The following is a 115,343-nucleotide window of genomic DNA, read 5'->3' on the forward strand; positions in this document are numbered from 1 at the left end:
TCGAGGCCGTCACCCGTCACGACGTGAAGGCCGTCGAGTACCTGATCCGCGAGCATCTGGAGAAGGCCACCGGGGTCCTCGGCCCCGATTCCTCGCTTCCGCACCTGCGCGAGGTCGTCCACATTTTCTGCACCTCGGAAGACATCAACAACCTCGCCTACGCGCTCACCATCAAGGCTGGCATCGAGCAGGTGTGGCTGCCCGCCGCCCGCGAACTGCAGGCTCGACTGCTGCGCCTCGCTGAAGCCGGCGCAGACGCTCCGATGCTGGCACACACGCACGGTCAGCCTGCAACGCCCGTCACCATGGGCAAGGAAATGGCCGTGTTTGCCCACCGTTTCGCTCGTCAGCTGGCACGCATCGAAAACACCGAATACTTGGGCAAGATCAACGGCGCCACGGGAACTTGGGCAGCGCACGTCGTTTCCGTCCCGAACGCTGATTGGCCGGTCCTCGCTCGCAACTTCGTCGAAGGTTTGGGCCTGACCTGGAATCCGCTGACCACACAGATCGAATCTCACGACTGGCAAGCAGAGCTCTACTCCGATGTTGCGCGCGCCGGACGTATCGCACACAACCTGGCAACCGACTGCTGGACCTACATTTCGATGGGCTACTTCCACCAGAACCTCGCAGCCCAGGGCTCCACCGGTTCGTCGACTATGCCCCACAAGGTGAACCCGATTCGCTTCGAGAATGCCGAAGCGAACCTGGAAGTCTCGTGCGCACTGCTCGATTCCTTGGCATCGACGCTGGTCACCTCGCGTATGCAGCGTGACCTGACCGACTCGACGACCCAGCGCAATATCGGTGTTGGCCTTGGGCACTCGATCCTCGCGTTCTTCAACCTGGTTCGTGGCCTTGACGGCATCGACATTGACGTTAACCGTATGGCTGCCGACCTGGATGCGAACTGGGAAGTTCTCGGCGAAGCGGTTCAGCAGGTCATGCGCACAGCGTCGATCGCCGGCGCGACCGGAATGACGAACCCGTACGAGCGCCTGAAGGAGCTGACCCGTGGCCACGAGGTCGGGGCCACCGAAATGCGTGAGTTTATCGCCGGCCTTGGGTTGCCCGCTAAAGAAGAAGCTCGCCTTTGTGCTCTCACACCCGCAACCTACATCGGTCTGTCGACCGAAATGGCGCACTGGGTGAACGACGAACGCTGATCCGACTGATCGCATTAGTTTCGGGAGTGAGCAATCTGCTCACTCCCGAAACTTTTACACCTTGACCTTTGAATCGATGCGCTAGCGACTGGGCGCGATCGAAACAATCAGGACACGGAACTCGAATCTTCCGAGACCACCACTCCCTCATCTGCGGTCGAAGACTTCCGTGGAGCGAGCTCTGCCAAGAGCATCGCGCCCACCACCAGCGAACCACCTGCGAACAGTCGCCACGTCAAATGCTCGCCACCAAAGAGGATCGCGAAGATCGCTGCGAACACGGGCTCCGTCGTCATAATGACCGCGGCACTAGTCGCAGGAATTCTTGACTGCGCCCATGTTTGAAGTCCCACAGTTACGATGCCGGCAATGACCGCCATGTAGATCATGACCGTCCAGCCGTTGATTCCCGACGGCAGGACGATTCCACCTGGCAAGGCTGAAACACCACAGATCACACCAAGAGCAATCAGCTGAATGGTTGCCAAATCAAGACCGGATTCCTGACCAGCCCACTGATCAAGAAGCACAATATGAACGGCAAACAACACAGCCGAAATGAAGGTCAGTCCCTCACCAAGCCCGACGCTCAAACCGTTCAGAGACAAAATCGACAGTCCAGTAAACGCCAAGACCAGCGCAAACACGACGGGTTTTGAAACCGGCGTCCGGAACGCGATGAAAAGCAACAGTGGCGTCAGGATCACGTACATGCCCGTAATAAAACCGGACACCGACGCATCTGCCGTCTCCAGGCCAATCGTCTGCACGATTTGCGCCACGGCGAAGACCGTGCCCGCCATCAATCCGCGCTTCCACGTGGTGACAGGAGCTCGCAGAAGTGTGCGGCCTCGTAAAACAAAAATCACCAGCGCTGCAATGAAGAAGCGGACGCCCAGGAAGTCCAGCGTCGGAATCGCCGTCAGGATCCCCTTGATGATGAAGAACGTCGAGCCCCAGATCGCCGTCACACAGATCAGGGCCAGCATTGCAATGCCATCAACTCGGGTTTTCATCACGCCAGCCTAAACCAGGCGCTTGCACCGGCGCGCGCACGTCCACTTGAAGGTTCGGTATCGAAACACAACACTGCGACGAAACCACTTGCCAGGCGTTGCACTGATTGACACCATCAATTTATGACAGTGTCGCAGCAAGAACTCCTAGTGAGCCACATTTCCATGGCCAGGCTCAAGCCGTATTTGAAGCGCACGGGAGGGGACATTCCCAAAAGCCTGGAACTATACTGTTGGCACGCCGAACTGGCGTCCGATGTTCATTTCATTCTGGGAATGACCGAAGTTTTTGTTCGCAACGCGATGGATCGGCAACTTCAGGCGTGGAACCGCAAACAGGACCCTGAAGCGACCAGTTGGCTTCTTGAGGATCCAGCTCCCCCGCTCGATAAGCTCTCTGCTTCAAAGCGAAGCCAAGCGTTGAACTGGGCGAATAAGGAATCTAAACAAAAACCGAAGACTCACTCTCGCAAAGACCAGCCATCGCATGATGACGTCCTGTCCTGCGTCATGTTTGGAATGTGGGCGGATCTTCTTCCTCATCATGGGACAAGCACACCGTCAGATTTGGCCGGCTTGGAGGCAGAGAAGCATCGTCGCGCGTTGTGGAAACAGTGTCTGATTCACGCTTTCCCGAATGAGAAGGACCCCGACGGGTCAATCACCTACGGAAGGGTGGCGCGCCTCCACAATCTGCGTAACCGCGTTGCGCACATGGAGTTCCTGTTAGACGACGACATTGACGCGCGCATGCATGATGCCTTCAAGTTGCTTGAGTCGATCGATCATCGCATTGCCGTGTGGGTCGGTTCAAAGAGCACGGTAAAAGACACCTTGAGCAGGTGCCCCATCTAAGAATGCGCTGGCTGAAGGCTGTTTTCAGGGGGCAAGAGCGCCGTGCAGATCATCGCGGGACGCAAGGTGCCTGACGATTCGCGCACAAGCGTGAGCATCGGAACCCGCTTCGTGGTGATTCAGACTAAAGGTCGGGTCACATTCGTGAAGAACAGTCGGCAACCTGTAGTTTTCGAGGCCCGGAAGCATTCGTCGTGCCGTCAAATACGAGCAGAAAAAATGCTGGGGCAAAGAAAGTATCCCAAAGTAGTCGTCCAAGTCTTTCCAGACTCGAGCGTCGAACATCGCGTTATGAGCGTAGACGGGGAGATCGCCAACGAAGCGTGCGATCTGGTCAGCGATCTGATCCCACATTGGAGCCGTCGCTACTTGACGCGGGCCGATTCCGTGAAGCCATGTGAATTCGAACCGGCTATAACCCTGCGGGGGCTGAATGAAGGTCGAGAATTCGTCAGTCACCTGCCCGTCTTCCATTTTCACCAATGCCACCTGGCAGGCGGAGACTCCGCCACCGCGATTAGCAGTTTCGAAATCGACGGCAACAAAAGACGGTTGCGTCAAGAAGTGCAGGTTGGGAATGTATTTCGCATTAAAAGACCGGCGCGACCGTGTTCTCTGTTCACTCAGTGTCAGCACCCCCATTCAGTGACCACCAGGATGTTGAGTCGGCGGGCAAACACCACGTGCGAGAATCAAAATCGGTGACATCTGCCAGTGACATTCCGTTATCCAACAGGTGCACGTCACAGTCGGCAACCGCAGTATTCAGGAGTATCTGGGCACCTTGAGGGACCTGGACCTCAACATCTTCTCCACCTGTATTCGTCGCGCAGAACAGTCTTCCCGCGCTGAACGCCAGAACTTCTTCGGGAACCTGATCAGCCCAGTGCACACGGTGCGCTGACCCAACAAGTTGGCGTCGGAGTCCACCCAATCGCATGTACAAAGACAGCATCGATGTTGGATCCTCACCTTGTTCGTCACGTGCCCACGCTCGGAATTCTTCAGGTTGAGGTAGCCACGGAGCAGAAGCCCCATCGGGCCCAAAACCCATTGACGATCCGCACTTCTTCCACGGCAGGGGGACGCGACAGCCATCGCGGCCTCGTTGCTGGCCATTCGTTCGAATCCACATCGGGTCTTGCCTGGCCCAATCGGGAAGATCGAGTACTTCTGGAAGTCCGAGTTCTTCACCCTGATACACGTAGACCGTTCCCGGCAGAGCGAAAAGCAACGCGGTTGCTGCGCGCGCACGACGCTTGCCCAGCGCAGTATTCACGGGAGTATCTCGACGGGCATCTGCCAGCATGTCGAAAGGATCGGGGTCTTTGTCGATGCGTTCCTGACCCAAGCGGGTAACCAGGCGGTGAACATCATGGTTCGCCAACGCCCACGCGGGCCCATCTTCTTGCCCGGCAACCGCGAAGGATTGCTCAATCGAGCGACGCAACCTATACGCAAACCAAGGCTGAACCAGCAGGTCAAACGCAAATGACTGCTGAAGATGCCCAGGAGCTGTAAAACGAGTGAAAACCTCGGGATCATTGACCCACGCTTCGCCGACAAAATACTTCGGCGGATCGTAGGATTCGGCAAGCTGACGCCACTGGCTATAGATTTCGAAGAGCTCCGGCTGGGTCCACAAACCCGATTGGTCCGCGTGCGTACCGCGCGGAATCGGAAGGGACTTCACCATGCCGTGTGCAACATCGATACGGAACCCATCGACTCCACGGTCAAACCAGAATCGCAGAATATCGAGGAATGCGGTGCGAACATCCTGGTTGCGCCAGTTGAAATCAGGTTGCGTGGAATCAAAGAGATGCAGATACCACTGAGGGTTTTCGGTCCCATCGTCTAAGCGATCCCAGGCTGAGCCACCGAAAACCGACGGCCAGTCATTCGGTGGCTGACTCCCGTCACCTTCCCCGTCGGCAAAGATAAAACGATCGCGTTCGGGTGAGCCGGGACCTGCGGAAATAGCGTCGATGAACCACTGGTGTTCGCTGGAACAGTGGTTGGGGACGATATCCATCAGCACGCGAATATCCCGCGTGTGAGCGTGCGCGACCAGCTGATCGAAATCGGCCAGAGTTCCATAGTCGGGCAAAATCTGACGATAATCCGCAATGTCGTAGCCGTGGTCGTGTTGCGGAGATAGATAGCAGGGGTTCAGCCAAATCGCGTTAACGCCCAGCTTCGCCAGATCGTCCAGCGACTGCGTAACCCCCGGCAGGTCACCAATCCCGTCGCCGTTCGAGTCACGAAATGAGCGGACATAGACCTGATATGCGACCGCACCGCGCCACCATGCTCCATTGTGTTCCTGGTGAGCAGTCATTCCGACCCCCGATCTGATAGTCCCGTTGTGCTCCGCGCACTCCACTATTGTCCATCAGACCATGGAGAAACCGAATTTCGTTGTTACGGGCGCCAGTTCCGATCCGACGCGGGAGCACCGTATCGCTCGAACAGGTCGGTGGGTCGAGCGGTTCCGTCTTCGAATCCCAGTAGCGTCATATCCGCCATCACTATCGACGAGGCCGCACCCGTTTCGCTCATGTCCAGAGCATCTGCGGATATAGAGTTCTGGTCTGTCTGCCCCGCTGTGTCACAGTCGGCATCGGCTAGAACCTGCGCCATAATACGACCACGGATAGCGAGTGGAGCTAGTTCACCATTGTCCCAGACAGCGTGGGTCGCCCCATCAAGGATCTCTCTCAAGTCATCTTCTTGGCACTCAGCTCCGTCGGTATCAAGCGTGATATCGAAAGTCACCAGCGCCGGTTTCCCGAAACCTTCCCCCACGTTCACCGACACATCGAAGTGAATGTCTTTCCCGCATTTTTCAGTGAGAACATCATCGATCCCCGCTTCGATCAAAGTTTCAAAACGGTCTGATCGGCCTCGTCGACGTGTCGGCTTCATTGCACGAAAGGCGATACCTGCACCCAACGCGCCAACGCCCAAGACCCCGATCAGCAGAGGGCTTCCGATCTGCGGAATCTGAGATTTCTTGCCGTTGCCGGCTGAAGGTACCCTTTGGCGCGACATGGCAGCCATCCGCATCCTCCGTCCGATTTCGGACAATTCTGGGCCTGTGGATTCACTCGTCATTGGGTGTCCTTTCCAGGGAGGGGAAGTCATTCACAGTCGATGTGAGTAGCGCCCCTTCATCGGAGTCACTGGATGCAACTGAGACGGTGGCGCACGATGAGGAGGGTGGCCAAGAAACATCGAATTCCACGGGAGTGACGGAATCGTCTTTTGCAAGCGTTACCACCGGGTCGAATGTCTCAAAAGAGGTCGGCGTTGTGACGTCCTGCCAGATTTCGTAAAACATGACGCGCGTGACCTCGTCATCTTGAGGAAGAAAATCCTGCAGTGCAGCAACAGCGGACGCGGTTCGACCCCACGGATTGACCGTCACCATGCGCTCCAAATAGCGCACTGTTTCGGTGTACGTTGCCGACGAATGGGCGTAATAGAGAGGCTGGCGACGCGGTCGCACCAACTTACGACCGATCGCGACTCGGTGATCAGCCTGACGCGCCGGAGTTCCATCCATCGACGGGATAACGTCCTGGTCGTGAGCCAGCGACACCATGGTGACGTCCGGGCGAATCCGATACCTGCGCGCCGGTGCTCCCGTCGCCAGGATTGCTTGCACATCTAGGCCGGCCGTCTTGGGATTCATCGATGCCAACACGGTCGCAATCAATCCCCCCTGCGAATGACCGCAGATCAGCACCGGTTCCGTTGCATACTCTTCCGGGTTAAGCCCATCGCGTTTCATTGCATCGTGGATCGCCATGACAAGCCCACTGCGCATATTCGATTCGATACCGATCATTTCGCGGATGTTTGATTCCATATCCGCCGGATTCGCGTTCGATTCGAAGTCCATATGCGCCGTTCCAGGCAGGGATACCAGCCACCTGCGGGCTTCCCCTTCACCGACGCGGGTTATTTTCACCGTGTTCCCGTCGGTCATCGACCAGTACATGTCGTCGATATCGACGCATAGATCACTCAGACTCTGGGGGGCTTGCCAGCGACGAAGTGCAGCTGTGGCGTGTCCGGCTGGGGGATCAATGGACGAGGCTTCGGCTGAATCTGCGATCACTTGGGCGTGAACAGGGCCGGAATGAATGTAGCCCACGGCCGTTCCGATCGACAGCATTCCGGTCATCAATGTGTCGTATGCGCGTTTGGGAACAAGAGGAAGTGCTTGAGCTGCTCGTTTCCCCATTGGACTATCGGGTTCAAGGGCGATACGAGCACGCATCACCGTCTTTGCCACGTGGGAAACGGCCTGCGCACTACCGGCGAGGAAGCGGACGAAGAGCGTATCAAGACCGGGTTCGTCGAAGAAAAGGCGTTGCGAGCGCTCAGATGAATCGTCGCCCATCGATTGAGAGGCGTGGCGAGCTTTTTGTCGCATCTCTTCAGAGAGGGCGGGTAGTTCTGATACAAGACCTAATGCTCCGGAGGCAAGGAGTGCTGGCACCAAAGGAATCAGGCGCATGGCGGTGTAAGCGGGAGAAAACGACTGGGGAACACGGCGAGGCGCATAGATGCGTGGTGTACGACGATGCGCCATGGCTTCTCCTTTCCCCGCGGTTCCTTATCTTTCAAGCGTAGTGCGGTCAGCAAAAGGCGCAATCGGGGACAACCCCTGTTTATTTGCCTGTTCCCTGAATTCCACACGTACCGTGGCAAACTTCAACCATTGACACTCATACCCCCTAGGGGTATCTTCATTTTAGAAGGACAAGCAGGAAAGGCGACCCATGGCATACGGATATTCAGCCTCCACTGACCGTTATCTGGCCAGACTCCGCCGTATTGAAGGACAGGTTCGCGGACTCCAGCGCATGGTCAGCGAAAACGAGTACTGCATCGACATCATTACGCAGATGTCCGCCGTCCAATCAGCGCTCAATTCCGTTGCCATCGGCCTGCTAGAAGACCACATGAACCACTGCGTCGTCCACGCCGCCAAAGAATCCGACGAAGCCGCGCACGAAAAGATTGAAGAGGCCACCAAGGCAATCGCCCGGCTCATCAAGTCCTGAACCAACTACTACTGTGCACGATCCAGCCACAACAACAAGGAGAACGCCATGACCATGGAAATCGATCGCACCGTTGAACTCGCCGTTAATGGCCTGACCTGCGAACACTGCGTCCAGTCCGTCACCGAGGAACTATCCGAAGTTGCCGGCGTGAAGAACGTTGACGTCATCCTCAACTCTGGTGCCACCTCCAAGGTCACCCTCGTATCCGACGTTGCCCTTGACGATGATGCCCTGCGTGAAGCCGTGTCCGAAGCAGGCTTCGAGCTGGTCAGCATCACCCGCGACTTCTGAGACCCTCGGGCGCGGGCGATGCCCGCGCCCAACCTCGTTCCTCAAAACTGGCCGGCACCTGGCCCAACATAACGCGCCACGTCCTCGACCACCTCCCTTCCGCGCCCGGACACCCACGACCGCCCGCGGGCACACCACCAGTCGGCATGCCCACAAACTCAGCCTTCGTGACACGTCCCGGCAAGCGGACAAGGAAAGACAACCGTGTCCATATCCCCCACTCTTCACTCCGTCGCCCCCGTTTCCGACTCCTATAATTCCGAGGGCACAACCCACATCGGCGAAGGCATCAAAGTTCATGCGCAGGACCTCAAGCGCCGACTGATCATCTGCATCCCCTTCTGGCTAATCGCCATGCTTTTGTCGATGGTGCCCACCTGGCAGTTTGTCGGCTGGCAGTGGGGTGTCGCCATTGCATCGATCCCCGTCACCACCTGGGGTGCATGGACCTTCCACAAGGCCGCCTTTGCGGCTGGACGCCACGGATCAACAACGATGGACACCCTGGTGTCACTGGGCGTCACTGCGTCCTCCCTGTGGAGCTGGTGGGCTCTCCTCTTCGGTGGTGCAGGCGAACTCGGCATGCGCATGTCGATGACTCTCTTCCCACGCGCAGCCACGGCCACACATCACGCGGAAATCTATTTCGAGGGCGCCTGCACGATCACCGTCTTCCTTCTGACCGGACGGTGGATGGAAGCGCGCGCCCGATACCGCGCCGGCAACGCACTGCGAGCACTGCTTGAATTCGGCGCAAAGGAAGCGACGAAGATCGAAGTCGATCCCGCCACCGGCGAACGTCACGAAGTGGTTGTTCCGGCAGCATCTTTGCAGGTCGGCGACATGTTCATTGTTCGGCCCGGCGAGAAGGTGGCCACGGACGGCATCGTTGTTGAAGGCCAGTCCGCACTCGACACTTCCTTGCTGACCGGCGAATCTGTGCCCGAAGACATCAGCGTGGGCGACGAGGTCACCGGCGCGACAATCAACACGTGGGGCACCCTCACGGTCAAGGCAACCCGAGTCGGAGCCGACACTACTTTTGCTCGCATCGGCGCGATGGTGAGCCAAGCGCAGGCCAGTAAAGCCCCTGTTCAGCGACTTGCCGACCGTCTTTCCGGAGTCTTCGTTCCAATCGTCATCGGCATCGCACTGCTGACCTTGATCGGCTGGCTGATCGCTGGAGCATCTCTACAGACAGCCTTTACCGCCGGCGTCGCCGTGCTGGTTGTCGCCTGCCCATGCGCACTCGGCTTGGCGACTCCGACCGCCCTTCTGGTGGGATCCGGTCGCGCATCCCAGCTGGGTATCGTCATCAAATCCGCTGAAACGCTGGAGCAGACGCGAACGATCGACACGATCGTTCTGGATAAGACCGGCACCGTCACCACCGGCAAGATGTCGCTGGAAAGCATCGTTACTCTACCGGAGTCGAACAGCGACCGACTATCGGAAGACACAATCCTCGGCCTTGCTGCCGCGGTTGAGTCCGCGTCCGAGCACCCTATTGCTCGCGCCATTGTCGCCGGTGCGGGCGCGCGGGGAGTCGCGGCCTCGTCGATTCGCGGATTCTCGAACCACGCAGGACGTGGTGTATCTGCGCTGGTAGACACCCCTTCCGGTGGCGATTCGCTGGTGCTGGTTGGACGCGCGTCATGGCTGGATTCCCTGGGCGTCACCATTCCGTACGAGGTCGAGTCTGCAGTTGCCACCGCCGAAGCAAGTGGCGCGACCGCAATCATGATCGCCCAGACGGGCCAGTGGAGTGATTCCAACGAGGCCGGCCACGCTCACTCAGCCACCGCAGTAGAATCGGTGGCCGACTCTTCCACCTCCGAGTCGGCAGAAACTTCGCTTGACGTCCCCGGCTTGACCGCGCCCGCTCCTCTGGCCACGATCACGATGAACGTCCAGGGCATGACGTGCGCGTCGTGTGTGCGCAGGGTCGAAAGGAAGCTCGGCACACTCGACGGTGTCAGTGCCTCGGTGAACCTTGCGACCGAGTCCGCGACGATCACGCTGACCGAACCGCACACGGATGAAGAACTCGAAACCATCGTCAACAACGCGGGATACCAAGGAACCGTGCTTTGGCGAACCGACGTATCTGCGTCAGAGACGTCGATGTCAGCGAACACCGAAGAGAAAACGCCCTCCGCTCAGAGGATCCTGCCGGAGCGTATTGAAGGCTACGCGTACGGTGTTCTGGTTGTTCGTGACACCGTGAAGGACACGTCTAAGACCGCAATCGAGCAGTTCAAGGGATTGGGTATTGAGCCGATCCTACTGACCGGAGACAACGAGGCAGCCGCTCAACATGTTGCTCAGCAAGTTGGTATTTCGCGCGTTATTTCGCAGGTTATGCCGGAAAAGAAGTTCGACATCATCAAGGGATTGCAGGATGAGGGACGCGTTGTCGCCATGGTTGGCGACGGCATAAACGACGCTGCGGCACTTGCTCAGGCGGGCACCCATGGCCTGGGGATCGCTATGGGATCAGGGACCGATGTTGCGATCGAGGTCGCCGACGTTACGTTGGTCAATTCCGACTTGACCAGCGCAGCCACTGCCATCCGCATTTCGCGCCGTACCCTGCGCATCATTAAGGGCAATCTGTTCTGGGCATTTGCCTACAACGTTGCAATGATTCCGCTGGCAATCGCCGGCCTGCTGAACCCCATGCTTGCGTCGGCTGCAATGGCGTTCTCATCCGTGTTCGTTGTGTTGAATTCGTTGCGTTTGCGTTCAGCACACTAGCGGGTCACCACGTGAACAACTGTCCTAACAGACTTTGCCAGTGTTTTACACTGTAAGGGTGAATCCTCCCAGTCTGCCAGCACGGTCAAACGTCGCCCCTCAACGAGTGGCAGCCATCATCCCAGCCCACAATGTTGGCCACGATGTTGCCGGTACTGTGCGCGCATGCCGAGCCATCCCCGGCGTCGATCTGCTGATCGTCGTCGACGATGGGTCCGATGACAACACGGGAGCTGCCGCCCGCGCCGCCGGTGCAGTCGTCGTCCGCCATTCTGTGGAACGAGGCCGCGCATCCGCCATCGAGACTGGCGTCAAAGTGGCCGCGATGCGCGATCGGGCGGATTGGCCTGCGCGCCTTCTTCTTGTTCTGAACGCTGACTTGGGAGATTCGGCGGTTGAGGCTACTGCGCTTGTTGAGTCCGTGATGAACGGTGAAGCCGACTGCGCGTGTTCTATTCCCGTAGGAATGAGCCTCACGTCGAAATTGGGACGGGCCGCGCGGTTGGCGCGTCGCGTTATTCGACGCGCAACCGGCTGGGAACCCGCTTACCCGCTTGCGTCCGTGCGTTGCGTGACACGCGAGGGAATCACGGCAGCTATGCCCTTTATGAACGGGTACGGCTTGGAAATTGCGATGACGATTGATGTGCTCAACGCGGGCTTGTCGATCATTGAGATTCCCTGCAGTTTCGAACGCACAGGTGCCGATAAATCATTCGGCGATTTGAACCCGCGTACGCGCTTCACCGATACGACGATCGCTTCAATTCGCACGGTATTCGGTCGCGTAAAAGCGCGCCACCATCACCCGCACCCGTATGCGAATGCTCGCCAGGGTGTTGGAATCCCCTACCCATGCGTTGCACGTGATCGGGAACTCACTGACGCCTAGCCGTTCAAGGATTTCAACCGTAAAACTTGGGTGCCCTGCTTGGGAGGATCCCAAGCAGGGCACCATACGCTTGTCAGCGACTCACACCATCAATCAGCGGATCGTCACCTGACGCGAGACCATGCCCTGGCGAGCACGACGCTCATCAGCGGTCAGTGGCTCCTTCACGGCAAGAGCCTTTTCAAGCTCGGTTGCCAGGGTTGCTGCGTCTTCGGCGATGTCATCAGCGGTCGCACCCTCGGCAAGTTCGAAGACCGGGATTGCGATGCCACATGCACGGAACGCCCCTACGAAGCGCGAGCCCTCGCCCATGCGAGCCTTGCCAGCTGCCTGCAGGCGAGCCAAGCCGGTGAACAGCGCGGACTCTTCCACGTCGGTCACGTAGCGCACGAAGTTACGGTTCATCTCGCACCAGAACATACCGGTAACACCGGGAACTGCGACGGTTGGGATGACCTCGTCGCGGTTTTCTTCAAGCGCACGAGTGGTCTGCTCGTCCATTTCCTCTTCCGGGTTCAGCCAGAAGTGGAAGTTTTCTTCGAGGCTCATTTCGCCGAAGCCTTCCGGATCCAGGATGTCCTGGAGACGATCGGAAGGTTCGCGCACATCAATGTCAATAACGCCCTCGACGCCGTCAGCCTTGGCTGCAATCGCTGCGAGAATTGCGGCGCCAGCGTCGTGCGACAGATCAGCCGAGTTGAAACGAGTCTGAGCTGCAACCAGAATTCGACCATCGCCACGCACCATCGCGGGATGACCGTCCGGGAGCAGAGTGACGAAATCGAATTCGACCGCGCCATGCTCAGCGTTAGTGCGTGCGCTCATGATGGCGCACGGGAGGATCTCGCGCATGGCGACCAGTTCAACCTCACCCTTGAGACCCTCGTAAGGGCGGGCAACGAACGGAATCGGAGCGCGGAATGCCGGACGAGCGGCAGGATTTGTTACCTTCTTGCGGCGGCTTGCTTTACCCATAGTCCAAATCGTAGCGGTAGCACGCCCGCCGGCGTTATTCCGCGTCCGGTTCGGCGCTAGTCCAATCGGGCACAATCAAGCGCGGTGCGACAATGCAGATGATCCCGGCCTCGTCATTATTATTCACGAGGCCGGGGCCGCAAGCGACACTGGCACCTGGAAGTGCCCGGAAAAACTCAGCTATTATCCGCGGCAGCCTGAACAGCCGGAAGAGCTATCTTAAAGCGTTCCAGGAACTTCTCGTACGCCTGAGCATCATCGGGATCCGCGTCGATGACGGTAGCCTGGACGTTCGCAAACACCTTGGAATCAAGATATTCGGGAAGAGTCTCACCTTCACCGCGCGACTTCATGAACTGAGCGAGCACAGCGATACCCCACGCGCCACCCTCGCCAGCGGTTTCACCAACGGACGCCGCAATCCCCAGCGAATCCGCGAGGATCTTCTGCGCCACACCCGGCGTCTTGAACAGACCACCGTGAGCAAAAACCTTGTCCAGCCCGACCCCTTCATCGGCAAGAATGTCGAGTCCAATACGGACGGCCGCAAAGACGCTCATCAGCTGAACGCGGAACACATTCGCCAAGGTGAACGTGGCATCCGGGGTGTGAGTGAACAGCGGGCGACCGCCTTCCAAGCCCATGATCGGCTCTGCGGACAGCGTGTTGTACGCCAGCAGTCCCGCACCATCGGCATCACCCTTCAGCGCGTTGAAATACAGAAGGTCATACACGTCAGAAACCTTCATATCCATGCCCGCAAGCTTCGCAAACTCGACGAACATGCCAACCCACTCATCCAACTCGGACGAACCGTTGTTTGAGTGAACCATCGCCACGGGCGAACCATCGGGAGTCGTCACCATATCGACCTCAGTGTGCAGGCGTTTCAACGCCTTCTCCAGCACGATCATGAGGAACACGGAGGTGCCACACGAAATGTTACCCGTACGCTGAGCCACCGAATTCGTCGCCACCATGCCCGTACCGGCGTCACCTTCAGGCGGACACATCGCAATACCCGGGCGGAGTGTGCCCGTCGGGTCAAGCAACAGCGCGCCTTCCTCGGTCAGGACACCCGCATCTTCGCCAGCACTCAAAACCGTCGGAAGCAGGTCGGACAACCGCCACGGCAGATGACGCGGAGCAACCAACTCGTCGTAGGCAGCAACCATCGACGCATCAAAATCACCGGCAACCGAATCAATCGGGAACATACCCGACGCGTCACCAATACCCAGAACATGACGACCAGTCAGTTGCTCATGCACCCAACCAGACAGAGTATTGATCGACGCAATCTGAGGAACGTGCATCTCTTCATCAATGACCGCCTGATGAAGATGAGCAATCGACCAGCGAAGCGGAATGTTGAAGTGGAACGCATCGATCAGCTCGGCCGCGGCGCGACCCGTGTTCGTGTTACGCCACGTCCTAAACGGAGCAAGCTGCTTGCCATCGGCATCAAACGCAAGATAGCCATGCATCATCGCCGAAATACCCAGCGAACCGTAGGTCGTGGGAACAACACCGTAGCGTTCCTTCACCTGCGCAACCAGCGTCGCATAGGCATCACACAAGCCTTCTTTGACGGCGGAAAGACTGTATGACCAGAGGCCGTCGACAATCTGGTTCTCCCACGAATGACCACCCGTCGCCAGAACCTCGTGGTCGGGGCCAATAAGAACGGCCTTAATTCGAGTTGAGCCGAGCTCGATGCCCAGCGCGGTCTGGCCGTTTTCAATCAGCTCTTGAACTGCAGCGCTCATGCGTTTAGTCCTCCACTTGTCATCGTTGACGTGTCGAAATTATTTCACGCGTTATCGACGTCACGCTATCACTGACTCAAATGTCCGTAAGGGTTTGCCCACAATGACGAAGAAGTGCACAAATGATGGCCGCTGCACCATCGTTTTCGACGGCTCCCGTGACAAAATCACCGGATTTTTTCACATTATCATCGGCGCCACCCATGACAACGCCGAAGTTTGCCCACTCAATCATGGGAACATCATTCGTGCCATCACCGATCGCGACAGTGCCTTCAAAGGGAACACCCAAGTCGGCGCTCAGAGTTTCAAGCCCGCTGGCTTTCGTTACTCCCAGGGGAAGAACGTCAGCCCAACTGGTCCAACCGATCGAGCATTCCCAGTTCCCAATAACTCCCGCATTGGTCAAAGCAGTTTCAAACTCTTCACGGTTCATCGCTGGTTCACGAATAACAACCTTAATCGCGTCAGCTACCTTGAGGTCCTCGACCGGTTTCACGGAGAATTCTTCGATCAGTTCCCCGGGTGGAAAAAGGCCGGAGATGAGGAACATTCCAGGAATTTCCACACCGATCAGAGCATTCGGCATCCCCTGACCAACCTGGTCAACCAAGGTCGACGGATCAAAAGTGGAAATGTCAGCAGACAATGCGCCAGAAACATACGCGTCAGAAAAGTGAACGCGGATAGCACCGTTCGAGCAGAGCGCCCACGCACGAGGATCCCCCAGTTGCTCAAGCACCGGCTGCGTCGCTTCCAACGAACGCCCCGTCGCAATAACGACGTTCATCCCCGCATCTTCAGCAGCGCCGATTGCTGCGCGCACACGCGCCGACGCCCCCGTCGGTAAGAGCACCGTTCCATCAAGGTCAAGACCGATCAGGATCTTCTTCGGATCCGTCGGCATCGATTCAGGCAACGCCTGAAATGCCGATTCGACCAGTGATTCAAACTGGATCGGTGCCTCACCCGATGGGGGCGGGGACACAAGGTTAACGATGGGCGCGTTGGAAGTTTCAGCCATGCGATGTCACTTGACAGGCTCGAGCACTTCCAGACCGCCTAGGTACGGACGCATTGCTTCGGGAACGTAGACCGAGCCGTCTGCCTGCTGGTGATTTTCGAGGATCGAAACCAGCCAGCGAGTGGTGGCAAGAGTGCCATTCAGCGTTGCCACTGGGGCCATGCCATTTTCGCGGCGCTCACGAATGCCCAGGCGACGTGCCTGGAAAGTGGTGCAGTTCGAGGTCGACGTGACCTCCATGTAGCGTTCCTGGGTCGGCAACCATGCTTCGCAGTCGAACTTGCGTGCAGCCGAGGTGCCGAGGTCGCCGGCAGCCGTGTCAATGACGCGGTAGGGAAGCTCAACCTTGCGGAGCATCTCTTCTTCCCATGCCAGGAAGCGCTGGTGCTCTTCTTCAGCCTGCTCGGGGCGGCAGTAGGAGAACATTTCAGCCTTGTTGAACTGATGGACGCGGATGATGCCACGTGTGTCCTTGCCTGCAGAACCGGCTTCGCGACGGTAGCAGGTGGACCACCCTAGATAACGCTTCGGACCGTCGGACAGATCGAGGATCTCGTCGGCGTGATAGCCCGCGAGCGCCACTTCGGACGTACCGGTCAGGTACAGGTCGTCGGCGGGCAGGTAGTAGATCTCGTCCGAGTGCTCGTTGAGGAAGCCGGTACCGCCCATGACTGCGGGGGTCACGAGGGTCGGGGTCATCATCGGGACAAAACCAGCCTTGACGGCCTGGTCGAGTGCCATTGTCATCATGGCGAGTTCAAGGCGAGCGCCGATGCCCTTGAGGTAGTAGAAGCGTGCGCCGGAGACTTTTGCGCCACGCTTGGTGTCGATCGCGTCGAGGCCTTCACCAATGGCCAGGTGGTCTGCGGGTTCGAAGCCTTCGGCTGCGAAGTCACGTGGCTTGGGGCCTTCGTGGCGCAGGACGACAAAGTCTTCTTCACCACCAACCGGAACACCATCGAGGACGAGGTTCGGCAACAGGCGTGCAAGACGGTCAGCGTCTGCGTCTGCTTCGTTCGCCTTGGCTTCGAGAGCCTTCACCTGTTCGGCAAGTTCCTTCGCCCGAGCGAGAATCGCAGGGCGCTCTTCCTTGGATGCCTTACCGACCGACTTGGAAACTTCCTTCTGGGTAGATCGAAGGGACTCGAAATCCTGCAGGCTGGTGCGACGCAGTGCATCAGCTTCAAGGATGCGGTCGACGAGTTCAACATCGCCACCGCGTGCGCGCTGGGAGGCACGGGCGGGCTCAGGGTTTTCACGAAGTGCGCGAACATCAATCATGCTTCCAATCTTAGGGCAGGGTTCGGCCTGGCGTTATTCACGACCAGCGCTTGTGTGGATAACGCAAGTGAACAGGCTCCGGATGTGGACAGGCGTTTCCACAGCGATGGATTGCGGATTTGATTTATCCACCAATTTTGTTTTCTGGCGGGACGTGAAAAGCGTTCGATGGATAGTCTTGGATGCATGACGATCTGGATTGTGGTGGGCATTCTTACGCTTGCGTTCGTTCTCTTTGGTGGCCTGTGGCTCTGGCGTTGGTATCAGACGCGTCAAGCACGCTTGCAACTGCGCAAAGATGCGATGCTCACCCCCAGTTCCGCTTTCGATCCCGAGCGCGGTCGCCCACGTCCGTGGGTGATCGTGAATCCGGTCAAGCATGATGATGTGGATGCTTTCAAAGCCGAAGTCAATCAGGCTGCGCATCAGATGGGCATTGACCACGTGCATTGGCGTGAAACAACCGCGGAAGACCCCGGCACCGGTCAAGCAATTGACGCTTTGGCGCAGGGCGCATCCGTCATCATTGCTTCCGGTGGTGACGGCACGGTGCGCGCTGTGGCCGCGGGCGTTGCTGGGTCGGGTGTACGTATGGGCATTATTCCCGCCGGCACCGGCAACATTCTGGCCCGTAACCTAGGAATTCCGATCGACGATTCAGCTCAAGCGATGCGCATTGCTCTGGGAGAAAACCACCGGGCGCTTGACTGCGGGTGGTTGCGCGTCGACAACGTCGACACGCCTTCCGAGATTCCCGCGGAGGGAATGCTGGTGCGGGCGGCTCTGACGAAGAACAGAGTTGACACTGATACTCCGCCATCACTCGATCAGGCGGACTCCTCACTGGCGCACCGCGCTCAGAATCTGCCCGGAACGGACGAGTATTCGTTTGTCGTCATCGCCGGTCTTGGCTTCGACGGCGAAACGATGGCTGCGACCGATTCAGAACTGAAGAAGAAGGTTGGATGGGTTGCCTATGTGATAGCAGCCCTCGGAGCAATCGCGAAGGAAGGAACACGACTGCGCTTGATGCTCCGCAACCCGAAACCGATCGATGATCCTGTCGGGGATGCTCCCGGAGATGATGAGCACTCTCGCGTCGTTGACGAATCCGCAACGATCAGCGGGGTCAGCGTCCCTGATCAGCCCGAATCAGTTCTCACGTGGGTTCATTCGCGCACTGTCATGTTTGCGAACTGCGGGGAACTTCCATTCATCACCTTGGCACCGGGTGCTCGCGTCGATGACGGGCTGATTGATGTCATTGCCGTCAACACGGAAGCTGGCGTGCTGGGCTGGGCGGACCTGTCCTTGAAGATCATGGGACAGGGACTGGGTGTGAAGACCATGAATCTTCCGGTTTCCACCGGCAAGATTCAGTTCAGGCAGGCAGAGGGCGCATCCGTCGCCGCTCAATCACCCCAGGTGATTCAGGTTGATGGTGACGCGATCGGAACTGCGCGAACCGTTCACGTCCGGCTTGATCCACAGGCTCTAGATATTGCGGTTCCCGGCCTCGAAAACTGAAACCGGGAAATAAGCAGTCAGCCGTTCAACGGCCACGACGGCGCAACCGGGTAATCCGGAACGTCAACGCCATTTCCACCCTGAAGAATTGACGCCACCCATGCGCGACCCGCGTGGAAATCCTCATCGCTGGTTCCACGCAGAACATGTGCTTTCATTCCGTCAACGCGCGGGTACGAACCCATAAAACGAACCTCGGGCGAATAGCGATGCAGACCAACAAGAGCGGCTTGAACACGTTCTTCGGAAATGTGTCCAACAATGTCGATGCTGAACGTGTAATCACCCAAACCGTCACCGCTTGGGCGAGACTCAATACGCGAAAGGTCGACACCGCGGACAGCGAACTGCTCCAACAGGGTCAGCAATGCACCGGACTCGTTCACCGGAAGAGCAACCTGGATCGTCGTCTTATCCGCACCCGTTGGCGCGGGGATCTGACCCGGCTTCGACACCAGGACGAAACGCGTCACGGCACCCGGATTATCAGCGACGTCCTTGTAAATCGCTTCAAGACCATAGGTCTGAACCGAAACCTCGTTGCAGAGAGCCGCATCAAACGGGGCGTCACCACCGGAAAGGATTTCTGCCCCGGCTGCCGTGGAAGTGGCAGGCACGTGAACAGCGCCCGGGAAAGTGGCTTCAACCCATCCACGACACTGAGCCCACGCGTGCGGGTGCGTACCAATGCGACGAACATCTTCGGGCTGGGTTCCCGGACGAACAGCCAGCTGGAACACCACTTGGACAACCATTTCAGCAACGATCACCAGTGGCTCACCTCGGGAGAGTGAATCAAGAGTCGCGTTCACGCCACCCTCAATTGAATTCTCGATCGGCACAACCGCGCGGTCGGCTTTGCCCTGGCGAACAGCGGCCAGAGCCTGCGGTGCACTGGTCATCGGCATCAGTGTCGCGTCGACTGGCGCGACTTGGCGCACGGCCTGCTCGGTGAACGTTCCGAACGGTCCAAGGAATGCGATTCGCAATGACATTGATGTCCTTCGTTATTTGTTTTCCGCAGACGCAGAGTCGGCGTTCTCAGATACGGCGCCACATGCCGTGATCCTGTAGAGCTTCGCGGTTCCGCCTTGATCCACTAATTCAAAGCCATACGAGGTATCAACGTTGTACAGGCCCGGGAATCGAGACGAACGCAGGAAGTTGTAATACTTTCCGTCTTCATCGGCGTAGTAGTGCGTGATCCCCATCTGATTGACGACCTCGCACACTTCGGGATTGTCGTGGATCTCGTTGAAGTGTTTCACCAGAACCTGTTGCCAGCGTTCCTCGTTATTGGTGGTCGACAGCTGAGGGAAAACCGCGTCATGCTGTCCAAGAACTTCCGTGTACGCCGCGCCCGCAATCGGATCACCCAGGACAAGCGAATCTCCGGGAATCAGCAGTTGCATTCGACGAATCATTGCGAGCTCAGCGGTGTCAGCCATGCCCGGCTTCCCCAGGTTTTCTGGGTCGTAGACGTAGTCGGTGGCGCGAAGGCGCGCATCCAAAGCACCTCCGCCGGTGAGTAGCAGAAGCAGGACGCCGATAACAACGTCGATCAACCAGCGTGGGAACAGTGCGGGCAGGTGTTCTTCACCCATGTTGGCGCCCACCAGTTCGTCGGTTTCGCTGGCTCCGAAGAATTCTGATTCTTCAGCTTCACCGGCTTGCACCCCCTCTTGAGCTCCGCCGGGTTGCGCCACTTCTTCGGTTCTCAAAACATGCGCTATCTCTTCGGTTCCGCCGTCATCTTCGTGGGTGAGCTGCGCGGTCGCACCCTGCGAAACGCGGGCTACCCACTCAAAAACGAGGAAGGAAATCCGCTCGAAACCGATCGCCATCAACGGCACCATTGTCAGCCCATGCGGTCCCATGATCCGTCGCGGATCCAAGTACCAGGGGGCCAAAAGGAATGTGCGGAATTCCCCGATCGGCGCGTACGCCAAGAAAGTCAGGAAGCAGAACAGCAGGTAAGAGACGATCGGCCACATCGCACCGGGCTCCCAATCGGAGGTATCGGCATGTTGAGCAGGCCCGGCCTCGTCGATGCGGAAAATGCTGAAGGCGTCAACGCTCACCGCAATGCCGACCAGCAGTAGAACAACTTGGACGGCGATCAGCATTGTCATCGCGGTCGTTTGCGAGAACGGTGGCGCGGGCGTGAACGTGTGGCTAAACGCGTACTCCCACGAAATTCCAGCACGTGGATAGTTGCCCATCGCGCGAACTTTGCCCGTCGTCAAAAGCAAGAAGGGGGTGACGAGGCTCGCCACGCAGACAAGTCCCCCGACGAAAGCAAGGGATCGAGCGCCTCGACGGTAGGCGCGAATCGCGCCCCCACCGACACCCGAAAGGAACGCAGCGATCAGCATGACGTAGATCGTGAACGCAGAACTCGGGTGAGCAACCGACGCGCCAAACATTCCTGCCAGTAGCAGGATCGTCAACGGGATCTGATGAGCAAGCGCGCCCACACCCACCCGACGCGCATCCAACAAGCGCCGACCGACGATCACCGCGAGCGCAACAATGCCCGGGATCAGAGCAAGACCGGTCGCCAGTGGCCACTGGTTGTACATCGTCAGATTGTCCGCAGGCATATCCAACAGAGCCCCTGCCAGAACGGGGGCTGCAAGAATCGCTCCACGTTTACGCGTAATGACGCTGGTCATCGCGGTCGCACCAATAACCCAGATCAGCATCAGAACCAGCGATGTCACATTCGCGGTCAGAACAACTGTCTTCGGGGTTGCGAACAGGGCGGTGAAAGCGTGCCACGTGGTCGGATAGAAAACGTCTCGACCACCGTAGAGGTGAGAAAGACCGCCGAAGGGTGAAGCGTTCCCGGTTCGCACAATCGTCCATACGCCATTCAAATGGAATGTTGAATCCCACTGCTGGACAGGATTTCTCGGGCTTGCGTGCAACAGCATCGGAAGGGCTGCCACGAACGTACCGACGGTGATCATTATCCACATTGAGGCTCGTAGTCGAGCCTGCTCAGCACCCAGAGGCTGGCGTGGTCCAATGTGTGACAGCAAGCTTCCCGGCTGTAGGCGCCCTCCACCAGCACGGCGAGCGCTAGCAAACAGCCAGTTCACGCATCCCACAACGAAAGCGATCCCGAGCAGGGGAAATACTTTTTCACGAGACCACGTGACATCGCTACGATCAAAAACAACGGACAGGATGGTCAGGAAGCCAAGCGTGATCGCAGGAGCAATGCCAACCGCAATAACGGAAGAGCGCACCCAGGAGCGCACCCAGAAGACTCCCGGCAGAATCAGCGCCATCACCATCTCCACCAAGATCGGTCCGGCGGCCCACCACTGTCCACACACGTTTTACTCCTGCGGAAGCGTGTCTGCGTCTACAGCGTCTACAGCGGGTTCGGCCTGGTCCTTGTGCGAACGGTGAAGGATGAACTCAACGATCATCGGGATCAGAGACACGAACACGATCGCCAAAATAATTATCGACAGGTGATCGTGCACGAAGTCGACGCCACCCAAGACCGAACCCAGGTAGGTGATGCCTGCACCCCAGAGCAACGAGCCAAGCGAGTTAAACGCCAAGAACTTCGAGTAGGGGTAGCGTGCAATGCCCGCAGCAAGCGGAATGAAAGTACGCACGAAGGGGATGAATCGACCAATCACCAGCGCGCGACCGCCGTAGTTCAGGAAGTAGCTCTCCGCTTTGTGCAGATGCTCGGTTTTCAAGAAGCGCGCATCGTCAGAGAACAGGCGACGGCCATAGCGCGCACCCAGCCAATAGCCGATCTGCGCACCGATGAATGCGGCGATGAAGGTCAGGATGACCAGAGTTGGCAGGTGCAAACCCAGACGGTCGTGCAGAAGACCCGCTGTGAACAGCAAGGAATCGCCAGGAAGAACCGGGAACAAAACGCCCGACTCGATCAGCACGATCGCAAGTGTGCCCCACAAAACCCACGGGCCCATTGCGAGAAGCAAGCCCTCCGGATCATGGAACCAGCCGATGAACGTGCTCAGCCAGCTTGAATCGGCCATCGGCGAAAGCGCCGGCAGAAGGTCGGTGGCGAGGGTCGAAATGATCACTCAGTCTCCTTGATACTCGTGCGAGCTTTTCTCGCGCGTTGGCGGGACACAGCGCTCGGCATATTCCCGCGCTTCACACCCTACCCGTCACACGCTCGCAGTTAGGATTGAGAGCATGGAGTACACAGAGGATGACGTCACACCCGCAGGTTCCGGTGACGTTTCCTCTCAGACTGATTCTGCCCTCGCAGACCACGAGACCACTGAAGACCCGCAGAATTATGCGGAATCTGAAACGCTGGCTGACACCGCGGATACCGAAACTGACGTGGCGGACGACGGCGTGGATGATGAAGCGAAACCCCACACACCTGGCCGTCTGCCCGTCCCCGTTCACTATGCGGATAGGCAGACTCCGCGCAGGCGACGTCGCGAGGACTTGTTTCAAGCACTTTTCTGTGTTTTCGGAATCGCTGCCACGTGGGCAATCGGCGTTTTTGCGAACGCGACTACGCAGGGTGTGACAGAGGATGTTCTTCGTTTTCGTTTCATCCGTGAAATTCTGCTTCTTCCGATCACGTTGGTCGAGGGCAGCGTTGTCCTGATCGCTCCGATTGCGATTGTGGTTGCGCTGGCCTTGCGTCGGCGTATTTCCGCGATCGCTCATTCTGTGGGCACGGCGATCGTCGCGGTACTGGTGGGGTGGGCGCTCCTCTGGGCGACTTCACTGCTACCTGATGACATCACGGCTCCTCTTCGCGTGGCGAAGGCTGTCGCGCTGCTGGGCAATACGACGTCAACGGCGCTGGGGATCAACCTGATCGTGATCACGCTCTGCGCAATGTTCACTGTCGCGGGCGAGATGCAGAATATGCGAACCGTCCGTTGGGCGTGGATCGGCCTGTGGGTGATTGTTTTCCTTGGCGTGATGCGTTCGTCGATGACTCTGCCAAGCGCGTTCATTTCCGTGTTCATCGGGCGGATCGTTGGTTCAATTGCGCGGTGGTTTTTCGGCTTCGAGGACCGTCGTGCCTCGGGTACGGATATCGTTTCCGCTCTTTTGGACTTGGGTCTGGTGCCAGTTCGCGTGGTGCGTACCGATTTGGATACATCAAGCGAACCACTTTCGGCTTGGTCGATTATCGAAGATTCACGAGGCCGGCTCCACATTCAAAGTCGTGACGTGCAGACTGTCGAATACACGGTGAATCGTCGGCCTGACGTTGACGAAAATCGTCATTATCAGGTGTGGACGGTTGATGATCAGCTGTATGAAGTGGTGGCGTTGGATCCCGGTCGCGAGATTGTCGGAACGCTTGTTGACGTGTGGAACAACGTGCGCTTGCGCGGAATTTCGCGATGGATTTCCCCGTCTCTGAAGGCAACAACGGAACGCGCTACGCTGACTTCCCTTACAGCCCGTAAAGCTGGTGTTCACACCCCCGACGTTGCTGGAATCGCTCAGGCTGGCGAGTCGTTTATTTCCGTATCGCAGGCGCTTCCACCGACGGCTCCGCTCACGTCATTCGAGGCTGACCAGATCAGTGACGCGATGCTCGATGAGGCGTGGACGCAGCTTCGTGCCGCCCATCGAAGCGGTATTAGCCACCGGGATCTTTCCCAGGATGCCGTGCTCTTAGACGATAGGGGGGAACTGTGGATTGTCGATTGGCAAAAGGGCGAGGTCGCAACCACTGAGCTCAACCGCCGTATCGACATTGCCCAGATGCTTGTCTTGCTCTCGCTTGCCGCCGGCAGTGAACGAGCTTTGGAATCGGCCCGCAGAACGGTGGCGCCCGAAATTTTGACCTCGTGCGCAGCCGTGTTACAGGAACCGGTGTTGCCGACGAGCGTCCGACAAAACGTGCGCCGAACTGACCTGACGGAAAATCTGCGCGCGCAGTTGATGGGCGTTGAATCTGACGATGAAGTGGAGCTGACGGATCTTCAGCGTTTCCGCCCGCGCACCGTAATCATGGTGGCGGTTCTTTTCACGGCGCTCGTCGTTGTTTTGGGCTCGATGAACTTCGAAGACATTACGACAGCGGTGACGCAGGCGAACCCGTGGTGGATGGTGCTCTCGTTTGGACTCGCATGCTTGACATGGGTTGGTGGCGCAATTCCACTGATGGCACTCAGCCCCGTGAAACTGCGCTTCTGGGAGGCTCTCACCGCCCAGATCGGCGCATCGATCGCGACGATCGTTGCCCCCGCCGGCGTCGGTCCCGCGGTCGTCAACCTGCGACTATTGAAAAAGAAGAAGGTTGGCACGGTTGTCGCTGCCACCACGGTCACCTTGCAACAGTTGATCCAGTTGGCGTTCATCCTGTTGTTCTTGCTGATCGCGATGGTACTCAACGGCAGTTCTTTCTCCGTCCAGTTGCCGTATGGCACGATCCTTGCGGTCGTTGTCGTTGTCATTGCAGTGATTGCAGCTCTCTTGTCGATTCCGCAGTTCAGAAAGTGGGTGTGGTCGAAGATCGAGCCGACATGGACTCAGGTGCACCCCCGTCTGATCTGGATTGTTGGACAGCCTCAACGTCTGCTTGCCATTCTTGGCGGAAATGTTCTGATGAACGTCGGTTTCATCGGAGCTTTCTGGGCGGCCCTTGCCGCGATGGGTGGCTCCATGAACCTCCTGTCACTGGCTTTGACCTACTTGGCTTCGAACTCTCTGGGTTCTGTCATCCCCTCGCCCGGCGGTATTGGTCCTGTCGAAGCTACCCTCACCGCCGGTCTTCAGGTTGCCGGCGTTCCCCTATCAATCGGCCTGCCCACCGCGGTCCTCTACCGTCTGGTAACGTTCTACGGTCGTATCCCCTTCGGTTGGCTGGCGATGAAGTACATGGAGCGCAAGGACCTGCTCTGATTCTCAGTGCGTGAGTACTCTTGTTCGACCACGCGACGATTTTCGTTCGCTATGAAACAATAAGGGTATGACAACGCAGTCGAATCCTCATACAGCCCTTGCCCCTCTACCCGCTCCCCTGGCCGAACTGGCCGCAGGCGTGGAACTCCTTGATCCGATGGAAGCGCCCGCAATTCGCTGGGGCATCCTCGGTGCTGGCGGAATTGCAGCAGTTTTTGCTCATGACGTCGCCGCCTACTCGTCCGGTGTGATGGCAGGTATCGCAGCTCGCGATCCGAAGCGCGCCCAAGAGTTCGCCGCAACCTACAACGTCGAAAAGGCCTACGACTCCTACGAGGACCTCGTTGCAGCCGATGATATTGACGCCGTCTACGTCGCCGCCATCCACCCGCAGCACGAGAAACTGGCGACCCTCGCCCTCAACGCCGGCAAGCCGGTCTTGGTGGAAAAGTGTTTCACCATGGATGCCGTTTCCGCGAAGCGCGTCCTGGATCTGGCGAAGGAAAAGGACCTGTTCTGCATGGAAGCCATGTGGACGCGTCACCTGCCACACCAGAAGGTACTCAGCCAGATTGTCGCCAATGGTGGTCTCGGTGCAGTTTCGACCGTTCACGCTGATCACGGCCAAAAGCTGGATCACATTCGTCGCACGTGGGATCCCGAGCTCGGTGGTGGCGCTCTGATGGATCTTGGCGTCTACTCAATGTCTTTCGTCCACCAGATTCTTCCGGACGTGAAGCTTGTGGGAGCAACCGCAAACCTCACCGATCTGGGGGTCGACGTCCAGTCCGCCGCCCTATTGAAGACCGACACCGCGGTGGCAATGGCGGCCTCGAACTTCAACGGCCGATCCGCGACCTACGGCGAAGTTGTTTTCGAACGCGGCGCTATTGAGATGGAAGAGCAGTTCTACCGTCCCTCGACTCTGCGCCTGCGCACTTTCGGTGAAGGCAAGCCCGAAAATGGTGAGACCGTTGAATGGTCGGGCATCGTCCCCGGCGGCTTCCAGTACCAGGCGGCCGAGGTCGCTCGTTGCTTGACCGCCGGCAAGAAAGAATCCGACACGATGCCCAGGTCAGCGACCCTGCGCGTGATGGAACTTCTGGACGAGATGCGCGCTCAGACGAACATCGTTTACCCATGGGAGAAGTGAGCGTCAGCTTTCCTGACTTCACACGTTTGAGTGGCCTCGTTTTCCTCTTTGGGAAAGCGGGGCCGCTTCTTTCAGTGTGTTTCAGCGCTTATGGGCCGTCCACATGAGCGTCATATACGGAATGGTCACCGGTTTTCCAGGCTCGTAGGCGAGGTGTTCGTAGAGGTACCAGCGCAGATTGTCCTGCATCCGCGCCCTTCCGGTTTCGTTTTGACGCAGGTAGGACGATCGCGTGGTGCCCAAGCGAAGAATGTCCTCAGGGGTGATGCACTCTTCGAAGTTCACGAGGCCGAGCACCGGCTCAGTGAATTGGCTGGAAAAGCTCGGTGGCTTGTCGGGTCGGTGCACGTCACCGGACCTCATAATTCTGGTCAGGCGATGAACCCAGGGGATGGAAACATCCATTTGGTTCCACACCACTCCAATCCCACCGCGATCCTTCAAGATTCGGCTTGCTTCGTGACTCGCGAGCTCTTCGTCGACCCAGTGCCACGATTGCGCATAGACAACGAGGTCGACACTGCCGGTCGGCAAACCGGTATCTTCTGCGGTTCCATCGTGAATCGCGATGAGGTGACGCCAGCACGGTGAGCGCTCTTCGAGTGCTTCACTCATCTGCTGGCGCATTGCTTCTGATGGTTCAACAGCCTCCACGCATATGCCACGCTCGGCAATAAGCGCGCTCATTTTTCCTGTTCCAGCACCAATATCAGCAATGCGGGGGCACTGCTCGCCAGCGAGATCACTCTTGCCAGCGGAATGATCTGCCAAGCCTCGCCTCGTCATTTCGACAAGCTGGTCAACGACCGAAACTGGGTATGCCGGACGCACCGAGGCATACTCGGGGGAGGCAATGTCGAAAGGATTCATCAGCGAGAAGTCTAGTCACTGCGAACGCTCAAGCGAGGATGGGACAGACGAATGCGTTGGGTAACGAATAGGCTCACGCAACGTCAGGTCAGAACGATCGCGTCAGCGAGCTCTTGTGGATGATCGACCAGAAGGCGAGCATCATCTTGCTCGGCCCAGGTGCGCCAATGTGGCCGATATGTGTCTCCATCGCGGGCAATCGCGCGGTCGTAGCGGACGGGTTCGCCACCCTCAGCTTCAATCCAGATAATGTAGTCCGCGAGCGCACAACTACGCTCAGTCAGCACCCCGCACCCTTCGACGATCGTGGGAACACCGGGAAGAACCTGCTTTGGGTCACGTTCAGTGGATGCTTCCCAATCCCAGGGGCGATAGATGGCGATGCGACCCGCACGAAGGTCAGCCATCACCGTTTCAGTGATGGATTGTGCACCGGCGAGGCCCTGCCAACCGCGATACCACTCGTCGGGGCCAATGATTCGCCACTTGTCTCCGCCAGCCATGCCATTCAGGGCATCACGAAGAGCGAGCGCAAACGTGGATTTGCCTGCGCCCGACAGCCCGTCAACCAGAATGATCGGGGTTTCGCTGGCTGAGGCGTGCGCGTGGGTCAGCGTCGCTTCGACAAGGTCGGCGGGTAACGGCTGACCCAGAGCGGATGAAAACCGACGTTGTTCAGCCTGTTTGTTCGTCATCATCAGCGCCCAATTAAGGCAAAGTAACCGAAATAGACGGCAGCACTCAACGCGATGATCGGCACCAGAATCGAGACGATCAGCATGATGATGTCTCGAACGCCCATGGAGGACTGGCGCGCCCACGTGCGAGGTCCGGTTGCGCCGAAGCCTCGTGCTTCCATCGTCAGAGACAGTTTCGCGCTACGGCGCAAAGCGAACACGAGCAGTGAGAACGAACCGCGTGCCAGTGACACGACCTTGTGAGCGTCCCCGATTCCTCGGATCCGACGCGCCTGCTCCAAGCCCTTCCAGTCAGCGGTCATCAGCCCGGTCATGCGGGCCGCCGCTAAGGTTGCCAGCACGGGACGGGCGGGAACGTGCAGGATCTGCGCCAGACCATCCGCCATGTCGGTCGGATCAATCCGTGACAGCAACACGATTGCCGGCATGCCGATTGCCAGGACGCGCAGAAAGATTCCGGCTGCCATCCACACCGAGCGCTCCGAGATGATTGCGGGACCGAATGACCAGAAGATTTCGCCCGCGGGGTTCGCGTACAGCAACATCGACAGAGCAGCCAAAGGCGCTGCGAGGAACAGTGGGATCATGCGGAACGCAATCGTCCGAGCGCGAATATGCGTCACCGGCAGAAGCAAAAGTTCCAGTACCAGCGCGATGCCGGCGGATACGACGTCGATCGACAGGATTAACGGCGTCGTCATCAGAATCAGGGACAGCACCTGCGTCACCGGGTTCACCAATTCGATAAAACGCTTGGGGCGCGTCGGCTCCGTGGCGGAATGCTCGGCCTTCTCTTCCAAGGTGGCGTCTGATGAAGCATGGTCGGCCTCGTCCGTTGGGATCGAGGGCGCAAGCGACGAATTCGCACCCGCTGGCGCAACGCCGACGCTACCGAGGTCAATGACGTTCTGCCCCATCGCTTCGACGAAGGCGGGGTCGTGCGTAATCGAGACGAGCGTCGTACCGAGAGCCTGCGCACGGCGAAGCAATCTGACCAACTCAAGCCACGTTGTGCGATCCTGACCGAACGTCGGTTCATCGAGAATCAGCAGTTCGGGTGCGCTGATCAGCGCGCTCGCAACAGAAAGTCGGCGCTTTTCGCCACCCGACAGGGTCATCGGGTTCGCGTCAGCAAGTGCGGCTAGGCCCAGTGCGGCCAGGTGCTCATCAACGAGGCCGACCAATTCGTCTCCATCGATTCCCTCTTGACGAGGGCCGATCTCAAGCTCACCGCGCACAGTTGTAGAGACGAACTGATACTCGGGTTCCTGGAAGACCATAGAGATTCGGCCTAGGAGGTCTTTCGAACGCCACTCGTGCGGGTCAGCGGATTCGCTGGGAAGACCATCCTTCGGAGCGGCTCTGATTGTGCCTTCAATCTGCGGTAACAGGCCGGCGAGCGTCAGAGCGAGAGTCGTCTTACCCGCACCGTTCGCACCAACGAGGCACGTCGATTGGCCTCGCGGAATATCGAGGCTGATACCGGTGCGGACAGGATGCTCCGGTGAGTAGCCGATCGTCAGGTCACGAACTGACAGGATGGGAGTGGAGTCTGTCTGCCCTCCGTTATCGAGAGCCTGATTCTCTCCTTCGCTAGCTCCGAGCGCGGCAACAACATCGTCGACGGGAAGCCAGATGCCACGCTGTTTCAGCGTCTCACCCTGCTCGGCAAGCACCTGCTCAATCGGACCATCAGCTGCAACGGCGCCATCGAGGATCACGATCACACGATCAACGAGCGACGCCCACACATCCACGCGATGCTCAATAACGACCATCGTTGCGCCACTCACAGCAAGGACACGCTCAACCGCGTCGCGAACCCCCGCAACGCCTTCCGGATCAAGGTTTGCGGTCGGCTCATCAAGAAGCAGAAGACCGGGCTGCATCGCCAAAATCGACGCGAGTGCGAGGCGCTGTTTCTGACCGCCCGACAGCATCGACGTATTGCGATCACGGCTGACATTCAGGCCAACCGCTTCCAAAGCGGCATCAACGCGCGGCCAAATCTCTTCGCGCACAACCCCGAGGTTCTCCATGCCGAACGCCACGTCATCACCGACACGCGCAAGCACAACCTGAGCCTCAGGATCTTGCATCATCAAGCCGATGCGACCGCGAAGATTCTCCGGCTTTTCGCCCTCGACCAATAGGGAGCCTCGCGCTTCACCCTCATCTTCCCCACCGAGCAGGCCAGCCAAACCTGCCATCAACGTCGACTTACCTGAGCCACTTGGGCCTAAAACCAGAACGCGCTCACCCGGGTTAATCTGCAGATTCACCCCATCGAGCGTCCACTTCAGACGACCGCCATGACGCCAACCCCAGTCTTCGATCACTACCGACGCGGGGGTACGAGGTGCCTTGGCATCCTCCCCACGTAACGAGTCAGAGTGAGAAGCAGGAATACCGGGATCAGGCAGATTAGTGCTCATAGTGCAACGCCCCAGAAAGAGTAGAGACCGATAAAGCCTGGACCCGCTGGCGGTGGCTTGTGCCTTCGCCAGCGGGTCCAGGCCTCGTCAATTCATCAGACGCGAGTCCGAACCTCGCGACCGGCCGCGAAACGATCCAGCGCGCCAGTCTGCGCAAGACCGCGAACCAGCAGCCATGCCAGCAGGCCCGCAATCGCACCCGAAATGATCAGTGTGATGAAGTACGTGATGTTGAAGCCGAAGGACTTCGCCATGTTGCCGAACGCCAGGAACTCAAGGATCCACGCGCCCACACCGGCACCGGCACCCGAAAGGGCGGCAACCGTCAGGCTGAAGCGACGGTAAACGAAGAGAGCGAAGATGATATCGGCGCCCAGACCCTGAGCAAGACCCGAGTACAGCGTCGAAATACCCCACTGTGAACCCAGCGCAGCGGAAACCGAAGCAGCAATGACTTCAACCAGGATTGCAGCACCCGGCTTGCGGACGATCAATCCACCAATCGGGCCACCGATCAGCCAAATACCGGTAATCAGACCACCGAAACCGGGGGTCACTGCATCCAGAACGTCGTAGCCCAAGCCACCAACCTGGTTCCAGATCAGGAACAGCAAACCACATGCAACACCAAGAATCGCGGTGGTCACCATGTCAACGACGCGCCAATTCAGGCGGGGTGCGGATGCAACGTTGTCACTCATGCTGAAGAACTCCTCTCGTGTACAGCATGGTGCTCACGAGTAGGAAGCCTCCCTACGCCGGCATTATCCGGTTCAGGTTCGACGGTCGAAGGCACTTTGCCTTCCTCTCAACCCAGCACGCGTGCGGGTTCCCGTGGCACTGAAGTAAAGCCTAATCAGCGGATACACAGATTGCGAATTCAGGCGGTCGATATTTCAGAAAATGAAAGGACGTGCGATACGGAGATGCCGGATGTGTCGACAACAGGGGCGAGAAGTCGCGCCTGTGCGTCAAACATCGGCGACCGCGTGATCGAGGGTGCCTTCCTCTGCGCGTTTCAACATGCGATGGCGATTGATCAGCGCAACACCGACGATAAAGACAATCCACACGAGGGACGTGAACAAGCCCTGACGCGTGTCCTCAAACAGGATGAGGACGGCGACCATCGCCAGCATGAAGATGAAGACGATCCACGCGGATGCTGCGCCCCACGGAGCCTTGAAGACGGAGGCTTCGTGGCGCTCAGGGTAGCGACGCAGGTAAATCAGGTACGAGACGATGATGACGACCCACACGCCCATGAACAGGGTTGCCGACATGGATGTGACCAGCGTGAACGCCGCGGAGATCGACCCGCCGGACGCCATGACGATAATGCCGGACAGCAGGCAGACACACGACAGGAACAGGGCGTTCTTCGGGACGTGACGGCGAGACAGGCGGGCAAAGATCTTGGGGGCGTCTCCGCGCGACGCCAGGCCGAACAGCATACGCGACGTTGAGTAGATGCCGGAGTTCGCCGACGATGCAGCAGAGGTCAGAACGACAATGTTCACGATCGTTGCGGCCGCCGCTAGGCCGGTCATGGAGAACATGGTGACGAACGGTGAACGCTCGGGGTCAACCTGGTCCCACGGGGTCACCATCATGATCGCGGCGAGAGCCGCGACGTAGAACAGCATGATGCGCACGGGGATGGAGTTAATCGCCTTGGGCAGAGTCTTTTCCGGGTCGGCGGTTTCCGCGGTCGTCGTGCCGACCAGTTCGATGCCGACGAATGCGAAGAGAGCAATCTGGAAGCCACCCAAGAATCCGATGAAGCCCTTCGGGAAAACACCGCCGTGCGACCAGAGGTTTGATACCGCAGCGGTCGTGCCAGCTTCGGAGGTGGTGTGTATGGCGACCATGATGAAACCAACGACGACCAGCGCAAGAATCGCAACGATCTTGACCAGCGCGAACCAGAATTCTGTTTCACCAAACGCCTTCACGGTCATCGCGTTCAGGGAGAACAGCAGGACTGTCGTAATGACAATCGGGATCCACGCGGGCGTTTGTGGCCACCAGAATCTGACGTATCCGGTGATGGCAATCACGTCGGCGACGCCGGTGACGACCCAGCACATCCAGTACGTCCAGCCGGTGACGAACCCGGCCCAGGGACCGATAAGGTCGCGGGCGATGTCAGCGAACGTGTGATAGCGCGAGTCCGACAGAAGTAACTCACCCATCGCGCGCATGAACATGAACAGGATCGCGCCGATAATGATGTAGACCAGCAGGATCGAAGGGCCTGCTGTGGCGATCGTCTTGCCGGAGCCCATGAACAGGCCGGTGCCAATTGCGCCACCGATTGCGATGAGCTGGACGTGGCGGTTTTGCAGATTGCGTTGCAGGTGACCACTTTCGCCGGTGTCGGCTCCTGCGCTAGGCGCAGGTGTTCCGGTCGCGCTCATGCCGTGACTACTCATCAGACTCCTTCCGCGTCGACGATATCGCCGAACGTGTGTGTCGGCGGTGATGACGCCGACACTACGGGTAAGCCGAGCACTGCTGCTGTGCAAGGTCCGTCATTCGCTAACAGTGCCCCAATAACTGTTTACGATACTTCACCTTCGCGTTACCTTTTCATGCGCGACACATGGCAAACGAGTCACCTCGCATTCACTCAACCGTGCCCCACCGGCGCAGATGTGTCGATTTACACGATCTTGCACCTTCGCGTTTTCTCTTCCTCAATCACGAGGCCGCCCACACCACAAAGCACCAGGGCTTGCAGTGTGGGCGGTCTGAAGAAAGGTTCAGGCTTCGAGGTGAGCTTTGATCGCATCAAGCGCTTCAGCCCACATCCCCGCTTCGTCATCCCACATTTGGCGGGCCTCGTCTTCATCGTCGCTGACTGACGAGAGGCCGGACTCTTCGATGTGAACGTTCACCGAGTCGCCCTCTTCAGAGAGGGAGATTTCGACGCGAGTCGCGTATTCGTCGGGGAGCTCATCGGATGCGATCGGATACCAGCGGAAGGCGACGACATCCATCGGATCCTCGTCTGCTTTTTCAACCAGCCACTCGCCCGCTTCAGGGTCAGTCACGTGGTAGATGCCCTCATCATCAAGGGCGACCTCGTGGTCGTCGACCGGACCGTCATTAACCCACCAGCCGGGTTCGCTGACAACTGCCCACACGTTTTCAACAGAGGTGGCAATTCCACGGTCAACTTCGACGCGGTCGAAGTCCTCTTCCGGGGTGTTCTCATCATCATCGAAGAAATTCATACCTCAACGGTAACCGGAATCTTCCCACGTCACTAGATGAACGCGAATATGACTTTGGGGTGCGTCGCGGATCGCGACGCACCCCAAAGTGAATGAATGATCAGGAAATACGCGTGACGCGGTAGCGCCAGTTTTCCGGGCCCGCTTCGATGGTCTCGACACGGTAGTGGGACTCGGAGCCCTGCAGGTGAGCAAACAGCGGGTCAGGCTGATGCGGAGCGCAGATCTGGATGTTTTCGCCTACCGGCAGAGAATCCATTGCCGCGAACAAGGCGGCGCGACGAACGACCTTCGGGATCGAGTGAAGAACGAGTTCTTCAACGCCCGCACCATGGCCACAGTGTCCGTGACTGTGATGGCCGTGTCCATGACCTCCGCGACCATGTCCCTTACCACCGCAGCCACAACCGCCTTCCGGCTTTGCCTCTTCAGCCTTATGACCGTGTCCACCGCAGCCACAACCGGACGCGGTTTCTTCAACGGGGACCTCGTGGCCGCGACCCTTGCCACCGCATCCTCCACCGTTTCCGTGGCCGCCACAGCCACAGCCACCTTCGGACTTCACGTCTTCGGTGCCGGTTCGCGCGTCAACGAGCTTGAATGTCTGATGGTTCTGCGAGGGCGCTGCCTCGGGCAGGGCGTCGGCCATTTTTCCTCCAAAAGCTTGAGTCATTCACTCGAAATATACCCTATGGGGGTACCCGTTCACTACAGGACTTCCGCGCCATTTCAGCGCGAGCAGATCAGTCTTCGCGGAGCGCGAATTCTGCTTCGACCTCGACGGATACGTTCAACGGCAGGGCCGCAACACCGAATGCAGAACGCGCGTGTGCGGTGCCGAAGATTTCAGCGAATAGTTCAGACGCACCATTGATGACGCCGGCCTGGCCGTAGAAGTCAGGACGCGACGACACGAAGCCAACAACCTTGACGACACCTGCGAGGTTGTCGACACCACCCGCCAACGTCGCGGCTGCCGCGATCGCATTGAGCGCGCAGACGCGTGCGGCATCCTTGGCATCTTCGGGGTCAGTTGCATCCTCACCGACTGCACCGATGCAAACGGGTTCACCGTCAACAACAGGGAGCTGACCCGAGGTGCGGATAACACCGCGGTCGAGGACGGCTGGCACGTATGCGGCAACAGGAGTTGCGACGGGCGGAAGTTCCAGGCCAAGTTCGGCAAGTTTTTCAGATGGCAGGCTCATGACTGTCCTTTCAGTTTTCGCTGATCATATTCGTCGCAGGCGTCTGCCCGCTCCTTAGCGTCGAGCAACGCCGATTCCCTTCCAGGTTAGGTGTCTTTGCCATCGTCCGCGACCGCGCGAGGACGATCGTCACTGCGAGGACACCAATGTTCACTCCAAGGAATGTGGCGACAAGGTCGGCACACTGTGGAGGACATAGGGTTCACATAGGCATTAGGGCCAATTGACATGATGTGCACCACTCATCATTTTACGACACTTCGGTTGCACGTTTTTATGTCGCCCATCACTAACAATCTCACCTTTCGACACGTATAAACAGCGCTATTACGCGACTTTTTCAGGGCTCACACAAATTGTTGACAATCAACCTACGGTCGCAGACATGGTTGAAGTGAGAATCCACGGTCGAGGAGGACAGGGAGTCGTCACGGCATCCGACCTGTTAGCAATGGCTGCTTTTACAGACGGACACCACACGCAAGCTTTCCCGTCCTTCGGTTCAGAACGTACCGGCGCACCCGTTGTGTCCTTCTGCAGGATCACCGACAAGGAGATCCGTACGCGCGAGCCGGTGCTCGAGCCTGACGTCATCGTCGTTCAGGATCCGACGCTGTTGTCGGTGATGGACGTGTTCGCCGGCTTGAAGCCTGAAGGCTACGTGCTTTTAAACTCGACAAAATCATTTGAAGAGCTCGGTCTGATGGACCTCGTGAATTCTTTGCCCAAGGGGCATGCGATCACGATCCCCGCATTCGACATTGCCCGCGAACACGTGGGCAGGCCACTTCCGAACGCGGTCATGCTCGGCGGAGTCGCGGCACTGACCGGCTTGATTGCCCTGGATTCCGTCACCGACGCAATCCGCAAGCGATTCCCCGGCAAGGTTGGCGAAGCAAACGTTAACGCCGCGACCGCTGCATACGACCAGGTGAACGCTGAGCGCGCAAACACGAAGGAGGGCGCTGATGCGTGAACAAATCGAAGGATCGCAGGCGATCGCAAAGGCTGTCGCAGCTTGCTCGCCCGAAGTGATCGCTGCCTACCCGATCAGTCCACAAACGCACATCGTCGAGGCCCTCTCCGCGCTGGTGAAGAAGGGCAACCTGACGGGATGCGAGTACCTGAACGTTGAGTCCGAGTTCGGCGCAATGAGCGCCTGCATCGGTGCTTCCGCCGTTGGCGCACGCACCTACACGGCAACCGCATCGCAGGGCCTGCTGTTCATGGTCGAAGCGGTGTACAACGCTGCCGGCCTTGGCCTGCCAATCGTCATGACCGTCGCAAACCGCGCAATCGGCGCTCCGATCAACATTTGGAACGACCACACGGACGCGATGAGCCAACGCGATTCCGGTTGGCTACAGCTCTATGCCGAGACGAACCAAGAGGCTGCTGACCTGCACATTCAGGCGTTCCGTATCGCCGAAGAGCTCTCCATCCCGGTCATGGTCTGCATGGATGGCTTCATCCTGACCCACGCGATGGAGATCGTGGACGTTCCCGAAGCAGAGCAGGTCAAGAGGTTCCTGCCCGACTATGAACCGCGTCAGGTCCTCGATCCGGCACATCCGGTATCGATCGGTGCAATGGTCGGTCCCGAGGCCTACACCGAGGTGCGCTACCTCGCTCACCATCGCCAGATGCAGGCGCTGGAACTCATCCCGCAGGTCCAAAAGGAATTCGCCGAAATCTTCGGACGTGATTCGGGCGGTCTGGTTCGCCCCTACCGTTTGGATGAGGCCGAGACGATCATCGTGTCAATGGGCTCCGTGCTGGGCACCATCAAGGACGTCGTCGATGAACGCCGCGAGCGCGGCGAAAAGATCGGGGTTCTGGGCATCACGAGTTTCCGCCCATTCCCGATCGACGCGGTGCGCGAGGCCCTGAAGAACGCCAAGCGTTTCGTGAACATCGAGAAAGCCTTCTCCGTTGGTATCGGTGGCATAGTGTCGTCGCACTGCCGTTCAGCCGTGCGCGGGATGGGCATCGACAACTACGAGGTCATCGCTGGCCTGGGTGGTCGCCCGATCACGAAGGCATCACTCCACTCGATGCTGGACGACTTGGAAGCGGGCACGCTACCCGCGCAGACGTTCTTGGATCTGGATCACGAGCTGGTGGACGCCGAGCTCGCACGTGAAAACGCCACGCGTCGAAGCGGCCCAACCGCCGAGAACATCATGCGTGATTCGAAGGCCCGCACCGATGCGACTCTAGGGAATTGAGAGGGATAACTGATGACTGTTGAACTTGGCATTCCCGGTGTTGGCGCGACGCAGATCCCCGCTCGCGAACATGTGAAGTTTTATCAGGTTGGCTCCTACGCGGTGGGCAACCGACTTGCTGATGAGGACTACCGTTCGGTTCAGTCCGATCCGAATCGTCTCAATACGCTGACGTCTGGCCACCGCGCCTGTCAGGGGTGTGGCGAGGCACTGGGTGCTCGCTATGCACTTGATACGGCGGCGGCTGCAGCTCACGGTGACCTTGTCACGGTGAATGCAACCGGGTGCCTCGAGGTTTTCTCGACCCCCTACCCCGAGTCGGCCTGGACACTGCCGTGGCTGCACTCTCTGTTCGGTAATGCTCCTGCTGTTGCGGCAGGCGCTGCTGCTGGCTTGCGCGCCAAGGGCAAGCCGACTCGAGTCATCGCTCAGGGCGGTGACGGTGGCACGGTCGATATCGGCATGGGTTGTCTGTCGGGCATGTTCGAACGTAACGACGACGTCCTCTACATCTGCTACGACAACGAGGCGTACATGAACACGGGCGTTCAGCGTTCCGGCGCAACGCCTCCAACCGCCCGCACCGCGACGACTCAGCCGGTTGGCGAAAACCCCGGCAACCGTTTCGGTCAGGGCAAAGACATGGCTCGCATCGCCATGGCGCACGAGATTCCCTACGTTGCCACGGCCACGGTCGCTGACCTGCGCGACCTGGAATACAAGGTCAACAAGGCGATGAGCTACCACGGTGCCCGCTACATTCATGTCCTCGTCCCCTGCCCACTCGGCTGGGGCGCAGCCTCGAATATCACCGTGAAACTCGCACGACTGGCAACGCAAACGGGACTCTTCCCCGTCTTTGAAGCAGAGGGTGGCGAAATCACGTCGGTGACAAAGATTCGCCGTCCCGCTCCCGTCGAAGAGTACCTGCGCCCGCAACGTCGCTTTGCCCACCTGTTCAAGGGCGGGGGCGATCCTGAAACTCTTGCACGCCTGCAGGCGATTGCTGACCGAAATATCCGTCGCTACGGCTTGATCGACGCTGATCAGCTAGACGAAGACGTTCTCGACCGCGTCCTGCGCGCACCCGAAGATCCCGAGGGTCGCTTCGCAGACGACGAGACCGGCAAGTAAGGAAGAGGACCAGACAATGACGATTGAAACTCAGCCCTTCGCGATCACACTAAATGTAGGGTCGTCGCTGGCAAACGAAACCGGTTCATGGCGTACTGAACGCCCCATGTACGTTCACCTTCTTCCTCCGTGTAACGTCGCATGCCCCGCTGGCGAGAATATTCAGCAATGGCTCTACCACGCTGAAGAAGGCGACTACGAGAGCGCATGGCGCGAAATCATGGTCAACAACCCACTACCCGCAACGATGGGTCGCGTCTGCTACCACCCGTGCCAGACCGCATGTAACCGCGTGCAGGTTGACGAGGCCGTTGGTATTAACGCGATCGAGCGCTTCCTTGGCGACAAGGCAATTGCTGAAGGGTGGACGGTTCCGGTGACCGCTCCCGATTCGGGGAAGTCCGCGCTGATCGTTGGCGCCGGCCCCTCCGGTTTGTCAGCTGCCTACCATCTGCGCATGGCTGGCCACCGCGTACATATCAAGGAAGCGGGCCCGATGGCCGGTGGCATGATGCGTTTCGGTATCCCGTCCTACCGGTTGCCTCGTCATATCCTCGAAGCGGAAATCAAGCGCATTGAAGACATGGGCGTCACCTTCGAATTCAACGCGAAGGTGGAGAACATCGACGACGAGGTCGGCAACTGGGACGCGATCTTCTTGGCTGTCGGCGCTCACATCGGTAAGCGCGCCTACATTCCCGCCGGTGAATCGGCGAAGATCATGGACGCCGTTTCGGTTCTTGAAGACGTCGAAACCGGCGAGAAGCCGATGCTCGGCCGTCGAGTCGTGGTCTACGGTGGTGGCAACACGGCTGTCGACGTTGCCCGCACGGCGAAGCGCCTGGGTGCCAGCGAGGCAATCATCGTTTACCGCCGTACCCGCGACCGCATGCCTGCTCACGACTTGGAAGTTGCCGAGGCCGAGGAAGAGGGCATCATGATGCGCTGGCTCTCGACCGTGAAACATGTTGACGGCGAGAAGCTGACGATCGAAAAGATGGAGCTGGATGAAAGTGGCTTCCCGCAGCCGACCGGCGAGTTCGAGGAACTCGGCGCTGATTCGCTGATCATGGCTCTGGGCCAGGAGGCGGATCTATCGCTGATTGAAAATGCGGCCGACATCGAAATCAAGGATGGTGTCGTCACCGTTAACGATCAGATGATGACCGGTATCCAGGGTGTTTTCGCTGGTGGCGACATGGTTCCTTCCGAGCGCACGGTCACGGTCGCGATCGGCCACGGCAAGAAGGCATCGCGCTACATTGACGCCTATCTACGAGGCGCCACATACACGCCGACCAAAAAGCCCGGCGATGCATCGTTGAGCCGCATGACCACTTGGTACTACTCGGACGCGCCACACCAGGTGCGCGAAAAGCTTGAAGGGCCTCGTCGCGCCTCCACGTTCGACGAGGTTGTTCAGGGTCTGGATGAAGAATCAGCCGTCTTCGAGGCACGTCGTTGCATGTCGTGTGGCAACTGCTTCGGATGCGACAACTGCTTCGGCGTCTGCCCGGACAATGCGATCACGAAAATCAAGCCCGGCACGTACGAGTTCAAGTACGACTACTGCAAGGGTTACGGTGTGTGTGCTGAAGAATGCCCATGTGGCGCGATCTCAATGGTGCCTGAGCAGGTATAACACTGCGATCCATACCGTTTGGTCACCGCTTGTCGCCGGCTAACAACCATTGTTTTCCACTCCCCTTCCAATAGTTGCCATTTCTTTCCAAGAGGAGAACTCAAGGGGAAAATGCCTGACACAAGACTGGGGGGCGCGCCTATGACGCGCCCCCCAGTGCATGGAGAACAACCACTCATGAAAGGAGCCTTCAATGACGCCACCCGTTTCCCGTGGGCGATCTGCCTCTTGAAAAGAGCGATTGAGAAGATCCCCCCAATCACCCTAGAAACGGATGAAACCATTTTCGAGATCGGCGATGACCACCGATATAAAAATTCTGAACCCAACCATGTAGAAACCAAATTGCAATCACCCCCTAGCCATGAAACCGGGTGAAAACAACGCGTGGCTACCCCATACTTTCCCGGAAGTATGCGCAGATCAGGTGATTTAGCGTGTTCATTCGTGCAAGATAGAGGTATGACTTCAAGCGCTCATCGCAGAAAGAACGCTCATCTTTCCGAAGCTGAACTCCGCACGCTGGTTAACAACACGCCAGCATCCGGTAAACCGCGCAAAATCGCGCTACTGGCGACAATCGCCACTTTTGGATCCCTACTCTTCGGCTACGACACCGGCGTCATCGCCGGCGCCTTGCCCTACATGTACATGCCCACCGACGCGGGCGGCCTTGCAATCAACGAGTTCGAAGAAGGTCTGGTCGGCGCATTCCTCGCAATCGGTGCGGCCTTCGGCGCAATCATCGGCGGTCGTCTCTCTGACCGCTACGGACGCCGACACAACATTCTGGTCCTCGCCACCATCTTCGTGATCGGCACACTCGGTTGTACTCTGTCACCGAACGTTTGGATCCTGTATTTCTTCCGCTTCATCCTTGGCTGGGCGGTCGGCGGGGCCTCGGCAACCGTCCCGATTTACCTATCCGAATCTGCGCCCACGCGCGTACGAGGTCAGCTGGTCGCGCTTGACCAGTTCATGATCGTCTTTGGTCAACTGCTCGCCTACTCGATGAACGCAATGCTCTCGCGCGCCCACGGAGGCCCACAGGTGCAGGTCTGGTCGGATGCAACAGGCACGCTCAATGCCGGCTCTTGGTACTCGTGGGATCAGGCATCTCACGTTGCGAACCTCGCCGTTTCGGACGGCAACGGTTCAGCCTGGCGCTGGATGCTTGTCCTGGCTACGATCCCGGCGATCGCCCTCTGGATCGGTATGCGCATGATGCCCGAATCTGGACGCTGGTACGCCGCGAACCTCCACTACGTCGAAGCCATCGGCTCACTGAAACGCATCCGTAACCCCGAACACGATGACGTCGCCGGCGAGGTCCGCGAGATGATCGACCTCCACGAGCGGCAGGAGAACGAGGGCAAGTGGTCCCTGCGTCGCACCTTCAAGGTGAAGTGGACGCGTCGCTTGGTGTTCATCGGTATTGGGCTGGCGTGTTTCGACCAGCTGACCGGCATCAACACGGCGATGTACTACCTGCCGAAGATCCTCCACGCCGCCGGCTTCTCGACGACGGACTCGATCTCCCTCAACGTCATCACCGGTGCGGTCGCCACCGTCGGCGCGGCCTTCGGCCTCTGGCTCGTCGGGCGGCTCCAGCGCCGCCACGTCGGCATCTACCAGGAATCGGGCGTCACCTTCTTCCTCTTCAGCCTCGCCCTCGTCTTCGCGTTCGGGATCGCGCCCTACACGCTCGCCGACGGCACGATCTCGGCGGACATCCCGGCGTTCCTCCCGTGGCTCGTCGTCGTCCTCGTGTCCCTCTTCGTCTTCGCGAAGCAGTCGGGCACGGTCAACTGGGTTCTCGTATCCGAGATCTTCCCCGCCCGCATCCGTGGCGTCGCCCAAGGCTTCGCGGTCGGGTGCGGCTGGCTGATGAACGCGGTCGTCTCCTACGTGTTCCCGGTGATGATCGCCCATTTGGGAGCTGCGAAAACCTACGCCGTCTTCGGTGCCATCAACGTGCTTTCCCTGCTCTTCTACATTTACATCGTGCCCGAAACGAAGGGTGTTTCACTGGAAGAGTTCGAGCAAGAATTCGCGCTCGAACACGGGCACTGAGCCCCCCCACCAGCACTTTCAGCCCCAACACTCGGACCAGATCCGAGATAAAAGATGGCAGAAGATCCCGGCCTCGTACCTATTCACGAGGCCGGAATCTCTACTTAGTCGTACTCCTTACGAAGCCCGAATTACTCAGCGTTCAGCGCACTCACAACAGCGGCGCGCAGGTTCTTTTGACCGTTCTTCAGTGCTTCTTCGAGCGACTCAGCCGGATCGCCGACCTTCACGATCTTGGAAACGCCGTGCTCAAGCAGGATTTCAGCACCTTCTTTAATTCGGCCGGCGAAGACCATGACGGGGACACCGGCGGCGCGCGCGATAGCTGTGACGCCAGCGGGGGTCTTGCCGTTGATCGTCTGAGAGTCGACCGAGCCTTCGCCTGTGAACACCCAGTCGGCTCCCTGCACTGCATCGGCTAATCCGACCGCGTCGGCGACAAGGTCAATTCCGGGCGTCAACTCCGCATGGAGGAAGGCACGTAGCGCAAAACCAAGGCCACCCGCGGCGCCCGAGCCCGGCAGAAGCGCGTCGTCTCCGTGACCACTGGCGGTGGCGAAATGCAGATGGAGGGAGTCGAAGAATTCGACCTGTTCGGGCTGGACTCCCTTTTGCGGGCCAAAGACTGCGGTGGCGCCTTCAGGCCCGTTCAGCGGGTTGGTCACGTCGCAAGCGACCTTGACGCTTAGTCCGTCCAGCAACGCGTCCAAGGCAGACGTGTCAACGCTCGCTACTTGGTCGAGGTTTTCTAGCTTCGGGGCAAGCTCTGCACCATCCGCATCGAGAAGACGTGCTCCGAGCTCAACAAGCATTCCAATGCCAGCGTCATTTGTGGCAGACCCACCGATTCCGATCAACAGTTCGCGTGCGCCACGCGACAGGGCGTCGCGAATAATCATGCCGAGGCCAGCAGTATTGGATTTGGCGACATTGCGTTCGTGGGGAGCGACCAGTTCAATTCCCGCACACGACGCAACATCAAGGACGGCTCGCCCGTCCGCGAGCGCGTATTCGGATTGAATCGGCCTGCCCAAGGCATCCATGTTGACGACCGTGATTCGGCGAGCTCCCCACGCAGTTGCAACGGCTTCAATGAAGCCTTCACCGCCGTCGGACATGGGGACGCGGACGCAGTCGGCATCGGGGTACACGTCATGGATTCCCTTTTCCATTGCCGTTACTGCTTCCAATGCAGTCATGTTCTCTTTGAAAGAGTCGGGTGCGAGGATGAATTTCACGGCGTTTCCTTGGGTGAGCAGGTGCCAGCACTGGGGTAGTACGGACAAACAGCATCATTACTGTTAACAACTAACAATAACGTGTATTGCCTGTTTTGAGAGCGGAATTGACTAGGCTGAGAACAGGAACTGCCCTAAAGAAAATTGACGAAGGAGTCCAGATGAGCGTTTCGATCGGCACCGGTAAAGTTCGCGCAACTATCCAAATTCAGGGCGCGATGACGACCGCACTTTTTGAGGCAGGAACGGATAAAGAGTTCACTCCCTCATACATTGCCACGTGGGAAGGTTTCCCCGAGGCCCCGATTTTGGACAAGCTTCGTGGCGACTTCCTTTGCGTCCCCTTCGGCGCCGCACCCGAAACTGCTGAAGAACTGCCCGAGGGATGGCGTAATGGTCACAACGGTGCCAGCCCCTGGATCCACGGCCCCTCCGCAAACCTGCGTTGGAACGTCGAGGCGCTGGAATCCGATTCTGCCGTACTCAGCCTGGACTACGCCGACGACGACCCGGTGAAGCGCGTGGAGCGTCGCGTGACCTGCATTGAAGGTGCTGTTGAATTCGAAGACTCAATCATCATGCGCGCCGATGCTCGCCTGCCACTTGGTCTGCATCCCATCTTCCATCTTCCTGAGAACCCGGGAGATGCTCACATCGAGCTCGGCGAAGCCGATGGATTCTGGGCTTTCCCAGCCGACTCAGGAACCACGGTTCTTGAACTTGGTGCGCGTTTCAGTGACCTTGCCAAGGCACCTCGAGCCGACGGTGGCACGATCGATCTGACTCACCTTCCCCTAACCGAAGAGGTTGACGAAATCGTTCTAACCGCGGGCCCCAAGGACGGGCGGGTCACCCTGATCAACGATGCTGAAGGATACAAGGCCACCCTTGAATGGGATCGCACCCTGTTGAATAACGTCATGTTCTGGATCTCCAACCACGGTCGTAAAGGTGCTCCGTGGGGAGGAAACAACCTCTGCCTAGGCGTCGAACCGATTACCTCGGCATTCGACTTCGGTGAAGGCGTTTCAGCAGCGACCAACCCTCTGACGGAAGCCGGATATGCCACCGCGATCGATTTAAAGGCAGGTCAGACCTACACGATTACTCACCGCATCAGTGCCGAGCGCATCTGAGGCCTAGTAATACGTTTGAGAAACAGCGCAAAGGCTGACAGACGCATGTGACCCCGAAGGAATTCCTTCGGGGTCACATTATTCAAGCCAGGTGTTTAAACCACCCTCTGCGATTAAGGCGTATCAAGCACGCGCTTGTTCAACCTCAGTTCTTCTTCGAGGAGATCAGGTCAACAGCGACTGCGAGAATCACAACGAGACCCTTGATGGACTGCTGCCATGCGGAGTCGACTGCCAGAATCGACAGGCCCATGTTCAGAACGCCCATGATGAGTGCACCGATGATGGCACCGGAGATCTTACCGATACCACCGGAGACCGCAGTACCACCGATGAAGGCTGCTGCGATAGCGTCGAGTTCGTAGTTGTTACCTGCGGTTGCGACTGCAGCACCTGCGCGGGAGGTCGTGATGATGCCGGCGAGTGCGGCAAGGAAGCCCATGTTCACGAAGACCAGGAAGTCAGTGCGCTTGGTGTTGATACCGGACAGCTGGGCTGCGCGGAGGTTGCCACCAACGGCGTAGATGTGACGACCGAACTTCGTCTTCGCCATGACGAACGAGTAGATGACCACCAGGACGCCGATGATGATGAGAACGATCGGGGTCCCACCGGAGGACAGGGAGAGCAGGTAGGTCACGAAGGCGATTGCCAGGGCTATCAGGACCTGACCGGTGACGAACAATCCGAACGGGATGACCGCTGCACCTGCCTTGACATCCTTTGCGCGACGGCGGAAAGAGGAGAAGAGCGCGACTGCGATCGTTGCGATACCGATAACCAGAGTGACGACGTCAAGCATGCCCGCGTAGCCGAGGAACGGGGGCAGGGATCCGGCTGCGATGGCCACGAAGCCCGACGGCAGACCGGAAACGGTTGCTTCTACGAGGACGATCGCGAGGCCACGGAAGATGAGCATGCCACCCAGGGTGACGATGAACGCGGGGATGCCAACGTAGGCAACCCAGAAGCCCTGCCAGCAGCCGATCAAAATACCGAGAAGCAGGCCGATGACCACTGCAAGTGGCCACGCAACGTGCATCTGGTACATGAGCAGTGCGACCACGCCACCGACGAAGGCGACGACCGAGCCGACAGCGAGGTCGATGTGGCGGGCGATGATGACCATGGTCATGCCGATGGTCAGGACCATCACGTACGCGTTCTGCTGAATCAGCGAGGCGATATTGTTCGGGGCCAAAAGGCGGCCACCGGTAAGAATGTTGAACAGGATGACAATGACGACGAGCGCACCGAGAATCCCGTACTGCTGGAGGCTGCCCTGCAGCCGTTTGGTCGACTCTTTCATCGTGCTTCCTTCACTCGTTCCTTGGTCATGAGCTTCATGAGAGATTCCTGTGTTGCTTCGGCCGCGGGAACGACACCCGTGATCATGCCTTGGCTCATTGTGTAGATGCGATCGCAGATGCCCAGAAGCTCGGGCAACTCCGACGAGATGACGAGGACAGCGTGACCCTCATCGGCTAGTTGCTGAATGATTTGGTAGATCTCATACTTGGCGCCGACGTCGATGCCTCGTGTCGGCTCGTCAAGGATGAGGATCTCGGGATCGGTGTTGATCCACTTGGCTAGGACAACCTTCTGCTGGTTGCCACCGGACAGGGACGACGCGAGTGCGTCGATCGACGAGGTCTTGATGCGAAGCTTCTGTCGGAAGTCTTCGACCAGCGCATCCTCGTCATGGGACTGAATGACGTGCCCCTTGATGATCTTGTCGATGGCTGCAATGGTGACGTTCTTGCGAATGTCTTGGATCAGGTTCAGCCCCATCGTCTTGCGGTCTTCGGGGACATATGCCAGGCGGTGGCTGATCGCCTTGGTCACGGTGGAGGTGTCGATGACCTCGCCGTTCTTGCGAACTTCACCGCTGATCGAGGTGCCGTACTGGTGACCGAAGATGCTCATGGCAAGCTCGGTACGTCCCGCACCCATCAGACCGGCCAGGCCGGTGATCTCTCCACGGCGCAGTTCGAAGCTCGCGTCGTCGACTACCTTTCGGTCAGTGTCGATCGGGTGGTGAACGGTCCAGTTGGAAACTTCGAGGATTGTGTCGCCGATGGTCGGCGTGTGCTCCGGGAAGCGGTTGGACAGTTCGCGACCGACCATCTTGGCGATGATTTCGTCTTCGGTTACGCCTTCGGGGCGGTGCATGTCGATGTAGCCGACGGTCTTGCCGTCACGGATGATCGACGTGGAGTCGGCGATCTCACGGATTTCTCCCAGCTTGTGGGAGATGATGATCATGGTGATGCCCTCTTCGCGGAGCTGACGCATCAGCTCAAGCAGGTGCTCAGAGTCATCGTCGTTGAGTGCTGCGGTCGGCTCGTCCAGGATCAGGAGCTTGACGTCCTTGGACAATGCCTTTGCGATTTCAACGAGCTGTTGCTGGCCAACGCCCAGGTCGACGACGCGCGCGTCAGGGTTGACGTCCAAACCGACCTTGTCGAGCAGTTCCTTCGCCAGAATCTTGGTTTCGTGCCAATCAACGAATCCGGCGCGCCCCCGTTCGTTGCCAAGGAAAATGTTTTCCGCAACGGACAGGAACGGGGACAGCGCCAGTTCCTGGTGAATGATGACGATGCCGACGTCCTCTGATTCACGGATGGACTTGAAGCGACATTCGTTACCAACGTATTCGATGCTGCCTTCGTAGGAACCGTAGGGGTAGACACCCGACAGGACCTTCATGAGGGTCGACTTGCCGGCACCGTTCTCACCGCAGATTGCGTGGACTTCCCCTCGGCGGACCTCCATCGTCACGTCATCGAGGGCTCTGACTCCAGAGAATTCCTTGACGATATGTGACATTCGCAGGACCAGTTCATCGGTCTGCATCATTCACCTCAGTTTCTAGGAGAGTTACTTACGTCCGAGGATCAGAGACCGAGGTCTGCTGCCGTGTAGAAGCCCGAGTCAACGAGCTTCTCTTGGACGTTGTCCTTCGTGATGACGATCGGATCAAGCAGGAACGAAGGAACAACCTTCATGCCGTTGTCGTAGGACTCGGTGTCGTTGACCTCGACCTCCATGCCCTTGACGATCTGGTCGACCATCTTGGCGACGCGATCACCGAGAGCGCGGGTGTCCTTCCAGACGGTCATGGATTGCTTGCCAGCGATGATGTTCTGGACGTTTGCCTGGTCGGCGTCCTGACCGGTCAGGACCGGCCATGCATCGGCGGTGTAGCCGTCCGAGTCGAGTGCCTGGGAGATGCCGAGTGCGACGGAGTCGTTCGGGGAGAGGATGGCTTCAACCTTCTTGTCGGAATAGAAGGAATTGAGGCGGGTTTCCATTTCTGACTGTGCGGTGGTGGACATCCATGCCTGGATGCCGATGGACTGCCAATCGTCAACGGATGACGGTGCCTTGCCGGACGGAACGGTCAGCATGCCAGATTCAACGTAGGTCGAGAGGACGTCCCATGCGCCGGAGAAAAAGAACTTGGCGTTGTTGTCATCGGGGGAGCCGGAGAAGGGTTCGAAGTTGAACGGGCCCTTGCCGTCCTTGAGGCCGAGGGATTCTTCGATGTACTGGCCCTGCAGCTGGCCGACCTTGTAGTTGTCGAAGGTCGCGTAGTAGTCGACTGCTTCGGTGTCGCGGATCAGGCGGTCGTATGCGATGACCGGGATGCCTGCGGACTTGGCCTGTTCTAGAACGGGAGCCAGTGCGGAGCCGTCAATGGAGGCGACAACGAGGACCTTGGGGCCTGCGTTGATCATGTTCTGGATCTGGGTGATCTGCTGTTCGACCTTGTTGTCTGCGTACTGCAGGGAGACGTCGTAGCCTTCGTCCTTCAGCAGTTCTTCGAGGTGCGAACCGTCACGGTTCCAGCGCTCGAGGGACTTACTCGGCATTGAAACACCGATGAGGCCACCTTCACCGCCAGCTGCTGCGCCGGATTCGGACGAGCCACCGCGTTCTGCGGAGCAAGCGGCCATGCCAAAGGCCATGGATGACGCTGCAAGTGCAACGAGCGTCTTCTTTGCAATTCCTCGCATTGTTTGGCTCCTTCGCCATTGTGCGGTGTCGCTTCAGCGCAACCCGCGGGTCTGTGATTCAAAATGGGATGTTCGCGAATCTGGGGAGTATGCGTTGCTCCCCTTCACGCAGGGGGTACGAGGCCACCTGCGCATTCGGTCTTCAATTCTGGAGAACCGTGGAGGCTGGGTTGGTTTCTTCCTATAGCCACCGCTAGCCGGCTAGTAGGGAGGTAAACCCCAATTCCCTTTTGTTCCCAAACAAAACATAAACGGTGGCACACGTCTCGTCAAGACAAAAACAAACTGTCGCCCGTTTTCACACGGTTTTCGGGGAACATCTACCCCTATCTTGGACTTTTACGGACCCTGAAAAACTAGCTCTGAACTGCGATTTTTCCTGATTTAAGCGCCGAAGTCACTATTTTCGATTGTTATGCAACAATTTCATAACAACACCTGCGTTTCACACTCCACAACTCAGTCGACAAGGCCCAAGAAGTCTTTCACCCACAACACCTGACGATGCCACTGATACAGGCCACCACCCTCATGCTCGTTGAATGCGTGGGCATCAATCTGGGCACTCGGTCGCTGTCCGCCAGCCTCAACCACCTTTTCACCCCACCAGTTTTTCGCTGCATACACCGTCGACGGCGGGCAACAGATATCCATGAGCCCGGTCGAGAACAACGCGGGAATCGTCGCGCGCTTCCCCAGCGACACAATGTCAAAGTAGGCGAGGGTCTCAAACACCATCTCGTCACGGCCACGGAACACGGACAGGTAGCGGACAACTTCCTGATAGGGCGTATGTTCGCTTAATCCGACCGCACGGCGGAAGTCGGCCATCCACGCAACGTCGGGCATCGTAGCCAAAACGCGCGGGTTCAGAACGCCGGCCACAACGGACAGTGTGCCACCCTGGCTTTGCCCGGTGACAATGATCCGCTTCTCGTCGCAGTGCGGAAGGTGCACAGTAGCCTCAACCGCGTGGTGCGCGTCGATATAGATCCGACGGAAGTAGTAGTCGTGAGGGTCTTCGATTCCACGTGTCATGAGTCCGAACTGACCAACGCCCAGGGGATGCGGATCGACGGTGTCCGCCCCTGTCCCCCAGTTTCCGCCTTGGCCACGGTTGTCCATGACTAGGTGCGCAAAGCCCGCGCCCGCCCAGCCGAGGTGCTCGTACGGGAGGCCTCGTCCACCGCCATATCCGCGGAACTCGACAATGGTGGGCAATTCTTCGCCGGGCTGAGCCGTTGCAGGAATTGTCAGCCACGCCTTGATCGGATCGCCCGCGTACCCGCCGAAGGTCACGTCGAAGACTCGGTGAGTCTTCACCACCAGATCGGTGACCTCTTCGATCTGAACGGACCTCGGGTCGAAAGGATTCTCTTCAAGAGTCGTCGCCCAAAATTCATCGAAGTCTGCGGGCTCGAAACTATCGGGGCGATAAATTTCCAGTTGATCCCGATCAAGGTCGAAGAAGGTCGACATGCGTACTCCTGCGTGTGCAATCCTCCGTAGCATGCCATCTTTGGCAAACGCCGGCAATGGGAGGAAACGATTCCTCACACTTGTTTAGCAGATGGGACGAGCCTCCCGCCTTCTACACGCAGCGACTGGGCACAGTTCACCATCGCACCACATCCCAGCTCTTCCCAATTGACGAGGCCGGCCACACTTCAAAGCCCCCAGCCTACTGAAAGGCCAGGGGCAAAGAAGTACCAGCTGATATCAGGCGCGGGAAGCCAGAACCTTCGCAGCCTGCTTCGCTGCACCGAGAGCAACGTATTCGCCGGGCTCGGGCAGTTCCACAACGGCATCTAGCATGTCTGCTGCCAGAGCCTGGACGGCCGTCGACTTCACGCCACCACCGACAATGAGCACCTTGTTCAACGGGACGCCAAGCGCGCGCATGGCATCGAGCGCGTAGCGCATGAGGTTGAGCAGACCTTCGACCGTGGCGCGAGCAACGTGCGCACGGTCGGAGTTAGCCAACGTCATGCCGCGGAGCTCCGCCGTCGCATCGGGCAGGTTCGGGGTGCGTTCGCCTTCGAAGTAGGGGATCAGCTCGAGGCCTCCGGCATCCGGGACAGACAGGGCGTATTCGTCAAACTCTTTATAGTTCAGACCGGTCACCTTCATCATCGCGTCGATAATGCGCGATGCATTGAGGGTGCACGCGAGCGGTAGCCAGTTGCCCGATGCATCGGAGAATCCCGTCACCAGACCGGACGGATCAGCAACGGATGTTGCCGACACTGCTGCGACCACACCAGAGGTTCCGAGAGACAGCAGGGCACTGCCCGGCTCCAGGTCGACGCCCAGCGCAGAAGCAGCGTTATCGCCAGCGCCAGGGCCAAGGACAATGTCTCCCCAGCCGCGCTCAGGGTCACCGTGACCGACCACGTCCCACGGACCAGCAATGGTCGGAAGAATGATAGAGGCGGCCGTGGCCTCGTCGATACGAAGCGCAGAGGCGAGAATATCGCGACGGTACGTCGGGGTCTCGCGTGCCATGTAGCCGGTGCCCGACGCGTCGGAGCGGTCGGTTGCCAGCTGGTCCAACGCGGGCTTGCCCATGATGCGCCATGTCAGATAATCGTGCGGAAGGCAGATTGCGGCGATCTTGGCGACATTCTCGGGCTCGTTATCGGCGAGCCAACGCAACTTGGTGACGGTCAACGATGCGACGGGAACGGAACCCGTGGCCTCGGCCCACCAGCTCGCGCCCTCAGAGCTAGCATCGTCGCGGTCATCGGTGCCACGTTCGCGAATAAGGTCGCGCGCAGCACCAGCCGAACGCGTGTCGTTCCACAGCAGGGCGGGACGGATGACATTGCCGTCCTTATCCAGGCAGACCATGCCGTGCTGCTGACCGCCGACGGACAGGGCAGCCACATCGTCCAAACCGCCGGCACGTTCAAGGGCCTCCTCGAAGGCATCCCACCATTTTTCGGGATCAACTTCGGTGCCATCCGGGTGCGAGGCCTTGCCCTGGCGGACGATGGTGGACGTAGCAGGGTCGTAGATGACGACCTTGCAAGACTGGGTCGACGTATCAACACCGGCAACGTAGGGGCGAAGAGTGCTCATATATGCTCCAAAAGTAAGGGCTTTTCGAAGTGGCACCGATGCCACTTTTCCAAGCGAAGGAAGCGAAAGTACCCAAACGGGCGGTCACCAAAAGCTGGCGACCGCCCGTAAGGATAGTGTCGATCAGGCGCGGCCCAAAGTATCGACGATGTAGTTGTTAATCGTAGCCTTCACAGACTCGAGATGGTCCGACTTCGTGGCTGCAACAAGGTCAGCCTGCGGAATGTCAAGTGAGTGTGCTTCCAGCGAGGCGAGGGAGGCTGTGCCATCTTCGACCGTCGCACCGATGCCCGAATCGAAGGACGAGTAGCGCTCGGAGACGAGGTCTTCGATAAGTCCTTCTTCGTGCATGCGGGCTGCGACCAACAGGCCGGCTGCGTAGGAGTCCATGCCAACAACGTGGGCGCGGAACAGGTCCTCAGCGGTGAACGAGGTACGGCGCGGCTTGGCGTCAAAGTTCAGGCCACCGTGCGGGCCGATCTGGCCTTCTGCGAGGACCTCCCACATGACTGCGGTGGTCTCGTAGAGGTCTGACGGGAATTCGTCGATGTCCCAACCGATGAGCTTGTCGCCCTGGTTGGCATCGAGAGAACCGAGCATGCCAGCTTCGCGTGCCACGCGGATTTCGTGCTGGTAGGTGTGACCAGCAAGGTTGGCGTGGTTGCCTTCGAGGTTCAGCTTGAAGTGATCCTGCAGGCCGTAGGTCTGGAGGAAGGCGATGGTGGTTGCTGCGTCGAAATCGTACTGGTGGCTCGTCGGCTCCTTCGGCTTCGGCTCGAGCATGAACTGAGCGTCGAGACCGATTTCCTTGGCGTAGTCAACGCACATCTGGAACATTGCTGCGATGTGGTCCTGCTCGCGCTTGAGGTCAGTGTTCCACAGGTTCTCGTACCCTTCGCGACCGCCCCAGAACACGTAGTTCTCTGCGCCCAGGCGCTTGGCGATTTCCAGGGAATGCTTCAGCTGTGCGCCGGCGTAGGAGTAGATCTCGGCGAACGGCGAGGTTGCTGCGCCGGAAACGAAGCGGCGGTTGGTGAACAGCGAAGAGGTGTTCCACAGGAGCTTGACGCCGGTTTCCTTCTGCTTTGCTTCGATCGCGTCGACAACCTTGTCGAGGTTTGCGTTGGTTTCGCGCAGGGTGTCGCCTTCGGGAGCGATGTCGCGGTCATGGAAGCAGAAGTAGTCAACGCCCAGCGCCTTGTAGAAGTCAAAGGCGTAGTCGACCTTGGCGAGTGCCAGATCGAGTGGCTTGGAGTACTTGCCATCGAAGGGGCGCTGCGCTGTGCCCTCACCGAAGGGATCGACGAGTTCGGCCTGGAAGGAGTGCCAGTAGGCAACACCGAAGCGCAGCCATTCGCGCATGGTCTTGCCGGCGACCACTCGCTCGGCGTCATAGTAGCGGAAACCAAGACCCTGACGGAGCGACGATGTTCCGACGAAGGGGATCTTGTCGATGTTCCAGAGATTCTCAGACATGGTTGCCTCTCAGAGATTCAGAGATCGATACGATCGCTTTTGTTACATAACAAAACATACTGTGTGAAATGTACTAGAGTCAAGAGCATGGCAGCAGCAATTCGTCGACACACGTCGGTTTCCCAGCGAGCACCCCAGCGCCCATCGGAGCGCGCAATGGCGGGCGTGAAGGCTGAAAGCCTGCGTGCAATGAACCTCTCCCTCGCCCTGCGACACATCCTTGCCGCACCCGGAGAGATCTCCCGATCAGGCATTTCTCAAGCAACAGGCATTACGCGAGCTACCATCTCGCGCCTCGTCGATGAACTCATCAACGCGGGCCTCGTTCTCGAACTTGAACCATCCATCGGCGGACGAGGCCGCCCAGCCAATCGACTCACACCAGCCCCAGGAAGGGCGGTCGCGCTGGGTCTCGAAGTCAATATTTCCGCCCTTGACGCTGTCATCATCGATCTCGGAGGCAACGAAATTGCACGAAATCGTGTCAAAGGCGACTTTGCGAACTCCGATCACGTCGAAGTGATGACCTCACTGGCCGACATGGCACACGCTCTCGTCGAAGAACATCTTCCCGATGGAGCAATTTTCCTCGGCAGTGGATTGGCTCTTCCAGGCCTCGTATCCCCCGACCGACTGGCACTCGCACCCAACTTGGGATGGCGCGACATCCCCCTAGAGAAGCTGCTCGCTCCCCTATCGGACCTCTACCCCGCGATCGTTGCCAACGAAGCCGACCTGGCCGCCTTCGCTGTCGCACACCCGCTTCCCGGCGTTCCCTCGGGGCCCGCGTCATTCGTCTACATATCGGGCGAAGTTGGCATCGGCGCCGGCATCATTGTCGACCATCGTCCGTTCAGCGGAGCACACGGGTGGTCCGGCGAAATCGGCCACATCTGCGCAGACCCTTCCGGCCCCCTCTGCTCGTGCGGGACTACCGGTTGCCTCGAGGCATACCTCGGTCTGCGCGCCCTCGCTGAGCGCTCCGGACTTGATCGCCACGCAACCGTTGAAGACATTCGCAAGGCGGCAGAAAACGGTTCGAAGCAAGCACGTGAAGCCCTCGAAGAAGGCGGAGCAGCCCTTGGTCGAGCGCTTTCAGCCGTCATCAACTCTGCGGACATCCCCCTGGTTCTGCTCGGCGGCATTGTCGCTGAACTGAGCGAATGGCTTGTGCCCGCAGCTGAAAAGGAAATCGAAACCCGCGTTCTTCAATACGCCTGGTCTCAGCCGAAACTCGAAGTAATCCGAGATTCCCAAGGTCTTGACTCGCGCGGAGCGGCATATCGAATTCTGCAGCGCTTGGTCGATGACCCCATGGCATGGACAGCATGACAAACTCCGCGGAACGTCACGGTTTTCATTCAGGGTGCCGACACAATTTCACCCAATGTGCGGGTTAATCTGTATCCATGATCGGAGATGAGAAACCCCGCCCACGCCTTGTTGACGTCGCTCAAGCGGCAGGCGTTTCAGTTTCCACAGCTTCACGTGCTCTAGGACGAGGTTCCGAGCTCATCGGTGCGCAAACGCGCGACCACGTTCGAGAGGTCGCACGCAAACTTGGCTACAGAGTGAACCCCGTCGCCAGATCTCTTCGCCTAGCCAAAACGAAGCAGATCGGCATGCTCGTCCCTTCGATCTCCAACCCGTTCTACACGGACCTCATTGTTCAAGTCGAGCACCACTTATCCCAGCGCGGGCTCTCATTGCTCATTTCCGATGCGGAAATGTCTGTCACTACGGAAGACTTGAAGCTTCGCTCATTCGAAGGGGGTTCGGTAGACGGTCTGATCATCGTGCCCTGTCACGAATCTTTCTCAACGCCCTCCCTAGAGCGCGCGGCAGCCTTGGTGCCAACCGTCCAGCTCGACAGAGCCGTCTCTTTGCCTCACATCCCATTCGTTGGCGTTGACGACGCGCACGGCGTTCGCGAGGTTCTAGGACACCTGAAGGAACGCGGAGCACGTCGCATCGCGATGCTGTCGAATACGGGCTCTGATCTATCATCCGTTAAACGCGTGACCGAAGCGCGCCGGGCTGCTCCCGAGTTCGGGATGGAACTTGCGGACAGCGATGTCCTTGAATGCAACCATTCCGTCGAATCGGCACGTAGCGCAGTTTCAACCCTGATCAACGGGGGAAATCACTGGGACGCGATCGTGTGTCTGAACGATCTTCTTGCCATCGGCGCAATTACAGAGCTCCGTCATCGTGGCTTCGGTATTCCCGAGGACATCATGGTCACCGGCTTTGACGATATTCAGTTCGCCGAACTGATGCGCCCATCAGTGACCACGCTACGCCAACCTCTTCCGGAAATTGCACGCCAGGGTGTAGAGCTTCTCCTTGACGAGTCGGACTCTGAGTTGCCCAAGCGTATCTTGGTTAAAGGTGAGCTGGTCATCCGACAGTCGACGATCCCAGAATTTTAAACGGTCCGCAGCTGTACACAATCCCGAGGCTGAACAGGCCCAAGGGTTAAAAAGCCCAGAGTTTTTAGACCACCACTGTCTGAGCACGGTCGTCCGCGACCTTATCGGCATACTCGTACCGGCCTCGCGGCACCGTAGCACTTGAGGCTTATAGGACAAATTGTGTTGATGGGTTAGTTCGGGGTGGGGTTTCATGGGGTGCAGGCATCGTGCCTGCCCCCACTGCTGAGCCTGGTTAATATCGAAAAGGGCATTAGCCCCTAATCCTGGTATGAACCTTCGTTTTGGTGATCAGGTGTTCAACCTGTTAACCCGTATCGCCTATCGACTTAGAACGTATAGCTGAATTTATGGTGGGGTCAATGCCTTCTTCAGGCATTGACCCCACCATAGGTTATCTGTCAGATTAAGACACGTTTTCTAGCGCGCGTGCTTTGGCTGGCGCCGCCGGGCAACCAGGTAGGCACCGGCACCCGCACTGATTGCCGATAGCCCCAAAATGGTGGACAGGTCGTCGGCTCCGGTTTTACCCAAGCCGGACCTGGAGGCGTTATCCGGTTCACCTGCGTGCTTGCCTCTATAGGCTGACCCGGGAGCGATGCAGTCTTGATAGAGCTTCTCGTAGGTGGCTTTTGCCTTATCCAACTGAGTGTTAGCCTGCTGCAGGGCTGCTTCAAATGGCGCTAGCGCGGCTTTAGCTTCTTTATAGGCGGCCTCTAACTGCTGTACTTCCTCGGTAGCAGTATCTGCTGCCTGCGCGGCTTCCAGATAAGCTTGATACTTTGCGAGGACGTCATCGATCGCCTGCTGGGTTTCGGCACTAACGCTGGTAGCTGCCGGTGCACGCATCGCCATTATGCTCAGCGGTGCTACGGGAGCAGGTGCGCTACCAGGTTGTTGTCCTATCCAGGTGTCAAGGTCGGGTACTTTCTGTGCGCCTTCGTTATCTACCGCAGCCTGATCTTTAGCTTTCTGGGCAGTCTCTTTGGCCGTGTTGGCATCTACTGCTTCTTGATCGGCGGTGTCTTTAGCTTTCTGCGCATCCTCTACTGGTTTCGCCGCGGCATCTGCTTTAGCCTGCGCCTCATCGGCAGCCTTTTGGGCGGCTGCTTTGTCTGCGTAATCTTTGGCTGCCGCGTCGTTTGCCGTCTTGGCATCCGCTGCTTTTTGATCAGCGGTGTCTTTAGCTTTCTGCGCATCTTGTGCCCGGGTTTCGGCCTCGGCAGCTTTCTGCTTCGCTTCATTTAGCTTGGTGGCGGCATCGGCTACTGCCGCATCAGCTTTAGCTTTTTCGTCTTTAGCGGTATTCAGGGCAGCGTCTGCCTGCTTTACTGCATTTTCTGCCTCATCCAACTGCTTCTTAGCGTCAGCCTTGGTGGCAACTACTGCGTCATAGTTCTCTTTGGCCACATCCAAAGCTTTTTGCTTTTCGTCCACTGTTTTTTGCGCGTCATCAGCAGCTTGCTGTTTGGCGTTAACCCCATCTTGTGCCTGGGTGACTGCTTCATCTGCTGCTGCTTTAGCCTTTTCAGCGTTGTCCAGTTCCGTGGCTTTATTTTCCACCACGCCGTTCTGATTGTTAGCAGCTTCCTTGGCAGCTTTCAAAGCTTGCTCGGCAGCGGGAACCGCAGCTTTAGCATTATTAAGTGCTGCTTCTGCTTCGTCCAGCGCTTTCTGGCAAGCCTCACAATTCTTCGCTTCCTTAGCGGCGTTATCCTTCGCGTTCTGTAAGTTTGTCTCTGCAGTTTTTTGTGCGGCCTGCTTTGCCACAAGCGTGACTTGAGCTGCATTTAACGCAGTCTGTGCAGCTGTAGTACCTTTAGCAGCTGTCTCCTTCAGAGGAGCATAGTAGTTTAGGAGTCTTTCCCTATACTCTGATACCGAGTAGGACTCTTCTGCGGTGTAAGTGCGGAACTGTTGAATATTTGCCATTGGATTCGAACCGAAACCAAAACCAGTATACAGAAATTCCCGTTTCATTAGCGATTCATAGTGTCCCGTGGTATTAACAATCCAATACCCGTACTTAGCTTTTTTGTTATCAGAGTAGCTAACCGGACCACCATTATCGTCATAAAAATGCTTTTCAGCGTTATACCAACCGTCGTAAGGATTCAAAGACCAAGCTAGATTTTCTCCACTTCTACCAACTTCTTGCAGAACTCCCCAGTTATGAGTGTGGTCCTTGGTAATTGCGGAACCATTAGCGTTTATTTGGGCAAGTGCCATTAACTGGTCCGTCACTCGAAGGGCATCCATGGAACCAAAGTTGTTATCCCCAGCTGTTCTAAAACCATTTCCTTGATCGATATAGTCCAGAGCTTTCAGCATATTTTCAAGCGAAGTCGCATCCCCGTCAGCACCTATATGAGTGTGGTTCACAAGGGGCGTATCACCGATTTTGTAATCTGTATTGAGCTCTTCCAAGGCCTTAGTTGCATTCATCTTTTCGAAGAAGCCTTTTGATCCTTTAGCAATCTGCGCTTTAGCATCAGCTTTGGAAGCTTCCAGAGCCTCTTTCGCTGCCTTAACCGCTGCTTCCGCGTCTTTGACTGCCTGGTCTGCGGCATTCTTTTCGTTTTGCGCAGTGGTTACTGCATCATTGGCAGCGTCGCATTTTGGCTGCTGTGCATCCAAGTCTTTTTGCGCGTTATCTCTATTGGTTTCAGCCTCTTTTTGTGCCTTGACGGCTTCCTCATAGGCGGTCTGCTTTTCCCGCTGCGCCTGATTTAACTTACCTAGCTCAGTCTTTGCATCCTCAAAGGCTTGATTCGCGTCAGCAACCGCCTGCGCTTTCTCTACCGCGGCATCCTGCTTTTCTTTCAGTGTCGCTTTAGCAGCCTCAAGTGCTTCATCTGCAGTTTTCCTAGCCTCGGCAGCAGCGTCCTTTTCCTTCTGCGCCTGTTCTACTTTTGCTTGTGCTTCACTGACCGCATCGTCGTTTTCCAGAACATCTTTAACGTCCTGCAATTTCTTCTGCGCGTCAGCTAAGGCCTCTTCTTTATTTTTTACCTCATCCGCAGCGTCTTGAGCTTTTTGCTCTGCGTCTTGCTTGGCGGTTTCAGTATTCTTGGCATCCTGGTCTGCCTGCTCCGCAGCCTTGGTGGCTGCGTCCAGGTTAGATTTAGCTTCCTCGGCTTTTTCTTGCGCCGTAGCCAGAGCCGCTGCGGCCTCATCGGCAGCTTTCTTAGCTTCAGCTACCGCCTCAGCTCCGGGGGCAGCCGCCTGCGCCGCAGTATTTGCTTCGTCCGCTGCCTTTTTGTTCGTCTTTGCTTTACTGAGATTTTCTTCGGCCTGCTTTTGCTGCTGCTTAGCCTGCTCTAAGCCCTTTTGAGCTTTATCCAGATTAGCAACTGCCGCCACCAAGGCTTGTGCCGCCTGGTCCTGCATCTGCTTATGCGCAGCGGTGGCATCATCGCGCTTCTGCTGCTGGTTAGCTTGTGCCTTCCGCAAGGCATCCTGGGCACCTGCATAAGCCGCGAGGGGCTCTGCAATCTCGGGTTTGGATTGTTCAGCATCCAAATTTGTGGCCGCATCCGTGGCTTGCTGCTGGGCGCGCAGATAATCCTGATAGGCCTTGTTGACCGTAGCTATGTCAACTCCGACGCGGCACTGCGAAACAGCTCCCTGAATATTCAACTTGCCCTGCGGTTCTGCTTGATTAATCCCGAATGCCGCTCCCGCCGGAGCCACCAGCGCGATCCCGGTGCCTACTGCAATCGCTACCTTCGCAAGCTGTTTGCGCGCCATATCAATCCCCTCTGATTGGTTTAGCATTTCGCTCGAAATTTATAGATTCCCTATAACCCTAATCCTACCCCAGGCATAAAAGTCCAGCCAGCCTTTGGGTATTAACCCCAAAATGTTACTTAGCCCGGAAAAGACGATAAAACAAGGAAAAATCAACACATTTTGTCCTATAACCCCACCTTGACCTATACAGCAATCGGCGGGCCCATCACTGTCGTGATGGACCCGCCGATTTCAGTTCAGACGATGTTCAAACCGTCAGGATCTGCGTATCTGAGTCTCAGTACGCAAGACCCTTCGGTTCGTCTGCCAGCACTGCCGACTGCGGGTTAACAACCTCGAAACCGTTTGCCTTGTAGGCCTCGTAGTCGAAGTTCTCGCACTCGTCGAAGCCGATGCGGTGGTAGGCGTAGAAGCCTTCCCAATCTTCGTAACCGCTGCCAAGCTCCGACTCGAGGAATGCATCCGCCATGGCCATACCCTTACGTTCAGCGATGTAGAAAGCGCCCATGGCCAGCAGGTTTGCGCTGTTTGCGGCAGCTGCGCGACGAGCTGACGCAACGGATTCGCAGACGGCTGCGTGAACGTGAGGAACCTTTGAGGCTGCGATGTGGATACCCATGCCGGTGCCACAGAATGCCAGTGCTCGCTCGAATTCACCTTCGGCGATCTTCGCACCCAGAGCAAAACCGACTCTGTGATACATGGGAGTCTTATCAAGGTCCGGCGTAATGTCGGTGACGGTCCACCCACGATCCTGAAGGTGCTTCTTCACGGCCTCCTTCAGAGGGAAACCAGCGAAGTCGGCGCCGACGACAACGTGCTTGCTTCGTACGGTCTTCATTACTTCTTCCTTCCCGCAAGGAGGCCCTTGAAGGGGTTCTTGCCGTTGAATTCATTCATGCTGATAACGAACAGCAGGACGCCGCCCCAGATGAGGGGTCGGTAGAAATTGGAGATATTCGGGAACATGTTGAGGCCCGAAGACAGGACCTGCAGCACGAGGATCGCCATGACGACGCCGGCAATTCGACCGCGGCCACCGTTGGGGTTCACGCCACCGAGGACGACGATCAGGACGGTCAGCAGTGTGTAGCTTGCGCCGTAGTCGGCCTTCGCGGAGTTGTAGTTCGCCAGCATGACAATGCCTGCGACGGCTGCCATGATGCCCGACAGGATGTAGGTGCGCATCAGCAAGCTGGTGATCTTCAGACCGGCAAAACGTGCCGCGGTTTCGTTCGTGCCGATCATCAGGATCTTGGTGCCAAAGCCGGTCAGGGTAAGGATCAGGCCGACGATGACGCAGCAGATGATGAAGATGACAAGCGGCATGGGGACAAGACCGCCCAGATGGGCTGCGAATACCGAACCGAATGCGTCGGGCACACCTGAAACGGGCTTACCTTCAGTCAGGATGATGGCGACACCACCGAAGAGTTCGAGTGTGCCCAGTGTTGCGAGGATTGGTGGAATCTTCAGCATGGAGACGAGCATGCCGTTGATGGCACCGCAAATTGTGCCAACAAGCAGTGCGATAACCAGTGCGATCACGACGGCGAGACCTGCTTGGCCACCACCATCGCCGGTGAGCATTGCTCGCAGGACAAGGGCTGCGCTAATCGATGTCACGTTTGCGATTGCCACGACCGAGAGGTCGATGCCTGCGGTGAACATGGTCAGCATGACGCCCAGAGCCATCAGACCGAATTCAGGGAACTGGATTGCCATCGACTGCCAGGTACGCAGGGCGAAGAAGGGGCCCGGGCGAATCACGGCGAAGAAGATGAGGAGCAGAGCGAAGACGATGACGAGCCTCGTCATGTAGGCATCCTTCGTCATGAAGGACGGGAGTGCGAAAGAACGCTTCTTTACGGATTCAGTAGTCATTTCACGCTCTCCTTTCACAGAATCGAGGCTCGTTGCTTGCGGCTACGAGCAACCTGGATTGCTGAAACGCCGGTACCAACGATGATCAGCAGGCCGAGCGCGAAGCCCTGCCAGAAGGTGGGAATACCGGTCAGAATCATGGAGTTCTGAACGATGACGATCAGCAGGGTGCCAAGCACGACACCGGTCAGGGAGCCGGTACCACCGGTAATGGCGGTTCCACCAAGGACGACGGCCGCGATGACCATCATTTCCATACCAAGCAGGTTGGTCGGGTGCATCTGACCCATGGAAGTCGTACGAACCATGCCCGCGAGTGCGGCGATGACACCAACGATGACGTAGAGCCAGAACTTGGTGCGACGGACCTTGAAGCCTGCTCGTTCTGCTGCGGATTCATCGCCACCGATGGCGAAGATGCCACGACCGAACATCGTGTATCGGGTGATGAAGTAGGCAATGGCCAGGACAACCACGAAGATGAGGAAGCTGGTCGGCATCGCGGACTGGAGTCCGGATTGCGTGTTCGTCACCGTAAACAGTGAGCTAGCGCCGAAGGTCTTCATGGATTCGGGAATGTTCGGGATCTGCACCGAGTTCAGTGCGCCCTGCATGACACCGGAGAAGACGTTCGAGGTGCCGAGCGTGATGATCAGCGTGGGAACGGTCAGCCACGAGGTGAAGATACCGTTGAAGGCACCAAGCAGTGCACCAAGGAGCATTGCCATCAGGAAGGGGACGATGACCGGTCCGTTGAATCCCTGATCGACAAGGAAACGCGTAGTTGCGTAAACGGCAAGCGATGCGAGTGCCGGGAAGGACACGTCGATGCCACCAGAAACCAGAACAAGGTGGGCGGCGACGGCGAAGAGTCCGGGGACGACCATTGCGTTTGCCAGGTCAACAAGGTTGTTTGCCGTGAAGAACTGACCGCTTCGTGCCTGGATGACGAGTGCAAGGGCAACGATAACCAGGAAAACCCAGAATTCGTTGGCTCGCAGGATCTTTGTTTTAAGAGACGTCATGTTCATCACGCTCCTTGAGTAGCAACGTCACGCGACATCAGTTCACCGAGTTCGGCTTCGGATGTCTGGGCGGGGTCGATCGATTCACGGATTCGGCCAGCACGCATGATGAGGACCTTCGAGCAGTTCGTCAGAACTTCCGCGATGTCGTCAGAGATGATGACGATGGCCATGCCTTCGCGTGCGAGGCGCTGAAGGATGGAGTGAATCGTGTACTTGGAACCGATATCAACGCCGACCGTCGGACCGTTGAGGATCAGGACATCCGGTTTCGTTGCAAGCCACTTGGCAAGAACGACCTTCTGCTGATTACCACCGGAGAGAGTGGAGACCGCGTTGTCAGGATCGGGGGTCGCGACCTCGAGGTCTTTGACCCAACGCTTCTCTTCTTCGGCGATGCGCTTCTTATCGAGAACACCGAGTGCGCCAGCGAATTCGTCCATTTCTGAGATGACAATGTTTTCGCCGATGGAGCGTGACAGGAAGAGACCTTCTGTCAGTCGGTCTTCGGGGACCAGTGCGATACCAGCATCAATCGCGTCTTGGATGGACTTCAGGGTGACGGTCTTGCCGTTGATGGCGATCGATCCGGCATTCGTGGGCAGGGCGCCGAACAGTGCAAGAGCGAGTTCGGTACGGCCAGAGCCGAGCAGACCCGTAATACCCAGGATTTCGCCACCGTGGAGCGAGAAGTTCACGCCTTCGAAAGCCCCTTCTGAGCCCAGATCCTTGACCTCAAGGACGGGGTTTTCGGTCAGGGTTGATGCTTCGAAGCGAGTTTCGTCGAATTCCTTGCCCGTCATATACTTAGCGAACTTGTGACGGTCGAGTTCGGATGAGTCGCAGGTGATGACCTTTTCTCCGGAGCGCAGGATCGTGAAGCGTTCGGAGATTTCGAAAACTTCTTCGAGCTTGTGCGAAACGAAGAGGATCGCAATACCGCGTGCTTTCAGATCGGAGATGATCTTGAAGAGGGCGTTGACCTCGTTCTTCGTCAGTGCCGTTGTGGGCTCATCCATGATGATGAGCTTGGCGTCTGACATGAGTGCACGGCAGATGGCGACCAGCTGCTTGTCAGCAACCGAAAGGTCGCCGACGCGCGCATCAAGGTCGACATTGAAACCGATCTTGGCAACTGCTTCTTCAGCGATCTTCCTCAATCGCTTCCAATTAACGAGCTTTCGTCCGGCTGCGACCTCCGTCGTCATAGCAAGGTTTTCCATAACCGACAGGTTCGGGAAGACGGAGAAGTCCTGATAGATAACCTGGACGCCCGCGTCGATCGCTTCGAGCGGCGTCATCTTGGTCCAAGATTTTCCGTTAATTTCGATGGTTCCCGAGTCGGGCTCGTGGACACCAGAAATAACTTTAATAAGCGTTGATTTTCCGCAGCCATTCTCGCCGGCAAGACAGTGGATTTCACCGGGAGCGATGTCAAGATTGATGTCGTGAAGAGCGTGCACACCAGCAAAAGACTTGTTGATGTTCTTCACTGAAATAAGCGGCGTTGTCATAAATCGATTCCTTCCAGCCCGCATTTAGCGCATAGAGATACGCGATCGCGATTTCAGTGCTTCAACAGCATCGGTGCTGGGCATCTTTGCCCAGCACCGATGCTGAGGAGCTATCAGAAGCCGAAGCTATCGACATTGTCCTTGGTGATCTGGATCCAGCCGTTGCCTTCCAGAACCTTGTCGGAACCCTCGGAGAAGTGCATCTCTTCATAGCCCTTGACGCCCAGATTGACACCGTCAGTGATCTTTTCACCGTTCAGGATCTTGGTGGCGAGTGCTGCCATTGCGTAGCCAGCATCTGCCGGATCCCACAGGGTCAGTGCTGCAACGAGGCCCTTATCGAGGATTTCCTTGTTGGCTGCCGGCATGCCGGTACCTGCGGTGAAGACCTTGTCCTTCAGGCCAAGTTCGTCAATTGCACGTGCAACGCCGGGAGCGTCGAACGAGGAGGTGCCCAGGATGCCCTTAATCTCGGGGTACTTCTTGAGAACTTCCTTGGCGACCTGGTAGGCGGTTTCGCCGTTGTCTTGAGACTCAACACGAGGTTCTGCCTCGAGCAGGGTCATGTTCGGGTAGGCCTCCTTCTGACGTGCAACTGCACCGTCAGCCCATTCGTTGTGGGAAGCGTTCGTCACGTGGCCGACCATCGTGGTGTAGGTGCCTTCTTCACCCATGGCTTGTGCAAGGTTGTCCATGATGAATGCGCCGTACTTGGCGTTGTTGAAGGCTTCGATGTCGTACATCGTGTTTTCCTGCGACGCACCTTCGTGTGTCACAACAACGATGCCTGCATCCCTTGCTTCCTTGAGGGCGGGCTCAATTGCGCCCGGATCAACCGGAACGACGCCGATTGCGTCAACGCCCTGCGCAATGAGGTCCTGGATGACCTGCGCCTGCATCGTGGCGTCAGTTTCCGATGGGCCCTTCTGGAACACGTTCATGCCTGTGTCGGCTGCGTACTTCTGAACGCCGGTCTCCATACGGACGAACCACGGGTTGGTGGCGTCCTTAGGAACGATGGCGATCGTGTAGTCGCCGTCACCCGATCCGCTTGCTGCGCCGGAGGCTGCAGTATCACCCGCACCACCGGAGCACGCTGCAAGTGCAAGTGCTGAAGTGAGAACGATTGCACTAGCGGCTACAATACGAGACTTCATGTTGACTCCTTGAGATTCACATCCACATTGATGAGGATCGTTGCACACGAGGTGCGTGGATCATTTCGTTGCATCACACCGCCATCATTAGCGGTATGTCATGCGCGAATGATCGACCAAATAGACAGCTATCCATCTGATCGTTCGTACGAACATGCTCGATGGTATATTGCACAGCACACACGAAGCAACCTTCTTCGCATGATGTTGTGCAATCGTTATCAAAGCCCAAATACCCGCGATGTTGCCAGGTTAGATCCGACCTCGGAAAGCCAGGCAGAGAACTCTTGCGCATCACGGTAGGATTTCTGAGTACCGCGACCCGTCACCGACAGTGCCGCGTATGCGTTTGCCAGTTCCAGAGCTTCGGCTTCGTTGAGCCCCTCAGACAAACAGTGCGAGAAACACCCAATGAAGGCATCGCCCGCGCCGGTTGTGTCAATCGCCTTCGCCGGGAATTGCTCCAAGCGAACGTCTCCCCCGTCAGCGGAGAGCCACCAGACTCCTCGAGACCCGAGCGTGACGATGACGTTTGTGCATCCGGCATCCAAAAGGACTTGCGCTGCAACACGAACCTCATCGTCGGTGGACGTCGGCAGTCCGGTCAGTAGCTCGAGCTCTGTCTCGTTGGGCATGACGTACTGGCACTTCGCCGCGAGCGCCAAGTCGAGTTCCTTCGTTGCGGGCGCGGGGTTAAGAAGAACCGGAATACCCAGACGGTTACCCAGAGCGATTGCAGCCTTCACGGTTTCGAACGCGATTTCCAGCTGAAGAACAATCAGTGAGCATTCACTGATCGCGTCGGCGGCCTCTTCAAGGTCCTCCGGGGTCAGACCTTTGTTCGCACCCTTGACGATGATGATGGAGTTATGTGATTCCTGGTCAACGAAGATCGGGGCAACGCCGGATGTTCCGTGAACCTGCTTCACAAACGAGGTGTCGATGTCGTTGTTTCGGTAGTTCTGCAGGTAGGTCTCACCGAACGCATCGTCACCAACGCAGGTCACCATCGTGACTTTGGTGCCGAGTTTTGCGGCTGCGATTGCTTGGTTTGATCCTTTTCCGCCGAACCCGATCTCGAAGTCGAGGGCTTCGATGGTTTCGCCTTCGACGGGCATGCGGGTGATGTACGTGATCAGATCAGTGTTGTTCGAACCGATGACTGCGATGCTCATGGAACCACCTTGGTAAAGAGGTTGAGGGGTTAAGAGCGTATTTATGGGCGACGATGCCCACGTTTAACGCTGGATGAAATGATCCTAGCGCAAACGTTTGCGTTCTGTCATCCACTTGTCGTGTTGTTCTTCGTCGGAATCATTTCGTTATGAAATCCGCTTCGTCGTGCTCACCTTCAGCAGAAAAGAAGAACGAGGCTGCCCGCGCCTGCTGAAGCTGTGCGCCTCATTGGTGGACGCGGCCTCGTACCCCTCATCCTTGATGATTACCCTTGGTACTCGTGGCGCTTAGCTTCTAAGCGACGCTTCACTCCCCCGTTTGTCCATAACCGCCCGCCCTATTCACTATGTGGCACTCAATAGTGGCAGACTAAGAACCAGTGTTGCCTCGGTCACGACCATACAACGCTGGCTCACCGCATCCACGCGATGAGCAACCAAACCAAGAGAAGGAAGGTCCAGTGAGCACGCAAGCGCAGAATCCGGACAGCAATCAGCAGGGAAACCGACTCGACCCGTGGTTTAACGCCTACGCAGAGCGAGCTCACAACCTGCGAGCTTCCGAGATTCGCGCACTGTTCTCCGTCGTCTCACGACCCGAAGTTGTCTCCCTTGCCGGTGGCATGCCGAACCTGAAGGACCTCCCCCTCGACCAGCTCGCTGAATCAGCGAAGCGCCTGATCTCAGCGCACGGTGCCCAGGCTATGCAGTACGGCTCGGGTCAAGGCTGGGAAGTTCTGCGCGAGCGCATCACCGAAGTCATGAGCTACGACGGAATCGTCGGCGCTGATCCCGACGACGTTGTCATCACCACCGGGTCGCAACAGGCTCTCGACCTGATGACTGAACTCTTCATCGATCCGGGCGACGTCATTCTGTGTGAAGCACCATCGTACGTTGGTGCACTTGGCGTGTTCCGTGCCCGTCAGGCCGATATCGCGCACGTCCCCATGGACGACAAGGGCATCATCCCGACCGAACTAGAACGCGTCATCCGCGAGGTCCGCGCATCGGGTCGCACCATCAAGATGCTCTACACCATCCCGAACTTCCACAACCCGATGGGTGTCACCCTGTCGCTGGAACGTCGCCCGCAGATCACCGAAATCTGCATGCGCGAAGGCGTCCTCATCATGGAAGACAACCCCTACGGTCTGCTCGGCTTCCACTCCGACCCCATGCCGGCACTGAAGAGCTTCTCCCCCGAAGGCGTCGTCTACCTCGGCTCCTTCTCGAAGATGTTCGCCCCGGGCTTCCGCATCGGGTGGGCCTACGCGCCACACGCCATCCGCGACAAGCTGGTTCTCGCATCCGAATCCGCAATCCTCTCCCCCTCGATGATCGGCCAGATGGCTATCGCCGACTACCTGTCCAGCTATGACTGGTATTCGCAGGTCAAGACGTTCCGCGCCATGTACGCCGAACGTTGCCAGACCATGATGGATGCCCTCGAGGAATTCATGCCAGACTGCGAGTGGACCCATCCCGACGGTGGCTTCTACACATGGGTCACACTCCCCGAGGGTCTCGACGCTAAGTCCATGCTCCCTCGCGCAGTTCGCGCCCAGGTTGCCTACGTGTCCGGCACCGCGTTCTACTACAACGGCGAAGGCGCCGACCACATGCGCCTCTCCTTCTGCTACCCGACTCCCGAGCGTATTCGCGAGGGCGTCAGGCGACTTGCCACCGTCGTGAACGCAGAGAAGGAACTGGTCGACATGTTCGGTGCCGGCTTCCACCGTCGGAACATCGATGACGTTGGCCCAGGCGTAGCACCCGCACCAAACGCACTTTGATCTGCATAAATACTTCGGCGCATCGTCGCGCATCCACACATCGGCATACCACTATTACTAAGGAGTAATCCCGTGGCATTAAAGGTCCTCATCATTGCTGGCGGCCTCACACACGAGCGCGACGTCTCGGTTCGCTCCGGACGCCGAGTCGCAAACATCCTCACCCAGGCCGGCTATACCGTGCACGTTGCCGACGTTGATCACCAGCTGACCAGCATCATTGACGAGTTCGCACCCGACGTCATCTGGCCCGTCGTCCACGGCTCCATCGGCGAAGACGGTTCTTTACAGACTTTGCTCGAGGCAATCGGCATCCCCTTTGTCGGCTCCTCATCCGTGCAGGCAATGCTCGCATCGAATAAGCCGACAGCTAAGTCCTTGCTCGGTTCGGCTGGCTTGGTAACACCCGGCTGGGTTTCACTTCCCCAGATCCTCTTCCGCCAAATCGGCGCCTCCCAGGTTCTCGATGCTATCGAGTCACAGACTCAGTTCCCCGTCATCATCAAGCCGACCGACGGCGGTTCTGCTCTTGGCCTCTCCGCAGTTCATGACCCTGGCGAACTCCGTAGCGCGATGGTCGATGCCTTCGCCTACGGTGAGCACATCATGGTCGAGGAACTCATCAAGGGCCGTGACATCGCAGTTTCCGTTGTCGATCTGGAAAACGGTCCGGTGGCTCTCCCTCCGGTTGAGATTTCGACCGATGGTGGTCGCTACGACTACGCAGCGCGTTACACAACGGACGAAACCGAGTACTTTGTGCCCGCCCGCTTCACCGAGGAACAGCTCGATGTTCTACGCCAAGCAGCCGTCGAGGCACACACGATCCTCGGTCTACGCGACCTGTCACGTATCGACTTCGTTGTCGATGACGAAGGTACCTGCTGGTTCATCGATGCTAATGTCACGCCGGGTATGACGGATACGTCGCTACTCCCCCAGGCCGCCGACGCTGACGGTTCCTTCGCTGAACTGTGCACGCGCATCGTTGAGTTCGTTGCCGCTGACCGTCACGTTCGGATCATCGAAGACAAGGTCGACCCTTCCGCTTCCTATGACGACGAGGCCGGCCAGACCGAATAGGGTTTCACTTAAAACAGTGGCCGGATTGCGCATCGCAATGTGCGGTCCGGCCACTGGAGTATGTGATGATGTTTCACGTGAAACAATGACGTGCTCATCAACAGAAATGCTCGTGAAGAATTGGAAAAAGTTCGATTCAACCGACGCTAAGCGTTGGAATTCCGCAACAAATTGAAGATTACTTCAGCATCCCCAGAGCATGAAGATCCGCACGCGCCTGGGATGCATTTTCCCAGAGCAGGCCCTTCATTCCCAGAAGCTCCGCGGCACGAACATTCTTCTTGCGGTCGTCGATGAAAACAGCATCTTCAGCGTCCACGTCAAAACGTTCGATAGCTTCACGGTATATCGAGCGATGAGGCTTCGCGGAACCAACCTCGCAAGAGAATACGAAGTCATCAAAGTGCTGTGCCCATGCAGTGACGCGGATTTCTTCAGCAATAGCGAAAGGCGCGTTTGAAAGAATGCCTAGGACGATGCCGTTTTCTTCCAGTTCACGAATAATCTGAACGGCCGGTTCGACGGCGTCGTGCATTCGAATCGAATCGTACGCAACCAACTGAGCAATCTGATCATCGGTGATCCGTGGTGCACCGCAGTCGCCTGCTACGCGATCCCAGAATTCACGATCCGAACACCCCTCGTCATAGCTGGCACGGTGTGCCCACATTGCTTGGTCAACAAGGGAAACGAAAGCATCGTCGGTCTGTCCGAGGATCTCGGCCACACGCTGAGGCTCGGGATGAGATTCAACCAGTACTCCACCAACGTCAAATAGGGCGACATGTGGTGTCTGCTGTTGCGACATGCGACCCCCTAGTGCTCGTGATGGTGTCTCCATTGTTTCCGATTGACTTCCGTTTAACCACTTTCGTGTCGAAAGACACGCCACATAGTGAACACCCGTCAGAAACCGCGCAATTGAACCGAAAGCACGGCTCATTACAGGGTTTGAAAGGAGGCGATTATGCATACTTTATGGAATGGTGCGCACTACCGATCCAGGCAACGACGACCCGAAGAGGGCGTATTCCAAGCAGGACAAGGCCAGAAACGTTACCGCTTCTGTTCCGCGATCAGGTCCGCGATACGTTGGAGATCTTCTTCTCCAGCAAACTCAATCACGATCTTGCCTTTACGAACGCCTTCCGTGATCGTCACCCGAGTCTCATAGACATCTGACAAAGAGCTAATCACCGCCTGCCCAAGAGCAGACACAATCTTTTCGCGCCTGCGCGTAGGACCCGTCTGAGCTTTTACCCGTCCCAAGCGAATCAATTCTTCAGTTGTGCGCACCGAAAGGCCCTCAGCAATAATACGTTGAGCAAGAGATTCCATCTCTTCAGGGCTATTCAATGCGAGCAATGCACGCGCATGACCAGCAGAAATAGTCTGCGCGGCAACCTTGCTTTGAACCGATGGGGGTAGTTTCAACAGTCGCATTGTGTTCGCAATTTGCGGGCGAGACCGTGCGATTCTCTTCGAAAGCTCTTCCTGAGTTGTGCCGAAGTCGGCCATCAGCTGCTGGTATGCAGATGCTTCTTCCAGCGGGTTCAACTGCGCACGATGAAGGTTTTCCAAGAGCGCATCGCGCAGAAGATCGGAGTCTTCCGTCTGGCGAATAATTGCAGGAACTGCCTCAAGACCAGCTAGCTCGGACGCACGAAGACGCCTTTCACCCATGATGAGTTCGAAACGAGCATTCGGCTTCTCTGCAAGAAACTCCTGCATTCGCTCAGTCATCGGAGCGTCAAAGTTAATCGGACGCACAACGATCGGCTGAAGAACACCGACCTCACGAATCGAGTCGCGAAGTTCGGCAAGATCATCTTCATCGAAAACTTCACGAGGTTGCCTGGTATTCGGAACGATTAGATCGTGCGGAATTTCGGCGAATGTTGCACCTGGAACCGGAACGAGGTTATCCAATGTTTCACGTGAAACATTCGCTTCATCAGACGACAAATCATGCTGATCCAGCTGCTGATTCGATTCCTGAGCACTGTGTTTATCGAAAGCATCGGCAATGGGGGACAGTCTACGCGGCTCCGATTTCGACTGAGTTGAACGCGCTTTCGTGGCACTCGAACGCGTTTTTACGTTTTCCTCAAGGCTTTCTGCTGGCGAAACAGACGTGGACGCCTCCACCTTTTTAGTCCGTGAAGACGCTTTTTTCGTCGTCTTTGAAGCAGACTTTGTTGTCTTCGGATTCAGAAGAGACGCTGCTGAACCTCCGCGTTTACGTGACGCTGAAGGAGCTTGACCAGCCGGACGGGCGGGGAAGAATACATCGAGAGGATTTGATGGAACACTGGGGGATGACGACTCGGTCGATTGAGTATCAATCTGATTTGGAATCAAAGCACCGAGCCCTTTACCCAATGCTGAGTGACGGCCACCTGTGGTCGACTTCTTATCTGCCATCATTAACCTCCGTGACGAGTTTATGTTTCATTGTTTCACGTGAAACATCGATGCGCATATCTCGTAGCACGGGGTTGTAGAAATCTTCAGTGAGCAATTGTTAGATATGAATGCGTTCTTCGTACACGCAGAGAACAGATAATCATCGCCATTGTTTCACGTGAAACATTGGAAGCAGAGGCATCCAGAAGTGCACAACGATGCACATTGCAACGTGATTGTTTCACGTGAAACAACCTCTAAGGCCAACACCCGCCACACATAGAATAACTATTATTATCGCAGTTCAAAGGCTATTTGACCACGCCGAAATGGAGCAGGTAAACAAAAACTACCCCAAAAACCCCGGTTAGCTCTGCTGAGCAAGACGCAAACTGAGCTCCAAAGCGGCCTTGCGATACGCAAGTGCACCGGTGTTACGCGGGTCGTAGGTAACGACGGTCTGACCGTATGAAGGAGCCTCGGAAATACGAACGGAGCGGGGGATAACCGTCTGCAACGTCAAAGCGGGGAAGTGGGTACGAACCTCAGCTTCAACCTCTTCGCTGAGTCGCGTTCGCTTATCCATCATTGTCAGAAGCATCGTGGAAACGTGGAGCTTCGGATTCAGGTCAGAGGCAATGCGGTCGATGGTGGTCCAGAGTTGTGAGAGTCCTTCAAGAGCGTAATACTCGGTCTGAATCGGAATCATGACCTCGTGGGCGGCAACCATGACATTCAGGGTGACAAGACCGAGCGACGGGGGACAGTCGATCAAGACGACATCAACATCGCGCGACGTTGCAAGGAAATGCTTAACCGCGTCGGCTAGGCGAAATTCGCGGGACGGTAAATCAACCAGTTCGATCTCTGCACCTGACAAATCAATCGTCGCCGGGCACACTAAAAGCCCTTCAATATCGGGGCATGGCTGAAGGACCTCGGCCAGGGGAGTGCCACCAATCAGAACGTCGTACGTAGACGGTGTTCCTGCGGGGTGTTCAATGCCGAGCGCACTTGATGCATTGCCCTGAGCATCGGCATCGATGACGACAACCGACAGGCCACCCAATGCAAGACTGGCAGCAATGTTAACGGCAGATGTTGTCTTTCCAACGCCACCCTTTTGATTAGCGACAGCGATGACGCGAGTCTTCGAGGGGCGACCGAAGGTAGCAGCATCCAGGATCTTACGATCGTGCATATTCTGTTCGATCTGAGAAAGCAGGGGAGTATCACTCCGCTTACCTGAACTCATCTGAGATCCTCTCTTGAAACTGCTATCAACGGATGCGTGCCCTAGAACGAGTTCTAGGCGAACACCCTATGAAAGTCTACGGGCGACCATAGGTAAATTGAACGACAGACGCTAGGCGCCACAGCCCACGTGTCGAAAGCCAAAGCCTCACAGCGTTAACGACGGTGGCACACCCAGAGCCTACTTCTGACGCTTGCAGACAACCACGTATGTAGATTCTTCTTCCATGATGGAAGGAACCTCGTGGATTTGAGCGCGCAGATGATGGCTCTTCAATTCCTTGGCTGCCTCATCAATTTCGATGGGTGCACGGCGCCCCTTCAAAGCGACCAGTGATCCGCCCGGAGCAATGAGCTTCGTTGTCATGCGGATCAGTTTCGACATATTGGCGACCGCGCGTGCGGTGATCACGTCAGCCTGGCCTTTGCCACGCAGTTCTTCGGCGCGCACCTGGTGCAGAGTGACATTGTCCAATGCTAGGTGGTCAATGACATCGCTCAACCACTCGCAACGACGTTGCATGGGTTCAGCAAGGTGGACATCCAATTCAGGACGGCAGATCGCGATGATGATACCGGGAAGTCCCGCGCCCGAACCGATGTCGAGAATCTGCCCCGAGCGGGGAAGGAAGTCGAGAACGGCTGCTGCATTGACAGCGTGGCGCGACCAGAGTCGAGGCATCTCACGCGGACCGACAAGTCCTCGAATTTCGCCTTCTTCTTCGAGCATGTGGACGTATTCTTCGACGTCAGCAAAAGCCGGTCCGAAGAATTCGCGTACCTCATCGGTGGGCTGTTCCGGGATAAACGGATCGCCAACCTTGCGCTTCAGCGGGTCAGGAAATTCGCCCTGACCAGCTAAAATGTCGAGTTCGCTCACTCGGCGTCGCTCTCTTCAATCTGGTCGGATTCATCGGCGGGAAGGATGACAACACAACGGTGGGGTTCGGAACCCTCGGACTCGGAACGCAGGCCCTCGGTGGCGACAACGTCGTGGCAGACCTTGCGCTCGAAGGGGTTCATCGGGTCAAGCTTCTGAGCGACGCCGGTGGCACGCAGACGTGCGATTGCTTCCATCGCGATATCCTGCAGTTCGGCCTTGCGGTCGGCGCGGAAGCCAGCAATGTCGAGCATCAGGCGCGAACGTTCACCGGTTTCGGTCTGAACTGCCAGACGGGTCAGTTCCTGAAGTGCGTCGAGGACCTCGCCGTCTTCACCAACCAGGCGTTCGAGTGTAGCGGACTCTTCGGAGATGATCTCGACGCTTGCGCGATCATTCTCAACGTCGATCTCAATGTCGCCATCAAGGTCAGCGATATCCAGCAGCTCTTCCAGGTAGTCGGCTGCGAGTTCGCCCTCTTCTTCGAGGCGCTCAATCGTGGACTTGGTCTTCTCACTCATGTGGTTCTCCCTTAATTTTTCAGCTTGGGTGCGATGCGCTATTCACGAGGTCGGCCACCCGGACAAAACTGGGTATCTGTAAACGGGCCGGGCCTCGTATCCCTTAGCGCTTCTTCTTATTGGACTGGCGGCGGGCCTTGCGACGCTCTTGACGACGGCGCTCGAGCTCATCGGCTGACAGGCCGGAAGTGTCGGAGACAGCGGCTTTGCGCTCTTCGCGAGCACGATTGCGTTCAGACTGTGCCTTGCGCTGTTCGCGGGACATCTTCTTAGCCTGCTCGCGCTTTTCCTGCTGGGCGCGACGTTCATTGGCCTTAGAGGCTGCATCCTTGACACTACGCATCCACATTTCGTCGGGGAGCGTGGTCCATTCCTGCATGGACAGGTTGCGCAGGACAGAGACCTTTTCGCCGGCGCTCATGGTTTCGGGGAAGTCGGTGGCGACCTTCTGAGCCTTGGCCTTCGAGGCTGCTTCAGCGAAGGTCTTCTCATTCAGAGCGATAACCTCGGCGTTGTCAGCGGTTGCGGGCAGGGCAGAGCGTGCTTCGTCGTAGGAAGCGAAGAAGGGCTTTGCCCATTCGGCGTAGCGTGCTTCGCGGTGTGCGACGAGCTCCTTGTAGGCCGGTGAGCCGGGGGTCGGCATGACCTTGATCGTCCAGAAGGACTGACCGAGTGCCCAGAAGGAACCGGTCAGCATGTAGACCAGAACGCCCATTTGGAAGAAGGCGCCAGAGAACACGAACATCAGTGGCATGACGTAGAGCATGGACTTCTGCGACTGAACCATCGGGTTGTTCGGATCCATTGCCGGCGGCATGTTGCGAACCATGGACATGCGCATGGAGTAGAACTGCAGGCCAACCATCACGATGATCGCGATGACGAAGACGGCGACGGCAACAGTGCCATCACCGGAAGTAATGGTGTGCGACAGCGGGACACCGAAAACGGTCGAGCCGTTGATGTCGGATGCAACTGCCTGGGTGATCGGACCGAGGTGGTCGGTTTCGATGTTGGCGTACTTGTAGGTGCCGGCTGCTAGGTCCTTGACCGCGTAGATGGCGCGGTACATGGCGAACAGGATCGGCATCTGGACCAGCAGTGGCAGACAGGAAGCAAAGGGGCTGACCTTGTACTTCTTGTAGAGAGCCTGGGTTTCTTCGGCCTGCTTCTGACGTGACAGCTGGTCGGTCTTGCCCTTGTACTTGGCTTGGATGCGCTGCATTTCAGGCTGGACAGCCTGCATGGCGCGCGAGCTCTTAATCTGCTTGAGGAACAGCGGCACGATCAGGATACGAACGATCAGGGTCAGCAGGACGATTGAAATCACCCAGGCTGCACCCGAACCGGATGAGAATCCGATCAGCTCAAGGAAATCGTGGATCTTCACCCATACCCACGCCACCGCTATGGCGAAGGGGTGAAGGATCTTGTCAAACATGCGCGCTCCTTCAAGAAGTGCGGACGCTGAAAGCGTCCTTCGGTCGTCCGGCGGATGCCGGGAAATTCTGGGGGGTAGTGAACGAAGCGTATTCGTCGCTCATACCCATGGGGGCGGGTTGCACGATGTCGGTTGCGTTACCGGCCCAATCTTCTGGTGGTACCCATGGCTCTGGTTTCCAGCGTCCAACTTCGGGGACGTAGTCGACTCCGCCGTGGCTCCAAGGGTTGCATCGAAGGAGTCGCCAGGTGCCAAGGATGATGCCTTTGACAACTCCGTGGATTTCGATGGCTTGGAGCGCATATGCCGAGCAGGTGGGTGCATATCGGCATCGTGGTGCGATTCTGAGCGAAATATACCGCTGGTAGAAACGAATCGGGTAGGTGAAGATTCGCCTTACTAGTTCACGAGGCCGCGCACTCATCGAGCGTCCCACTTCTTCCAGGCGCGGTGAAGAGCCGAGTCTAAGTGTGTAGCGAGCTCGTCTGATGTACAGCCGAGGGCCTGGGAGCTTGCTCGAACGACGATGCGTGAACCGTCGGGCAGAGTGTCGAGCCGATCGCGCATGAGGTGCCGGAGCTGTCGTTTCACACGGTTGCGTCCCGTGGCCAGTTTGATTTCCTTTTTGGGTACGACGAAACCGACGAGGGAGTTCAACTGACCCTCGTCGGTTCGAGCGTGGACAATCAGGACTCGATCTCCGGCCCGTTTACCCTGTCGAAAGGTTGAGCGGAAATCGCCTGGATCGACCATCCGGTGTGCGCGAGGCAACACCAGTGCAGTCTCAGGCAGACAGCTTTGCGCGACCCTTGCGGCGACGCGATGCCAGAATGGCGCGGCCGGCGCGGGTGCTCATGCGCAGACGGAAACCGTGCGTCTTGGCACGACGGCGGTTATTGGGCTGGAAAGTCCGCTTGGTGGTCACAGCTGTTCTCCTTGGCGGCGAGCACCAGCACCGCTGGCACTCAACTTGTCGGTTGTATTGGTTCAGGTTCCACCGCACTCGTTGTGCGCAGGAACCTCTTGCGCGCCCTTTTGCGTGGGCACAGACAGATATCCAGGTTAGAAGTTCAGGTTTTATCAGTCAATGTGATAGCGCCGTCTGTGACGAAGTCCCCGTATCCACAACTGTGGAATACCTTGGGGATAACTTTTCCACAAATGAAAATCACATGAATTTCTTTTCGTTAGCGTGAACGTCGATTCTTTGGCGGAACTACGCGCTGACACTTTTGTAACTACAAATATGTGATTTAAAGATTCTTATCCACAACTTCATCCACAGGCTGTGAATTATTCACAAGACAAGTAGAGTAGCGACGTCACCACTGCTCAATGAGGGGCATAATTCGGTGATAGACCTCACGCAACTTCGCACTATTTAAAGGATCGATTGTGGAAACTCCATCGTTGAATGCTGCTTGGACACAAGCATTGGAGTTACTTGCTCAGACAGGTCTTGGTCCCGCAGGCATGGGATTTCTTCAATCCACACGTCCTTTGGGCAATATCGAAGGCACAATTCTTCTGTCCGTTCCCAATGACTTCACGAAGAACTGGATTGAACGCTCATCGTCAAGCGTGACGGATGCTCTGTCCCAGACCTTTGGAAAACGCACCAGGATCGCCATCACCGTTGACCCGGACATGGAACTGCCAGAAACCGCCGACGAAAAAGAGCATCAGGCGAAGAACGTAGAGGTGGCCTCGTCAACCGAAGATAATCAACCAACTACCAATGAGGTACCCAGCGCGGGGCACCACCAGACCGGCGATACACCCACCTATGCACAGAGCTTTTCGTACCCGTCGGCAGAAGAACGACTTCGACAGCTCGACGGCGTTGAAGCCATCAATGACTTCCCAGATTCTTCGTTTGAAGAGCACGATCCCAAGCGATTCTCATACGTTGCGCCTCAATCAACCGATCGCGCACTCGATACCTCGTCAACCAGGCTGAATCCAAAACACACATTCGATACCTTCGTTATTGGTCCGTCGAACCGCTTCGCTCACGCGGCAGCTGTCGCCGTTTCGGAATCTCCGGGAACTGACTTCAACCCGCTGTTTATCTACGGCGAATCCGGACTGGGCAAAACACACCTTCTGCAAGCAATCGGCCACTACACGCTGTCGCTCTACCCAAACCAGAAGGTCCGCTACGTATCATCCGAGGAATTCACCAACGAATTCATCAATGCAATTCGTGTCAACAACCCCAATAACTCGGCCGTTGAAGAATTCCACCGTCGATACCGTGAACTCGACCTGCTATTAATCGACGACATTCAGTTCCTTTCTAAGAAGGAGCAGACGATGGAAGGTTTCTTCCATACGTTTAATGCTCTCTATCAGGCCAATAAGCAGATCGTCATTACCTCGGACGTTCAGCCCAAGCACCTCGAAGGCATTGAGGAACGTTTGAGGTCACGCTTCGGATCGGGTCTGCTGGTTGATGTTCAGCCACCAGATCTGGAAACGCGTATTGCGATCTTGCAGAAGAAGACCGCAGACGAAAATCTGGATATTGACCCTGAAATCTTCACGTATATTGCTGAACGTATTTCGTCGAATATTCGTGAGCTCGAAGGTGCCATCCTTCGCGTAGTCGCGTATGCGAACCTCTACCACGAGAAGATTGACCTGGCGTTGGCAGAGATGACCTTGAAGGACTACATCTCTGACCCCGACGACACTGAAATTACTATTCCGCTGATCATGGGTCAGTGTGCAAAGTATTTCAACGTCACTATCGACCAGCTGTGTTCAACTGATCGCAGTCGCGCGATTGTCGAGGCACGTCAGATCGCTATGTATCTCTGTCGCGAGCTCACCGAATTGTCTTTGCCAAAGATCGGTCAATCATTCGACCGTGACCATTCGACGGTCATGCATGCAAATAAGAAGATCCTGGAACAAATGAAACAGCGTCGCGAGGTCTATAACGACGTCACTGAATTGACGAACCGTATTAAGAAGGTAGCGCGAGGCGGAAACTGACGACTCGACCTATCGCGGTCACCCTATTCGAAGTCTGTATCCCTTCAAGGATGTCGAAGGGCGGAGCTATACCTGCCTGCCGTCACTGCACATCACATATCAGAGCTTTCCTCGGTGTGAATGACACAGTGGAAAACGTGTCATTTGCTGATGATGGAGTGGGCTTACGTGTGAATGACAAAAACCAGTCATTTTTCATCCACAACTGCTCCTGTGTCATTCACACGATCGTACTCAGCTCTATCCACGATCAGTGTGGCTATATTCCAACGAAAAACATAGTTCTCCACTGTGTACACAACACTGATGATGAAGGTTCCTTTTAAAAAACGCGTAGCGAAAAAATCAACCGAACAGATGTGAGCGTGCCACCTTGTGGATTCACGTTGAACGAGTCAATTGGAATCTATTGCGTTGAACGCGGTGAATTATGGGTAATCAAACAACGATAAAAGTGTCAGACGATAGTTATTCACAACAAAATATTTTCTAGGTGAATAGTTGTAGTGCATACAGGTAGAATGGCGAGGCATGTGTCGTACGTACGTTGACCGAGTTTTTAATTGGAGGCCGGCATGAAGTTCACCGTCGCAAGAGACGTTCTTTCTGAGGCAGTGTCTTGGACTGCTCGCGCCCTGCCTGTTCGCCCAGCTAGCCCCATCCTTGCCGGTGTGCGTATTCATGCAGACAATGAGGAACTGACCCTTTCATCATTCGATTACGAAGTCTCCGCTAATTCGCGTATTCCGGCCAATGTGGAAGAAAAAGGCGAAGTTCTGGTTTCAGGTCGCCTGCTGGCAGACATTTCCAAATCGTTGCCGAATAAGCCAGTCACCATTGAACTTGATGGTCAGAAGGTGAATATGCGATGTGGTTCTTCGCACTTCACGCTTGCTGTCATGCCTTTGGATGAATATCCGTTGCTTCCACTTCAGCCACCGCTTGCGGGAACCGTTGACTCCGAGGTTCTGACACAGGCTATTTCCCAGGTTTCTATTGCCGCATCGCGCGATGACACTCTGCCGATTCTGACCGGTGTTCGAATGGAAATCGACGGCGAACACATGACCTTGCTTGCCACTGATCGTTACCGTTTGGCAATGCGTGAACTTGATTGGGAGCCTGCCGATACTTCGATCGAACAGGTTGCCCTCGTGAAGGCTCGCATTCTTCAGGATGTTTCGAAGTCAATGACGTCGGGTGCCAAGGTCGAAATTGGTCTGTCTAATGAAATGGTTGCGGGCGGGGCCTCATTGATTGGCTTCGCATCGTCGAACCGTCGGACCACGTCGACCATGATGGACGGCGATTACCCGCCGGTTCGCGGCCTGTTCCCTGAATCTACGCCGATCACCGCAGTGTGCGACCGCCACGAACTGCTTGAAGCTGTGAAGCGTATGTCGCTGGTTGCAGAGCGCAAGACCTCGGTTCGCCTGTCTTTCTCGGATGGTCAGCTGGTTCTCGAAGCCGGTCAGGGAGATAACGCTCAGGCATCCGAAGCAATTGAAGCTCACCTGAATGGTGAAGATATTGCGACCGCGTTCAATCCGCAGTTCCTGCTTGATGGCCTGGGCGTTCTCGACACGGATTTTGTTCGTTTCGGTTTCACTCACCCGACCAAGCCCGCCGTGATGACCGGCCAGTCGAAGGTGGATGAAGGCGAAGTGACGCAGTTCCGCTACCTGTTGATGCCGATTCGCTTCGGTGCCTGATCTTCATGCGCGTCTCGCACGTCGCGCTTGATGATTTTCGATCATGGTGCCACGTCGTCATTGAATTACCGGCTGGTCCCACGGTCTTTCTTGGCGCCAACGGTCAGGGGAAAACGAATCTCATTGAGGCTATCGCTTACCTGTCGACATTTTCTTCGCACAGGGTGTCTGCGGAGTCCTCGCTGGTTCGTATTCCGTTAGATGTCGAGGAGCGCCCGCCGGCTGGAGCGTTTGTCCGCGTGAAGACAGCCTTGGAAGACGATCGCTCCCAGGTTCTTGAGCTTGAGATCGTGCGTGGCAAGGCAAATCGGGCGCGAATTAATCGCACGAACGTGAAGCCGAAAGACATTCTGGGTCTCGTTCGTACGGTTGTCTTTGCACCCGAGGACTTGCAGATTGTTCGTGGAGATCCCAGCGTACGCAGGGCATTTCTTGATGATATTGCGGTTCAGATTCACCCCCTGTATTCGCAGACGAAGTCTGATTTTGACAGAGTGGCGCGCCAGCGGGCTGCGTTGATGAAGCAGGCGCAGGTGGCATTGCGACGGGGTCGCATCCCAGATATTTCAACGCTGTCTGTGTGGGATGAGCGGTTCGCTGAATTGTCCAGCCAGGTCACGGCAATGCGAGCATCTCTTGTTCGTCGATTGTCTGATCCCGTGGCAACGGCATATGACGATGTTGCCGATTCTCCTCGCCACTTGGTTTTGGCGATGGATGCGTCAATCGACCGAAAAATCGGGACGAATCCGGACGATCCGACAAGCGCCGACTTGGAGAATGTTGAGGCGCAGACTCAGCGTCTGTTGGCCGCCTTAGAACGTATTCAGGATCAAGAGATGGAGCGGGGAGTGAACCTTGTGGGTGCTCACCGTGATGATCTGTCATTGTGTCTTGGACATATGCCTGTGAAGGGCTTTGCGTCCCACGGCGAATCCTGGTCGGTGGGGTTGGCTCTGCGTCTTGGAGCTTTTGATCTTCTGGCTGATGACGGTGAAACCCCGATTCTGATCCTCGACGATGTGTTCGCCGAACTTGATACGAAACGGCGAGCTGGACTCACCACGCGTATGGATAAAGCGGATCAGGTGCTAATCACCGCTGCTGTTGAGGGCGATATTCCTCCCGAATTGGATGCACACGTTGTGAAAGTGGCGTGGTCGGTCGACAACGGCTCGGAAGTCCAAGAATGAACGAGCCCGAAGAAGACTTCCTGGCAGCGGCCTTGGCGCGTGCTCAGATGGATGCGCGCGCACGAGGTTTCACGCGTTCACCCGTGCCCACGTTCGTCATGCAAGGAGTGAAAGGTCCGACTCCGGGGGCACTTGTTGGCGCGAATGAAGATTGCGCGGTGGATATGTCTCGTGGTCAGGCAGATCTATCAGCCGAATCTGATTTCAGCGACAAGATGGCTGAAGCCGGCGACTTGAGTGGCATTGTTCAGGCTCAGCGCCATCGCCCAGAGGTGTGGGTAAAGACACCGGGCATGGCGGCCATGCATCGCTCGTATCATCGGTCTGGGCGTATTGATTCGATCCTGAGTTCGTTTGTGAAGGATAACAGCTGGTCGAATCAGATCCAGATTGCGTCGGTGTCGAATCGCTGGCCCGAGATTGTTGGTCCGAATATTGCCGAGCACACGCACATTGAAAGCTTCGAAGGCAAGAAGATTGTTGTGCGCTGTACGTCAACGGCGTGGGCGAAACAGCTGCAGTTATTGCTCCCCAGAATTCTGCGTCGCATCAGCGAGGTTGTCGGTAGTGGCGTGGTGGAACAGGTTGTGGTTTTGGGGCCGGTGGCGCCTTCGTGGAAGAAAGGTCCGCTGTCGGTACGAGGCCGGGGTCCGCGCGATACATACGGCTGATTGGGGCCGGATCAGGTGACGATGATGCGACCGGAAAATACACGTGTTTTTTATGGTGTGCGCGTCGATGGTTGTCTGTTTCTTATCACGGTGAGGGTGTGACTGGTCACATACCTATATTCGCAGGTCAGAAGATATTTCATTGCCTTTGTCACGGCGTGAGTTTCCCCGGTTTTATGGTCATTTTTGGTAGAATTAATGCGTTAAATCGTTGGGTTTTTCAGGCCCAGCTTGTATGAGGGGAGCCGCGTGGCTGACAACGAAAAGACGACAGGCGGGGCTGAAGGCTACGGTGCTTCAGACATCACCGTTCTGGAGGGGCTTGAGGCGGTTCGTAAGCGTCCAGGTATGTATATCGGTTCAACCGGTGAGCGCGGTCTGCACCACCTGGTCTACGAGGTCGTCGATAATTCTGTTGACGAAGCTCTAGCTGGATATGCGGATCACATCGAAGTAACAATTCTTGCCGATGGTGGTCTTCGCGTCGAAGATAACGGTCGAGGTATTCCCGTTGATATTCACCCGACCGAAGGTAAGCCCACGGTTGAGGTTGTCATGACCATCCTGCACGCCGGTGGCAAATTCGGCGGTGGCGGATACGCGGTGTCCGGTGGTCTTCACGGCGTCGGTATTTCGGTTGTGAACGCGCTGTCGACCCGCGTCGACACGATTGTCCGTCGTCAGGGGTATGCATGGCGGATGTCCTTTGCCAACGGCGGTACGCCGATCACGAAGCTTGAACGTGGCGAAGAAACCACCGAGACGGGCACAACACAGACGTTCTACCCGGATCCAAATATCTTTGAAACCACCGAGTTCTCCTTCGAGACCCTGCGTCAGCGCTTCCAGCAGATGGCCTTCTTGAACAAGGGTCTGCGTATTTCGCTGACCGATGAGCGCCCCACCGCTGTTGATGAGGGCGACGAGATCACCGGCGATGAAATGGGTCCCGCAGACGATCCGGTTCCCGGTCACCGTCAGGTCACCTACATGTACGAACACGGTCTACGTGACTACGTCGAATACCTGGATTCGGCGAAGAAGATCGAAACGATCAACAATGACATCATCGACTTCGAATCGGAAAACGATGAAGGCACGATGAGTGTCGAGATTGCGATGCAGTGGACCACAGCCTACTCGTCCAGCGTCCACACTTTCGCGAATACGATTAACACGACCGAAGGCGGTATGCACGAAGAAGGCTTCCGCACGGCGCTGACGACCATTGTGAACCGCTACGGTCGCGATAAGGGAATCATCAAAGAGAAGGATGACAATCTGACCGGCGATGACGTCCGCGAAGGACTGACAGCCGTCATTTCGATCAAGCTGACCGAACCGCAGTTCGAAGGCCAGACGAAGACGAAGCTCGGCAACACCGAGGCACGTACCTTCGTTCAGCAGCAGGTATATTCCCAGCTCACCGACTGGTTCGATGCTCACCCCGCAGACGCGAAGGCGATCATTAACAAGGGTCAGCAGGCGCAGCAGGCACGCGTCGCAGCCCGCAAGGCTCGCGAAGCTACCCGCCGTAAGGGTGTCCTTGAATCAGCGTCCATGCCGGGCAAGCTTCGTGACTGCTCCTCGCGCAAGGCTGAAGAGTGCGAAATCTTCATCGTCGAGGGCGACTCCGCAGGTGGTTCCGCCGTTGGTGGTCGCGACCCCGAACACCAGGCGATCCTGCCGATCCGAGGCAAGATCTTGAACGTTGAAAAGGCTCGCCTCGATCGCGCGCTGTCCTCTGACACGATCCGCTCACTCATCACAGCGTTCGGTACCGGTATCGGTGAAGACTTTGATCTTGAAAAGCTCCGCTACGGCAAGATCGTTATCATGGCCGACGCCGACGTCGACGGTCAGCACATCGCAACCCTGCTTCTCACTCTGCTGTTCCGCTACATGCGACCGCTGATCGAACAGGGCCACACCTATATCGCAATGCCTCCGCTCTACCGCATCAAGTGGACGAACGCCGAGCACGAATTCGCTTACTCAGATAAGGAACGTGACAAGCTCCTCGCAGCGGGTCAGGCAGCTAATCACCGCCTGCCCAAGGAAGGTGGTATCCAGCGTTACAAGGGTCTGGGCGAAATGAACGACCACGAGCTCTGGGAAACCACCATGGACCCGGCTCACCGTATCCTCAAGAAGGTCACCCTCGATGAGGCCGCCGACGCCGATGAGATCTTCACGATCCTCATGGGCGACGACGTCGATCTTCGTCGTTCCTTCATCCAGCGCAACGCCTCTGACGTGCGCTTCCTCGATATCTGATCTAACAGTCACGCACCGGCCGCAGGCCGGCCTCGTCAATAAAACTTAAGGAAAAACGTGAGCGACGAGCTAAACAACACAACCGACGCGGCTGTTGACTACGACCGTGTCCTGCCGGTTGACCTGCAGGTAGAAATGCAGCGCTCCTACCTCGACTACGCGATGAGCGTTATCGTCGGTCGAGCCCTCCCCGACGTGCGTGACGGCCTCAAGCCTGTTCACCGTCGCGTGCTCTACGCGATGTACGACGGCGGATACCGACCCACTTCCTCCTTCTCCAAGTCGTCCCGCGTCGTCGGCGACGTCATGGGTAACTACCACCCGCACGGCGATGCCGCGATCTACGATGCGCTGGCACGTCTGGTGCAGTGGTGGTCGTTGCGCTATCCGCTGGTTGCCGGTCAGGGTAACTTCGGTACGCCGGGTAACCTTGGCCCCGCAGCACCCCGTTACACCGAATGTAAGATGGCGCCTTTGGCGATGGAAATGGTCTGCGATATCGATGAAGAATCCGTCGATTTTCAGGACAACTACGATGGCAAGAACCAAGAGCCGACCATTCTGCCGTCCCGCTTCCCGAATTTGTTGGTCAACGGCTCCGAAGGTATCGCGGTCGGTATGGCGACCCGCATCCCGCCGCACAACCTGCGAGAAGTTGCCGACGGTATCCAGTGGGCGCTCGAGAACACTGAAGCATCCCGCGAGGAACTGCTTGAGGCTCTGATTCAGCGCATCCCCGGCCCGGACTTCCCGACCGGTGCCACGATCCTCGGACGCAAGGGCATCGAAGACGCTTACCGAACTGGTCGCGGTTCCATCACCCAGCGTGCAGTCGTCAACGTTGAGGAAATTCAGGGACGTCAGTGCCTGGTTGTCACCGAGCTTCCCTACCAGGTGAACCCCGACAATCTTGCCGACAAGATCGCTCAGCTGGTTCGTGACGGCCAGATCCAGGGTATTGCGGATATCCGTGACGAAACCTCGGGTCGTACCGGCCAGCGCCTCGTCATCGTCTTGAAGCGTGACGCGGTCGCCAAGGTTGTTCTCAACAACCTGTACAAGCGCACTCCGTTGCAGGAAAATTTCAGCGCCAACATGCTGGCGATCGTCGACGGTGTTCCGCGTACGCTCAGCTTGGACGGCTTCGTTCGTCACTGGATCACGCACCAGATTTCCGTCATCGTGCGTCGCACCCAGTTCCGTCTGCGCAAGGCTCAGGAACGCCTCCATATCTTGGAGGGCTACCTCAAGGCACTCGACGCTCTCGACGAGGTCATCGCGCTCATCCGTCGTTCGCCGACTGTCGACGAAGCACGTAAGGGCCTCATGGACTTGCTCGGTGTGGACGAGGTTCAGGCAGACGCGATCCTCGCCCTGCAGCTGCGTCGTCTGGCTGCTCTGGAACGTCAGAAGATTATGGACGAGCATGCCGAACTGACCGCGCGCGTCACCGATCTGCAGGACATCCTCGATACGCCGGCGCGTCAGCGTTCCATCATCTCGAGTGAACTGCAGAAAATTGTCGACAAGTACGGCGATGATCGTCGCACGCGCATCGTAGCCTTCGACGGAGAAATGTCGATGGAAGACCTCATTCCCGAAGAAGACGTGGTCGTCACCATCACCCGCGAAGGTTTTGCTAAGCGTACGCGCACCGACAACTACCGTTCGCAAAAGCGCGGTGGCAAGGGTGTTCGTGGCACGCAATTGCGCGGAGATGATGTTGTTGAGCACTTCTTCGTCACGACCACGCACCACTGGCTGCTGTTCTTTACGAACCTCGGCCGCGTGTACCGTGCGAAGGCATACGAGATCCCCGAAGGCGGTCGCGATGCCAAGGGCCAGCACGTTGCAAACCTGCTGGCATTCCAGCCGGAGGAACACATCGCGCAGGTCCTCGCCATCCGCGACTACGAGGTCGCCGACTACCTTGTCTTGGCAACCAAGTCCGGTTTGGTGAAGAAGACTCCGCTGAAGCTCTACGAGTCCTCACGTACCGGTGGCATCATCGGCATCAACTTGCGTGAAGATGAGGCCGGTAACCCGGATGAGCTCGTGTCCGCACAGGTCATTAACGCTGATCAGGACCTGATCCTGGTCTCGCGTGATGGCCAGGCAGTCCGCTTCGCCGCCACCGACGAGCAGCTCCGCCCGATGGGTCGCTCCACGGCGGGCGTTCGTGGCATGAGATTCCGCGGTGACGACGAACTGCTGTCCATGGAGGTTCCACGCGAGGGCGCTGATCTGCTGATCGTCACTGACTCCGGTTATGCGAAGCGCACTCCGGTTGAGGAATACCCAACGAAGTCCCGTGGCACGTTGGGTGTCCGCGTTGGCAAGCTCGTTGATGAACGCGGTGGCCTTGTTGGTGCACTTGTGGTCAATCCGGATGAAGACGTCATGGTCATCACCGAATCCGGCAAGCTGGTCCAAGTGAACGCCTCGGACGTTCGCCCAACGGCACGCAACACGATGGGCGTCATTTTCGCTCGCCCGGACGAGGACGACCGCATCATCGCGATCACTCCGAACCCGGAGCGCGATATTGATGATGAAGATGGCGAATCTGAATCTCAGGACTCCGATAGCTTGGGTGATGAAACGCCGACAAACTCTTCGAATGCTGACGAAAGCGCTGATAACACTGTAGCGTCAGAGCAAGAGTCCACCCAGGAAGGTAATGACGAATGAGCGACGCGCACGGCATGTATTCCATCAATGACACGCCTCGTCGAGTTGATATCGCTATCGCGCGAGTCGATGCGTGGACGGTAATGAAGGTGAGCTTCCTTCTTTCCGTCGCATTCGGCATTGCCATGGTGATTGCAACCGCTGTCTTGTGGTTCATGGTTGACGGTATGCATGTCTTTTCCACCATCGAAGACTTCATGAAGACCATCGGTGGTGAAAAGTTCATCCCGTTCCTTGACTATCTGCGTCTTCCCAAGGTTCTGTCCTACGCCACCATTGCCGGTGTCGCGAATGTTGTTCTGTTGACCGCCATCTCAACCCTTGGCGCCATGCTGTACAACCTCATCGCGTCCCTGGTGGGTGGCGTGAAGATCTCCTTGATGGACGAATAATCGTGTGGTGCGCTACATCACGCCATTCAATTTGAAGTTGGACGGTGGGTGTGCGTAACATAATCGAGTGCTCTTCGGGGTACAAGGTTGGGCCTATAGCTCAGTAGGTTAGAGCGCAGTCCTGATAAGACTGAGGTCGATGGTTCGAGCCCATCTAGGCCCACGTTCCGCAATCGCAAGAAAGGCGGAGATCCAATGAAGAAATGGATCACAGCACTCAGTGCGGTGGCTACGGCTGTTGCAGCGGGTATTGTTGTGCGACAGATTCTCGAAGATCTCTCCGACAATGTAGAGTTGTGGAAATCCGTGACGGACAATCCTTTCCAGGATTGATGTCATTGGGGCTATGGCGCAATTGGTAGCGCACCTGCTTTGCAAGCAGGGGGTTACGGGTTCGAGTCCCGTTAGCTCCACACATACCCCGGTACATTTCGGTGCCGGGGTTTTTCGTTTGTTGCCGCTGATTTGGGCGCGCACGGGCGTGGCACATACATGTTTGACTAAGCGGACTGGTCAGAGTTTCCGCGCAGTTCAATGGTCGTACTTGTGGCCGACAGAGCCTGAATCAGCAGGTAAAGGAACACTGCGACAGCAAGAAAGAACGCGCCGATAATGACATAGCCATGAGCGCAGATACGGTAGGTGTCAGCTGCGGCGACCTCGGTTGAAAATGTTGTTGCAATCAGGATGACGACCCAGCCTGAGAAGAACGCGACAATCCACCGTAACACCAGAGACATCGGTGTCTCCTTTCATCCGGGATAGTCCCAGTATGGCCGTGACATGGTTCACTGTCTAGCGTGTGTGGACGCTGTGGCGGCTCAATAAAAGACCTCCCAAGATTAGCGCGGTACCTGATCCCATCAGCGCTCCACCAATGATGTCTGTTGTCCAGTGCGCGGCCAGGTAAATGCGTGTTGTGGCCACAAGCGCCACTAATGAGATCGCGAGCGCCCAGATCAGGCAGGCGCGGCCTCGTCGATTCCATGAAAGGCGGGAGTCTGCGATACCGACATTGATCAGGGATAGTCCCCATGCATGTAACGAAAGCAGAGCAGCACTGATAGCGAGGGCGGAGGCAGCGGTGGTGTGACCGGATGGGAAAGAATGGGAAAGTTCGACGACGAGGCGCTCTGGGATCGGTGGGCGGACTCGTTCGATACCGAGCTTGACCAGCGACGTTGCAACCGCTGACACCGCCATCACTAGAGGAATAAACAGCCCGAAGCGCCACGACTTTGAGACTGCCCAGATCAATAGTCCGATGACGACCGCTTCGATCACGGAAACGGTCGGGGAGAAAAGGTGGGGCACCGCTTTCATGAACGCGGTCAACGCATCGATGCGGATCGTGAGCACCCAGTTCAGAACCGCCTGATCAAAGTTCGCAACAGATTTCAGGTGAATGAACAGGCCCAGGATGATTGCGCCGAGAATCGCCCAGTTGCCGACAATAATCCGCGTCCAGCCGATCAAGCCAACTGAGTGGACAAGGTCGCGGAGCTCGGGGTGGATGTAGTCGGTGTCGATATGGTCGGTGTGGGTGTGGTGAGAATTCACATCATCATCCCGTCGACATAGACCCACCGGCCACCGCGCTTGGTGAAGGTGGAGCGTTCGTGCAGGCGGTTATGGCCTCGTGCGTGGGTGAAGTCGGCGATGAACTCGACGATGCCGTCCTGGTCGTTTTCGGTGCCCGTGACGGTGTCGACGATGGTGAGCCTGTTCCATGTTATTTGCGGGTCAATGTATGGGGGAGCGGGGCGTGTGCGCGGATGCCACGAGCGGAAAAGATGGTTTTCGTTGCCCAGCACGAAGGCGGAGTAGCGCGAACGCATGAGGGCTTCGGCGGTGGGTGCAGGCTCGCCGTCAAGGATCGGGGAGCAACACGCGCGAAATGCGATGCCAGAACCGCATGTGCACGGGTCAGTGGGTGCGAGGCCCTGCGCGGATGCTACGCCTTTACGTGGCACGTCAGAAAACGTCATACGAATCAGCCTACCCGGGCAGATTTTATGAGGAGCGAACAGGACAGTGGTGTGCCCGTCGCTGTTTTCACCACTATACGAGGGCGACCACACTGGTCTCACCCCACGCCAGCAAGAGGGCGGTAGCGGAGGCCCTCTGTTGACGGTAAGCGAAGAATCAGTGCGCCAGCATCACGCCGATGAAGCCAGTCAGAGCAACAATGACAGTCGTCGAGGTAGCAAGAATGAACGGCTTCGGGCCAACGGACGCAAAATCACGCAGCTTCACGGACGTGCCCAGTGCGAACATCGCCGAGGCGAGTAGCGCCGTCTGAATAATCTTCAGAACCGCAAGCCACGACGCGGGCACAATCCCGGTCCACCGCACGAAGACCATGACGATGAATCCGAAGACAAACAGTGGCATCAGAGGCGGAAGTTTGCCACCCTCGGAACCCATACCGGGGATCTGAGCTCCCGACGCCATCTTCTGACGCCTCCGGATGCTGATCGTCGCCATAACGGGAGCGAGCATCAGCACGCGAGCAAGCTTCACAACAACCGCACCAGACAGTGCCTCGCCACCTCCCAACGCACCGCCAATCGCGACAACCTGGGCAACCTCGTGTGTGGCTGCGCCACCCCACAAGCCAGTGGTTAGCGGATCCAAACCGAACAGCGTGCCGAGAATCGGGATCAACGGAATCAGCAGCGTGCCAAAAATGACGACCTGCGCAATAGCGGTGACAACCTCTTCGCGATCCTGAGCTTCAATAACGCCATCAACCGCGGCAACAGCGGCCGCACCGCAGATCGAGAAACCGCACGCGATCAGCAGTGTCTGCGTGATCGATAGGTGCAGAGCTCGCCCCACAAGAAGCGTCGACACAATACCCAAGACGATAACCGCAACAACAACACCGATCATCCCAGCGCCCAGTGCCACGATATCGGCTACCACCAGCTGTAGGCCCAATAGCACAACGCCAGCACGCAACAGACGCTTGGAAGTGAAAACCAGACCGGGATCCAGGACCGCGGGTAGCTGTGCGATATTCCGCAGAAAAACACCCAGAATGATCGCCACCAGCATTACCGACAGCGCCGGCACAAAATGGTTGATGAGCAATGCCAGTCCGACCGCAACGAAAGACAGTGCGATGCCGGGCAACATACGCATCAACGAGGCGGACCGGCCAGACTGAGTCGCCGTGGCTGGCGCAGGGGTCGGAGCAGATGATGATGAAACTGAAGCTGGGCTCATACAGATAACTGTATGAGCCCAGCCGAGCAGATTAGGAGATGAATGCCCGTTTTTACCTTGATGTGCGCTGTTGCACGCGCTCACACATCACGGATAGATGATCAGTCGCTCTTCGATGCCAACCAACGCTCGGCATCAAGGGCCGCGCGGCAACCGGAACCGGCAGCCGTAATCGCCTGACGGTAGGTGTGATCGACGGCGTCGCCACAGGCGAAGACACCTGTTGCAGAGGTGCGCGTTGATGGTTCGTCGACCACGATGTAGCCGGCGTCGTCCAGTGCGACGTCCGTAGCGAGGAACGACGTGCGTGGCAGGTGACCAATCGCCACGAACACACCATTGACATCAAGGTCGGACAGCGTGCCATCAACGGTGCTCTTCAAACGCAGGCCCGTGACCTCGTCGGTACCCAGGACCTCGTCGACGGTCGAATTCCACACGAACTCAATCTTCGGGTTTGACTTCGCACGGTCAGCCATCGCCTTCGAAGCGCGAAGCTCATCGCGACGGTGCACGACGTACACCTTGGAGGCGAAGTTCGTCAGGAACGTTGCTTCTTCCATTGCCGAGTCGCCACCGCCGATAACGGCCAGCACACGATCCTTGAAGAAGAAGCCGTCGCAGGTTGCGCAGTAGGAAACACCGCGACCCGACAGCGAATCCTCGCCCGGAACATTCATGTGACGGTACTCAGACCCGGTCGCCAGAATAACAGCCTTCGCGTACAACAGTTCGTCGTCGACGGCCACAACCTTCACATCACCCGACAGGTTCACCGCGGTGACATCCTCGTAGCGAACGTCCGCGCCGAACTTTTCTGCTTGCTCACGCATGTTATCCATGAGCTCGGGCCCCTGAATACCTTCGGGGAAACCGGGGAAGTTCTCAACCTCAGTCGTCGTCATCAGAGCGCCACCGGCAGCGAGAGCTCCAGCGATCACGATTGGCTTCAGGCCGGCGCGAGCCGTGTAAATCGCAGCCGTGTAACCGGCAGGACCAGAACCAACGACGATGACATCGTGAATGGTCGCATCTGCGGGAACCTCACCAGACGGGCGGGTTGACGGTGTGGTCGAAACGGTCTCGACCTCGGCATCAACCGTGTTCACGGCCAGCAGGTCAGACGTCACTGTAAATTCCATCATTACCTTTCGAAAAGATCGCCAAAAGTGTCAGGCTTCAGGCACCTATTGACCCTCATCAGCCAATAGTGTGCTTTGCGGAAATCGCTACTGAACGCTGAGTTCGCTCACCCATGCCCAGTTGTCACCGTCGACCGAAGTCGGCATGGTCGCGAAGGACAGAGCAATCTGCGACGTGGTGACGGGTTCAGGAAGGGTGATCTCCGTTGTAGGACTCAACGCCCCGCGAGCCAATTCTGTTCCTCTCCGAGGAGCATCGGCATCCGTGACGTTGCGCACGACCAGTTCACCACCGGACGTGGACGGATCCATGTTCAGCGTGATCTGAGAAACCGTTGCTTCTGCAGAGAGCTTGATAATGATGGTGACAGTGTTGTCGTCAGTGAAAGAATTCGTGTCGTAGTAGCGAGAGTGCCACGTGGTTGCTGGGTCGCCGTCAATCATGTTGACCGCAGTATCCGGGTGATCGCCGTCATCGTTTGACCAAGACAGAACGGATACGGAAGAAACAAGCGGAGAAGTCGTTCCCTGCATTGCCGATTGGTCGTCGGATTGGATGTGGTTTGCCGATTGTGCGTCTGCGAGCGACTGCGCCAAGTCAGGCGAGCCAACGGGTTTCAGCAGACCCACCGTGCCGAAGATCGCAGCGAGAATAGTCAAAACAGCCGCGAAAACAAGAGTCGGCTTCGTCGGATCAATCAGCCCTCGCTCACGCTGAGGCTGGTCCTCTTCACCCGCGGAGGCCACAAGAGCCAGATGGTCTGTGGGACGCTCAACAATCGGGCCGGGGAAGGAAGTCGTCACATCGGCCTCGGGTGCCAGTGGCATGTCAACGGGTGCCACCAGCGGGGGAATGCCCGTGGAGTGCTTCGATGTGACAGTCTTGTCAGCCTTTTCGGCTTCGTTGTTTTCCTCATTGACGAGGCTGCCTTCAACGTCGTTCCCCCGATCTTCTTCAGGGGCGGAAGGCATGGATGAATTATCTTCATCGGATTCGTCCTGAGCGCCTTGGTCGAGGTCGCCGTCTTCGCCAGACTCAACAACGTCATCTGTCGCTTCAGGTGTTTTCGAAGCGGACAACTTTGCTTTGATCGTGGCGATCAGGCCAGCAAAACCCGTGAGCGCCACGCCGCTTTCAGTATCAGATTCTTCATTTTCTGATTCGTCAGAACTATCGTCGCTCGACTCACGGTCTTCTACGTCAGTGTCGTCTTCAGCGTCCTTATCCTGTTCGGATTCAGCATCGTCGGCGCCATCAGAGACATCATCGATTTCTTCGACGCGCTCCTCATCCTGATCAATGCTTTCCGGTTGCTCGCCTAGGAGAGGTTCTTCAGGCTCATCGATAACGACCACATCATCAAACTCGGGTGAATCCGCATCGTCATCGTGGCTTTCATCAAGCTGGGTGTCTGAAGAGTCGACCACGGCCTCGTCCCCATCTTCCACTTCAGAATCATCAGACTCAGGGTCTGCCAGAATCTCGTCGAACGAGGGGAGAGCGGCGGCCAGCGCAATAGCAATCTCACGTTCGGCTTCGCTCAACTCAGGGTTGGGCGACGCAAGAGTGGGTGAGTTTTCAGACGACGTACCGTCCGACAATTCATCGTGATCGGGCTTGCCGTCCGTGCTCATGGGGATCCTCCGTTGAAAAAGTACGAAACTCAATCCATTATCGTTGAAGAAGTCGATTTCGGCTGTATTGGCGTGGCAAGGATGCGCCGCAAAACCAGTGGAACTCGCAACCTTTGAAGTAGCGGAGTGATTGTGCGCGCGCTTGTCGACGGCGAAATCAGCTTCAGAACAACCATGTACACAATCGACGCGACCAGTGAAACCATGATCAGCTTCAACGAAGCGCCACCAAAACGAAGCAGGGTCGATGAAGTCTGGGTCTGCGCTCCCACCAGCTTTAATGCGCCGAATGAAGACAGCGCCGCCAGCACGGCAGAAACCACAAACGCGCTGTAGGAACGCAAAAGCAAGGCACGATCCACGTAGGAATTACGACGCGACACCCACGCCACCGCAATCACGCCCTGGACAATGCGACACGACGTTTCACCAAGAGCAGCGGCAACAACCCACCACTTGGCACCCGTCATCGCATACATTCCCCACCCGACGATGACCTGAAGAATGGTCGGACCAATACCCATCAAGAACACTGGTTTAACGTCTTCATAAGCGAAGAAAACACGTTGACTCATCAAGACCATGCCCGTTGAGGCCACACCCGGCATTAAAGCAACAAGGACCCAGGCATACGCGGTGATCACTTCCTGGTTCGTCTTTGAGTACAGAACCATCTGCATCATTGGCACCGAACCAGCCATCAGGATCGCAGCCGCCAGCAGAGTCAGGGACGTAATCGTTTGGACGCCCAGGTGGTAGCTCGCTGCCACGGAACGATCATCATCATCGGCGACCGCCCGCGCCATTTGAGTGAAGATCGCTGTTGTCAGCGACACCGTGATCAGCGACTGCGGAACCATGAAAATCATGAAAGCGGTTGCGTAGGCGTTAATACCGACGAGCACACCGTCATGCGTCTTCGCGTACGCATCGGCCAAAGCGGCCAAGTTATTCGTCGACAGGACACCAATCTGGCTGACCCCCAGCGTCGCAAACGTCCATCCGGCCACCTTCGACGTGGAGCCAAATGACGTGCCTCGGAAATGGAAGTCAGGCTTGAAATGAACGCCCGATCGTTTCATCGGGATGAACAAGACAAGCGCCTGAGCAATCACGCCCAGCGTCGCCGACCCACCCAGTAGCCAGAATTGTGTCGCGGAAAGATCCTCGACATTGATGCGCCCTTCGGTGCCACCCCACAAAAAGAGGAATGCACCCAAACCGGCGATACCAACAACGTTATTCACCACCGGCGCCCACATGTAGGGGCCGAATACGCCACGCGCATTCAGTAGCTCACCCAGCAGGTTGTACAGGCCGTAGAAGAACAGCTGCGGTAAACAGAGCAAAGCGAAAAGAATCGCCAACGTGCGAGTTTGAGCATCGTAGCCGGCCGCCGTGATCACGACCAACAGCGGAGCGGCAATCATCGCCACGATCGTCACGATAAACAGAAGCGTCCCAGCAAGAGTGAGCAGACGATTCACATAGGTTTGACCATCATGCTTCCGCTTCAGTGCTCCAACGATCTGTGGAACAAGAACCGCATCAAAAACGCCGGACGCCAAAAGATTAAAGACTGTATTCGGCAAAGTATTCGCCGTTTGGAAGGCTGCAGATACGCCACCGCCGGCTGCTCCAATCGCAGCAAGAAGCATTGCCGAACGAACAAACCCAAGGATTCGCGACACCATCGTGCCCGACGCCATGATCGCGCTGGCCCTCAGGATGGATCGGCTCCGAGGCTCCTGAGGCGGTTCAACCGAAGAGTTCGACTCGGTCATTTGTTCTCCTCTTCTTCGCGCCCAGCACGGCGCTTGCGTACCGACCTGACTAGGCCGATCACAAACAGAAGACCAAAAGCAATCGCAACCGTAATAGTAAAAGCATCTTCCCAGCCGGCACGCATACGAACAAGAACATTATCCGAAATGGTAAGAAGCGTGCCGTCGGCAGTATTGATTTGGTAGGTGACTTCAATATCGCCCGAACCGATGGCACTCACGGGAACGTTGACCGCGGTGACCGTTCGCGCAGGAATGGTTGTGATCGCGGACTGGCGGACCTTCAGCCTGGGATCGGATGGGTTGATCGTGACCGTCACATTCACGTCCCACGCCAAATCATTACGAACACGGATCGGAAAATCCGCGGACTTGTTAATCAGATTCACCGTGTCTGAAGGCACCAGTGACACCAGAGAGCGGAGGTGCGACACCTTCGCGCTGAACTGGGATGCGCGCGTCACCTGCTCATCGGCGCTGATCGACGCACTCACCGTCGGCAAAATATCGTCGTGGAGAGTCGCGTTGACCGCCTTCGGGTCAGACGTTGAATCCGCAAAAGACTTCAGTTGTGCCAGTGCATCGCCAAGCGTTGTTAACGCTGCGCTTGTTTCAGCCGACAGCTGACCGGGTCCAACAACGAAACGCTCAACGTCAGTCACCTGCGACGACGCGATCTGGCTAAACGACGTGGGCTCAACCCACCGCTGTTGGAGCAAAGAATTCAGACGCTGAACAAGCGAAGCAGACGGGGTCAATGTGCGCGACGCCGTCACCTCAACCGTTCGAGACACACTGGGACGCTCACGCGTAATAATCGCAGACACGCCCGCAAGTGCCTGGTCAACATCAAGAGCGTCCGAGCTGGTCGACACTTCCCACCCCAGCAGATCGTTCAACGTCTTATTCGTTGAAAGAACAGTCGCCGTCGAATCCGTCGCCCCCTGCGTGGACGTTTCACCCGTCGAATAATTCACTTCAACGGGAGCAAGGGACGTAAACGACACCTCGGGGTCCGGATCCAACGCACCGCCCGGAGCGATCGTCACCTTATCGGAAGCCAAGGCCAGCCCGGTCGTACTGAACGTTTCAGCTTTCGGCCACTCCACATTCTTCACAATCGTTGCATTCGCGTGGGTTTTTGACGCCTTCTGCGCAGCACTCTCGTTCGAGGACTGAGAATGTGAACCGTTTGGCTTACTGTGCGACGCCGAGTCACCCCGGGTTTGGGTAGCCCCCGACTGGTCAGAGCTCTGCGATGTCGCGCTCTGCGGGTTGGATTCGGCTAAGTCGGTAGACGCGGCCTCGTACCCCTTAATCGCGACGCCGGTTGCGCTCCACCCAGCTGCTTCCACCGACGTCGGGAAGGATTTGATCGACGCGGACATCAGCGCAGACAGCTGATCGTTTGCCGCCAACGCAACCACTCCGGGATCGGCATCCCCCGTGGGAAGCGCGATGATTTCACGTTCAGCCACCAATAGCTTCGATGCGAACAATCCGTCAGCATCCGCCTTCGACGTCGACGTGTCACGAGTTGGACGAGGAATCACCGTCGAATCAAGAGCCAGCGTCGTACCCGGAATCTGAGCAATCTCAGTTATCGCCGAACGCTCTTTCACGGTATTGCTTGAATTCGACGCGGTCCACGGAACAACAGCGTTCACCCGTGTGGGCTGGACTTCCTGGCCGGAATCCCAAATAAAAATCGTACGATCCGCGCCACTGCGATCCCCCGACAGCACGTCGACGCCGAGGGCTCGCGGACCCCACTCATAGGACGAATACAGGTCGAGGCGATCAACTGGAATATGAACCTCGAAGGGGATGGTCTGCCCGCCGGGAATGTCCGTGCTGGTTTCTTCGTAGCTGATCAGACGCCCAGGACGCGTCGACGCATCCAAAGAATCAGCGAGTTCACGAATACTATCGGCCGGACCAAATGCCATCGAGACCATCAGCAAAGGGGCGGAAAGCGCTTCATCACCGGTGTTCGTGATTGTGCCCGAAACAACCAGCTCGCTTTCGTTCGTCAGAATCTTCGGGCTGAGCTGGTCGATCGACACGGTCAAGCCGTTCGATGATTGCGATTTGGCAAACAGGTCCGGGACAGTTGCCTGCGTTCCACCTGCCGTTTCATCGCCGAACGAGGCCGGTGCGACCACACTGCTTTCAACCATGGCAAGGCCGGCAAGGGTGGCGGTTGCTAGGGCGACGCTTCGGATACTCGTGGCGAAGAGCCGACGGGCGAAAAGTCCGTGCCTCATCTATTGCCCCTGATAGAGAAGATCAAGGGCCAGAGAAACGATGCGACGCTCATTCGGGTAAGCGAGCTGGTGAGGAAGATCTTTCAAACGAACCCATGCGGCAGCTTCCGCTTCGTGATCAGGGTCATTTTCAACCGTGATTTCGCCCGAAACGTACTGCATCAGGTAGTGGTGAACGACCTTATGAACCCGGCGTTCATTGCCTGAGAACCAGTAGTCGATGCTGGTCAGGTGAGTCAGAATCTGGCCGTGGATACCGGTCTCTTCCGCTACTTCACGAAGAGCTGCCTGCTCGGCCGTTTCCCCGGGTTCAATGTGCCCCTTCGGAAGACACCATTCGATGCGACCTGAACGATTCCTTCTGGCAATCAACGCGGCGTAGGGAATTCCATCCACAACGTCAATGACGATGCCACCGGCCGACGTTTCGGATGAAACGGGAAGATGCGATGTTGACGAATGAAGCTGGCGCGTATGACGAATCGGGGGTCGCGGGACCCCCTGTCTGTGATTCGTCGGACGCATAGGCATACGTCCACTTTAGTTGTCCGATGGCAACGTTTTGTGACAGACCGCCCTTGTGTGCAGACTCGTCACCAGATTCACGCGCTTCGTAATGGCAGTTTCCCGCCAAAACATGGCACGCTTAGGGGTGATGAGTGAAAAGACCACACTTTCGAATCAGCCTAACTCGCGCCCTCACGCACGCGTATATGCGGACATCTCTGCTCGCGATATTCCATCGCTGATGGTGAATGCTCGAAATGCCTTCGCCAATTTGCCATCGGAGATTCTTGAGCTTGGACGCGTTTTTGAAGATGCAGGAGAAGAGATCGCCCTAGTCGGCGGTCCGGTTCGCGATGCTTTTCTGGGTGTGGACCCGCATGATTTTGACCTGACAACGTCTGCGCGCCCAGATAAGACCGAAGAACTTCTGGCCATGTGGGGCGACGGCGTATGGGATATCGGCAAGGAATTCGGAACGATCGGCGGACGCCGTAAGAATGTGGTCGTCGAGGTCACCACGTATCGTACGGATTCGTACGAGGTCGGTTCGCGCAAACCAGAAGTTGCCTTTGGGGACACTCTGGAAGGCGACCTGACCCGTCGTGATTTCACCGTGAATGCGATGGCGATGCGTCTGCCGTCCATGACGCTTGTTGACCCGCACAACGGTTTGGAAGACCTCGCGGCCTCGCGCCTGCGTACGCCGGTGACAGCTGAGCAGTCCTTTGACGATGACCCGCTCCGCATCATGCGCGCTGCGCGTTTCAGCGCTCAACTAGGTATCGACGTTGACATGGATGTCATGGATGCGATGGAAATAATGGCGTCCCGTCTTGAAATCGTGTCAGCAGAACGAATTTGCGCCGAACTGCAACGTCTGATCATTTCTCACTGGCCTAGGCGTGGCCTCGAATTGATGGTTCACACGGGAGTTGCCAAGATTGTCCTGCCGGAACTCGCCGCGCTGGTGGAAACTGTGGATGAGCACAACCGCCACAAGGACGTCTACGAGCACACTCTGACCGTCCTCGACCAGGCGATCGCGTTGGAGACCGGCCCGGATGGTCCAGTGCCCGGCCCCGACTTCATCCTCCGATTCGCGGCGTTGATGCACGATGTGGGCAAGCCCGATACGCGCGTTTTCGAGAAGAACGGGACCGTCTCGTTCCACCATCACGAAATCGTGGGTGCGAAGATGACGCGTAAGCGTATGCGCGCTCTGAAGTTCGACAAGGCGACAACCCAGGCGGTTGAAAAGCTCGTGTCTCTTCACCTGCGTTTCCACGGGTACGGGGAAGTAGCCTGGAGCGATTCGGCAGTTCGTCGCTATGTTACTGACGCGGGTGACCAGCTTGAACGTCTTCATCGTCTGACTCGCGCTGACTGCACAACGCGTAATCGTCGTAAGGCAATGATGCTGTCAAGCGCCTACGACGATCTGGAAAACCGTATCGTTGCTCTGCGCGAGCAGGAAGAGTTGGACGCGATCCGCCCGGACTTGGATGGTGACCAGATTATGGAAATCCTGGGATTGCGTCCGTCACGTGCGGTCAAGCTCGCGCGCGACTATCTGATGGAGTTGCGTCTGGAGAACGGCCCGATGGGTGAAGAGGCGGCAAAGGCAGCTTTGCTCGACTGGTGGTCTTCGGAAGAAATCCGCGAGATTGCAGCGGAATATCAGGCTCAGCAGGCGCACTGGGAGTCGCTTGTTGCGCAAAAGCGAGCAAAGAAAGCTGCTGCGAAAGCGAAGCGACAATCTGAGTTGGCAGATGAGACAGTGCCAACATCAGCGGATTAAGTTTCGCCCTAGTTGCTGTTTGAGTGTGCGAACTACGAGGTCTTAACTGCATCTCTTCACTGTGCAACCTCGGCCCAAAAGCTCAGGGATTCCATCTTCCATGTGACGGGGGCAATCACCTTTCTTGTTGGGCGCGAATTATCTCGCGTGAGACTCAAGATGATTCGGTTGTCCCCGTCACTCTTCACGCAGATTCTCAGGTTTTCTGCCTAGGCTGGTGGTAGAACTGTCCGACGAAAGGCTCAACCGTGGCACAATCCACCGGTCATAACCCGGGCTCACCTCTGCCGAAGCGCGCTGATTATGCGCGTCAGCGTCGCGCCGCGCAGGAAGTGGCCGACCGTGAAGCGGTAGCGAAGGCCCGTAAGCGTCAGTCGCAGCCACCCAAGCAGGCGCCTCAACCGCCTCAGCGTCGTTCGGTGGGCGCGCAGGCGAGCCAGGGGTATTTTGCTCCGGTCACTTCTGCCACCGCCCGCCCGGCTTCTGCGTCTTCGGCTTCCGCTCAGTCACGAGGCCAGTCAACCAAATCAAAACCCGTGGCGAAGAAGAAGTCCGGGTGGGGTCGACGCATTGGCCTGACCATTGTTTTCGCGTTCTTGCTGTCGGTGATTGCTGGCGCGAGCCTGTTCCTTTACATGTATTCACGTGCGACGATTCCTGCCGCATCTGACTTGGCGCTCGCTCAAAAGACGAGCATCTACTATTCGGATGGCACGACCAAGCTCGGTGATCTTGGTGAAGTGAACCGCGAGATCATTGATACGACCACGCTTCCTGACTATGTCGGCAAGGCAATTGTCGCGTCGGAAGACCGGACCTTCTACACCAATTCGGGCGTTGATTTGAAGGGTATTGCTCGCGCCCTGTTCAACAACGTCACAACGGGTTCACGTCAGGGTGGTTCAACGCTGACTCAGCAGTACGTTGAGCGCTACTACACGGGCGAAACCACCTCGTACAAAGGTAAAGCAAAAGAAGCGGTCCTGGCGATCAAGATCAATCGTGAACAGTCCAAGGACGAAATCCTGGCAAACTACATGAATACGATCTACTTTGGTCGTGGCGCATACGGTATTGAAGCGGCAGCAAAGGCTTACTACGGTCATTCGGCTGCTGAAATGACGTTAAGTGAAGCAGCAATGATTGCGGGCATTATCCCAGCGCCTTCCGCGTGGGATCCTGCAGTTGATGCAGACCAGGCGAAGACTCGCTGGGAGCGCGTGCTCAACCTCATGGTCGAAGATGGCTGGATTTCGCAGGCGGAAGCTGATGAGGCAACCTTCCCTGAAACCATCGACCCCGCAACTTTGGAGACTGAATCAATGAGTGGTCCCAACGGCTATCTGATTCAGCAGGTGAAGGAAGAACTGCTCGCCACGGGCGCTTTCACGGAGGAAAGCCTCGACGAGGGTGGCTTGAAGATTACCTCCACCATCGATCAGACGAAGCAGGATCAGGCGGTTGCAGCCGCTCAGACGATGTCGTCGGTCAGTGGTTGGGATCCGGCGACAATGCACGTTGCCCTGTCGTCCATTGACCCTGCAACGGGTGAGATTGTTGCTGAATTTGGTGGCGATGACTACTTGGCTCGTCAGCAGAACGCTGTGACGCAGGATATCGCGATGGCCGGCTCCAGCTTCAAACCGTTTGCGCTCATCGCAAATGCGCGAGCCGGCGGATCTGTCTACGACACATACAGCGGTTCTTCTCCGCAGTCGTTCCCCGGGCTGCCCGAACCCGTTCAAAATAATGCGAACGTGTCTTACGGCAAGATCAATCTGATCACTGCAACCGAGTATTCGGTGAACACCTCGTTCGTCGCCTTGAACAAGGATATTGGTCCGGCTTCCACGATGCAGGCAGCCATTGATGCTGGTATTCCCGAATCTACGCTCGGCTTGGAATCGAGCCTGCTGAACGTGCTTGGCTTCGCATCACCCCACAATATTGATCTAGCAAGTGCGTACGCGACGATCGCCAATGGCGGACAGCGCATGACCCCGCACATCGTTCGTTCCGTGGCTGACTCAGCGGATAACACGATATTTACGACGACCGTTGAAGCTCGCCAGGCATTCTCGTCAACCGATGTGTCGGCAATTATGCCGGCTCTTCAGGCCGTGACCGCTTCGGGTGGTACGGCTGAAACGGTGTCGTCCACTCTGCCAGGTTTTACGACTGCAGGTAAGACGGGCACGTCCAATGACCAGCTTTCAGCCCAGTTCATTGGTTTCGTTCCAGAATTGGTGACCGCTGTTTCGATGTATCAGTCGGACGAAGAAGGCAACGCTGTGTCGCTGGCGAATATCGGTGGCTTGGACCAGTTCCACGGCGGTGACTGGCCTGTGACCGTGTGGAACACATACATGTCGGCGATTTCGTCGACGCTCAGCCAACAGACCTTCTCTTGGTACGTTGCACCGAAACGCAAGTCGAATCAACAGAACATGAGCCAGAGTGGTGCGCAAGCTCCTCAGACTGAAACTTCGGAGCACTCGACCACTGAGTCGAATGACACCCAGGGGCAGACCACGGAGCAGACTCCTGCCCCTGCAACTCCGAGAACCGATCAGCAGAACCAGAACGGGACTGACAATTCCGGACAGAACCAGGGTGGCGGTCAGAACGGTCACAATGGGCAGAATTCTGAGCAGCCTGCGGATAATCCGTAGTCCAAGCATCTAGCCGGTAAAACAGCGGTGGGGCCCTACCAACTGGTAGGGCCCCACCGCTATGTGCTGGCTGTTTACTTCACTCACTCAGCGGTCAAGTAAACAACCGGCGGATGCCAATCACTCAGCGACAACGCGGACCTTGAGGTTCGCGGAAACTTCCTGGTGGAGGTTCACTGAGACGGTGTACTGACCAACGGACTTGATCGGGGCTGCGATGATGACACGACGACGATCGATGGTCTTACCGAGCTGTTCCTTGACGGCGTCAGCAATCGAAGCTGCCGAGACTGCACCGAATAGGCGACCGGACTGGCCGACCTTGCCGGAAACGGTGATGGGCTCTGCTGCCTGAAGGACGTCGCGGAGTTCGCGAGCATCGTCGACAGTTGCGATCTCGTGGCGACGACGTGCAGCTGCGATCTGATCGATCTGCGACTGTGCGCCCTTCGTCCACTTGGTCGCGTAACCGCGGGGAACAAGGTAGTTGCGTGCGAAGCCAGCCTTGACCTCGACGACCTCGCCTGCGTTGCCAAGGTTGGCAACATCGTGGGTGAGGATGAGCTTAGTGGTAGCCATAATAAGTATCCTTCCCCGAATCAGCGGCCGGTCGACGAGTAGGGCAGAAGCGCCATTTCGCGGGCGTTCTTCACTGCGCGGGCAATGCGACGCTGCTCCTGGACGGAAACGCCAGTGACGCGACGTGCACGGATCTTGCCACGGTCAGAGATGAACTTACGCAGAAGCGCAGTGTCCTTGTAGTCGATCGATTCGATCTTGGCCGACTTCAGCGGGTTGGCCTTTTTCTTGATGGGCTTATTGCGAAGTTGAGGCTTCGCCATGATGGTCTCCTTGGATCCGGACGGAATGTTCCGCCCAATTCATGTGATGTCTATGTGTCTGATGTGGGCCCGTGGGCCACCAATCAGAACGGGGGTTCGCCGAACGAGTCACCCTGGGAAGTGCCCCACGGATCATCGTTCGCGCCACCCTGAGGTGCGCTGTAGCTGGCTTGGTTCGATACGTATCCGCCACCGGACTGACCGGCGTTACGGTTTCCACCCTGGTATCCGCCACGTCCTTGGCCGGAGCCGGAACGTTCCTGACGAGTCACCTCGGCGCGGGCCCAACGCAAGGATGGGCCAACTTCTTCGACGCGGAGTTCAACGACGGTGCGCTGAGCACCCGTACGGTCTTCGAAGTTGCGCTGAACCAGGTTGCCCTGGACGATGACGCGCATGCCCTTACGGAGCGATTCGGAGATGTTCTCTGCGAACTCGTTCCATGCGGAGCAACGCATGAACAGGGTGTTGCCATCGCGCCACTGACCAGACTTTGAGTCGTACTGGGAGGGCGTTGAAGCAACGGTGAAGTCGACAACGGCTTGGCCGCTGTTAGTGAAACGAAGTTCGGGGTCAGCGGTGAGGTTACCGACGATCGTGATCTGGGTATCTCGTGCCATGTCAACTCCTAATGACGGTGGTGGAAAATCGAACTGAACTCAGTGAGCGTCGGGGCGCTGGAGCTTGGTGCGCAGGATTGTCTCGTCGAGACCCATGCGGCGGTTGAGCTCGAGCGCGACATCGGGAGTCGTGGTCATGTTAATGACAACGTAGATCCCTTCGGAGCGCTTGAGGATGTCGTATGCAAGACGACGCTTGCCCCAGACGTCAATGTTCTCGATCGAGCCACCGTTTGCGGTGACGGGTGCGAGGTACTTTTCCATCGTGGGGGCGACGGTGCGCTCATCGATCGAAGGATCGAGGATCACCATCAGTTCGTAGTTACGCACTGTTAATCCCACCTCCTGTGGTCTTTGCGGTCACGGACGGTCCGTGACAGGAGGGTAATGCGTGTGCATTTGCGGGTTGCAAACGCGTGGAAAGTCGCTACTGGTGCAACGACAATCCAAGACTCAAGATTACCGTCAAAATGAGTCCGCGCGCTAGTGGAGTCAGGTAGTGCTGTGTCACTCACTTCCTGCGATGTGAGTGCTTTACCGGGCCTCGTCAATCACCTATGAGGTAGCTGACATTGAACGCAAGAGCCCGCCTTCGGAAAACCAGGTGCGCCAGATGTTCGCCGCGAATCGCGCACCCAGGTAGACGAGGGCGTAGGCCAGCCAGACTCCCACGACGATGGTCGACGAGGCAGCGCCCGCCTGCCTGAGGTATTCGACAACTCCAAGCGCGGGCAGAAGAATGGCCAGCTGGAGGGGACCCGCAATCGCGAAAAACATGTTGTCACCAGCGCCGAGCAGGACGCCGTCAAGCATGAACACCACACCGCAGAATGGGAAACCAAGCACGGACGCGGCCAGTCCCCACTTTGCGAGCTCATGCATCACCGGGTCCGAACCGAATGTCAGGGGAAGCCAAGGGGACAAGAACGCGATGAGCACGGTCAGGATGAAGCCCACTCCAAGACCCCAGATGGTCAGTACTTTAAGGAGCTCACGGAGTTCGGACGAGGACCCCTTGCCGACCGCGAACCCAACGAGGGACTGCGAAGCGATTGCTAACGAATCAAGGATGAAAGATGCGAGAGTCCAGATTGTCAGGACCACCTGGTAGGACGCGACTTCGCTGGCACCAAGATGGGACACCGGCCAGATCGTTGCGAGTCCAGCGACGCGCAGAGCAACACCGCGGACGATCAGTGGGGCGCCTTCAATCGCTGCGTGCGCGATGCCTGAGGCGTCGGGGCGAAGGGTGATCTTTTCGGCTCGAGCATGCGAATAGAGGATCGCAACATACGCGCTCGCCATGCCGATCAATGAAACCGAGGTGCCGATACCGGAGCCTGCGACACCCAACTTGAAGCCGTACATCAGCGTCGCGTTCAAGGCGATGTTGACGAGTGTGCCGACAGCGGTGACGATCAGCGGTGTGCGCGTGTCCTGAAGGCCACGCAACATTCCGACTACGGCGAATCCGACCAGGGTGCCGATCAGGCTGGGAGCTGACGCGATCAGGTACATGGTCGCCTGATGGGAGACCTCGGGATCTTGGGTCAACAGACCCACAAGGGGCTTCGCGCTGGCAATGAGAGCGACGGTGGAGAGGATGCCTAGCCCCAGCGCCAAAATCGTGGCGTTCATGCCTTGTGCAAAAGCGTGCGCTCTATCCCCCGAACCGAGCGCCCGAGCTGTTAATGAAGTTGTGGAATACGCCAGAAAAACGAATAAAACAATGACTGTTTGCAGGATCTGGGAGGCTACGGAAAGCCCTGCGAGCTGCTGTGTTCCCAGGTTTCCCACCATTGCAGAGTCGATGAAAGTAAATAGGGGTTCGGCGATGAGAGAACCGAGAGCGGGGATTGCTAAAGTGAAGATTTTCCGCGTAATACTGCGGTATTTATGGGGTTGGATCCTGCCGTTTTTGAAGGGGGTTTCGGCTTTTTGGTCGGATGGTGTGGAGGGTGAAGACAGTGCCGCCGAAGCCTCAAGTTGGGGTTGAGAGTTCGATGAACCTTTGGGCGTGTCGTCCACTATTTTTCCTTCACTTTGTTTTCCACAATCTGTGCACATATCTGTGGACAACGTATACCATTGCTTTCGGTAAATCGCGCCGAAAAGACTTGTGTAGCATTCTTCAACAAGTAAAACTATCCACATACTGTCCACACCATGCTGTGGATAACACGCTGTATTGTCCACACCTTTTCCGCACGTTATCCCCATTCAAGTTCACCTTGAGAGTGGGCAGAACGTCCATGCGGGGTTATGCTCGCGAGACACCGAAGTATCACGATACTGGCGTAAGGAGAAGCAGTGGCAGAAGAGTTTGATCGCGTCCAACCGCATGATAACGAAGCTGAAGTTGCTGTCCTTGGCTCCATGCTCCTGACCGTTGACGCGATCGTTGATGTCACCGAAGAGATTCGTGGATCTGACTTCTACTCGATGAAACACGAGATTGTCTTCGATGCGATCGTTGAACTCTTCGGACAAAACCAGGTTGCCGATCCCATCACGGTGTCTGACAAGCTCCAGCACGATGGCACTCTGACAAAAATTGGTGGCAGGCCCTACCTGCACACATTGATGGCATCGGTTCCTACTGCCGCCAACGCCGGCTACTACGCGCGCATCGTTCGCGAAAAATCCATTATGCGACGCTTGGTCAGTGCCGGAACGCGAGTCGTTCAATTGGGATACTCCGAAGAAGGCGCGGAAATTGATGAGCTTGTCGATCAGGCTCAACAGGAAATCTTCGCCGTCGCTACCGACCGTGCATCCACCGACTACGTGTCGATGAACACGATGGTGAATTCGCTGGTTGAACACCTTGAAGCCATTCAAAAGAACGACGATCTATTCGGTGTGCCCACCGGCTTTACCGACCTGGATGACCTGACGCAGGGCCTCAAGGGTGGTCAGATGATCATCGTTGCAGCCCGACCGGCAATGGGTAAGTCCACATTCGCACTGGACTTCTGTCGCTCGGCGTCAATCAAGCACGACATCACGTCACTGATCTTCTCGCTCGAAATGAGCCAGCAAGAAATCGCCATGCGTATGGTGTCCGCAGAATCCGGCGTACCACTGACAAAGATGCAGAAAGGCACCATGAACGATGACGATTGGCGCAAGGTCGCCAACACCATCGGCAAGGTCGCACAATCTCCCCTCTACGTTGACGACTCCGCCAACATCACGATGACGGAAATTCGTTCAAAGTGCCGTCAACTCAAGCAGGAACAGAACCTTGGATTGGTCGTCGTTGACTACCTCCAGCTGATGACAACTGGTGGCAAAGCCGAATCGCGTCAGCAGGAAGTCTCGCAAATCTCGCGAAGCCTCAAGCTTCTGGCGAAGGAAGTCGACGTTCCCGTCGTCGCAGTCGCCCAGTTGAACCGTAAGTCCGAAGAACGAACCGACAAGCGCCCCATGATGTCTGACCTGCGTGAATCCGGATCACTGGAACAGGACGCAGACATCATCATGCTGCTTCACCGCCCCGACTACTACAACGAAGACGATCGTCCGGGCGAAGCAGAAATCCATGTCGTCAAACACCGTGCGGGCGCAACGAAGACGATCACTGCGCTCTTCCAAGGACACCTGGCGCGCTTCGCCAACTACACGCGTCGCGAAGAAGACTAATCGGCATCGGCCCCACCCGTCGCGCGCCACCAACGGTGAATCGAGATGTGTGGGCGAGCGTGGCCTCGTCAATCGGCGTCAGGCGTACCGGCAATCTGCTCGCGCACCTTGCGCATCTGCTTACGCGAGCGACGCGACGTGAATGGGGAAGCCGGGCGCCGGGGAAGCAACGTGTGTCAGGGAAGTTGAAGAGTGGTTCTAGAGAAGCGGAATGCGGACGAGCCGGAAGAAGGCAAACAAAAAGCGCGACGAACTGGCGTCGCGCGACTATGCGGGGGCGCGCCTCTTTGCGCGCCCCGAATTACCTATCAGAGAGTTTCGTTCTGCTGCTGCGAGATTGCGTAGGTTGCGGGAACGAACAGGATTGCAGTCAGGCCGACCAGCGCTGCGATTGCAACGGAGAGGGGGGAAGATGCGGCGAGGGCGCCTGCAATACCGAGGGTTGCGAGGATGACGACTGCGACGACCAGAGCGGTGACATCAGCGGTGGTCTGCCAAGAGGCGCGGGAGATTTCAGACTTGACGATGTGAGCCATGGTGGTTTCCTTTGTTCAGCGCTATGCGAAGCACTGAACATGCCCCGCACGGCAATGTGTCAGTTTCGCTGCCGAGGAACTAACCTCGTCCAGCACCATTTAATTTAGCAAAGTGTCGGAAACGTTTCCACTGTTGAGCCTGACATCACATCTTTGACGCAAAGCTACGGCCTGCCAAGCATGTGTGAGGCCAAAGTGCATACAACAATCCCCGAGCTGTAAAGCTCGGGGATCCTCTGTCCTGTTTCGGCTATCTGTGCGCGAGCATGCGATCACTATGATCGCTACCGATCACGCCAGTATGCGCCGAGCAGTGAAGTGAAAACGTAGAGTTTCAGCCGAGACGCTGGATGTTCTCAGCCTGCGGGCCCTTCGGACCTGCGGTGACGTCAAACTCAACCTTTTCGCCTTCGATCAAGGTGCGACGGCCAGACGCCTGAACGATGTTTGAGAAGTGAGCGAAAGCGTCTGCGGAGCCATCATCGGGAGTGATGAAGCCGAAGCCCTTGTCGTCGTTGAACCATTTCACAACACCAGTGGTCATGGGTGTTTCCAATCTGTGTGCGCCCCAAGCAATAAGGAAAGAACTAGGAGCAGTCGTACCGTGCCGAGTTCGGCGACGGCATAGTGACCCAACCTCCTGCACACACAACGAAAAACACTTGGAAAAACGTGGGGTACTGCAATGAAACTGTGTAACTACGCGTTTAACGCTACCCCACCCCCATCAATAAAGTGCTATCGCGGGCACTTTCATGGGGCATCTCATGTAATTGGTTTCGCGCCCACTTTTAGTGGTAGGGGTACGCCGGTGTGCGTGGCCACGTGAATGATTGACGAGACCGTCGACGTCTGCGAACTTCATCTGCGCCCGCAGGGAAACCTCGGGTGTAACGAAAAAGAAGGGAAGAAAAGAGGATGTACTTCACCCAAGGGTGAATATAGGGGGTGCCGGCAAATCTGCCGAAGATAGCTTTTCAGCTAAGAAACACGTGGTGCGCGAGGGGGGAGTTGAACCCCCACCCCATTTCTGGGACACGGACCTGAACCGTGCGCGTCTGCCTATTCCGCCACTCGCGCGTGCGTTGAAAAGATTACGGGCAAAAGTGTGTGCACGTCAAATGGAAGATACTTCCTGTCCAATTATGTTGGAATATCGGGGCGTGCACGCGCGTATCACACCAGCAGGTGCGCTGCGACAATTCCCGTAACGTCGGCTACGACGATGAGGATGACGACGAGGTCTGGCCAGTTCAGTTGACTGCCTTTTCCGCGGGTGAACAGGGTGCCACCGCGAAGACTCATTGCGCGTCCCGTGTCGACGGCGCTTCGCGATGCCGCCGATAGGCACGCCGTGATGATGTCGATCCCGGCTTTCACTAGCGTCGTAAACGATGCTCGCATGAGATCGTTGCCCATCCTGAGGCGCGCAGTGTCTACGACGGCGGATGCTTGATCGCCCAATATGGGAAGCGACTTGAGGGCGAGTGCCATCATCGCAGCCCACTCATCAACGGGAGCACCAATCCACTTCAGTGGATAGATCAGGTGCGACAACGCAGTTGCGAGGCGCGCGGTAGAGAATGTCCACGCCAGCAGGTACGTTCCCCATAACACGAGCAGAGCAAGCACGCAGAGTCGCAGGAAAACCCAGAAACCTCCGCCGATCGACGCGCCAATGAATCCGCCGATCACGCCCGACCAGAACCAGAGTGGGGGAATGCGAACGGCCTTCGGTGGAACGCGTGAGATCACGGTTGCCAGGATTAGGGGGATAGCGACCAGTCCAAGCGTCGGCCACTTCGGCCATACGAGCAGGAACGATGTGAGTACCGTCCAGCAGACGATCATGACTTCCGGGCTGGTCCGCGTCAGAGGCGACGTCCATGGAAGCGGGCGGGGCAGAGTGAATCCGCTGGGGCGATGTGCCTTACGTGAACGCGCGCGCGTCATCGGATCACCCCCTGGGCAAGATGCAGGTGATTATCGACCAGATCGATCAGCTCATCCGTATCGTGCGAAATGATGATCAGCCCAAGCCCGTCCGCTCTCCGCTTTCTCAACACGTCACTGAGCAAGCGTCGCGATTCGACATCAAGCCCAGCGAAAGGTTCATCTAGCACCAACACTTTCGGGTGTGACGCTAACACTCCCGCCAGGGCGACGCGACGCATCTGACCGCCGGAAAGATCATCAACGTTGCGCGATGCAAGGTCGCCGGGCAGTCCCACTTCGGCCAAGGCTTTAGCGACAAGCTGGTCAGAATCAACCAGAGTCGACGAGGCGCCTCGGTGGCGGCGAGCCGAATCGGACGAGCCGACAGCTGCACCCACTTTCGCGGCCGCCAAAATATCCTTTGCGACCGTTGGACGTTGTAGTTGTAGGCGCGCGAACTGTCGCGCTAACCCGACGTCACCCACTCGAAGAGAAACAGGGGAGCCACCAAGCGTGCACTCGCCCCACGTTGGTCGCATCAACCCGGTTAGAATCCGTGCCAAGGTGGACTTGCCTGACCCGTTCTCGCCGGTGATCAGTAGTGCTTGACCGGGCGAAACAATAAATGAGACGTCACTGAGAACCGTGTTTTCCCACGGGGATCCAACATCGTAGGCGTGCCCGACATTCTTCACCCACAGGTGGTCAATTGACCCGCCCTGATAGGGCTGAGGAACTGCAATGCTCCGCTCAATAACAGGTGTGACCTGCGAGTACGTATCTTCAAGAGGGTCGGGTGCATCAGAAGTATCGATGTGCCCATCGCGCAGACGAATCAGCGTGTCAGCACTACTTGCTTCGGTTGCATCGTGCGTAATATGAATGACGGACGTTCCTAAAGCGGGCAGACCATGCAGAACCTCAAGAAGCTCGCGCCGGCCAGGCGAATCAATCATCGCCGTGGATTCATCGGAAATGAGCACGCGAGGCTTACGCGCAAGAGCACCAGCCAAAGATAGGCGCTGTAACTGACCGCCGGACAAACGTCGGGGAGAAGCATCTTCAAGACCCTCCAAACCGACAGTGTGAAGAAGCTCGGGAAGGTCCAGCGAAGCACGCTCATCGTCACTCATTCCCCATGCAATATCCTCGGCCACCGTGTCACCGAGGAACTGCAACTCAGAACGTTGAGCGACAACAGCAGTTCCGGCCTCGTCCCCCAAACCGACACCACCAGGTCGAATCACCTGCCCGCTTGTCGGTTGCGCGCCAGCGAGGACAAGGGAGAGGGTGGACTTGCCGGATCCGTTCGGGCCCGCGATCACCGTGAAGCCATCACTGATATCGAGGGTGATCCCTCGCAAAGCCGGAGTATCAGACCCCGGGTAGGTGAAGGTGACATCACGCAATGAAATAGGGAACGGGTCGGGGGTAGTCGGGGTGTCAGTGCGCTCGCGGTTTGCCGTGTCCACCAAGGGATCCCACGGCGCAGTAATCGTGATACGACGTAGAACCTTCATCGTCAGCCAGTGAGCAACTAGCGTCAACACAAAAATGCCAAGAGCTCCAAGGGGTGGAATCCAGTAGTACCAGTGCTCAATCCAGGTGTTGATGATTGCCTGAACGGCGTCCGTTTGTGGTGCCAGCGCGGGAATCTTCCCGATCAGGGCAATGTACCCGTTGGTCGTTGTGCGCAGTGATTCAAGGACGAGGTTCCGCGATTCAGAAAGTACAAGAAGCAGGAGCCATGTGAGGGCCCCGCCTGCGATGCCAAGCAACAGTGCCACGCCGTAAACGAAAGCGCGGTGGGCTTCTTTGCGCGCGAGGTAGCCGACAACAAGGCCGACGGCGACAGCCTGAGCGACGGTCTGCGCGCTTTGGATACCGCCGACTGCCAGTGACATCAAGATCGTGATGAGAGCGGTGCCAAGGCTGGCGCGCGGGCGCATATGGGCGGTGATCATCGCAATCGGGATTGTTGACCCGATTGTGAAGAAGATGGAGAGCACGGGTATGACCGTTCCTGCGAGTCCGAGTGCAATCGACAGTCCCGCCAGAATGCCGCCGGTTGCGACTTCTGCGGGGGCTAGGGGAGTGCGCCGTTTACTCATGGTTTAAGTGTGCCTTGAACGGGGCATTTGTGCGCAGTGGGCTAAGCACGCCCGCGGATATCGGTTATTTGTTAACAATTTCAGCGTTGTTGTTCGACCAGCAGATTTTCTGTGACGGGCAACATAAAATCGGCATGACGGTCGGCATTTTCAAAGACAACGAGGTCTTCATCCCATGAGTCGCTCTCATCACCTTCATCATTCGCGCCACTCACATGTGGAAGTGAATCCGCGTTCTGCCCAGAACATGACTACGCGCCAAAAACCGAAGAAAGAAAACGGGATTAGCCCGCTGAAACTCTTCGGACAGATTAGCGCAGCAATCGCTATCATCACCTTCCTATTCGTGCGTCTTCCCGGGCTGGAAGTCGAAGGCTCGCGTATGTTCGGCATCTTTCTTGCCGCGATCCTCCTCTGGGTGACCGAAGCGATTCCGCTGGCAGCGACTGCGACGCTGGTGATTTTTCTCGAAGTTCTTTTCGTGTCCGACCATGCGATTATTCCCGTCGGTGAAGAAGCACCCAAATACACCGTCTTCTTCGGAGCGCTCGCCAACCCTGTGATCATCCTGTTCTTGGGTGGTTTCATGGTGGCCGATGGCGCGGCGAAATATAAAGTGGACCGCGCGCTTTCAGCTGTCCTGTTGAAGCCATTCCTGGGCAAACCACGCTTGACGGTCATGGGCGTCATGCTCATTACCGCTCTGATGAGTATGTTCATGTCGAATACGGCAACGACCGCCACGATGTTCGCGGTCATGATGCCGGTCATCATGGCGTTGCCCGAAGGTAAGGCAAGAACAGGCATTGCACTGTCGATCCCCGTCGCCGCCAACGTGGGCGGTATGGGAACGCCGGTCGGTACGCCCCCGAATGCAATCGCCCTGGGCGCACTGCAGACTGCGGGTATTTCCGTGACGTTCCTTGACTGGATGATCGCCGCTGTTCCGTTGATGCTGATTGTTTTGGCGGTCTCGTGGTTGTTTATTTCGTGGCGCTACATTCCCAAGGATGCGCAGTTCGACATTGATATGACGGCCACGTTCGATATGTCGCGAAACGCGAAGATCTTCTATGTCGTTTCGCTTCTGACGATCCTGCTCTGGATGACTGAATCGCTCCACGGTGTGTCGGCGAATATCGTTGGTTTCTTCCCTGTCGTTGCACTGATGGTCTTTAAGGTTATGAGCGGTGACGACCTTCGAGCCCTCGACTGGCCTGTGTTGTGGCTGGTCGCAGGTGGTATCGCTCTTGGGTCCGGCGTTGGTAACACGGGCTTGGATAAGTGGATGCTTGGCTCTATCCAGTGGGGATCGATCCCGACGATCATGCTCCTCTTGGTGCTTGCCCTGGTTGGTTGGGTGACCTCGAACGTTATTTCGCACTCTGCGTCGGCAAACCTCTTGATTCCGATGGGTATGGGCTTGGCTACGACGATTTCAACGCCGGCTACCGAAATCGCTATCGTCTTGGCACTCGGTTGCTCGTTGGGTATGTGCCTTCCGATTTCGACTCCGCCGAACGCGATCGCCTACTCGACGGGGACAACGCCGACTCGCGAAATGGCGATCGTTGGCATCGTTGTTGGTGTCTTGGGCGTCGTCCTGCTCTCTTTCGTTGCACCGCTAACGTGGGGCGCACTCGGAGTGATCTGAGATGGTCACCGTGGGTTCTGATTCAGTTCCGCCCGGGGGCGAGGCCCCGCGAGGTCTGCATAATTGTGTGCTGAACAAGCAAGATCCGTGGGAGCGCTCGAATGTCCGCGAAAGAGGGCACAAGCAGGATGCGCACGTCCACATCCTTGTCATCGGTGATGACTCGAGGGGTCTTGCTCGCCAACTGACAACGGATATGGGGATCGCATTCCCGAATCTTTGTCTGGATCGCATCGATTCTGGCGCTGACCTGAATATTTACGATGCCTCCCTGGGCCCGGCTGACCACGTGGTCTTAGGTCTGGTGACGTCCGAAGTCACTCAGATCGATGATCTGCTGGATCAAATGGACGGTCGTCCAATTCTGGAGCCCACCCGCTGGCTGGTGGTGACGGATCAGGACGAGCACACCGACTTGGCACGAGCGACCACGTCCGACCGTTTGGCGTCCGTGATTTCGGTTCCCTGGACTGTTCCGCTTCTTCTGGGCCAGTCATATTCGACGATGGTGGGCCACCTTGAAGCAGACGGTCGAACTGATGACGAGATCCATCTTCTTCTCGGTGATCCACCAGCGAACGCCGTACGCGGTCCGTTGCTGACAGGCCTTGATCACAGCGAGCATGATGTTGTTCGCGAGCTTCTTATTGGCGTTGAAAAGGTTCTGGGTCCCAGACCGCGCCTCGTTATTGAACCAGGAACGGAACTTGCCGTTCAGGGCCAGCCGGTTGGCGCTGTCCACCTTGTGCTCGACGGCGATGTTTCACTGCACCGTGATTCCAATGGCGGGGAAGTCCTTGCGCACCTTGCATCATCCGGCCCTCTCATTGGTCTCGTCTCCCTTGCTCGACGAGAAAACGCATTCTTCACGGCGACTGCAACGTCGACGGCCCGAGTTGTCCGGCTGACCCACGAACAGCTGTCGATTGCGTTGCTTGAAGAACCGTCTCTCGCGACCCCTCTGGCCGCGCTTGCGATTCAGTCGCTGACTCGCAGACTGATGCGCGCCGAAGACCTCCACTTGGAAAACGCGATGCTTGCCGCCGACCTTGAGAGGCAGAAGCAGGAATTGGCGCGCACACTTGAAGACCTTCGAAGCACCAGGGCGGAATTGGTCAATAAGGCGAGGTTCGCGATGCTCGGCGAACTGTCGGCAGGCATAGCGCACGAACTGAATAATCCGATCACTGCGCTGGCGCGCGCGGCAGAACACTTAAATGAAGACATCGACCGTGTTTTGTCTACGTCGCCATCGCTTGAGCCAGCGCGCACGTCCATGCGCTCTGCGTTGGAAGCTCCTCCTCGCTCAACGGCCACGGAACGCGAAATTGTGAAGTCGCTCTTGTCTTCGGCGGGCGGAGACCGGCGCTTGGCGCGTCGCCTCATGCTTGCCGGCGTGACGGAGGCTGCGACGGCCAAAGCTTTGGCGCGCGGGGGAGACGAGGCGCTTAATGTCGTCGAATCCGGTTCAAGGATCGGTTCATCGCTCCGTTCTATTCGCGCAGCCTCTGACCGCGTCATCGATCTGACGAAGTCGCTCAAGGGGTACGCG

The 115,343-nt window shown here is 57.3% G+C and carries 95 protein-coding genes, 3 tRNA genes and 1 riboswitch (2 of these 99 cut by a window edge); of the genes, 35 read left to right on the forward strand and 63 right to left on the reverse strand.

Features of this window, described 5'->3' with window-relative positions:
• Positions 1–1,169, forward strand: partial view of an adenylosuccinate lyase gene (purB, locus tag QP381_RS01930; RefSeq protein ID WP_006680520.1) — the 3' portion only. The gene continues 301 nt to the left of window position 1, outside the view; 1,169 of the gene's 1,470 nt are visible here — the last part of the coding sequence; its start codon lies beyond the left edge, outside the window; it ends in the stop codon at positions 1,167–1,169.
• 107 nt (positions 1,170–1,276) lie between these two features.
• On the opposite strand, the gene QP381_RS01935 is transcribed toward purB, so the two are convergent.
• A complete protein-coding gene (locus QP381_RS01935) occupies positions 1,277–2,185 on the reverse strand; it encodes a DMT family transporter (protein WP_179370047.1) in 909 nt (302 codons plus the stop codon).
• Positions 2,186–2,461: 276 nt separating this feature from the next.
• Here QP381_RS01935 and QP381_RS01940 point away from each other — a divergent pair, with 276 nt between their 5' ends.
• Positions 2,462–3,040 (forward strand): hypothetical protein, encoded by a 579-nt coding sequence (locus QP381_RS01940; protein WP_131367599.1) that lies wholly within the window; start codon positions 2,462–2,464, stop codon positions 3,038–3,040.
• A gap of 24 nt (positions 3,041–3,064) precedes the next feature.
• Here QP381_RS01940 and QP381_RS01945 read toward each other — a convergent pair whose 3' ends face one another.
• The 4 genes from QP381_RS01945 to QP381_RS01960 form a co-directional block, all read right to left on the reverse strand.
• Positions 3,065–3,601 carry a 3'-5' exonuclease gene (locus QP381_RS01945; protein WP_285067635.1) on the reverse strand — a complete coding sequence of 179 codons (537 nt, stop codon included), beginning with the start codon at positions 3,599–3,601 and terminating at the stop codon, positions 3,065–3,067.
• Between the two features lie 58 nt (positions 3,602–3,659).
• The gene (locus tag QP381_RS01950) at positions 3,660–5,381 is read right to left on the reverse strand and encodes a glycoside hydrolase family 13 protein (protein WP_285067638.1); all 1,722 of its coding nucleotides are present in this window, start codon (positions 5,379–5,381) and stop codon (positions 3,660–3,662) included.
• Between the two features lie 83 nt (positions 5,382–5,464).
• Complete coding sequence (locus tag QP381_RS01955; protein WP_285067641.1) at positions 5,465–6,103, reverse strand: hypothetical protein; 639 nt, start codon at positions 6,101–6,103, stop codon at positions 5,465–5,467.
• A 43-nt stretch (positions 6,104–6,146) separates the two neighbouring features.
• Positions 6,147–7,643: an alpha/beta hydrolase gene (locus QP381_RS01960; protein WP_179370051.1), complete on the reverse strand. Its 1,497-nt coding sequence runs from the start codon at positions 7,641–7,643 to the stop codon at positions 6,147–6,149.
• Positions 7,644–7,833: 190 nt separating this feature from the next.
• Between QP381_RS01960 and QP381_RS01965 the strand changes: the two genes are divergently transcribed.
• From QP381_RS01965 to QP381_RS01980, 4 genes are all read left to right on the forward strand, one after another.
• Positions 7,834–8,118, forward strand: a complete 285-nt coding sequence (locus QP381_RS01965) for a metal-sensitive transcriptional regulator (protein ID WP_006680528.1) — start codon at positions 7,834–7,836, stop codon at positions 8,116–8,118.
• A 48-nt stretch (positions 8,119–8,166) separates the two neighbouring features.
• Positions 8,167–8,412 (forward strand): heavy-metal-associated domain-containing protein, encoded by a 246-nt coding sequence (locus QP381_RS01970; RefSeq protein WP_179370052.1) that lies wholly within the window; start codon positions 8,167–8,169, stop codon positions 8,410–8,412.
• A gap of 204 nt (positions 8,413–8,616) precedes the next feature.
• Positions 8,617–11,169, forward strand: coding sequence for a heavy metal translocating P-type ATPase (locus QP381_RS01975; RefSeq protein ID WP_285067647.1), 2,553 nt, complete (start codon positions 8,617–8,619; stop codon positions 11,167–11,169).
• Positions 11,170–11,275: 106 nt separating this feature from the next.
• On the forward strand, positions 11,276–12,061 hold the full coding sequence (locus QP381_RS01980; RefSeq protein WP_006680531.1) for a glycosyltransferase: 786 nt from the start codon (positions 11,276–11,278) through the stop codon (positions 12,059–12,061).
• A 93-nt stretch (positions 12,062–12,154) separates the two neighbouring features.
• Here the strand turns inward: QP381_RS01980 and QP381_RS01985 are convergent, their stop codons facing one another.
• From QP381_RS01985 to serS, 4 genes are all read right to left on the reverse strand, one after another.
• Positions 12,155–13,036 carry a DUF5926 family protein gene (locus tag QP381_RS01985; RefSeq protein ID WP_179370054.1) on the reverse strand — a complete coding sequence of 294 codons (882 nt, stop codon included), beginning with the start codon at positions 13,034–13,036 and terminating at the stop codon, positions 12,155–12,157.
• Positions 13,037–13,212: 176 nt separating this feature from the next.
• Positions 13,213–14,805 carry a xylulokinase gene (locus tag QP381_RS01990; RefSeq protein WP_006680533.1) on the reverse strand — a complete coding sequence of 531 codons (1,593 nt, stop codon included), beginning with the start codon at positions 14,803–14,805 and terminating at the stop codon, positions 13,213–13,215.
• Positions 14,806–14,881: 76 nt separating this feature from the next.
• On the reverse strand, positions 14,882–15,829 hold the full coding sequence (locus tag QP381_RS01995) for an HAD hydrolase family protein (protein ID WP_103632906.1): 948 nt from the start codon (positions 15,827–15,829) through the stop codon (positions 14,882–14,884).
• A gap of 6 nt (positions 15,830–15,835) precedes the next feature.
• Positions 15,836–17,110 (reverse strand): serine--tRNA ligase, encoded by a 1,275-nt coding sequence (gene serS, locus QP381_RS02000; protein WP_103632905.1) that lies wholly within the window; start codon positions 17,108–17,110, stop codon positions 15,836–15,838.
• 186 nt (positions 17,111–17,296) lie between these two features.
• Here serS and QP381_RS02005 point away from each other — a divergent pair, with 186 nt between their 5' ends.
• Complete coding sequence (locus QP381_RS02005; protein ID WP_285067656.1) at positions 17,297–18,637, forward strand: diacylglycerol/lipid kinase family protein; 1,341 nt, start codon at positions 17,297–17,299, stop codon at positions 18,635–18,637.
• A 17-nt stretch (positions 18,638–18,654) separates the two neighbouring features.
• Here QP381_RS02005 and pheA read toward each other — a convergent pair whose 3' ends face one another.
• Genes pheA through QP381_RS02020 form a run of 3 tightly spaced genes read right to left on the reverse strand, consistent with a single transcriptional unit; the run spans position 18,655 to position 22,668 of the window.
• Positions 18,655–19,632 (reverse strand): prephenate dehydratase, encoded by a 978-nt coding sequence (gene pheA, locus QP381_RS02010; RefSeq protein WP_285067659.1) that lies wholly within the window; start codon positions 19,630–19,632, stop codon positions 18,655–18,657.
• 12 nt (positions 19,633–19,644) lie between these two features.
• Entirely contained in the window at positions 19,645–21,981 is a 2,337-nt protein-coding gene (locus tag QP381_RS02015; protein ID WP_285067662.1) for a DUF6541 family protein, read from the reverse strand.
• Between the two features lie 3 nt (positions 21,982–21,984).
• Positions 21,985–22,668 (reverse strand): DedA family protein, encoded by a 684-nt coding sequence (locus QP381_RS02020; protein ID WP_285067746.1) that lies wholly within the window; start codon positions 22,666–22,668, stop codon positions 21,985–21,987.
• Between the two features lie 163 nt (positions 22,669–22,831).
• On the opposite strand from QP381_RS02020, the gene QP381_RS02025 reads away from it, so the two are divergent.
• Together QP381_RS02025 and QP381_RS02030 are read left to right on the forward strand one after the other, a co-directional pair.
• Positions 22,832–25,525 (forward strand): lysylphosphatidylglycerol synthase domain-containing protein, encoded by a 2,694-nt coding sequence (locus QP381_RS02025; protein WP_285067665.1) that lies wholly within the window; start codon positions 22,832–22,834, stop codon positions 25,523–25,525.
• A gap of 67 nt (positions 25,526–25,592) precedes the next feature.
• On the forward strand, positions 25,593–26,678 hold the full coding sequence (locus QP381_RS02030) for a Gfo/Idh/MocA family protein (protein ID WP_179370060.1): 1,086 nt from the start codon (positions 25,593–25,595) through the stop codon (positions 26,676–26,678).
• Positions 26,679–26,759: 81 nt separating this feature from the next.
• Here the strand turns inward: QP381_RS02030 and QP381_RS02035 are convergent, their stop codons facing one another.
• The 8 genes from QP381_RS02035 to QP381_RS02070 form a co-directional block, all read right to left on the reverse strand.
• Positions 26,760–27,548, reverse strand: coding sequence for a class I SAM-dependent methyltransferase (locus QP381_RS02035; protein ID WP_101628067.1), 789 nt, complete (start codon positions 27,546–27,548; stop codon positions 26,760–26,762).
• Positions 27,549–27,631: 83 nt separating this feature from the next.
• Positions 27,632–28,243 (reverse strand): AAA family ATPase, encoded by a 612-nt coding sequence (locus tag QP381_RS02040; RefSeq protein WP_101628068.1) that lies wholly within the window; start codon positions 28,241–28,243, stop codon positions 27,632–27,634.
• Between the two features lie 2 nt (positions 28,244–28,245).
• Positions 28,246–30,681: an ATP-binding cassette domain-containing protein gene (locus QP381_RS02045; RefSeq protein ID WP_179370061.1), complete on the reverse strand. Its 2,436-nt coding sequence runs from the start codon at positions 30,679–30,681 to the stop codon at positions 28,246–28,248.
• Between the two features lie 95 nt (positions 30,682–30,776).
• Positions 30,777–31,382, reverse strand: a complete 606-nt coding sequence (locus tag QP381_RS02050; protein WP_101628070.1) for an ECF transporter S component — start codon at positions 31,380–31,382, stop codon at positions 30,777–30,779.
• A gap of 32 nt (positions 31,383–31,414) precedes the next feature.
• Positions 31,415–31,527: riboswitch (TPP riboswitch) on the reverse strand.
• A gap of 125 nt (positions 31,528–31,652) precedes the next feature.
• The gene (locus QP381_RS02055) at positions 31,653–33,101 is read right to left on the reverse strand and encodes an amino acid permease (protein ID WP_101628071.1); all 1,449 of its coding nucleotides are present in this window, start codon (positions 33,099–33,101) and stop codon (positions 31,653–31,655) included.
• A 345-nt stretch (positions 33,102–33,446) separates the two neighbouring features.
• Positions 33,447–33,920, reverse strand: a complete 474-nt coding sequence (locus QP381_RS02060; protein ID WP_101628072.1) for a toxin — start codon at positions 33,918–33,920, stop codon at positions 33,447–33,449.
• A gap of 100 nt (positions 33,921–34,020) precedes the next feature.
• Positions 34,021–34,569 (reverse strand): DUF2249 domain-containing protein, encoded by a 549-nt coding sequence (locus tag QP381_RS02065; RefSeq protein WP_285067674.1) that lies wholly within the window; start codon positions 34,567–34,569, stop codon positions 34,021–34,023.
• Positions 34,570–34,663: 94 nt separating this feature from the next.
• On the reverse strand, positions 34,664–35,128 hold the full coding sequence (locus QP381_RS02070) for a RidA family protein (RefSeq protein ID WP_103632898.1): 465 nt from the start codon (positions 35,126–35,128) through the stop codon (positions 34,664–34,666).
• 385 nt (positions 35,129–35,513) lie between these two features.
• On the opposite strand from QP381_RS02070, the gene QP381_RS02075 reads away from it, so the two are divergent.
• The 6 genes from QP381_RS02075 (at position 35,514) to QP381_RS02100 (ending at position 42,205) form a co-directional block, all read left to right on the forward strand.
• A complete protein-coding gene (locus tag QP381_RS02075; protein ID WP_179370064.1) occupies positions 35,514–36,104 on the forward strand; it encodes a 2-oxoacid:acceptor oxidoreductase family protein in 591 nt (196 codons plus the stop codon).
• On the forward strand, positions 36,097–37,356 hold the full coding sequence (gene porA / locus QP381_RS02080) for a pyruvate ferredoxin oxidoreductase (RefSeq protein ID WP_285067677.1): 1,260 nt from the start codon (positions 36,097–36,099) through the stop codon (positions 37,354–37,356). The genes QP381_RS02075 and porA overlap by 8 nt, the downstream gene beginning before the upstream one ends.
• Positions 37,357–37,368: 12 nt before the next feature.
• Positions 37,369–38,490 (forward strand): thiamine pyrophosphate-dependent enzyme, encoded by a 1,122-nt coding sequence (locus tag QP381_RS02085; protein ID WP_285067678.1) that lies wholly within the window; start codon positions 37,369–37,371, stop codon positions 38,488–38,490.
• Positions 38,491–38,506: 16 nt separating this feature from the next.
• On the forward strand, positions 38,507–40,132 hold the full coding sequence (locus QP381_RS02090; RefSeq protein ID WP_285067681.1) for an NAD(P)-binding protein: 1,626 nt from the start codon (positions 38,507–38,509) through the stop codon (positions 40,130–40,132).
• Between the two features lie 177 nt (positions 40,133–40,309).
• On the forward strand, positions 40,310–40,510 hold the full coding sequence (locus tag QP381_RS02095; protein WP_179370067.1) for a hypothetical protein: 201 nt from the start codon (positions 40,310–40,312) through the stop codon (positions 40,508–40,510).
• 84 nt (positions 40,511–40,594) lie between these two features.
• Positions 40,595–42,205 carry an MFS transporter gene (locus QP381_RS02100; protein WP_179370068.1) on the forward strand — a complete coding sequence of 537 codons (1,611 nt, stop codon included), beginning with the start codon at positions 40,595–40,597 and terminating at the stop codon, positions 42,203–42,205.
• A gap of 131 nt (positions 42,206–42,336) precedes the next feature.
• Here the strand turns inward: QP381_RS02100 and QP381_RS02105 are convergent, their stop codons facing one another.
• Positions 42,337–43,443, reverse strand: coding sequence for a glycerate kinase (locus tag QP381_RS02105; protein WP_285067682.1), 1,107 nt, complete (start codon positions 43,441–43,443; stop codon positions 42,337–42,339).
• 161 nt (positions 43,444–43,604) lie between these two features.
• Between QP381_RS02105 and QP381_RS02110 the strand changes: the two genes are divergently transcribed.
• On the forward strand, positions 43,605–44,579 hold the full coding sequence (locus tag QP381_RS02110) for a hypothetical protein (RefSeq protein ID WP_006680556.1): 975 nt from the start codon (positions 43,605–43,607) through the stop codon (positions 44,577–44,579).
• 145 nt (positions 44,580–44,724) lie between these two features.
• Here QP381_RS02110 and mmsB read toward each other — a convergent pair whose 3' ends face one another.
• From mmsB to xylA, 6 genes are all read right to left on the reverse strand, one after another.
• Positions 44,725–45,888, reverse strand: coding sequence for a multiple monosaccharide ABC transporter permease (gene mmsB / locus QP381_RS02115; protein WP_103632890.1), 1,164 nt, complete (start codon positions 45,886–45,888; stop codon positions 44,725–44,727).
• Complete coding sequence (mmsA, locus tag QP381_RS02120) at positions 45,885–47,435, reverse strand: multiple monosaccharide ABC transporter ATP-binding protein (RefSeq protein ID WP_285067747.1); 1,551 nt, start codon at positions 47,433–47,435, stop codon at positions 45,885–45,887. Before mmsA ends, mmsB begins: the two co-directional genes overlap by 4 nt.
• 41 nt (positions 47,436–47,476) lie before the next feature.
• Complete coding sequence (gene chvE, locus QP381_RS02125) at positions 47,477–48,598, reverse strand: multiple monosaccharide ABC transporter substrate-binding protein (RefSeq protein ID WP_285067685.1); 1,122 nt, start codon at positions 48,596–48,598, stop codon at positions 47,477–47,479.
• 459 nt (positions 48,599–49,057) lie between these two features.
• On the reverse strand, positions 49,058–50,077 hold the full coding sequence (locus tag QP381_RS02130; protein WP_285067686.1) for an acetylxylan esterase: 1,020 nt from the start codon (positions 50,075–50,077) through the stop codon (positions 49,058–49,060).
• A 240-nt stretch (positions 50,078–50,317) separates the two neighbouring features.
• Complete coding sequence (locus QP381_RS02135; RefSeq protein WP_285067687.1) at positions 50,318–51,679, reverse strand: xylulokinase; 1,362 nt, start codon at positions 51,677–51,679, stop codon at positions 50,318–50,320.
• A 123-nt stretch (positions 51,680–51,802) separates the two neighbouring features.
• Positions 51,803–53,155 carry a xylose isomerase gene (gene xylA, locus QP381_RS02140; protein ID WP_006680573.1) on the reverse strand — a complete coding sequence of 451 codons (1,353 nt, stop codon included), beginning with the start codon at positions 53,153–53,155 and terminating at the stop codon, positions 51,803–51,805.
• An 87-nt stretch (positions 53,156–53,242) separates the two neighbouring features.
• Here xylA and QP381_RS02145 point away from each other — a divergent pair, with 87 nt between their 5' ends.
• Positions 53,243–54,487 (forward strand): ROK family transcriptional regulator, encoded by a 1,245-nt coding sequence (locus tag QP381_RS02145; protein ID WP_285067688.1) that lies wholly within the window; start codon positions 53,243–53,245, stop codon positions 54,485–54,487.
• Positions 54,488–54,564: 77 nt separating this feature from the next.
• Entirely contained in the window at positions 54,565–55,587 is a 1,023-nt protein-coding gene (locus tag QP381_RS02150) for a LacI family DNA-binding transcriptional regulator (RefSeq protein ID WP_285067689.1), read from the forward strand.
• A 420-nt stretch (positions 55,588–56,007) separates the two neighbouring features.
• Here the strand turns inward: QP381_RS02150 and QP381_RS02155 are convergent, their stop codons facing one another.
• The 7 genes from QP381_RS02155 to rbsK all read right to left on the reverse strand — a co-directional run bounded on the left by QP381_RS02155 (position 56,008) and on the right by rbsK (position 66,095).
• On the reverse strand, positions 56,008–59,337 hold the full coding sequence (locus QP381_RS02155) for a hypothetical protein (RefSeq protein WP_179370080.1): 3,330 nt from the start codon (positions 59,335–59,337) through the stop codon (positions 56,008–56,010).
• 280 nt (positions 59,338–59,617) lie between these two features.
• Positions 59,618–60,181 (reverse strand): RpiB/LacA/LacB family sugar-phosphate isomerase, encoded by a 564-nt coding sequence (locus tag QP381_RS02160; RefSeq protein ID WP_006680577.1) that lies wholly within the window; start codon positions 60,179–60,181, stop codon positions 59,618–59,620.
• Positions 60,181–61,224: an ABC transporter permease gene (locus QP381_RS02165; protein ID WP_006680578.1), complete on the reverse strand. Its 1,044-nt coding sequence runs from the start codon at positions 61,222–61,224 to the stop codon at positions 60,181–60,183. The genes QP381_RS02160 and QP381_RS02165 overlap by 1 nt, the downstream gene beginning before the upstream one ends.
• Positions 61,225–61,238: 14 nt before the next feature.
• Positions 61,239–62,249: an ABC transporter permease gene (locus QP381_RS02170; RefSeq protein ID WP_006680579.1), complete on the reverse strand. Its 1,011-nt coding sequence runs from the start codon at positions 62,247–62,249 to the stop codon at positions 61,239–61,241.
• 5 nt (positions 62,250–62,254) lie between these two features.
• A complete protein-coding gene (locus QP381_RS02175) occupies positions 62,255–63,763 on the reverse strand; it encodes a sugar ABC transporter ATP-binding protein (protein WP_006680580.1) in 1,509 nt (502 codons plus the stop codon).
• Positions 63,764–63,876: 113 nt separating this feature from the next.
• Entirely contained in the window at positions 63,877–64,920 is a 1,044-nt protein-coding gene (locus QP381_RS02180) for an autoinducer 2 ABC transporter substrate-binding protein (RefSeq protein WP_179370082.1), read from the reverse strand.
• Positions 64,921–65,141: 221 nt separating this feature from the next.
• The gene (gene rbsK / locus QP381_RS02185) at positions 65,142–66,095 is read right to left on the reverse strand and encodes a ribokinase (protein WP_006680582.1); all 954 of its coding nucleotides are present in this window, start codon (positions 66,093–66,095) and stop codon (positions 65,142–65,144) included.
• Positions 66,096–66,556: 461 nt separating this feature from the next.
• Between rbsK and QP381_RS02190 the strand changes: the two genes are divergently transcribed.
• Both QP381_RS02190 and QP381_RS02195 read left to right on the forward strand, forming a co-directional pair.
• The gene (locus QP381_RS02190) at positions 66,557–67,891 is read left to right on the forward strand and encodes an aminotransferase-like domain-containing protein (RefSeq protein WP_179370083.1); all 1,335 of its coding nucleotides are present in this window, start codon (positions 66,557–66,559) and stop codon (positions 67,889–67,891) included.
• 72 nt (positions 67,892–67,963) lie between these two features.
• On the forward strand, positions 67,964–68,974 hold the full coding sequence (locus tag QP381_RS02195) for a D-alanine--D-alanine ligase family protein (protein ID WP_179370084.1): 1,011 nt from the start codon (positions 67,964–67,966) through the stop codon (positions 68,972–68,974).
• Positions 68,975–69,152: 178 nt separating this feature from the next.
• Here QP381_RS02195 and QP381_RS02200 read toward each other — a convergent pair whose 3' ends face one another.
• The 9 genes from QP381_RS02200 to rpmH all read right to left on the reverse strand — a co-directional run bounded on the left by QP381_RS02200 (position 69,153) and on the right by rpmH (position 76,401).
• The gene (locus QP381_RS02200) at positions 69,153–69,782 is read right to left on the reverse strand and encodes an HAD family hydrolase (protein WP_006680585.1); all 630 of its coding nucleotides are present in this window, start codon (positions 69,780–69,782) and stop codon (positions 69,153–69,155) included.
• Positions 69,783–70,030: 248 nt separating this feature from the next.
• The gene (locus QP381_RS02205; protein WP_285067693.1) at positions 70,031–71,398 is read right to left on the reverse strand and encodes a ParB/RepB/Spo0J family partition protein; all 1,368 of its coding nucleotides are present in this window, start codon (positions 71,396–71,398) and stop codon (positions 70,031–70,033) included.
• Positions 71,399–71,747: 349 nt separating this feature from the next.
• Complete coding sequence (locus QP381_RS02210) at positions 71,748–72,635, reverse strand: ParA family protein (protein WP_006680587.1); 888 nt, start codon at positions 72,633–72,635, stop codon at positions 71,748–71,750.
• Between the two features lie 180 nt (positions 72,636–72,815).
• Positions 72,816–73,514: a 16S rRNA (guanine(527)-N(7))-methyltransferase RsmG gene (rsmG, locus tag QP381_RS02215; RefSeq protein ID WP_181002157.1), complete on the reverse strand. Its 699-nt coding sequence runs from the start codon at positions 73,512–73,514 to the stop codon at positions 72,816–72,818.
• Positions 73,511–74,035, reverse strand: a complete 525-nt coding sequence (locus QP381_RS02220; RefSeq protein WP_103632873.1) for a Jag family protein — start codon at positions 74,033–74,035, stop codon at positions 73,511–73,513. Before QP381_RS02220 ends, rsmG begins: the two co-directional genes overlap by 4 nt.
• 103 nt (positions 74,036–74,138) lie before the next feature.
• Entirely contained in the window at positions 74,139–75,476 is a 1,338-nt protein-coding gene (yidC, locus tag QP381_RS02225; RefSeq protein WP_006680590.1) for a membrane protein insertase YidC, read from the reverse strand.
• A gap of 10 nt (positions 75,477–75,486) precedes the next feature.
• Entirely contained in the window at positions 75,487–75,900 is a 414-nt protein-coding gene (gene yidD, locus QP381_RS02230; protein ID WP_103632872.1) for a membrane protein insertion efficiency factor YidD, read from the reverse strand.
• Positions 75,897–76,229 carry a ribonuclease P protein component gene (gene rnpA / locus QP381_RS02235; RefSeq protein ID WP_218840465.1) on the reverse strand — a complete coding sequence of 111 codons (333 nt, stop codon included), beginning with the start codon at positions 76,227–76,229 and terminating at the stop codon, positions 75,897–75,899. The genes yidD and rnpA overlap by 4 nt, the downstream gene beginning before the upstream one ends.
• Before the next feature lie 31 nt (positions 76,230–76,260).
• Positions 76,261–76,401, reverse strand: a complete 141-nt coding sequence (gene rpmH, locus QP381_RS02240; protein ID WP_101628105.1) for a 50S ribosomal protein L34 — start codon at positions 76,399–76,401, stop codon at positions 76,261–76,263.
• 509 nt (positions 76,402–76,910) lie between these two features.
• Between rpmH and dnaA the strand changes: the two genes are divergently transcribed.
• From dnaA to QP381_RS02290, 10 genes are all read left to right on the forward strand, one after another.
• Positions 76,911–78,476: a chromosomal replication initiator protein DnaA gene (gene dnaA, locus QP381_RS02245; RefSeq protein WP_424133815.1), complete on the forward strand. Its 1,566-nt coding sequence runs from the start codon at positions 76,911–76,913 to the stop codon at positions 78,474–78,476.
• 575 nt (positions 78,477–79,051) lie between these two features.
• Positions 79,052–80,188 (forward strand): DNA polymerase III subunit beta, encoded by a 1,137-nt coding sequence (gene dnaN / locus QP381_RS02250; protein ID WP_006680595.1) that lies wholly within the window; start codon positions 79,052–79,054, stop codon positions 80,186–80,188.
• A gap of 5 nt (positions 80,189–80,193) precedes the next feature.
• Positions 80,194–81,381: a DNA replication/repair protein RecF gene (gene recF / locus QP381_RS02255; RefSeq protein WP_006680596.1), complete on the forward strand. Its 1,188-nt coding sequence runs from the start codon at positions 80,194–80,196 to the stop codon at positions 81,379–81,381.
• Positions 81,378–82,052, forward strand: coding sequence for a DUF721 domain-containing protein (locus tag QP381_RS02260; protein WP_006680597.1), 675 nt, complete (start codon positions 81,378–81,380; stop codon positions 82,050–82,052). Before recF ends, QP381_RS02260 begins: the two co-directional genes overlap by 4 nt.
• Before the next feature lie 249 nt (positions 82,053–82,301).
• Positions 82,302–84,329 (forward strand): DNA topoisomerase (ATP-hydrolyzing) subunit B, encoded by a 2,028-nt coding sequence (gyrB, locus tag QP381_RS02265; protein WP_006680598.1) that lies wholly within the window; start codon positions 82,302–82,304, stop codon positions 84,327–84,329.
• A gap of 57 nt (positions 84,330–84,386) precedes the next feature.
• The gene (gene gyrA / locus QP381_RS02270) at positions 84,387–87,020 is read left to right on the forward strand and encodes a DNA gyrase subunit A (RefSeq protein WP_103632869.1); all 2,634 of its coding nucleotides are present in this window, start codon (positions 84,387–84,389) and stop codon (positions 87,018–87,020) included.
• Positions 87,017–87,412 (forward strand): DUF3566 domain-containing protein, encoded by a 396-nt coding sequence (locus QP381_RS02275; RefSeq protein WP_006680600.1) that lies wholly within the window; start codon positions 87,017–87,019, stop codon positions 87,410–87,412. The genes gyrA and QP381_RS02275 overlap by 4 nt, the downstream gene beginning before the upstream one ends.
• An 89-nt stretch (positions 87,413–87,501) precedes the next feature.
• Positions 87,502–87,575, forward strand: a tRNA-Ile gene (locus tag QP381_RS02280).
• Between the two features lie 32 nt (positions 87,576–87,607).
• Positions 87,608–87,745 carry a DLW-39 family protein gene (locus tag QP381_RS02285; protein ID WP_006680601.1) on the forward strand — a complete coding sequence of 46 codons (138 nt, stop codon included), beginning with the start codon at positions 87,608–87,610 and terminating at the stop codon, positions 87,743–87,745.
• Positions 87,746–87,752: 7 nt separating this feature from the next.
• Positions 87,753–87,825: transfer RNA gene (locus QP381_RS02290), tRNA-Ala, on the forward strand.
• Positions 87,826–87,912: 87 nt separating this feature from the next.
• Here the strand turns inward: QP381_RS02290 and QP381_RS02295 are convergent.
• The 9 genes from QP381_RS02295 to QP381_RS02335 form a co-directional block, all read right to left on the reverse strand.
• Entirely contained in the window at positions 87,913–88,152 is a 240-nt protein-coding gene (locus QP381_RS02295; protein WP_103632868.1) for a hypothetical protein, read from the reverse strand.
• Positions 88,153–88,207: 55 nt separating this feature from the next.
• Positions 88,208–88,972, reverse strand: a complete 765-nt coding sequence (locus tag QP381_RS02300; RefSeq protein WP_285067697.1) for a phosphatase PAP2 family protein — start codon at positions 88,970–88,972, stop codon at positions 88,208–88,210.
• A complete protein-coding gene (locus QP381_RS02305; protein WP_103632866.1) occupies positions 88,969–89,400 on the reverse strand; it encodes a YchJ family protein in 432 nt (143 codons plus the stop codon). Before QP381_RS02305 ends, QP381_RS02300 begins: the two co-directional genes overlap by 4 nt.
• A 157-nt stretch (positions 89,401–89,557) precedes the next feature.
• Positions 89,558–90,643, reverse strand: a complete 1,086-nt coding sequence (locus QP381_RS02310; RefSeq protein ID WP_285067698.1) for a YeiH family protein — start codon at positions 90,641–90,643, stop codon at positions 89,558–89,560.
• A gap of 101 nt (positions 90,644–90,744) precedes the next feature.
• Positions 90,745–91,785, reverse strand: a complete 1,041-nt coding sequence (gene trxB / locus QP381_RS02315) for a thioredoxin-disulfide reductase (protein ID WP_006680606.1) — start codon at positions 91,783–91,785, stop codon at positions 90,745–90,747.
• Between the two features lie 87 nt (positions 91,786–91,872).
• Entirely contained in the window at positions 91,873–93,420 is a 1,548-nt protein-coding gene (locus QP381_RS02320) for a hypothetical protein (RefSeq protein WP_285067699.1), read from the reverse strand.
• Between the two features lie 29 nt (positions 93,421–93,449).
• A complete protein-coding gene (gene murJ, locus QP381_RS02325) occupies positions 93,450–95,204 on the reverse strand; it encodes a murein biosynthesis integral membrane protein MurJ (protein WP_442953390.1) in 1,755 nt (584 codons plus the stop codon).
• Positions 95,201–97,471, reverse strand: a complete 2,271-nt coding sequence (locus tag QP381_RS02330) for a DUF6049 family protein (protein ID WP_285067700.1) — start codon at positions 97,469–97,471, stop codon at positions 95,201–95,203. The genes murJ and QP381_RS02330 overlap by 4 nt, the downstream gene beginning before the upstream one ends.
• Positions 97,472–97,996: an NUDIX hydrolase gene (locus tag QP381_RS02335; protein ID WP_006680610.1), complete on the reverse strand. Its 525-nt coding sequence runs from the start codon at positions 97,994–97,996 to the stop codon at positions 97,472–97,474.
• Between the two features lie 223 nt (positions 97,997–98,219).
• Between QP381_RS02335 and QP381_RS02340 the strand changes: the two genes are divergently transcribed.
• Positions 98,220–99,776: a CCA tRNA nucleotidyltransferase gene (locus QP381_RS02340; RefSeq protein ID WP_050998782.1), complete on the forward strand. Its 1,557-nt coding sequence runs from the start codon at positions 98,220–98,222 to the stop codon at positions 99,774–99,776.
• Positions 99,777–100,024: 248 nt separating this feature from the next.
• On the forward strand, positions 100,025–102,448 hold the full coding sequence (locus QP381_RS02345) for a transglycosylase domain-containing protein (RefSeq protein ID WP_006680612.1): 2,424 nt from the start codon (positions 100,025–100,027) through the stop codon (positions 102,446–102,448).
• A gap of 120 nt (positions 102,449–102,568) precedes the next feature.
• Here QP381_RS02345 and rplI read toward each other — a convergent pair whose 3' ends face one another.
• The 5 genes from rplI to QP381_RS02370 all read right to left on the reverse strand — a co-directional run bounded on the left by rplI (position 102,569) and on the right by QP381_RS02370 (position 106,130).
• Positions 102,569–103,027 (reverse strand): 50S ribosomal protein L9, encoded by a 459-nt coding sequence (rplI, locus tag QP381_RS02350; RefSeq protein ID WP_006680613.1) that lies wholly within the window; start codon positions 103,025–103,027, stop codon positions 102,569–102,571.
• Between the two features lie 20 nt (positions 103,028–103,047).
• Positions 103,048–103,290, reverse strand: a complete 243-nt coding sequence (rpsR, locus tag QP381_RS02355) for a 30S ribosomal protein S18 (protein ID WP_006680614.1) — start codon at positions 103,288–103,290, stop codon at positions 103,048–103,050.
• A gap of 83 nt (positions 103,291–103,373) precedes the next feature.
• On the reverse strand, positions 103,374–103,910 hold the full coding sequence (locus tag QP381_RS02360) for a single-stranded DNA-binding protein (protein ID WP_103632861.1): 537 nt from the start codon (positions 103,908–103,910) through the stop codon (positions 103,374–103,376).
• A gap of 39 nt (positions 103,911–103,949) precedes the next feature.
• Positions 103,950–104,240: a 30S ribosomal protein S6 gene (gene rpsF / locus QP381_RS02365; protein WP_006680616.1), complete on the reverse strand. Its 291-nt coding sequence runs from the start codon at positions 104,238–104,240 to the stop codon at positions 103,950–103,952.
• A 225-nt stretch (positions 104,241–104,465) separates the two neighbouring features.
• Positions 104,466–106,130: an MATE family efflux transporter gene (locus QP381_RS02370; RefSeq protein ID WP_103632860.1), complete on the reverse strand. Its 1,665-nt coding sequence runs from the start codon at positions 106,128–106,130 to the stop codon at positions 104,466–104,468.
• Between the two features lie 90 nt (positions 106,131–106,220).
• On the opposite strand from QP381_RS02370, the gene dnaB reads away from it, so the two are divergent.
• The gene (dnaB, locus tag QP381_RS02375; RefSeq protein WP_006680618.1) at positions 106,221–107,555 is read left to right on the forward strand and encodes a replicative DNA helicase; all 1,335 of its coding nucleotides are present in this window, start codon (positions 106,221–106,223) and stop codon (positions 107,553–107,555) included.
• Between the two features lie 308 nt (positions 107,556–107,863).
• On the opposite strand, the gene QP381_RS02380 is transcribed toward dnaB, so the two are convergent.
• The 6 genes from QP381_RS02380 to QP381_RS02405 form a co-directional block, all read right to left on the reverse strand.
• Complete coding sequence (locus QP381_RS02380) at positions 107,864–108,091, reverse strand: hypothetical protein (RefSeq protein ID WP_006680619.1); 228 nt, start codon at positions 108,089–108,091, stop codon at positions 107,864–107,866.
• Between the two features lie 334 nt (positions 108,092–108,425).
• Positions 108,426–108,635 (reverse strand): cold-shock protein, encoded by a 210-nt coding sequence (locus QP381_RS02385; RefSeq protein WP_006680620.1) that lies wholly within the window; start codon positions 108,633–108,635, stop codon positions 108,426–108,428.
• A 449-nt stretch (positions 108,636–109,084) separates the two neighbouring features.
• A tRNA-Leu gene (locus tag QP381_RS02390) sits at positions 109,085–109,171 on the reverse strand.
• Between the two features lie 96 nt (positions 109,172–109,267).
• Positions 109,268–110,044 (reverse strand): energy-coupling factor transporter transmembrane component T family protein, encoded by a 777-nt coding sequence (locus tag QP381_RS02395; protein ID WP_219585569.1) that lies wholly within the window; start codon positions 110,042–110,044, stop codon positions 109,268–109,270.
• On the reverse strand, positions 110,041–112,137 hold the full coding sequence (locus QP381_RS02400) for an ABC transporter ATP-binding protein (protein ID WP_179370096.1): 2,097 nt from the start codon (positions 112,135–112,137) through the stop codon (positions 110,041–110,043). The genes QP381_RS02395 and QP381_RS02400 overlap by 4 nt, the downstream gene beginning before the upstream one ends.
• Before the next feature lie 80 nt (positions 112,138–112,217).
• Entirely contained in the window at positions 112,218–112,352 is a 135-nt protein-coding gene (locus QP381_RS02405; protein WP_257878460.1) for a hypothetical protein, read from the reverse strand.
• Between the two features lie 32 nt (positions 112,353–112,384).
• Here QP381_RS02405 and QP381_RS02410 point away from each other — a divergent pair, with 32 nt between their 5' ends.
• Positions 112,385–113,791 (forward strand): SLC13 family permease, encoded by a 1,407-nt coding sequence (locus tag QP381_RS02410; protein WP_179370314.1) that lies wholly within the window; start codon positions 112,385–112,387, stop codon positions 113,789–113,791.
• 1 nt (position 113,792) lies between these two features.
• On the forward strand, positions 113,793–115,343 hold the 5' portion of the coding sequence (locus tag QP381_RS02415; protein WP_219585570.1) for a sensor histidine kinase. It continues 636 nt past the right edge of the window; 1,551 of the gene's 2,187 nt are visible here — the first part of the coding sequence; its start codon is at positions 113,793–113,795; its stop codon lies beyond the right edge, outside the window.

It is taken from the genome of Pauljensenia sp. UMB6358, from assembly GCF_030216865.1.
Classification (GTDB): Bacteria; Actinomycetota; Actinomycetes; order Actinomycetales; family Actinomycetaceae; genus Pauljensenia; species Pauljensenia turicensis_A.

Excerpts from the sequence above, each read along its gene's own strand:
- QP381_RS02335 (WP_006680610.1), bottom strand. The coding sequence starts at position 97,996 with ATGCGTCCGACGAATCACAGACAGGGGGTCCCGCGACCCCCGATTCGT.
- QP381_RS01935 (WP_179370047.1), bottom strand. The coding sequence starts at position 2,185 with ATGAAAACCCGAGTTGATGGCATTGCAATGCTGGCCCTGATCTGTGTG.
- QP381_RS02260 (WP_006680597.1), top strand. The coding sequence starts at position 81,378 with ATGAACGAGCCCGAAGAAGACTTCCTGGCAGCGGCCTTGGCGCGTGCT.
- QP381_RS02100 (WP_179370068.1), top strand. The coding sequence starts at position 40,595 with ATGACTTCAAGCGCTCATCGCAGAAAGAACGCTCATCTTTCCGAAGCT.
- QP381_RS02035 (WP_101628067.1), bottom strand. The coding sequence starts at position 27,548 with ATGAATCCTTTCGACATTGCCTCCCCCGAGTATGCCTCGGTGCGTCCG.
- QP381_RS02380 (WP_006680619.1), bottom strand. The coding sequence starts at position 108,091 with ATGGCTCACATCGTCAAGTCTGAAATCTCCCGCGCCTCTTGGCAGACC.
- QP381_RS01955 (WP_285067641.1), bottom strand. The coding sequence starts at position 6,103 with ATGGCTGCCATGTCGCGCCAAAGGGTACCTTCAGCCGGCAACGGCAAG.
- QP381_RS02030 (WP_179370060.1), top strand. The coding sequence starts at position 25,593 with ATGACAACGCAGTCGAATCCTCATACAGCCCTTGCCCCTCTACCCGCT.
- QP381_RS02370 (WP_103632860.1), bottom strand. The coding sequence starts at position 106,130 with ATGGGGATAACGTGCGGAAAAGGTGTGGACAATACAGCGTGTTATCCA.
- QP381_RS02285 (WP_006680601.1), top strand. The coding sequence starts at position 87,608 with ATGAAGAAATGGATCACAGCACTCAGTGCGGTGGCTACGGCTGTTGCA.
- QP381_RS02360 (WP_103632861.1), bottom strand. The coding sequence starts at position 103,910 with ATGGCACGAGATACCCAGATCACGATCGTCGGTAACCTCACCGCTGAC.
- QP381_RS02165 (WP_006680578.1), bottom strand. The coding sequence starts at position 61,224 with ATGACTACTGAATCCGTAAAGAAGCGTTCTTTCGCACTCCCGTCCTTC.
- dnaN (WP_006680595.1), top strand. The coding sequence starts at position 79,052 with ATGAAGTTCACCGTCGCAAGAGACGTTCTTTCTGAGGCAGTGTCTTGG.
- mmsA (WP_285067747.1), bottom strand. The coding sequence starts at position 47,435 with ATGCAGACCGATGAACTGGTCCTGCGAATGTCACATATCGTCAAGGAA.
- xylA (WP_006680573.1), bottom strand. The coding sequence starts at position 53,155 with ATGTCTGAGAATCTCTGGAACATCGACAAGATCCCCTTCGTCGGAACA.
- QP381_RS02075 (WP_179370064.1), top strand. The coding sequence starts at position 35,514 with ATGGTTGAAGTGAGAATCCACGGTCGAGGAGGACAGGGAGTCGTCACG.
- QP381_RS02155 (WP_179370080.1), bottom strand. The coding sequence starts at position 59,337 with ATGGCGCGCAAACAGCTTGCGAAGGTAGCGATTGCAGTAGGCACCGGG.
- QP381_RS01940 (WP_131367599.1), top strand. The coding sequence starts at position 2,462 with ATGACCGAAGTTTTTGTTCGCAACGCGATGGATCGGCAACTTCAGGCG.
- QP381_RS01970 (WP_179370052.1), top strand. The coding sequence starts at position 8,167 with ATGACCATGGAAATCGATCGCACCGTTGAACTCGCCGTTAATGGCCTG.
- QP381_RS02210 (WP_006680587.1), bottom strand. The coding sequence starts at position 72,635 with ATGAGTTCAGGTAAGCGGAGTGATACTCCCCTGCTTTCTCAGATCGAA.
- QP381_RS02025 (WP_285067665.1), top strand. The coding sequence starts at position 22,832 with ATGGAGTACACAGAGGATGACGTCACACCCGCAGGTTCCGGTGACGTT.
- QP381_RS01985 (WP_179370054.1), bottom strand. The coding sequence starts at position 13,036 with ATGGGTAAAGCAAGCCGCCGCAAGAAGGTAACAAATCCTGCCGCTCGT.
- QP381_RS02220 (WP_103632873.1), bottom strand. The coding sequence starts at position 74,035 with ATGAGTGAGAAGACCAAGTCCACGATTGAGCGCCTCGAAGAAGAGGGC.
- rbsK (WP_006680582.1), bottom strand. The coding sequence starts at position 66,095 with ATGAGCATCGCAGTCATCGGTTCGAACAACACTGATCTGATCACGTAC.
- porA (WP_285067677.1), top strand. The coding sequence starts at position 36,097 with ATGCGTGAACAAATCGAAGGATCGCAGGCGATCGCAAAGGCTGTCGCA.
- yidC (WP_006680590.1), bottom strand. The coding sequence starts at position 75,476 with ATGTTTGACAAGATCCTTCACCCCTTCGCCATAGCGGTGGCGTGGGTA.
- QP381_RS01950 (WP_285067638.1), bottom strand. The coding sequence starts at position 5,381 with ATGACTGCTCACCAGGAACACAATGGAGCATGGTGGCGCGGTGCGGTC.
- serS (WP_103632905.1), bottom strand. The coding sequence starts at position 17,110 with ATGATTGATGTTCGCGCACTTCGTGAAAACCCTGAGCCCGCCCGTGCC.
- QP381_RS02045 (WP_179370061.1), bottom strand. The coding sequence starts at position 30,681 with ATGAGCACTAATCTGCCTGATCCCGGTATTCCTGCTTCTCACTCTGAC.
- QP381_RS02020 (WP_285067746.1), bottom strand. The coding sequence starts at position 22,668 with ATGGCCGATTCAAGCTGGCTGAGCACGTTCATCGGCTGGTTCCATGAT.
- QP381_RS02275 (WP_006680600.1), top strand. The coding sequence starts at position 87,017 with ATGAGCGACGCGCACGGCATGTATTCCATCAATGACACGCCTCGTCGA.
- QP381_RS02175 (WP_006680580.1), bottom strand. The coding sequence starts at position 63,763 with ATGACAACGCCGCTTATTTCAGTGAAGAACATCAACAAGTCTTTTGCT.
- QP381_RS02050 (WP_101628070.1), bottom strand. The coding sequence starts at position 31,382 with ATGAGTGACAACGTTGCATCCGCACCCCGCCTGAATTGGCGCGTCGTT.
- QP381_RS02160 (WP_006680577.1), bottom strand. The coding sequence starts at position 60,181 with ATGAAGACCGTACGAAGCAAGCACGTTGTCGTCGGCGCCGACTTCGCT.
- rpsR (WP_006680614.1), bottom strand. The coding sequence starts at position 103,290 with ATGGCGAAGCCTCAACTTCGCAATAAGCCCATCAAGAAAAAGGCCAAC.
- QP381_RS02085 (WP_285067678.1), top strand. The coding sequence starts at position 37,369 with ATGACTGTTGAACTTGGCATTCCCGGTGTTGGCGCGACGCAGATCCCC.
- QP381_RS02090 (WP_285067681.1), top strand. The coding sequence starts at position 38,507 with ATGACGATTGAAACTCAGCCCTTCGCGATCACACTAAATGTAGGGTCG.
- QP381_RS02200 (WP_006680585.1), bottom strand. The coding sequence starts at position 69,782 with ATGTCGCAACAGCAGACACCACATGTCGCCCTATTTGACGTTGGTGGA.
- QP381_RS02385 (WP_006680620.1), bottom strand. The coding sequence starts at position 108,635 with ATGACCACTGGTGTTGTGAAATGGTTCAACGACGACAAGGGCTTCGGC.
- QP381_RS02340 (WP_050998782.1), top strand. The coding sequence starts at position 98,220 with ATGGTGAATGCTCGAAATGCCTTCGCCAATTTGCCATCGGAGATTCTT.
- QP381_RS02065 (WP_285067674.1), bottom strand. The coding sequence starts at position 34,569 with ATGGCCGACGCCCTGCCCGAGGCAGCGCCCTCGCAGAACCATCAGACA.
- QP381_RS01965 (WP_006680528.1), top strand. The coding sequence starts at position 7,834 with ATGGCATACGGATATTCAGCCTCCACTGACCGTTATCTGGCCAGACTC.
- QP381_RS02145 (WP_285067688.1), top strand. The coding sequence starts at position 53,243 with ATGGCAGCAGCAATTCGTCGACACACGTCGGTTTCCCAGCGAGCACCC.
- QP381_RS02150 (WP_285067689.1), top strand. The coding sequence starts at position 54,565 with ATGATCGGAGATGAGAAACCCCGCCCACGCCTTGTTGACGTCGCTCAA.
- QP381_RS02320 (WP_285067699.1), bottom strand. The coding sequence starts at position 93,420 with ATGAGCACGGACGGCAAGCCCGATCACGATGAATTGTCGGACGGTACG.
- chvE (WP_285067685.1), bottom strand. The coding sequence starts at position 48,598 with ATGCGAGGAATTGCAAAGAAGACGCTCGTTGCACTTGCAGCGTCATCC.
- QP381_RS02005 (WP_285067656.1), top strand. The coding sequence starts at position 17,297 with ATGACGATCTGGATTGTGGTGGGCATTCTTACGCTTGCGTTCGTTCTC.
- rplI (WP_006680613.1), bottom strand. The coding sequence starts at position 103,027 with ATGGCTACCACTAAGCTCATCCTCACCCACGATGTTGCCAACCTTGGC.
- pheA (WP_285067659.1), bottom strand. The coding sequence starts at position 19,632 with ATGTCATTGCGAATCGCATTCCTTGGACCGTTCGGAACGTTCACCGAG.
- trxB (WP_006680606.1), bottom strand. The coding sequence starts at position 91,785 with ATGGAATTTACAGTGACGTCTGACCTGCTGGCCGTGAACACGGTTGAT.
- QP381_RS02110 (WP_006680556.1), top strand. The coding sequence starts at position 43,605 with ATGAGCGTTTCGATCGGCACCGGTAAAGTTCGCGCAACTATCCAAATT.
- QP381_RS02205 (WP_285067693.1), bottom strand. The coding sequence starts at position 71,398 with ATGGCAGATAAGAAGTCGACCACAGGTGGCCGTCACTCAGCATTGGGT.
- QP381_RS02410 (WP_179370314.1), top strand. The coding sequence starts at position 112,385 with ATGACTACGCGCCAAAAACCGAAGAAAGAAAACGGGATTAGCCCGCTG.
- QP381_RS02070 (WP_103632898.1), bottom strand. The coding sequence starts at position 35,128 with ATGAGCCTGCCATCTGAAAAACTTGCCGAACTTGGCCTGGAACTTCCG.
- QP381_RS02395 (WP_219585569.1), bottom strand. The coding sequence starts at position 110,044 with ATGACGCGCGCGCGTTCACGTAAGGCACATCGCCCCAGCGGATTCACT.
- yidD (WP_103632872.1), bottom strand. The coding sequence starts at position 75,900 with ATGAGTGCGCGGCCTCGTGAACTAGTAAGGCGAATCTTCACCTACCCG.
- QP381_RS02060 (WP_101628072.1), bottom strand. The coding sequence starts at position 33,920 with ATGAATTTCTTCGATGATGATGAGAACACCCCGGAAGAGGACTTCGAC.
- QP381_RS02310 (WP_285067698.1), bottom strand. The coding sequence starts at position 90,643 with ATGAGCCCAGCTTCAGTTTCATCATCATCTGCTCCGACCCCTGCGCCA.
- QP381_RS02330 (WP_285067700.1), bottom strand. The coding sequence starts at position 97,471 with ATGAGGCACGGACTTTTCGCCCGTCGGCTCTTCGCCACGAGTATCCGA.
- QP381_RS02170 (WP_006680579.1), bottom strand. The coding sequence starts at position 62,249 with ATGACGTCTCTTAAAACAAAGATCCTGCGAGCCAACGAATTCTGGGTT.
- QP381_RS02130 (WP_285067686.1), bottom strand. The coding sequence starts at position 50,077 with ATGTCGACCTTCTTCGACCTTGATCGGGATCAACTGGAAATTTATCGC.
- QP381_RS01995 (WP_103632906.1), bottom strand. The coding sequence starts at position 15,829 with ATGGCTGAAACTTCCAACGCGCCCATCGTTAACCTTGTGTCCCCGCCC.
- QP381_RS02180 (WP_179370082.1), bottom strand. The coding sequence starts at position 64,920 with ATGAAGTCTCGTATTGTAGCCGCTAGTGCAATCGTTCTCACTTCAGCA.
- recF (WP_006680596.1), top strand. The coding sequence starts at position 80,194 with ATGCGCGTCTCGCACGTCGCGCTTGATGATTTTCGATCATGGTGCCAC.
- QP381_RS02295 (WP_103632868.1), bottom strand. The coding sequence starts at position 88,152 with ATGTCTCTGGTGTTACGGTGGATTGTCGCGTTCTTCTCAGGCTGGGTC.
- QP381_RS02040 (WP_101628068.1), bottom strand. The coding sequence starts at position 28,243 with ATGACGAACAAACAGGCTGAACAACGTCGGTTTTCATCCGCTCTGGGT.
- QP381_RS02095 (WP_179370067.1), top strand. The coding sequence starts at position 40,310 with ATGAAAGGAGCCTTCAATGACGCCACCCGTTTCCCGTGGGCGATCTGC.
- QP381_RS01990 (WP_006680533.1), bottom strand. The coding sequence starts at position 14,805 with ATGAGCGCTGCAGTTCAAGAGCTGATTGAAAACGGCCAGACCGCGCTG.
- QP381_RS01960 (WP_179370051.1), bottom strand. The coding sequence starts at position 7,643 with ATGGCGCATCGTCGTACACCACGCATCTATGCGCCTCGCCGTGTTCCC.
- QP381_RS02305 (WP_103632866.1), bottom strand. The coding sequence starts at position 89,400 with ATGACGTTTTCTGACGTGCCACGTAAAGGCGTAGCATCCGCGCAGGGC.
- murJ (WP_442953390.1), bottom strand. The coding sequence starts at position 95,204 with ATGACCGAGTCGAACTCTTCGGTTGAACCGCCTCAGGAGCCTCGGAGC.
- QP381_RS02400 (WP_179370096.1), bottom strand. The coding sequence starts at position 112,137 with ATGAGTAAACGGCGCACTCCCCTAGCCCCCGCAGAAGTCGCAACCGGC.
- mmsB (WP_103632890.1), bottom strand. The coding sequence starts at position 45,888 with ATGAAAGAGTCGACCAAACGGCTGCAGGGCAGCCTCCAGCAGTACGGG.
- QP381_RS02135 (WP_285067687.1), bottom strand. The coding sequence starts at position 51,679 with ATGAGCACTCTTCGCCCCTACGTTGCCGGTGTTGATACGTCGACCCAG.
- rnpA (WP_218840465.1), bottom strand. The coding sequence starts at position 76,229 with ATGGTCGATCCAGGCGATTTCCGCTCAACCTTTCGACAGGGTAAACGG.
- QP381_RS02055 (WP_101628071.1), bottom strand. The coding sequence starts at position 33,101 with ATGAGCGCGACCGGAACACCTGCGCCTAGCGCAGGAGCCGACACCGGC.